Annotated in this window: 77 protein-coding genes, 2 tRNA genes, 2 rRNA genes and 9 pseudogenes (1 of these 90 cut by a window edge); 64 read left to right on the forward strand and 26 right to left on the reverse strand. The window is 58.6% G+C overall.

Features of this window, described 5'->3' with window-relative positions; genetic code table 11:
- Both rpmG and rpmB read right to left on the reverse strand, forming a co-directional pair.
- Positions 1 to 41, reverse strand: the 5' end (the start) of a protein-coding gene (rpmG, locus tag PCPL58_RS27280; RefSeq protein WP_002551515.1) for a 50S ribosomal protein L33. Its footprint begins 115 nt before the window's first position; 41 of the gene's 156 nt are visible here — the first part of the coding sequence; the start codon lies at positions 39 to 41; the stop codon falls past the left edge of the window.
- An 11-nt stretch (positions 42 to 52) separates the two neighbouring features.
- Positions 53 to 286, reverse strand: coding sequence for a 50S ribosomal protein L28 (rpmB, locus tag PCPL58_RS27285; RefSeq protein ID WP_002551514.1), 234 nt, complete (start codon positions 284 to 286; stop codon positions 53 to 55).
- Positions 287 to 650: 364 nt separating this feature from the next.
- On the opposite strand from rpmB, the gene PCPL58_RS27290 reads away from it, so the two are divergent.
- On the forward strand, positions 651 to 2,237 hold the full coding sequence (locus tag PCPL58_RS27290) for an ABC transporter substrate-binding protein (protein ID WP_065350882.1): 1,587 nt from the start codon (positions 651 to 653) through the stop codon (positions 2,235 to 2,237).
- Between the two features lie 168 nt (positions 2,238 to 2,405).
- On the opposite strand, the gene radC is transcribed toward PCPL58_RS27290, so the two are convergent.
- On the reverse strand, positions 2,406 to 3,080 hold the full coding sequence (gene radC / locus PCPL58_RS27295) for a RadC family protein (protein ID WP_003432182.1): 675 nt from the start codon (positions 3,078 to 3,080) through the stop codon (positions 2,406 to 2,408).
- Between the two features lie 135 nt (positions 3,081 to 3,215).
- Here radC and coaBC point away from each other — a divergent pair, with 135 nt between their 5' ends.
- From coaBC to argB, 4 genes are read left to right on the forward strand one after another with little or no spacing between them, the layout of a single operon-like run.
- Positions 3,216 to 4,424 (forward strand): bifunctional phosphopantothenoylcysteine decarboxylase/phosphopantothenate--cysteine ligase CoaBC, encoded by a 1,209-nt coding sequence (gene coaBC, locus PCPL58_RS27300; protein WP_003367473.1) that lies wholly within the window; start codon positions 3,216 to 3,218, stop codon positions 4,422 to 4,424.
- Positions 4,425 to 4,430: 6 nt separating this feature from the next.
- Entirely contained in the window at positions 4,431 to 4,886 is a 456-nt protein-coding gene (gene dut / locus PCPL58_RS27305) for a dUTP diphosphatase (protein WP_065350883.1), read from the forward strand.
- Positions 4,887 to 4,937: 51 nt separating this feature from the next.
- Positions 4,938 to 7,523 (forward strand): phosphomannomutase/phosphoglucomutase, encoded by a 2,586-nt coding sequence (locus tag PCPL58_RS32470; RefSeq protein ID WP_065350884.1) that lies wholly within the window; start codon positions 4,938 to 4,940, stop codon positions 7,521 to 7,523.
- 28 nt (positions 7,524 to 7,551) lie between these two features.
- Positions 7,552 to 8,457 carry an acetylglutamate kinase gene (gene argB, locus PCPL58_RS27315; RefSeq protein ID WP_002551508.1) on the forward strand — a complete coding sequence of 302 codons (906 nt, stop codon included), beginning with the start codon at positions 7,552 to 7,554 and terminating at the stop codon, positions 8,455 to 8,457.
- A gap of 350 nt (positions 8,458 to 8,807) precedes the next feature.
- On the opposite strand, the gene PCPL58_RS27320 is transcribed toward argB, so the two are convergent.
- Both PCPL58_RS27320 and pyrE read right to left on the reverse strand, forming a co-directional pair.
- A complete protein-coding gene (locus tag PCPL58_RS27320; protein WP_003367476.1) occupies positions 8,808 to 9,440 on the reverse strand; it encodes a hypothetical protein in 633 nt (210 codons plus the stop codon).
- Between the two features lie 10 nt (positions 9,441 to 9,450).
- On the reverse strand, positions 9,451 to 10,092 hold the full coding sequence (gene pyrE, locus PCPL58_RS27325; protein ID WP_065350885.1) for an orotate phosphoribosyltransferase: 642 nt from the start codon (positions 10,090 to 10,092) through the stop codon (positions 9,451 to 9,453).
- Positions 10,093 to 10,174: 82 nt separating this feature from the next.
- Here pyrE and PCPL58_RS27330 point away from each other — a divergent pair, with 82 nt between their 5' ends.
- A complete protein-coding gene (locus PCPL58_RS27330; RefSeq protein WP_002551505.1) occupies positions 10,175 to 10,954 on the forward strand; it encodes an exodeoxyribonuclease III in 780 nt (259 codons plus the stop codon).
- A 68-nt stretch (positions 10,955 to 11,022) separates the two neighbouring features.
- On the opposite strand, the gene PCPL58_RS27335 is transcribed toward PCPL58_RS27330, so the two are convergent.
- Entirely contained in the window at positions 11,023 to 11,391 is a 369-nt protein-coding gene (locus tag PCPL58_RS27335; protein ID WP_003367477.1) for a DUF4870 domain-containing protein, read from the reverse strand.
- 20 nt (positions 11,392 to 11,411) lie between these two features.
- Positions 11,412 to 12,134: a ribonuclease PH gene (gene rph, locus PCPL58_RS27340; RefSeq protein WP_065351118.1), complete on the reverse strand. Its 723-nt coding sequence runs from the start codon at positions 12,132 to 12,134 to the stop codon at positions 11,412 to 11,414.
- A 313-nt stretch (positions 12,135 to 12,447) separates the two neighbouring features.
- On the opposite strand from rph, the gene PCPL58_RS27345 reads away from it, so the two are divergent.
- The 6 genes from PCPL58_RS27345 to PCPL58_RS27370 all read left to right on the forward strand — a co-directional run bounded on the left by PCPL58_RS27345 (position 12,448) and on the right by PCPL58_RS27370 (position 17,743).
- On the forward strand, positions 12,448 to 13,311 hold the full coding sequence (locus PCPL58_RS27345) for a YicC/YloC family endoribonuclease (protein ID WP_003432173.1): 864 nt from the start codon (positions 12,448 to 12,450) through the stop codon (positions 13,309 to 13,311).
- A 13-nt stretch (positions 13,312 to 13,324) separates the two neighbouring features.
- Positions 13,325 to 13,969 (forward strand): guanylate kinase, encoded by a 645-nt coding sequence (gene gmk, locus PCPL58_RS27350; protein WP_003344442.1) that lies wholly within the window; start codon positions 13,325 to 13,327, stop codon positions 13,967 to 13,969.
- A gap of 147 nt (positions 13,970 to 14,116) precedes the next feature.
- A complete protein-coding gene (gene rpoZ / locus PCPL58_RS27355; protein WP_003320174.1) occupies positions 14,117 to 14,380 on the forward strand; it encodes a DNA-directed RNA polymerase subunit omega in 264 nt (87 codons plus the stop codon).
- A gap of 60 nt (positions 14,381 to 14,440) precedes the next feature.
- The gene (gene spoT / locus PCPL58_RS27360) at positions 14,441 to 16,546 is read left to right on the forward strand and encodes a bifunctional GTP diphosphokinase/guanosine-3',5'-bis pyrophosphate 3'-pyrophosphohydrolase (RefSeq protein WP_003367484.1); all 2,106 of its coding nucleotides are present in this window, start codon (positions 14,441 to 14,443) and stop codon (positions 16,544 to 16,546) included.
- A 24-nt stretch (positions 16,547 to 16,570) separates the two neighbouring features.
- A complete protein-coding gene (locus PCPL58_RS27365) occupies positions 16,571 to 16,951 on the forward strand; it encodes a RidA family protein (protein ID WP_003367486.1) in 381 nt (126 codons plus the stop codon).
- A 54-nt stretch (positions 16,952 to 17,005) separates the two neighbouring features.
- A complete protein-coding gene (locus PCPL58_RS27370) occupies positions 17,006 to 17,743 on the forward strand; it encodes a hypothetical protein (RefSeq protein ID WP_065350886.1) in 738 nt (245 codons plus the stop codon).
- Positions 17,744 to 17,796: 53 nt separating this feature from the next.
- On the opposite strand, the gene PCPL58_RS27375 is transcribed toward PCPL58_RS27370, so the two are convergent.
- On the reverse strand, positions 17,797 to 18,645 hold the full coding sequence (locus PCPL58_RS27375) for an NAD-dependent epimerase/dehydratase family protein (protein WP_065350887.1): 849 nt from the start codon (positions 18,643 to 18,645) through the stop codon (positions 17,797 to 17,799).
- Positions 18,646 to 18,854: 209 nt separating this feature from the next.
- On the opposite strand from PCPL58_RS27375, the gene exbB reads away from it, so the two are divergent.
- The 6 genes from exbB (at position 18,855) to PCPL58_RS27405 (ending at position 25,576) form a co-directional block, all read left to right on the forward strand.
- Positions 18,855 to 19,817 (forward strand): tonB-system energizer ExbB, encoded by a 963-nt coding sequence (gene exbB, locus PCPL58_RS27380; protein WP_065350888.1) that lies wholly within the window; start codon positions 18,855 to 18,857, stop codon positions 19,815 to 19,817.
- Between the two features lie 3 nt (positions 19,818 to 19,820).
- A complete protein-coding gene (exbD, locus tag PCPL58_RS27385; RefSeq protein WP_002551495.1) occupies positions 19,821 to 20,246 on the forward strand; it encodes a TonB system transport protein ExbD in 426 nt (141 codons plus the stop codon).
- Positions 20,243 to 20,989 carry an energy transducer TonB gene (locus PCPL58_RS27390; RefSeq protein ID WP_065350889.1) on the forward strand — a complete coding sequence of 249 codons (747 nt, stop codon included), beginning with the start codon at positions 20,243 to 20,245 and terminating at the stop codon, positions 20,987 to 20,989. Before exbD ends, PCPL58_RS27390 begins: the two co-directional genes overlap by 4 nt.
- Positions 20,990 to 21,081: 92 nt before the next feature.
- A complete protein-coding gene (locus PCPL58_RS27395) occupies positions 21,082 to 22,005 on the forward strand; it encodes a hydrogen peroxide-inducible genes activator (protein ID WP_002551493.1) in 924 nt (307 codons plus the stop codon).
- 11 nt (positions 22,006 to 22,016) lie between these two features.
- Positions 22,017 to 24,092, forward strand: a complete 2,076-nt coding sequence (recG, locus tag PCPL58_RS27400; RefSeq protein ID WP_003367498.1) for an ATP-dependent DNA helicase RecG — start codon at positions 22,017 to 22,019, stop codon at positions 24,090 to 24,092.
- 86 nt (positions 24,093 to 24,178) lie between these two features.
- Positions 24,179 to 25,576 (forward strand): aminoacyl-tRNA deacylase and HDOD domain-containing protein, encoded by a 1,398-nt coding sequence (locus PCPL58_RS27405; protein WP_065350890.1) that lies wholly within the window; start codon positions 24,179 to 24,181, stop codon positions 25,574 to 25,576.
- Between the two features lie 62 nt (positions 25,577 to 25,638).
- On the opposite strand, the pseudogene PCPL58_RS27410 reads toward PCPL58_RS27405, so the two are convergent.
- A pseudogene (locus PCPL58_RS27410) lies at positions 25,639 to 26,029 on the reverse strand (GFA family protein).
- Positions 26,030 to 26,325: 296 nt separating this feature from the next.
- Between PCPL58_RS27410 and PCPL58_RS27415 the strand changes: the two are divergent.
- Positions 26,326 to 27,633, forward strand: coding sequence for a CitMHS family transporter (locus PCPL58_RS27415; RefSeq protein ID WP_003432156.1), 1,308 nt, complete (start codon positions 26,326 to 26,328; stop codon positions 27,631 to 27,633).
- A 68-nt stretch (positions 27,634 to 27,701) separates the two neighbouring features.
- Here the strand turns inward: PCPL58_RS27415 and PCPL58_RS27420 are convergent.
- Positions 27,702 to 28,352, reverse strand: a pseudogene (locus PCPL58_RS27420) (ATP-binding protein); the annotation flags it as partial.
- A gap of 255 nt (positions 28,353 to 28,607) precedes the next feature.
- Between PCPL58_RS27420 and PCPL58_RS27425 the strand changes: the two are divergent.
- Positions 28,608 to 29,153, forward strand: a complete 546-nt coding sequence (locus tag PCPL58_RS27425; RefSeq protein WP_065351119.1) for a heteromeric transposase endonuclease subunit TnsA — start codon at positions 28,608 to 28,610, stop codon at positions 29,151 to 29,153.
- A gap of 239 nt (positions 29,154 to 29,392) precedes the next feature.
- Here the strand turns inward: PCPL58_RS27425 and PCPL58_RS27430 are convergent.
- From PCPL58_RS27430 to PCPL58_RS27450, 5 genes and pseudogenes are all read right to left on the reverse strand, one after another.
- Positions 29,393 to 30,030: pseudogene (locus PCPL58_RS27430) on the reverse strand (ATP-binding protein).
- Positions 30,023 to 31,522, reverse strand: a complete 1,500-nt coding sequence (istA, locus tag PCPL58_RS27435) for an IS21-like element ISPsy20 family transposase (RefSeq protein ID WP_104685637.1) — start codon at positions 31,520 to 31,522, stop codon at positions 30,023 to 30,025. The pseudogene PCPL58_RS27430 and the gene istA overlap by 8 nt, the downstream one beginning before the upstream one ends.
- Before the next feature lie 293 nt (positions 31,523 to 31,815).
- Positions 31,816 to 32,922, reverse strand: a complete 1,107-nt coding sequence (gene aguA, locus PCPL58_RS27440; protein ID WP_065350891.1) for an agmatine deiminase — start codon at positions 32,920 to 32,922, stop codon at positions 31,816 to 31,818.
- Positions 32,923 to 32,927: 5 nt separating this feature from the next.
- A complete protein-coding gene (aguB, locus tag PCPL58_RS27445; RefSeq protein ID WP_003372277.1) occupies positions 32,928 to 33,806 on the reverse strand; it encodes an N-carbamoylputrescine amidase in 879 nt (292 codons plus the stop codon).
- A 443-nt stretch (positions 33,807 to 34,249) separates the two neighbouring features.
- Complete coding sequence (locus tag PCPL58_RS27450) at positions 34,250 to 37,162, reverse strand: aminotransferase (RefSeq protein ID WP_065350892.1); 2,913 nt, start codon at positions 37,160 to 37,162, stop codon at positions 34,250 to 34,252.
- Positions 37,163 to 37,402: 240 nt separating this feature from the next.
- Here PCPL58_RS27450 and rfbB point away from each other — a divergent pair, with 240 nt between their 5' ends.
- The 5 genes from rfbB (at position 37,403) to PCPL58_RS27475 (ending at position 42,932) form a co-directional block, all read left to right on the forward strand.
- Positions 37,403 to 38,485: a dTDP-glucose 4,6-dehydratase gene (rfbB, locus tag PCPL58_RS27455; RefSeq protein WP_003372283.1), complete on the forward strand. Its 1,083-nt coding sequence runs from the start codon at positions 37,403 to 37,405 to the stop codon at positions 38,483 to 38,485.
- A gap of 80 nt (positions 38,486 to 38,565) precedes the next feature.
- Positions 38,566 to 39,111 (forward strand): dTDP-4-dehydrorhamnose 3,5-epimerase, encoded by a 546-nt coding sequence (gene rfbC / locus PCPL58_RS27460; RefSeq protein ID WP_065350893.1) that lies wholly within the window; start codon positions 38,566 to 38,568, stop codon positions 39,109 to 39,111.
- 170 nt (positions 39,112 to 39,281) lie between these two features.
- Complete coding sequence (locus tag PCPL58_RS27465; protein ID WP_032609702.1) at positions 39,282 to 41,090, forward strand: sensor histidine kinase; 1,809 nt, start codon at positions 39,282 to 39,284, stop codon at positions 41,088 to 41,090.
- Positions 41,087 to 42,472, forward strand: a complete 1,386-nt coding sequence (locus PCPL58_RS27470; protein ID WP_065350894.1) for a sigma-54-dependent transcriptional regulator — start codon at positions 41,087 to 41,089, stop codon at positions 42,470 to 42,472. The genes PCPL58_RS27465 and PCPL58_RS27470 overlap by 4 nt, the downstream gene beginning before the upstream one ends.
- On the forward strand, positions 42,459 to 42,932 hold the full coding sequence (locus PCPL58_RS27475) for a YiiD C-terminal domain-containing protein (RefSeq protein WP_065350895.1): 474 nt from the start codon (positions 42,459 to 42,461) through the stop codon (positions 42,930 to 42,932). The genes PCPL58_RS27470 and PCPL58_RS27475 overlap by 14 nt, the downstream gene beginning before the upstream one ends.
- A gap of 617 nt (positions 42,933 to 43,549) precedes the next feature.
- Here the strand turns inward: PCPL58_RS27475 and cysQ are convergent.
- Both cysQ and nudE read right to left on the reverse strand, forming a co-directional pair.
- Positions 43,550 to 44,392, reverse strand: coding sequence for a 3'(2'),5'-bisphosphate nucleotidase CysQ (gene cysQ, locus PCPL58_RS27480; protein WP_065350896.1), 843 nt, complete (start codon positions 44,390 to 44,392; stop codon positions 43,550 to 43,552).
- The gene (nudE, locus tag PCPL58_RS27485; RefSeq protein WP_003372295.1) at positions 44,389 to 44,955 is read right to left on the reverse strand and encodes an ADP compounds hydrolase NudE; all 567 of its coding nucleotides are present in this window, start codon (positions 44,953 to 44,955) and stop codon (positions 44,389 to 44,391) included. Before nudE ends, cysQ begins: the two co-directional genes overlap by 4 nt.
- A 97-nt stretch (positions 44,956 to 45,052) precedes the next feature.
- Between nudE and yrfG the strand changes: the two genes are divergently transcribed.
- The 5 genes from yrfG (at position 45,053) to PCPL58_RS27510 (ending at position 50,576) form a co-directional block, all read left to right on the forward strand.
- Positions 45,053 to 45,730, forward strand: a complete 678-nt coding sequence (gene yrfG / locus PCPL58_RS27490; RefSeq protein WP_065350897.1) for a GMP/IMP nucleotidase — start codon at positions 45,053 to 45,055, stop codon at positions 45,728 to 45,730.
- Positions 45,731 to 45,771: 41 nt separating this feature from the next.
- Positions 45,772 to 46,653 (forward strand): LysR family transcriptional regulator, encoded by an 882-nt coding sequence (locus PCPL58_RS27495; protein WP_065350898.1) that lies wholly within the window; start codon positions 45,772 to 45,774, stop codon positions 46,651 to 46,653.
- Positions 46,654 to 46,756: 103 nt separating this feature from the next.
- Positions 46,757 to 47,593, forward strand: coding sequence for a formate dehydrogenase accessory sulfurtransferase FdhD (gene fdhD / locus PCPL58_RS27500; protein ID WP_003372302.1), 837 nt, complete (start codon positions 46,757 to 46,759; stop codon positions 47,591 to 47,593).
- Positions 47,590 to 49,926 (forward strand): FdhF/YdeP family oxidoreductase, encoded by a 2,337-nt coding sequence (locus PCPL58_RS27505; protein WP_044310331.1) that lies wholly within the window; start codon positions 47,590 to 47,592, stop codon positions 49,924 to 49,926. The genes fdhD and PCPL58_RS27505 overlap by 4 nt, the downstream gene beginning before the upstream one ends.
- A gap of 209 nt (positions 49,927 to 50,135) precedes the next feature.
- Positions 50,136 to 50,576 (forward strand): glycine zipper domain-containing protein, encoded by a 441-nt coding sequence (locus tag PCPL58_RS27510; RefSeq protein ID WP_065350899.1) that lies wholly within the window; start codon positions 50,136 to 50,138, stop codon positions 50,574 to 50,576.
- 133 nt (positions 50,577 to 50,709) lie between these two features.
- Here PCPL58_RS27510 and PCPL58_RS27515 read toward each other — a convergent pair whose 3' ends face one another.
- Positions 50,710 to 52,644, reverse strand: a complete 1,935-nt coding sequence (locus PCPL58_RS27515) for a RecQ family ATP-dependent DNA helicase (protein WP_065350900.1) — start codon at positions 52,642 to 52,644, stop codon at positions 50,710 to 50,712.
- A gap of 146 nt (positions 52,645 to 52,790) precedes the next feature.
- On the opposite strand from PCPL58_RS27515, the gene PCPL58_RS27520 reads away from it, so the two are divergent.
- On the forward strand, positions 52,791 to 53,612 hold the full coding sequence (locus tag PCPL58_RS27520) for a hypothetical protein (protein ID WP_065350901.1): 822 nt from the start codon (positions 52,791 to 52,793) through the stop codon (positions 53,610 to 53,612).
- A 636-nt stretch (positions 53,613 to 54,248) separates the two neighbouring features.
- On the opposite strand, the pseudogene PCPL58_RS27530 reads toward PCPL58_RS27520, so the two are convergent.
- Positions 54,249 to 54,674 (reverse strand): annotated as a pseudogene (locus PCPL58_RS27530) (M48 family metallopeptidase); the annotation flags it as partial.
- Here PCPL58_RS27530 and tssM point away from each other — a divergent pair.
- The 22 genes and pseudogenes from tssM to PCPL58_RS31625 all read left to right on the forward strand — a co-directional run.
- A pseudogene (gene tssM / locus PCPL58_RS27535) lies at positions 54,668 to 57,010 on the forward strand (type VI secretion system membrane subunit TssM); the annotation flags it as partial. The pseudogenes PCPL58_RS27530 and tssM overlap by 7 nt on opposite strands.
- Before the next feature lie 146 nt (positions 57,011 to 57,156).
- A complete protein-coding gene (locus PCPL58_RS27540; RefSeq protein ID WP_005730234.1) occupies positions 57,157 to 57,675 on the forward strand; it encodes an Hcp family type VI secretion system effector in 519 nt (172 codons plus the stop codon).
- Positions 57,676 to 57,779: 104 nt separating this feature from the next.
- Positions 57,780 to 58,868 (forward strand): type VI secretion system protein TssA, encoded by a 1,089-nt coding sequence (gene tssA, locus PCPL58_RS27545; RefSeq protein WP_010439132.1) that lies wholly within the window; start codon positions 57,780 to 57,782, stop codon positions 58,866 to 58,868.
- A 33-nt stretch (positions 58,869 to 58,901) separates the two neighbouring features.
- Positions 58,902 to 59,156, forward strand: a complete 255-nt coding sequence (locus PCPL58_RS27550) for a PAAR domain-containing protein (protein ID WP_005730232.1) — start codon at positions 58,902 to 58,904, stop codon at positions 59,154 to 59,156.
- A 10-nt stretch (positions 59,157 to 59,166) separates the two neighbouring features.
- Positions 59,167 to 60,324 (forward strand): hypothetical protein, encoded by a 1,158-nt coding sequence (locus PCPL58_RS27555; RefSeq protein WP_065350902.1) that lies wholly within the window; start codon positions 59,167 to 59,169, stop codon positions 60,322 to 60,324.
- Positions 60,321 to 61,313: a DUF2515 family protein gene (locus tag PCPL58_RS27560; RefSeq protein ID WP_065350903.1), complete on the forward strand. Its 993-nt coding sequence runs from the start codon at positions 60,321 to 60,323 to the stop codon at positions 61,311 to 61,313. The genes PCPL58_RS27555 and PCPL58_RS27560 overlap by 4 nt, the downstream gene beginning before the upstream one ends.
- Positions 61,297 to 62,163 carry a hypothetical protein gene (locus PCPL58_RS27565; protein ID WP_083188511.1) on the forward strand — a complete coding sequence of 289 codons (867 nt, stop codon included), beginning with the start codon at positions 61,297 to 61,299 and terminating at the stop codon, positions 62,161 to 62,163. The genes PCPL58_RS27560 and PCPL58_RS27565 overlap by 17 nt, the downstream gene beginning before the upstream one ends.
- 47 nt (positions 62,164 to 62,210) lie before the next feature.
- Positions 62,211 to 64,976: a type VI secretion system Vgr family protein gene (locus PCPL58_RS27570; RefSeq protein WP_065350904.1), complete on the forward strand. Its 2,766-nt coding sequence runs from the start codon at positions 62,211 to 62,213 to the stop codon at positions 64,974 to 64,976.
- Positions 64,973 to 65,233 carry a hypothetical protein gene (locus PCPL58_RS31270; protein WP_157893932.1) on the forward strand — a complete coding sequence of 87 codons (261 nt, stop codon included), beginning with the start codon at positions 64,973 to 64,975 and terminating at the stop codon, positions 65,231 to 65,233. The genes PCPL58_RS27570 and PCPL58_RS31270 overlap by 4 nt, the downstream gene beginning before the upstream one ends.
- A 152-nt stretch (positions 65,234 to 65,385) precedes the next feature.
- Positions 65,386 to 65,961: a DUF2515 family protein gene (locus tag PCPL58_RS32260; RefSeq protein ID WP_414860625.1), complete on the forward strand. Its 576-nt coding sequence runs from the start codon at positions 65,386 to 65,388 to the stop codon at positions 65,959 to 65,961.
- A 51-nt stretch (positions 65,962 to 66,012) separates the two neighbouring features.
- A complete protein-coding gene (locus PCPL58_RS27580; protein WP_232002866.1) occupies positions 66,013 to 66,720 on the forward strand; it encodes a hypothetical protein in 708 nt (235 codons plus the stop codon).
- 6 nt (positions 66,721 to 66,726) lie between these two features.
- A complete protein-coding gene (locus tag PCPL58_RS27585) occupies positions 66,727 to 67,704 on the forward strand; it encodes an IS5 family transposase (protein ID WP_065348561.1) in 978 nt (325 codons plus the stop codon).
- 147 nt (positions 67,705 to 67,851) lie between these two features.
- Entirely contained in the window at positions 67,852 to 68,016 is a 165-nt protein-coding gene (locus PCPL58_RS31275; protein ID WP_157893933.1) for a hypothetical protein, read from the forward strand.
- 292 nt (positions 68,017 to 68,308) lie between these two features.
- Positions 68,309 to 68,737: a DUF2628 domain-containing protein gene (locus PCPL58_RS27590; RefSeq protein WP_065350905.1), complete on the forward strand. Its 429-nt coding sequence runs from the start codon at positions 68,309 to 68,311 to the stop codon at positions 68,735 to 68,737.
- A gap of 140 nt (positions 68,738 to 68,877) precedes the next feature.
- Positions 68,878 to 69,885: a 3-oxoacyl-[acyl-carrier-protein] synthase III C-terminal domain-containing protein gene (locus tag PCPL58_RS27595; protein WP_065350906.1), complete on the forward strand. Its 1,008-nt coding sequence runs from the start codon at positions 68,878 to 68,880 to the stop codon at positions 69,883 to 69,885.
- Positions 69,882 to 70,898 carry an NAD-dependent epimerase/dehydratase family protein gene (locus tag PCPL58_RS27600; RefSeq protein WP_065350907.1) on the forward strand — a complete coding sequence of 339 codons (1,017 nt, stop codon included), beginning with the start codon at positions 69,882 to 69,884 and terminating at the stop codon, positions 70,896 to 70,898. The genes PCPL58_RS27595 and PCPL58_RS27600 overlap by 4 nt, the downstream gene beginning before the upstream one ends.
- On the forward strand, positions 70,891 to 71,697 hold the full coding sequence (locus PCPL58_RS27605) for an MBL fold metallo-hydrolase (protein WP_065350908.1): 807 nt from the start codon (positions 70,891 to 70,893) through the stop codon (positions 71,695 to 71,697). The genes PCPL58_RS27600 and PCPL58_RS27605 overlap by 8 nt, the downstream gene beginning before the upstream one ends.
- On the forward strand, positions 71,694 to 72,977 hold the full coding sequence (locus PCPL58_RS27610; RefSeq protein WP_065350909.1) for a F390 synthetase-related protein: 1,284 nt from the start codon (positions 71,694 to 71,696) through the stop codon (positions 72,975 to 72,977). Before PCPL58_RS27605 ends, PCPL58_RS27610 begins: the two co-directional genes overlap by 4 nt.
- On the forward strand, positions 72,974 to 73,594 hold the full coding sequence (locus PCPL58_RS27615; RefSeq protein WP_065350910.1) for a phosphatase PAP2 family protein: 621 nt from the start codon (positions 72,974 to 72,976) through the stop codon (positions 73,592 to 73,594). Before PCPL58_RS27610 ends, PCPL58_RS27615 begins: the two co-directional genes overlap by 4 nt.
- Entirely contained in the window at positions 73,591 to 74,724 is a 1,134-nt protein-coding gene (locus PCPL58_RS27620) for a sterol desaturase family protein (RefSeq protein ID WP_065350911.1), read from the forward strand. The genes PCPL58_RS27615 and PCPL58_RS27620 overlap by 4 nt, the downstream gene beginning before the upstream one ends.
- Positions 74,717 to 75,811 carry a fatty acid desaturase family protein gene (locus PCPL58_RS27625; protein WP_065350912.1) on the forward strand — a complete coding sequence of 365 codons (1,095 nt, stop codon included), beginning with the start codon at positions 74,717 to 74,719 and terminating at the stop codon, positions 75,809 to 75,811. The genes PCPL58_RS27620 and PCPL58_RS27625 overlap by 8 nt, the downstream gene beginning before the upstream one ends.
- A 48-nt stretch (positions 75,812 to 75,859) precedes the next feature.
- Positions 75,860 to 76,045 (forward strand): annotated as a pseudogene (locus PCPL58_RS31625) (hypothetical protein); the annotation flags it as partial.
- Between the two features lie 215 nt (positions 76,046 to 76,260).
- Here PCPL58_RS31625 and PCPL58_RS27630 read toward each other — a convergent pair.
- Complete coding sequence (locus tag PCPL58_RS27630; protein ID WP_065350913.1) at positions 76,261 to 78,735, reverse strand: PEP-utilizing enzyme; 2,475 nt, start codon at positions 78,733 to 78,735, stop codon at positions 76,261 to 76,263.
- Entirely contained in the window at positions 78,728 to 79,210 is a 483-nt protein-coding gene (locus tag PCPL58_RS27635) for a cell division protein (RefSeq protein WP_065350914.1), read from the reverse strand. Before PCPL58_RS27635 ends, PCPL58_RS27630 begins: the two co-directional genes overlap by 8 nt.
- A gap of 195 nt (positions 79,211 to 79,405) precedes the next feature.
- Between PCPL58_RS27635 and acpP the strand changes: the two genes are divergently transcribed.
- The 4 genes and pseudogenes from acpP to PCPL58_RS32835 all read left to right on the forward strand — a co-directional run.
- Entirely contained in the window at positions 79,406 to 79,642 is a 237-nt protein-coding gene (acpP, locus tag PCPL58_RS27640; protein WP_024661960.1) for an acyl carrier protein, read from the forward strand.
- 170 nt (positions 79,643 to 79,812) lie between these two features.
- Complete coding sequence (locus PCPL58_RS27645) at positions 79,813 to 80,613, forward strand: mechanosensitive ion channel family protein (RefSeq protein ID WP_065350915.1); 801 nt, start codon at positions 79,813 to 79,815, stop codon at positions 80,611 to 80,613.
- A 120-nt stretch (positions 80,614 to 80,733) separates the two neighbouring features.
- Positions 80,734 to 81,840, forward strand: a pseudogene (locus PCPL58_RS32830) (FIST signal transduction protein); the annotation flags it as partial.
- A gap of 555 nt (positions 81,841 to 82,395) precedes the next feature.
- A pseudogene (locus PCPL58_RS32835) lies at positions 82,396 to 82,752 on the forward strand (methyl-accepting chemotaxis protein); the annotation flags it as partial.
- Between the two features lie 61 nt (positions 82,753 to 82,813).
- On the opposite strand, the gene PCPL58_RS27655 reads toward PCPL58_RS32835, so the two are convergent.
- Positions 82,814 to 84,295 carry a YdgA family protein gene (locus PCPL58_RS27655; protein ID WP_065350917.1) on the reverse strand — a complete coding sequence of 494 codons (1,482 nt, stop codon included), beginning with the start codon at positions 84,293 to 84,295 and terminating at the stop codon, positions 82,814 to 82,816.
- Between the two features lie 275 nt (positions 84,296 to 84,570).
- On the opposite strand from PCPL58_RS27655, the gene PCPL58_RS27660 reads away from it, so the two are divergent.
- From PCPL58_RS27660 to PCPL58_RS27690, 7 genes and pseudogenes are all read left to right on the forward strand, one after another.
- Entirely contained in the window at positions 84,571 to 85,260 is a 690-nt protein-coding gene (locus tag PCPL58_RS27660; protein WP_065350918.1) for an HAD-IA family hydrolase, read from the forward strand.
- 20 nt (positions 85,261 to 85,280) lie between these two features.
- A pseudogene (locus PCPL58_RS27665) lies at positions 85,281 to 86,288 on the forward strand (aldo/keto reductase).
- Between the two features lie 318 nt (positions 86,289 to 86,606).
- Positions 86,607 to 87,344, forward strand: a complete 738-nt coding sequence (locus PCPL58_RS27670; protein ID WP_044310692.1) for a GntR family transcriptional regulator — start codon at positions 86,607 to 86,609, stop codon at positions 87,342 to 87,344.
- 813 nt (positions 87,345 to 88,157) lie between these two features.
- Positions 88,158 to 88,934, forward strand: a complete 777-nt coding sequence (locus tag PCPL58_RS27675) for a DUF3050 domain-containing protein (protein WP_065350919.1) — start codon at positions 88,158 to 88,160, stop codon at positions 88,932 to 88,934.
- Between the two features lie 42 nt (positions 88,935 to 88,976).
- Entirely contained in the window at positions 88,977 to 89,924 is a 948-nt protein-coding gene (locus tag PCPL58_RS27680) for a diiron oxygenase (RefSeq protein WP_065350920.1), read from the forward strand.
- A complete protein-coding gene (locus PCPL58_RS27685) occupies positions 89,921 to 93,367 on the forward strand; it encodes a non-ribosomal peptide synthetase (RefSeq protein ID WP_065350921.1) in 3,447 nt (1,148 codons plus the stop codon). Before PCPL58_RS27680 ends, PCPL58_RS27685 begins: the two co-directional genes overlap by 4 nt.
- Before the next feature lie 32 nt (positions 93,368 to 93,399).
- Complete coding sequence (locus PCPL58_RS27690; protein ID WP_065350922.1) at positions 93,400 to 93,879, forward strand: SRPBCC family protein; 480 nt, start codon at positions 93,400 to 93,402, stop codon at positions 93,877 to 93,879.
- Between the two features lie 117 nt (positions 93,880 to 93,996).
- Here the strand turns inward: PCPL58_RS27690 and rrf are convergent.
- From rrf to PCPL58_RS27710, 4 genes are all read right to left on the reverse strand, one after another.
- A 5S ribosomal RNA gene (gene rrf, locus PCPL58_RS27695) occupies positions 93,997 to 94,112 on the reverse strand.
- A 154-nt stretch (positions 94,113 to 94,266) separates the two neighbouring features.
- Positions 94,267 to 97,158 (reverse strand): 23S ribosomal RNA (locus PCPL58_RS27700).
- 241 nt (positions 97,159 to 97,399) lie between these two features.
- Positions 97,400 to 97,475, reverse strand: a tRNA-Ala gene (locus PCPL58_RS27705).
- Between the two features lie 30 nt (positions 97,476 to 97,505).
- Positions 97,506 to 97,582: transfer RNA gene (locus tag PCPL58_RS27710), tRNA-Ile, on the reverse strand.
- Between the last annotated feature and the right edge of the window lie 16 nt (positions 97,583 to 97,598).

Genomic DNA, 97,598 nt, shown 5'->3' on the forward strand with positions numbered 1-97,598 from the left:
CCTGTACCAGCGCTCGACACCAAACGGATCAATTCACGCATGATTTTCTCCCTTAAATTTTGCCGTCGCGACGCAGTTCAGCGAGCACAACTTCAATGCCACGCTTGTCGATGATACGCATGCCTTTAGCAGATACGCGCAGACGAACAAAACGCTTCTCGCCTTCAACCCAGAAGCGGTGATGCTGCAGGTTTGGCAGGAAACGACGACGGGTTTTGTTGTTTGCGTGGGAAATGTTATTCCCAGTCACCGGACCCTTACCGGTAACTTGACATACTCTCGACATGCCTCAGCCCTCTAAAACCACATGCCCAACCCGGCATGGGTTGGCCGCTTAATCTCTCAGTCATTTGGCGCCAGGCGCCGCGTTTCTTTAAGGGTCTTACCGGCTACACCTACAGTGAAGGAACCGGGCCCCTAGAAAAGAGCGCTGCTTTATACCAGAAAGCCTTTGGCACAACAACAGGCAAAGCACTTTGCCCCGAATGATCACGCCTCGCGCAGCGGTATGCTCAAGCACTGCGGGGGCACAGGCAAATCGACCGCTCGTCGCGCCGAGACGATTGTTCTGCGCCAGTACATGGTCTAGGGTTAGTCCCTCACCAGACTGCGCCGGCAGATGGGGCCCTTTCTGAACAGGAAATAACGCCATGCGCCTAGCTGCAATCCCATTTCTACTCGTTCCACTCCTGCTTCCCGTCGCTGCCCAGGCATCGAACCTTGTGGTCTGCACCGAAGCCAGCCCCGAGGGCTTCGACGTTGTACAGTACAACTCGCTGACCACCACCAACGCATCGGCCGACGTGCTGATGAACCGCCTTGTGGACTTCGATGCCAAGAGCGGCAAGCTGGTGCCGAGTCTGGCAGAAAGCTGGACCGTGTCCAAAGACGGCCTGACTTACGACTTCAAGCTGCGCGCCGGAGTGAAATTCCACACCACTGACTATTTCAAGCCGACTCGCGAGCTGAGCGCGGATGACGTGCTGTTCAGCTTCCAGCGCATGCTCGACCCGCAGAACCCGTGGCACAAGATCGCCCAGAGCGGTTTTCCGCATGCGCAATCCATGCAGTTGCCCGCGCTGATCAAGAGTATCGAAGCGCCCGATGCACACACCGTGCGCTTTACGCTCAACCATGCGGACTCGACCTTCCTGGCCACGCTGAGCATGGGTTTCGCCTCGATCTATTCAGCCGAATATACCGCGCAGCTGTTGAAGGCGGGCACGCCGGAAAAACTCAACAGCCAGCCGATCGGCACCGGGCCGTTCGTGTTCAAGCGCTTCCAGAAAGACGCCGCGGTGCGCTATGAGGCGTTCGACGATTACTTCGCCGGCAAGTCTGATATCGACACGCTGGTGTATGCCATCACGCCGGACGCCAATGTGCGCCTGCAGAAAATCCGTCAGGACGAATGCCAGATAGCGCTTTCGCCCAAGCCCCTGGATATTCAGGCAGCCAGCAAGGACGACTCGCTCAAGGTCGAGAAGACTGAAGCGTTCATGACCGCGTTTGTCGCGATCAACAGCCAGCACCCGCCGTTCGACAAGCCGGAAGTTCGCCAGGCCATCAACCTGGCGTTCGACAAGGATAATTACCTGAAAGCCGTGTTCGAAGGCACCGCTGAAAAAGCCAACGGTCCTTATCCGCCCAATACCTGGAGTTACGCCAAGGACCTGCCTGGCTATCAGCACGATGTTGCCAAGGCCAAGGCGTTGCTGGCCAAGGCCGGTGTAAAGGAAGGCTTCAAGACCACCATCTGGACGCGACCTTCCGGAAGCCTGCTGAACCCGAACCCGAGCCTGGGCGCTCAATTGTTGCAGGCTGACTTGAAGCAGGTCGGCATTGATGCCGAGATCAAGATCATTGAGTGGGGCGAACTGATTCGCCGCGCCAAGGCTGGCGAGCATGACCTGCTGTTCATGGGCTGGGCAGGCGACAATGGCGACCCGGATAACTTCCTGACCCCGCAGTTCTCGTGTGCAGCCGTGCAGTCGGGCACCAATTTCGCCCGTTATTGCGACAAGACACTGGACAAGCTGATCGCAGACGGTAAATCAGTCAGTGACCAGGCCGAACGCAGCAAGCTGTATCACCAGGCCCAGCAGCAGATTCAACAGCAGGCACTGTGGATCCCCCTCGCCCACCCGACGGCTGCAGCCCTGGTACGCAAGGATGTCACTGGCTATCAGGTCAGCCCGTTCGGCAGGCAGGATTTCTATAAAGTGCAGGTCAAGTAAGGCCCCTGGCTGACCTGAGGCTCTCTGGGTGACGTCGTGCCAATGCCTGCATTGGCACGACCCTCTGGAGACCGGACGCAGAGCGTCCAGAACGGCATTACCAAGCAGAGCGTGGGAGCGATAATCCGGGTGCCCGCCCCATCGCGCACATTGCTCTGCGTCAGCTCTTTACATCAAACCGCGTTCCACCATCGACAGTGGCTCACCGTCTCCCACGATCACGTGGTCAAGCACATGAACATCCACCAGCATCAGCGCTTCCTTGAGGCGCTTGGTCAGGTCGATGTCGGAACGGCTGGGCGTGGTGATACCGGAAGGATGGTTGTGGCAGAGGATCAGACTCGCAGCGTTATGCGCCATCGCTCGTTTTACCACCTGGCGCGGGTGCACGTAGGACGCGTTGATCGTCCCGCGAAACAATATCTCGAAGGTCATGACCCGGTGTTTGTTATCGAGAAACAGGCAGCCGAAGACTTCGTGCGGCTCATGCCGCAGGAGGGCCTTGAGATAGCTGCGAACCTGGGTCGGATTTTCCAGCGCTGACTCACGGCGCAAGGACTCGGCCATATGCCGACGCGCCATTTCCATGACCGCCTGCAACTGAGCGAACTTGGCGGGCCCAAGCCCCAGTTGCGAGGTGAATGCCGACAGATCCGCATCCAGTAACGGTCTGAGCCCGTCAAATTGATTCAGCAGATGACGCGCAAGGTCTACGGCGCTTTTTCCAGCCACGCCGGTGCGTAAAAAGATAGCCAGCAACTCGGCGTCGGAAAGGCTTGCCGCCCCCAACTCCAACAAGCGTTCCCGGGGGCGTTCAGCCGCGGGCCAACTGCGAATACTCATAGGACCTCCATGTGATTGGGCACCGCTGTTCCGGTGCGGTCGCTGTGCTATCTTAGCCCATCTTTTTTGCACGACGATCTGGCCTGGGGAGGCGTCATGGCCGTTGTGTGTTCACTTGACCAAAAAGGCAGGTCTATGCAGCGGCTGTATCGAAAACGCATCGTTCTTGGCGTCGGCGGCGGCATCGCGGCCTACAAGGGCGCTGAGCTGGTCCGCCGCCTGCGCGATCAGGGCGCTGAAGTGCGTGTAGTCATGACCCGGGGCGGTGCAGAGTTCATCACCCCGCTGACCATGCAGGCCCTGTCCGGGCACCCGGTGCACCTGGACCTTCTCGACCCGGCCGCCGAGGCCGCGATGGGCCATATCGAACTGGCCAAGTGGGCCGATCTGATCCTCATCGCACCGGCCACCGCCGACCTCATCGCGCGCCTGGCGCAAGGCATCGCCAACGACCTGCTGACCACCATCGTGCTGGCCACCGACGCGACTGTCGCCATCGCCCCGGCGATGAACCAGGCAATGTGGCGTGACGCCTCGGTGCAGGCCAATACCCGTCTGCTCGAAGAGCGCGATTTTCGTGTGTTCGGGCCGGCGTCCGGCAGTCAGGCGTGTGGCGATGTCGGCTTCGGGCGCATGCTGGAGGCCGACGATCTGGCCCAGTGCGCGGCCGACTGCTTCCAGCGCCTGACGCTGACCGGCAAGCATGTGCTGATCACCGCAGGCCCGACCCAGGAAAACATCGACCCGGTGCGCTACATCACCAACCACAGCTCGGGAAAAATGGGCTTTGCTCTGGCCGAAGCGGCTGTGGAGGCCGGCGCTCGCGTCACGTTGATCACCGGGCCGGTCAACCTGCCTACGCCTGATCGCGTCTCGCGCATCGACGTGGTCAGCGCCCGCGACATGCTGGCAGCGTGCGAGGCGGCCATCCCCTGCGACCTGTTCATCGCTTCTGCAGCCGTGGCTGACTACCGTCCGGAAGTCGTTGCCCCGCACAAATTGAAGAAAGATCCTTCGAACGGTGACGGCTTGCTGCTGCAGATGGTGCGCAATCCGGATATTCTGGCGACCATCGCAACCCGCCCTGATCGCCCCTTCAGTGTCGGCTTTGCCGCCGAGACCGAACACCTGCTCGACTACGCTGCCCGCAAGCTCAAGGACAAGAACCTCGACCTGATTGTCGCCAACGATGTCGCCAACCCGAGCATCGGCTTCAACAGCGAGGAAAACGCCTGCAGCGTGATTGACCGGGCGTTGCACGCAACACTTTTCGCCCAGACCAGCAAGGCCAAGATCGCTCGCCAGCTGGTCACTTTTATCGCCGACCGCATGAATCAGGTTTAACTACGAATGCACGCTCTACAAGCCAAGATCCTCGACCCTCGCATTGGCAACGAATTCCCGCTGCCGGCCTACGCCACTGTCGGCTCGGCTGGCCTGGACCTGCGCGCCATGCTCAAGGAGGACACGGTCCTCGAACCGGGGCAGACCCTGCTGATCCCTACCGGCCTGTCGATTTACATTGGCGATCCGGGCCTTGCTGCGCTGATCCTGCCGCGCTCCGGCCTGGGCCACAAACACGGCATCGTGCTGGGCAATCTGGTGGGCCTGATCGACTCCGATTATCAGGGCGAACTGATGGTCTCCTGCTGGAACCGCGGCCAGGCTGCCTTCAACATCTCCGTCGGCGAGCGCATCGCCCAATTGGTCCTGGTGCCGGTCGTACAGGCGCATTTCGAGCTGGTTGAAGCGTTCGACGAAAGTCAGCGTGGCGCTGGCGGCTTCGGTCATTCCGGCAGTCATTGATCGCCATTCGGCACATAATCCGGGTTCGGGACAAGACTCAGGGAGAGGTCGGTGAAAGGTAGTCAGCACAGCGCTTCACAGCACGCCATACCCGCCGATAACTCGCCTCCGGCTGCGAGCCTCAAAGGACTCGCGCCTGGCCTGGTGCCTGCCGCCATCGGCCTGCTGATTGCTGCGGCACTGGTCTGGACAGCTCTGGTCACCGGTCCGCAGCAACAGGACCAGCTTGTTCAGGCCTGGGGCGGCAGTCAGGCAGCAGCGGTGGGTCTGGCGCTGCATCAGATCAACGCGGACACCCAGTCGGCAGCCTCCGGTGCAGCGCTTGTGCAGACGCTTCAGAGCAATGACGCCGCTGCCCTGCTGGCCGCTCAGGAGCGATTTACCCGTTGGGACGGCCTTGCAGGCGCTCGGCTGTACTCCAAGGGGCTGGCCGATGTGGACACGCAAGGCGCACTGCCCGTCAGTTTCGCCACCCTGGACATGCTCAACAAGGCCGCACAAGGTGAGACTGTCGCCCCGGAGGCGCGCAAGGTCGGCGAGCGCTGGTTGATCTACAGCGCCGCACCGGTGCGTGCCACTGCCACTCAGCCGGTGATGGGTACATTGCTGCTGGCCTTTGACCTGCAGCGCTTGCTCAATGCCTTGCCGACGCTGCCTGCCGATGCCGGGCAAGTGGTGCTCAGCCAGCAATTCGGCAGCGGGCCTGCTCAGGTTTTCCTGCAGCGCGGTCAGGCCGATGACGGCAAAGCCCAGGCCTTCGATACCGGTTATCCAGGCTGGAAACTCGAGTTCACGCCCGGTCCCGGGCTGAAAACCTCTCCGTCCGTGATGCTTCTGCTGCTGGCATTGATTATCGCTGCAGCGGGTGTGCTGCTTGGCTTGCACCGCAATGAACGGGCCCTGCAGAAGCGTATTTGCGCCGACGCACGGCAACTGGATCAGCTGCTCCAAGAACTCTCACGCGGAAAAGCCGTCAAACCCTTCGGTTTGAGCCTCCCGGCCCTTAGTGGTCTGGCTCAGGCCCTTGCTCGTGTCTCGCTTCGTAGTCAGCCTCAGGCAGTGCCTTTCCTGGCGGCGGGCGAGCAGCGCGATGCAGATATTGCCAAAGGCAGTGCTTCGTCCACCGTGGCTGCATCACGCACCGACTGGACCGATCCGCTGTTTCAAGATACCGATATCCTTGATATCGACCTTCTCGACGAAAACCAGGACTTCCTGAGATCGGAGCATAACCTCGCTATGAACAGCCCAGCATCCGTGGCACCCAACCTTCCCGAGACTATTTTCCGTGCCTACGACATTCGTGGCGTGGTCGGGGACACCCTCAACGCTGAAACGGCTTACTGGATCGGCCGCGCCATTGGCTCTGAAAGCCTGGCGCAGAACGAACCCAACGTCAGCGTTGGCCGCGACGGTCGCCTTTCCGGCCCTGAACTGGTAGAGCAACTGATTCAAGGTCTGCACGACAGCGGCTGCCACGTCAGCGATGTGGGCCTGGTGCCAACGCCTGCGCTGTATTACGCAGCCAACGTGCTGGCCGGCAAGACCGGCGTCATGCTGACCGGCAGCCACAACCCCAAGGACTACAACGGCTTCAAGATCGTCATCGCCGGCGACACCCTCGCCAACGAGCAGATCCAGGCACTGCACGAGCGCATCAAGACCAACAACCTGACGTCGCAGAAAGGCAGCATCACCAAAGTCGACATCCTTGATCGCTACTTCCAGCAGATCAAGAATGACATCGTCATGGCGCGCAAGCTGAAGGTCGTGGTCGACTGCGGCAATGGCGCGGCAGGCGTGATCGCTCCGCAACTGATCGAAGCGCTGGGCTGTGAAGTGATCTCGCTGTTCGCGGAAGTGGACGGCAACTTCCCCAACCACCACCCGGATCCGGGCAAGCTGGAAAACCTGCAGGACCTGATTGCCAAGGTCAAGGAAACCGGTGCCGACCTGGGTCTGGCCTTCGACGGTGACGGCGACCGTGTCGGTGTCGTGACCAACGCGGGCAACGTGGTGTACCCGGACCGCCTGTTGATGCTGTTCGCGCTGGACGTGCTCAAGCGCAATCCGGGTGCCGACATCATTTTCGACGTGAAATGCACACGCCGCCTCACTCCGCTGATCAGCGAACATGGCGGTCGTCCGGTGATGTGGAAAACCGGTCACTCGCTGATCAAAAAAGAAATGAAGAAAAGCGGTGCGCTGCTGGCAGGCGAAATGAGCGGCCACATCTTCTTCAAGGAACGCTGGTTCGGTTTCGATGATGGCATCTACAGCGCAGCACGCCTGCTGGAGATCCTCAGCCAGGAAAAGGCCAATGCCGAAGACCTGTTCGAGACCTTCCCGAACGATATTTCGACGCCTGAAATCAACATCAAGGTGACGGATGTCACCAAGTTCAGCATCATCAAGGCCCTTGAAACGGATGCGCAGTGGGGCGATGCCAAACTGACCACCATCGACGGTGTCCGTGTGGACTACCCGAAGGGCTGGGGTCTGGTTCGTGCCTCCAATACCACGCCGGTACTGGTGCTGCGTTTTGAAGCCGAAACCGAGGCCGAATTGCAGCGTATCAAGGACGTGTTCCACGCAGAACTCAAGAAAGTTGCGCCGGACCTCGACCTGCCATTTTGATTGTTTTTCCTTTTGACTGGAGCCCTGAATGACCCTCGAACGCGATGCCGCCTCTAATGTAGCCAAGGTCCTTTCCGAAGCGCTGCCTTACATTCGCCGCTTTGTCGGCAAGACGCTGGTTATCAAGTACGGCGGCAACGCCATGGAGAGCGAAGAGCTGAAAACCGGCTTTGCGCGCGACATCGTGTTGATGAAGGCGGTGGGCATCAACCCGGTGGTGGTTCACGGCGGCGGGCCGCAGATCGGTGATCTGCTCAAGCGTCTGTCCATCGAGAGCCACTTCATCGACGGCATGCGGGTTACCGATGCGCAAACCATGGATGTCGTGGAGATGGTACTGGGCGGCCAGGTCAACAAGGACATCGTCAACCTGATCAACCGTCACGGCGGCAGCGCGATCGGCCTGACCGGCAAGGACGCTGAGCTGATTCGTGCGAAGAAGCTCACCGTCACGCGCCAGACGCCGGAAATGACCAAGCCCGAAATCATCGACATCGGTCAGGTCGGTGAAGTGGTCGGGGTCAACACCGGGCTGCTCAACATGCTGGTCAAAGGGGATTTCATTCCGGTCATCGCGCCTATCGGCGTGGGCCCGGACGGCGAGTCGTACAACATCAACGCCGACCTGGTCGCAGGCAAGGTTGCCGAAGCCCTCAAGGCCGAGAAGCTGATTCTGCTGACCAACATCGCCGGCCTGATGAACAAGCAGGGCGAAGTCCTGACCGGCCTGACCACCGAGCAGGTCGACGGCCTGATCGCCGACGGCACCATCTACGGCGGCATGCTGCCGAAGATTCGTTGCGCGCTGGAAGCGGTTCAGGGCGGCGTCAACAGCTCGCACATCATCGACGGTCGAGTGCCCAACGCGGTCTTGCTGGAGATCTTCACCGACAGCGGTGTAGGTACTCAGATCACCAACCGCAAGCGGCACTGATTCAGACGCAACACCCAAAGGCCCCGTGAGCTAACCCTCACAGGGCCTTTTTGTTGACTGATGATCGAGAACACTATTGTGTCCATGCTCCGCGCTCAGCGTTATACACAAGTCTGCTCTTGATTCTCGCCGCAGGCCGTGTGAGCGAGCTTGCTCGCGAAGAGGCCAGTAGAGCCCCTGAAAATGGGGCGTCTGGACCCTCCTATTCGTGAGCCATGCGGATCGCCGCCCGGTCACTCTCACGCACTTCGGGCAGAAGCCCGAAAGTCACGTTTCCCGGGCTCTTCAAGACTTATGTATAACGTTGAGTGCTCCGCGCGGGCACGCCGCTCTGGACGCTCTGCGTCCGGTCATTGAGTCAGGCGCTGGACGCGGGCGCGGTCGACGGCGAAGTCTGCTTCGGCCTTTACGCGTGCGGCCTGATACCCGGCGATGTCGGCTTGCAGTTTCTGCTGCTGATCGCGCAAGTCGTTCAGTTGATCGACAAGTGCCTGCTGGACCGGTCGTCCTGCGCGCTCAAGGTCGGCGGCCTGGCCTTGCAGACTGCGCTGCTGCGCCGCCAGCCCCTGAATGTTGCCCTGGGCAACGCCAACCAGCGCGTCCAGCTCGGCCAGTTTGCGGGCCTTCATGCGGTCCACTTCAGCGACGCTGCTGTACAGGCTCAACAGTTGTGCATCGGCGGCGGCCTGGCGTTTGTCTGCCTCGGACTGGCGAATCTGCTCGGCCGTTGGCGCAGGCGGTACGACCTGAACCACCCGACCACGACTGTTGAGCACTTCATAGCCTTTGGCAACGTAGTCGGGCGGCACGCCTTGCGTGTCGATCACCGTCACCCCGCGGCTGTCGACGTAGCGATAAAGCCGTGGCTCAGGTGCGTCGGCCGCTTGGGCGAGCATGGGCGCAAGCATGACCACAGCCAGCAAGGCCCGAAAACCGCTCAGCGCGCCTGAAACCGATCGCCAAGACCTGCCGCCGACTGCCATAGGCACGTCCTCAGATTCCGAATTGCGCGCGATAGGCTTCGACAGCAGGCAGATGCTGCTTGAGTTGCGGATCGTCGGCCAGGAACTCGAGCACCTGATTCAGCGACACGATACTCACCACCGGAATTGCGAAGTCACGCTCGACTTCCTGAATCGCCGACAGCTCGCCATTGCCGCGCTCCTGACGATTGAGCGCGATCAGCACACCCGCAGCTGTCGCGTCCTGGTCCTTGATGATCTGCATGACCTCACGGATCGCAGTGCCCGCAGTGATCACGTCGTCGATGATCAGCACGTTACCGGTCAGCGGGGAACCCACCAGACTGCCGCCTTCGCCGTGCGCCTTGGCTTCCTTGCGGTTGAAACACCACGGCAGATCACGGTCATGATGCTCGGCCAGCGCCACAGCAGTGGCCGATGCGAGCGGAATGCCCTTGTAGGCCGGACCGAAAAGAACGTCGAAGGCAATACCGCTTTCAACCACGGCTGCCGCGTAGAAACGCCCCAACCGTGCCAGTGCGGAACCGGTGTTGAACAGCCCCGCATTGAAGAAGTACGGGCTGGTGCGCCCGGACTTGAGAGTGAACTCACCGAAGCGCAGAACACCGCGATCGATGGCAAAACGAATGAAATCGCGTTGATACGCTTGCATGAAAAAAGCTCCGAATACCACGGATTTAGCTAATTAGGTAGAGCTCGGGTATCATACACGCACGTGATTTTTGGGGCCATTTATGCGGATCATCAGTGTGAACGTAAATGGCATTCAGGCTGCGGTCGAGCGTGGTTTGCTCAGCTGGCTGCAAGCTCAGAATGCCGACGTCATCTGCTTACAGGACACCCGCGCCTCCACCTTTGAACTGGACGATCCAGCCTTTCAGCTGGATGGTTACTTCCTCTATGCCTGCGAAGCCGAGGTTCCCGCTCAAGGTGGTGTGGCGCTGTATTCGCGGTTGCAGCCGAAGGCGGTAATCAGCGGCCTCGGCTTCGAGACAGCCGACCGCTACGGGCGCTACCTGCAAGCAGATTTCGACAAGGTCAGTATCGCTACCCTGCTCTTTCCGTCGGGGATGAATGGCGATGAAGACCTGAATCAGAAATTCAAGCTCATGGACGATTTCGGCAAGTACATGGACAAGCAGCGCCGCAAGCGTCGCGAATACATCTACTGCGGATCGCTCTATGTGGCGCAGCAGAAGCTCGATATCAAAAACTGGCGCGACAGCCAGCAGTCGCCGGGCTTTCTCGCGCCCGAGCGCGCCTGGATGGACGAGATCGTCGGCACCATGGGCTACGTCGATGCCCTGCGTGAAGTCAGCCGTGAAGGTGACCAGTACAGCTGGTGGCCGGACAACGAGCAGGCCGAGATGCTGAATCTGGGTTGGCGCTTCGATTATCAGATCCTGACCCCAGGCCTGCGCCGCTTCGTGCGCAGCGCCCGTCTGCCACGCCAGCCGCGCTTCTCGCAGCACGCGCCGCTGATCGTGGATTACGACTGGACCCTGACTATCTGATAGCCAGGCAGACGGCGAACACGAAAAAGCCGACTTGAAGTCGGCTTTTTGCGTTGCCTGAAGTGATGCTACTTGATCAGGCGCAAGGTGAACGGATAGCGATAATCGACGCCGTCATTGGCTTTTATCCCGGCAATGATCGCAAGCACTGCGGCTCCGATCCCCACCAGCGTCAGTAGCGCAAAGCCGATGATCAGCAGCACCAGCAACATGCTGACGGTGGCCGCAATGGCGACAGTGATCTGAAAGTTCAGCGCTTCCTTGCCTTGCGCGTCGATAAACGGATCGGCATCTTTCTTCAACTGCCAGATAATCAGCGGGCCCAGCAGATTGCCGAACGGAAACATCAGCCCGGCAAACGCCGACAAGTGACAGAACATCGCCCACTGGCGAGCGCTTTGCGGTGGTTTGCTGAACGGTTGCAAGCTGTCACTCATTATCGGACCCCTTCTGGCTATCAGTCGGCCAACGCGGCGCGCTGCAATTCAAACAGCTCGGTCATGCCTTTTTGCGCCAGCGCGAGCATCGCGTTCAGCTCTTCAGGCTGGAATGGCGCGCCTTCGGCAGTGCCCTGAACTTCAATGAAACCGCCTGCACTGGTCATGACCACGTTCAGGTCGGTTTCGGCAGCCGAGTCTTCGAGGTAGTCCAGGTCGAGCACTGGCTCACCCTGATACATGCCGACCGAAACGGCCGCGATCATCTGCTTGAGCGGGTCGCCGCCTTTCAGGCCGCCGCGCTTCTTGATCACCTTCAGCGCATCCGCCAGAGCAACCATCGCACCGGTAATAGAAGCCGTACGGGTACCACCGTCAGCCTGAATGACATCGCAATCGACGTACAGGGTAACGTCGCCCAACTTGGACATGTCCAGCGCAGCGCGCAGCGAACGACCGATCAGGCGCTGGATTTCGAGTGTACGACCACCCTGCTTGCCGCGGCTGGCTTCACGCTGATTACGCTCGCCTGTAGCGCGTGGCAGCATGCCGTATTCGGCGGTCAGCCAACCCTGGCCATGCCCTTTGAGAAAGCGTGGTACGCCGTTTTCGACGCTGACGGTGCAAATCACCTTGGTATCACCAAACTCGACCAGTACAGAACCCTCGGCGTGTTTGGTGTAGTTGCGGGTGATGCGGATCGAGCGGAGCTGATCGGCGGCGCGACCACTTGGACGTTTCATCTGGGATACCTGTACTGAGACGGAAAACTGCTGGGCATTATAGAGGCCACAGCTGCCGCTGGGCATCTCTAAAAGCCGCCAATGCCGATCCAGCGACAATTGAAGGCCCTGGACCAAGGCTTTCGACGCGCAGATGTCGGTTAAAACAACGCCTTGCGTCACTTGTCACACTGTCGGATTGGGAGCCTGCGCCGCACTGCGCTACAATCCTGCGCCTCTACAGCCAGCCGGCTTTCACGACGCCCATGACCGCCACTTCTGCGCGCTCATGAACCGAACCACGCTTTTGAAAGCGAACCAAGAGGTATTTCCCATGGTGCACAGTATGACTGCCTTTGCCCGAGTAGAGCGGGCCGGTGCCCAGGGCACACTGAGCTGGGAACTGCGCTCGGTCAACCACCGCTATCTTGAGCCGCACCTGCGCCTGCCGGAGTCGTTCCGCGATCTGGAAGGCGCGATTCGCGAAGCATTGCGTCAGGGCCTGTCGCGCGGCAAGGTCGAGTGCACACTGCGCTTTGTCGAGGAAACCGCCGGCAAGCCGCTGCAGGTGGATCTTGAACGCGCAGGCCAATTGATCGCCGCAGCCGAGTCGGTTGCCGGCTTGATCAAACAGCCTGCTGCATTGAACCCGCTCGAGGTGTTGGCATGGCCGGGCGTGCTGGTCGCCGACGCCAACGATCCGCAGGTGTTGAACACCGAGGCCCTGAAGCTGTTCAATGATGCGCTGACCGAATTGAAACGCGGCCGCGGGCGCGAAGGTGCAGACCTGGCGCGGCTGCTCGACGAGCGCCTGTCTTCCATCGTCGAAGAAGTCGCCACCTTGCGCACGCTGGTGCCACAGATGCTCGCAACCCAGCGTCAGAAGGTGCTGGATCGCTTTGCCGACATGAAAGCCGAACTCGACCCTCAGCGTCTGGAGCAGGAAATGGTCCTGCTGGCACAGAAAAGCGACGTCGCCGAAGAACTGGACCGCCTCAGCACACACGTCACCGAAGTGCGTCGCGTACTCAAGGCTGGCGGCCAGGCAGGACGCCGCCTTGATTTCCTGATGCAAGAGCTTAACCGCGAAGCGAATACACTGGGCTCCAAGGCCTTTGACCCACGCAGCACGCAGGCCGCCGTCAACCTTAAAGTGTTGATCGAGCAGATGCGTGAGCAAGTGCAGAATATTGAGTAAGGCTGAACCTGACATGACCCATATCACTGGCACCCTGTACATCATTTCCGCTCCGTCCGGTGCGGGCAAGACCAGTCTGGTCAAGGCGCTGATGGACGCTCAGCAAGAGCCTCAGCACGGCGCGCAGGCAAAGATTCGCGTCTCTGTCTCGCACACCACACGCGCCATGCGCCCCGGTGAAGTGGACGGCGTGAACTACAACTTCGTCGATCGTGCCACGTTCCTGAGCATGATCGAGCACGGCGACTTTCTCGAGCAGGCCGAGGTCTTCGGCAACCTGTACGGCACGTCGCAGAGCCACCTGCAGCAGACGCTGGACGAAGGCCACGACCTGATTCTGGAGATCGACTGGCAGGGTGCGCGTCAGGTTCGTGCACAGATGCCCCAGGCCCGCTCCATCTTCATTTTGCCGCCGACTCAGCAGGCCCTGCGCCAGCGCCTGACCAATCGCGGCCAGGACAGCGACGAGATCATCGAAGCACGGATGCGTGAAGCGGTCAGCGAAATGAGCCACTACAACGAGTATGAGTACGTCGTGGTCAATGATGACTTCGCCGGCGCACTGGAGGACCTCAAGGCGATTTTCCGCGCCAATCGCCTCACTCAACAGCATCAGCAAGAGCAATACAGCGAGCTTTTTCAGGAGTTGCTGGCTTGATCGAAACGTTTCCAGCCATCAGGCAACAGGTTAAAAGCATGCCGTTGGTGGCATGCCGCTTGATGACTGGTGCTGTCCGCTTGTAAACTACCGAGTCCGCTCGCCCATCCGGGCATCGCGCATCCGCATTTGCTACGAGGAATACCCATGGCCCGCGTAACCGTTGAAGACTGCCTAGAACACGTGGATAACCGCTTTGAGCTGGTCATGCTCTCTACCAAGCGTGCCCGTCAACTGGCAACCGGCGGCAAAGAACCAAAGCTGGCCTGGGAAAACGACAAGCCTACCGTTATGGCCCTGCGTGAAATCGCCGCTGGCGTAATGGATTACTCTGTAATCGCAGAAGCTGAAATCGTTGAAGATGAGCCATTGTTCGCAGCGTTCGAGGACGAGTCCAACGAGGCCGTCTAAGCCTATGCCAGGTCGACGTAGTACGGCGCAGGGTAAAAGCCATTGGCAAGGGGTAGCGCCTTGCCGAGCATAGACGCCCTCGCCGACAGACTGTCGGCCTACCTCGGCAAGGACCAGGTCAATCTGGTCCGCCGAGCGTATTTCTACGCCGAACAAGCCCACGATGGCCAACGCCGTCGCAGCGGTGAAGCCTACGTCACCCATCCCCTTGCGGTGGCGAACATTCTTGCCGACATGCACATGGACCATCAGAGCCTGATGGCTGCGATGCTGCATGACGTCATCGAAGACACCGGGATTGCCAAGGAAGCGCTCAGCGCCCAATTTGGCGAGACCGTCGCGGAACTGGTCGATGGGGTCAGCAAACTGACCCAGATGAATTTCGAGACCAAGGCCGAAGCCCAGGCGGAAAACTTCCAGAAAATGGCCATGGCCATGGCGCGCGACATTCGCGTCATTCTGGTCAAGCTCGCCGACCGCCTGCACAACATGCGCACGCTGGAAGTCCTGTCTGGCGAAAAGCGTCGGCGCATCGCCAAGGAAACCCTCGAAATCTATGCGCCCATCGCCAATCGGCTGGGCATGCACAGTGTGCGTATCGAATTCGAGGACCTGGGCTTCAAGGCGATGTACCCGATGCGCTCCTCGCGAATCAACCAGGCGGTCAAGCGCGCCAGGGGCAATCGCAAGGAACTGGTCAACAAGATCGAAGAGTCCCTGAGTCATTGTCTGGCCGTCGATGGCATCGAAGGCGACGTCAGTGGGCGGCAGAAACATCTGTATGGCATCTACAAGAAGATGCGCGGCAAGCGTCGCGCCTTCAACGAGATCATGGATGTCTACGCGTTCCGCATCATCGTCGACAAGGTCGACACCTGCTATCGCGTGCTTGGCGCTGTACATAATTTGTACAAGCCGCTGCCCGGCCGATTCAAGGATTACATCGCGATCCCCAAGGCCAACGGCTATCAGTCCCTGCACACGACGTTGTTCGGGATGCATGGCGTGCCTATCGAGATCCAGATTCGCACCCGCGAAATGGAAGAAATGGCCAACAACGGCATCGCGGCGCACTGGCTGTACAAGTCCAGTGACGATGAGCAGCCCAAGGGCACTCACGCTCGTGCCCGACAGTGGGTCAAGGGCGTACTGGAAATGCAGCAGCGCGCCGGCAACTCTCTGGAATTCATCGAAAGCGTCAAGATCGACCTGTTCCCGGACGAAGTCTACGTTTTCACCCCCAAAGGCCGGATCATGGAGCTGCCCAAAGGCTCTACGGCAGTGGATTTCGCCTACGCGGTACACACCGATGTCGGCAACAGCTGCATTGCCTGCCGGATCAACCGCCGCTTGGCACCGCTTTCCGAACCGCTGCAAAGCGGCTCGACGGTCGAGATTGTCAGCGCACCCGGCGCACGTCCGAATCCGGCCTGGCTGAACTTCGTCGTCACCGGCAAGGCGCGCACCCATATTCGTCACGCACTCAAGCTGCAACGCCGCTCCGAGTCGATCAATCTGGGCGAGCGACTGCTGAACAAGGTTCTCAACGGCTTTGAATGCAGCCTCGACAAGATCAGCCAGGAACGCATTCAACTGGTGCTCAACGAATACCGTGTCGAAGTGCTGGAAGACCTGCTCGAAGACATTGGCCTGGGTAACCGCATGGCTTATGTCGTTGCCCGACGCCTGCTGGGCGAAGGCGATCAGTTGCCGAGCCCTGAAGGTCCGCTGGCGATTCGTGGCACCGAAGGCCTGGTGCTCAGCTACGCCAAGTGCTGCACACCGATCCCGGGCGACCCGATTGTCGGCCACCTGTCTGCAGGCAAGGGCATGGTTGTGCACCTGGACAACTGCCGCAACATCAGCGAAATCCGCCACAACCCGGAAAAATGCATCCAGTTGTCGTGGGCCAAGGACGTGACTGGCGAATTCAACGTCGAGCTGCGTGTCGAACTTGAGCATCAGCGCGGCCTGATCGCGCTGCTGGCCAGCAGCGTCAACGCGGCGGACGGCAATATCGAAAAAATCAGCATGGACGAACGCGATGGTCGCATCAGCGTGGTCCAACTGGTGGTCAGCGTGCACGACCGCGTGCACCTGGCTCGTGTGATCAAGAAACTGCGCGCCCTGACCGGTGTCACACGCATCACCCGGATGCGCGCGTAGGCCATCCCACTATCAGGAGTTCTCATGACCAAGACTGTCATCACCAGCGATAAAGCCCCTGCGGCCATCGGCCCTTACTCACAGGCCATCAAAGCTGGCAATACCGTATACATGTCTGGACAGATCCCGTTGGACCCGAGCACCATGGAACTGGTTGAAGGCATCGAAGCCCAGATCACTCAGGTTTTCGAAAACCTTAAGTCGGTTGCCGAAGCGGCGGGCGGATCGTTCAAGGACATCGTCAAATTGAACATCTTTCTGACCGACCTGGGCCACTTCGCCAAGGTCAACGAGCTCATGAGCACCTATTTCACTCAGCCTTACCCGGCCCGTGCGGCCATCGGCGTTGCGGCATTGCCGCGTGGCGCCCAGGTTGAAATGGACGCGATTCTCGTCATCGAATAAATCCCCGACGGAGCGTGACTTGCGCTCCGTTCTCCCTGAAGGAAGGAATCCGTTATGCGCTCCGCGCTCGCCATCTCGCTGCTCGCCGTCATTATGGGCGGCTGCGCCAGCCACGCCGACCGCAATCCGGACGGCACCTGGATCAACCAGACCGCCATCGACGACGCCGTCAAGCAAGGCAACTTGCGCCAGGCCCTCCTCGCCAATGGTCCCAACCTGGAGTGGAAAATCAACTCCAAGGCCAATCAGGCCATTTACTCCAATGGCTTCGAGCTCGGCGAAGGCAAGATCGTCAGCGCTGCCGAAGGCAAGCTGCATGTCGATTTCTACGGCAACTTCTTCGAAGACCTGAGCGTCAAGGGTGACGAACTGGTCCAGGCGGCCAGCGAGTCAGGCCCTGAACAGCACTTCCAGAAACCCGAAGATCCGGCTCCGGACGGCGCTCAGCCAGGCAGCAGCTTCGAGAAAGCGCTGTATGGCGCCTACATGGGCGGCAAATGGACGGTCGTAGAGGGCGACGGTCAGGGCAGCACCGTGCAATTCATGCCTGACGGCAGTGTGCAGGGGCTTCCGGAAAACGATCGTTACGCGCTCTGCCTGGCAGGCGATTGTGCAGCCATGAGCGGCGAATTCGACAGCATGTGGCTGGAGAAAGCCGAGAAAGGCAACCCGTGGATTTTCGCCCGCAAAGGCAAGCAGCTGGAGATATTCCAGGCGGTGAACAACGCTGGCGCCGACCAGATGCCCGAGCTGCGTCCCGGCCCACGTCGCTGGTTGCTCGAACAGCAGTAAGCGATTCAGGTATCAGGAGCGCTCTTCACGGCGCTCCTGATCAACCACCATTTTTAGCCCAGCAACGCCGCATAGCCCGCCCGATAATCCGGGTACATCGGCGCCCATCCCAATGCTCGCGCCCTGGCATTACTGCAACGCTTGCTGCCCACGCGCTGCACGCTGACCTCCTCCGACCACTCGGTCACCCCCAGATACTCACGTATCCACGCCACCACATCGGCCAGCGCGGCCGGATCGTCGTCGACGCCCAGATAGCAACTCTCCAGCGCAACGCCGCGTTGATCCGCCAGCAGCAGGTGCCCGAGCAGACCGGCCGCATCGTCGGCATGAATGCGATTGGCGTAGACCGGCGGATCGATCCTCACGCTGTGCCCCTGACGAACGCGGTTCGACAGGTCACTGCGGCCTGGGCCGTAAATACCGGTCAATCTCACCGCCGTGGCTGGCAGTCCGCTGTTCAGCGCGACCTGCTCGGCTTCCAGCATCACCGTGCCGGTGTAGTTGCCGGGCTCGGTGGCGGAGGTTTCATCCACCCACTCACCATTCTGCTGACCATAAACACCGCTGCTTGAAACAAAGATCAAGCGCTTTGGCCGCTGCCCGGTCTGCTCGAGCCAGCTCAATACGTTACGCAGCCCCTCGACGTAAGCCATCCGGTAACCCGCTTCGTCACGCTGCGAAGGGGTCGCGCAATACACCACATAATCCAGTGCCGCAGCTGGCCAGTGGGCAGGTTTTGGCGTCTCGAACAGATCGCCCGCCACACCGTGAACACCGGCAGGAAGCTCGGAAACAGTGCGCCGCAGCCCATGCACGGTCCAGCCGTGAGACAGCAGGCGGTTAGCGAGTCGCGAACCAATGTCGCCACAGCCGGCGATCAGAAGTGAGGGAGCAGTCATTCGGTATCTCCAGAAAAGGCGGTGTCAGTATCGTTAAAAACGCTCATCGACAGGCAAGCGTTCGGGCGAATATGTAAAAAAAGATACTGTATTACTTTTGTTAACAAGAACGATTTGCAATAATGGCGGCCCATTCGTTCCCCGTAAGCGCCGACAGCACCACGCGACGCACTGGAACCATCCCCTTTTTCCTCTCAGGTCCGGCCAGCATGAAACGCATTCAATCAATCGCTTCGCCTACCCAGATGCCTCGCCTGCCTCGTGCATGGCGCGGTATCGCAGCCCTTGTCTTGAGCCTGATGTTCGTCCCCATGGCACTTGCGGATCAGTCGGCTCCGACCGCGGCCCCTGCGACCTCAAGCGCACCTGCGGCAACGGCACCTGCTGCACCAGCTGCACCTGACGCAGCAGCCCCGGTGCAGGCCATGGAGCCTGTCGCCGAAGACAACAGCCTGGGCATGGCGCATGACCTGTCGCCGTGGGGCATGTATCAGAATGCCGACGTCGTGGTCAAAGCGGTCATGATCGGTCTGGCCATTGCCTCGATCATTACGTGGACCATCTGGATCTCCAAGGGTTTCGAGCTGCTGGGTGCCAAGCGCCGGTTGCGCGGCGAAATCGTTAATCTGAAAAAAGCCCGCTCCCTGACTGAAGCGAGCGCCACCGCCAGCAAGGAAGGCACCCTCGCCCACCTGCTGGTGCATGACGCCCTCGAGGAGATGCGCCTTTCGGCCAACAGCCGTGAGCGTGAAGGGATCAAGGAGCGTGTCAGCTTCCGTCTCGAGCGCCTGGTCGCCGCCTGTGGCCGCAACATGAGCATGGGCACCGGCGTGCTGGCGACCATCGGTTCGACTGCGCCGTTCGTGGGCCTGTTCGGTACGGTATGGGGCATCATGAACAGCTTCATCGGCATCGCCAAGACCCAGACCACCAACCTCGCCGTGGTCGCCCCCGGCATCGCCGAAGCCCTTCTGGCCACTGCCTTGGGCCTGGTCGCTGCGATCCCTGCAGTGGTGATCTACAACGTCTTCGCCCGCTCCATCGCCGGTTACAAGGCTCAGGTGTCCGATGCCTCTGCACACGTTCTGCTGCTGGTCAGCCGCGATCTGGATCATCTGCCTGAGCCGTCCGAGCGCAATCAACAACAACCGCACATGGTCAAGGTGGGCTAACACGTGGGCCTGCATCTTAATGAAGGCGGCGACGATCTCGCCGAGAACCATGAAATCAACGTGACGCCGTTCATCGACGTCATGCTGGTGCTGTTGATCATCTTCATGGTGGCTGCGCCGCTGGCGACCGTAGACATCAAGGTTGATCTACCGGCGTCTACCGCCACACCGCAGCCCAGACCCGAGAAGCCGATCTTTCTCAGCGTGAAAACCGACAAGAGCCTGTACCTGGGCGAAGAGAAGGTTGCCCGCGAGCAGATCGGTCAGGTGCTGGACGCCCGCACCAAGGGCAAGAAAGACACCACGATCTTCTTCCAGGCCGACAAGGGCGTGGATTACGGCGATCTGATGGAGGTCATGAACACGCTTCGGGGTGCGGGTTACCTGAAGGTCGGTCTGGTAGGTCTCGAGACGGCTGGTAAGAAATGATCAGTACGCGCCAAAAACTGACGCGCTATAGCGGTAGTCTGTTGTTGGTGCTGGCCGTGCACGCCATCGCAATCATCATTGCCGTTCGCTGGCCCGCCTCTCAGGCGATCGAGCTGCCACCGGCAGCCATGATGGTCGAGCTTGCGCCTCTGCCAGAGCCCGCACCGCCGCCACCACCGAAGGTCGTTCAGCCGCCCCCGCCGCCAGCACCGGAGGAGCCGACACCGGTGCCGGAAGTCGTGCAGGCGCCGAAGCCGGAAATCGTGGTGCCCAAGAAGGTTGAGAAGCCCAAGCCCAAACCGCAGTCGCCAAAGCCGCAGAAGAAGCCTGAGCCGCCCAAGGAGAAGCCTGCTGACGAAAAGCCGGTCGATACACCGCCGACCACGGCGCAACCGGAAAAGCCGGTGGCCCCCAAGCCTGCTCCTGCACCTTCGCCACCCAGCAACGCATTGCCGAACTGGCAGGGCGATTTGCTCGGTCATCTGAGCAAGTACAAGAAGTACCCTGAGGATGCACGCCGTCGTGGCATGCAGGGTGTCGCTCGCTTGCGCTTTGTGGTGGACGCTGACGGCAACGTGCTTTCCTACTCGATTGCCAACAGTTCAGGCAGCCCTTCGCTGGATCGAGCGACCATGGAAATGATCCGTCGCGCTCAGCCTTTGCCCAAGCCGCCGAAGGAAATTCTCAACAACGGCACCATTGAAATCCTCGCACCGTTCGTTTATTCGCTGGATAAACGCTGAATTGTACTTTTGTTACCCATAAGTACTTCTGATAACGTGCGTCTATCGATCGCACCCGCTATGCTGGGGTCGCAACTTCATGGACGCACGTTATGACTCTTACAGAATTGCGCTACATCGTTACGCTCGCCCAGGAGCAGCACTTTGGCCATGCGGCGGAACGCTGCCATGTCAGCCAGCCAACGCTGTCGGTGGGTGTCAAAAAACTCGAAGACGAACTCGGCGTGCTCATTTTCGAGCGCAGCAAGAGCGCTGTGCGCCTGACACCGGTCGGTGAAGGCATCGTTGCGCAGGCGCAGAAAGTGCTGGAGCAGGCCCAGGGTATTCGCGAGCTGGCCCAGGCCGGCAAGAACCAGCTGACCGCCCCGCTGAAAGTCGGCGCGATCTACACCGTCGGTCCCTACCTGTTTCCTCACCTGATCCCGCAACTGCACCGGGTCGCCCCGCAGATGCCGTTGTACATCGAGGAAAACTTCACGCATGTGCTGCGCGACAAGCTGCGTAACGGTGAGCTGGATGCCGTCATCATTGCCTTGCCGTTCAACGAAGCCGACGTACTGACCCTGCCGCTTTACGACGAACCGTTCTCTGTCCTGATGCCGGCCGACCATCCCTGGACTCAGAAAGAGACCATCGATGCCTCGGCGCTCAACGACAAGAGCCTGCTATTGCTGGGCGAAGGTCACTGCTTCCGTGATCAGGTTCTGGAGGCCTGCCCGACGCTGGGCAAAGGCAACGAAGGTGCCAAGCACACGACAGTAGAGTCCAGCTCGCTGGAAACCATTCGGCACATGGTCGCCTCCGGGCTGGGCATTTCGATCCTGCCGCTGTCGGCAGTCGACAGCCATCACTACGCGCCCGGCGTGATCGAAGTGCGCCCACTGACGCCGCCCGTGCCTTTCCGCACGGTCGCCATCGCCTGGCGTGCAAGCTTCCCGAGGCCCAAAGCCATCGAAATCCTCGCTGACTCTGCACGCCTGTGCTCGGTGGCACGTCCGAAAACAGTCGCTAGCTAGGCAGAACAGAAATGAGCGAGCTTTCCAGGGTCTCGGTCACGGCGCTCAAGGGTGTCGGCGAAGCGATGGCAGAAAAGCTGGCCAAGGTCGGGCTGGAAACCCTGCAGGACGTGCTGTTCCATCTGCCGCTGCGTTATCAGGACCGCACGCGCATCGTACCGATCGGTGCGTTGCGTCCTGGTCAGGATGCCGTCATCGAAGGCGTGGTCAGCGGTGCCGATGTGGTGATGGGCAAGCGTCGCAGTCTGCTGGTCCGGCTGGGCGACGGCACCGGAGTCGTCAGCCTGCGCTTCTACCACTTCAGCAACGCCCAGAAAGAAAGCATGAAGCGTGGCACGCACCTGCGTTGCTTCGGCGAAGCGCGTCCCGGAGCTTCCGGACTGGAAATCTATCACCCGGAATATCGGGCGATTACCGGTGATGAGCCCGCGCCCGTCGAACAGACCCTCACGCCGATCTACCCGACGACCGAAGGCCTGACCCAACAGCGTCTGCGCCAGTTGTGCCAGCAGAGCCTGGCGATGCTCGGCCCCAAAAGTCTGCCGGACTGGCTGCCTGACGAGCTGGCCCGCGATTATCAGCTGGCGCCGCTGGATGATGCGATCCGGTACCTGCATCACCCCCCCGCCGATGCCGACGTGGAGGAGCTCGCCCTCGGGCATCACTGGGCGCAGCACCGGCTGGCGTTCGAAGAACTGCTGACTCACCAGCTTTCCCAGCAGCGCCTGCGTGAAAGCCTGCGTTCACAGCGCGCACCGGCATTGCCCGTTGCGAAAAAGCTGCCGAAACAGTTTCTCGCCAACCTCGGCTTTGCCCCCACCGGCGCGCAGCAGCGTGTCGGCAAGGAAGTGGCCTATGACCTCAGTCAACCCGAGCCGATGCTGCGGCTTATTCAGGGCGATGTGGGGTCGGGCAAGACCGTGGTCGCCGCGCTGGCAGCCTTGCAAGCACTGGAAGCAGGTTATCAAGTGGCGCTGATGGCGCCCACCGAGATTCTCGCCGAGCAGCACTACATCAACTTCCAGCGCTGGCTCGAGCCCTTGGGCGTGGGCGTGGCATGGCTGGCGGGCAAGCTCAAGGGCAAGGCGCGCGTTGCGTCTCTGGAGCAGATCGCCGGTGGCACACCCATGGTGGTCGGCACCCATGCGCTGTTTCAGGACGAAGTGCAGTTCAAGAACCTGGCGCTGGTGATCATCGACGAGCAACACCGGTTCGGCGTGCAGCAACGCCTGGCGCTGCGCAAAAAAGGGGTTGGCGGTCTGATGTGCCCGCATCAGTTGATCATGACTGCCACACCGATCCCGCGCACGCTGGCGATGAGCGCCTACGCCGATCTGGACACGTCGATCCTCGACGAACTGCCGCCGGGCCGGACGCCAGTCAATACCGTGCTGGTTGCCGATAGCCGCCGCCTGGAAGTCGTTGAGCGGGTGCGCGCCGCCTGCGCAGAAGGTCGCCAGGCCTATTGGGTGTGCACGCTGATCGAAGAATCCGAAGAGCTGACCTGCAAGGCCGCTGAAACCACGTACGAAGAATTGAGCAGTGCGTTGGGTGACGTGCGCGTCGGACTGATTCACGGGCGCATGAAGCCCGCAGAAAAAGCCGCGATCATGGCCGAGTTCAAGCAAGGTGCACTGCAATTGCTGGTGGCGACGACGGTCATCGAAGTCGGTGTCGACGTGCCGAACTCCAGTCTGATGATCATCGAGAACCCCGAGCGCCTCGGCTTGGCGCAACTGCACCAGCTACGCGGCCGCGTCGGGCGCGGCAGCGCGGTGAGTCATTGTGTGCTGCTCTACCATCCGCCGCTTTCACAGATCGGAAGGCAACGACTGGGCATCATGCGCGAAACCAACGATGGTTTCGTCATCGCCGAAAAAGACCTCGAACTGCGTGGCCCCGGTGAGATGCTCGGCACCCGACAAACGGGCCTTCTGCAATTCAAGGTCGCCGACCTGATGCGTGACGCGGACCTGCTGCCGGCCGTACGCGACGCGGCTCAGGCCCTGTTGGAGCGCTGGCCCCAACATGTCAGCCCCCTGCTCGACAGATGGCTGCGTCATGGCCAGCAGTATGGCCAGGTGTGATGCAGGCTACGCTTTATAAACCGCGTGCGACCCAAATCGAATAACGTGGTTATACTTCAGAAAATGTAGGAATTTGGACATAGCTCATGACAGAAGTCGCCCACGTCAATGATCCGCACCATGCGCCGCCGGTAATCCGACAGCTGCTTGAAAAATTGGCTATCAGCTACAACGAAGTCGTGGACGAAAAGAACCTCCCTCCAGCGCGCAAGGTGCAGGCCGTGCTGGTCGAGGATGCTGTCGGTGCGTTGCTTATCCTGTTTCCGCAAAGCCAGTTGCTCGACCTCTCCCGCATCACCGAGCTGACCGGCCGCCAACTGACCGCTGTGCCGCATGATCGCTTGCAGCGCATGCTCACCAAGCACAACCTGCAAGTGCTGCCGGGGGTCCCGGCACTGACTAGCTCACCGTGCCTTTACGACAAACATCTGCTGGACGAGCCCATGCTGCTGGTGGGCTCGGGCGAGCCAGGCGTGCTGCTGGAAATCAGCAATGATGCGTTCAAAGTCATGGTGAACAAGGCCAGTGCGGCGAACTTCGGCGAGCCGCTGGCGAAGATTCATCCCAATCTTGATCGTCCTCACGACGATCCGGCAGAAATCACCCAAGCCATGCATGTCTTCACGGCGCGCCGCATCCAGCAGCGCCTGGAAGCGACTCTGGAGATTCCACCGCTGGCCGGCACTGCGCAGAAAATCATCAAACTGCGTGTCGACCCTGACGCAACCATCGATGACATCACCGGCGTCGTCGAAACCGATCCTGCGCTGGCCGCTCAGGTCGTCAGCTGGGCCGCTTCGCCGTATTACGCGTCGACCGGCAAGATTCGCTCTGTCGAAGACGCAATCATCCGTGTACTGGGCTTCGATCTGGTGATCAATCTGGCGCTGGGCCTTGCATTGGGTAAAACCCTGAGCCTGCCCAAGGATCAGCCGCAACAGACCACGCCGTACTGGCAGCAATCCATTTACACCGCTGCCGTCATCGAAGGCCTGACCCGCGCCATTCCGCGCGCCAGCCGTCCGGAGGGTGGCCTGAGCTACCTCGCCGGTTTGCTGCACAACTTCGGTTACCTGCTGCTGGCGCACGTGTTTCCACCGCACTTCACCCTGATTTGCCGCCAACTGGAAGTGAACCCGCATTTGCACCACAGCTTTATCGAACAGCACCTGCTGGGCATCAGCCGCGAGCAGATCGGGGCGTGGTTGATGCGCTACTGGGACATGCCGGATGAGCTCGCCATCGCATTGCGTTTCCAGCACGACCCGCACTACAAGGGTGAGCATCACGTCTATGCCAACCTGGTCTATCTGGCGGTGCGACTGCTGCGAGCCAACGGTATCGGCTCCGGTCCCGAACAGGATATCCCGGACGAACTGTTCGAACGCCTGGGCCTGACCCGCGACAAGGCCAACGAATCGGTGAAAAAGGTGCTCGAGGCCGAGGTGCTGCTGCGCGAACTGGCGTCACAGTTCAGCAAGTAACCTGCGGATGTAACGTACGAATAGTGCCGAAGGCTCCGGCCTTGGCACTCTCCCCTCGAACCTTAGAAAGGCTCGCCTTCAACCCCCGGCAGGTCCTCATCCAGGCGTAGCCATGGAAGCCGGTTCTCTATCCAGATGTGTCGAGAGGGCGCAGCCAGCTCAGGTTGGTCAAGCGTCGCAATGGTGACGTCGATCTCGTCCGGGCTGTTGCGCGTGAACAACGCCAGCTGAGCGCCGCACTTGCCGCAGAAATAGCGGACGCAGCTGGGTGCAGAGTCATAAGCCTGTCAGCCACGTGAACGACGCCAGCGGCACACTTATCCAGTTGACGACCGTTGCACCCGAGGTGCGTCGACAGATGGAGCAATGACAGTGAGCGATGTCCCGCAACGGCGCATCGAACTGATAACGCAGCCCGCCGCAATGGCAGCTACCCGAGTGTATATCGCTCATCCGTGCTTCTCCCGTTCATGCCCATAATCCCTGTGACAATAAAATTCCGGCAACTGCCGAATGAAAGCTCGGTGAAAGCTTGGCCAATTAGCATCAGCTCACTTCCGGCAAAAAGACCGGTTAGCCAGGAACGGACTCCAAGGTGTTTCAGGCCCAATTAACAACAATAATGGTGATTCCGATGCTTGCTGACTTCTCGCTCCACACTCTCCTTGCGCCCCCACTCCACGTACCGATCTGCTGAGCTGACTCGTTCATTTCACGTTCTGTAGCCGTATGACGTCTGGAGTATTCCCATGCTGACTTTCCTTGGCTTTGCCATGGTTATTGCGTTCATGTACCTGATCATGAGCAAGCGCCTGACTGCGCTGATCGCACTGATCCTGGTTCCGATCATCTTCGCCCTGTTCGGTGGCTTCGCGTCGCAGATCGGTCCGATGATGCTGGCAGGTATCACCAAGCTGGCGCCGACCGGCGTGATGCTGATGTTCGCCATTCTGTACTTTGCGCTGATGATCGACTCCGGCCTGTTCGACCCGGCCGTGCGCAAGATCCTGAAAATGGTCAAGGGCGACCCGATGCGCATTTCGGTCGGCACCGCCGTGCTGGCGCTGGTGGTGTCCCTCGACGGTGACGGCGCGACCACCTACATGATCTGCGTTGCCGCCATGCTGCCGCTGTACAGCCGCGTGGGCATGAGCCCGCGCATCATGGCCGGCCTGATCATTCTGGCCGGCGGCGTGATGAACATGACCCCCTGGGGCGGCCCGACCGCTCGTGCGGCCAGCGCCCTGCACGTCGATGCCTCCGACATCTTTGTACCGATGATCCCGGCCATGCTGGCAGGTGTGATCGCGATCCTGGCGATTGCCTACTTCTACGGCAAACGCGAACGTGCCCGACTGGGTGAACTGCACCTGCAGGGTGATGAAGTCGACCACAGCGAAATCAGCGTCTCGCAATTCCCTGACGCGCGCCGTCCAAAGCTGATCTGGTTCAACGCCGCCCTGACCCTGGCACTGATGGTCGCCCTGATCATGGGCCTGCTGCCGCTGCCGGTCCTGTTCATGATCGCGTTCAGTATCGCGATGATCATCAACTACCCGAACCTGCAGGACCAGAAGGACCGCGTATCGGCCCACGCCGGTAGCGTACTGGCGGTGGTCGGCCTGATCTTCGCCGCGGGGATCTTCACCGGCATCCTGTCCGGCACCGGCATGGTCGACGCAATGTCGAAAAGCCTGCTGGCCGTGATCCCGGATGCGCTGGGCCCGTACCTCGCCGTGATCACCGCGCTGGTGAGCATGCCGTTCACCTTCTTCATGTCCAACGACGCGTTCTACTACGGCGTACTGCCAGTGCTGTCCGAAGCTGCTGCCCACTACGGCATCAGCCCGGTGGAAATGGCCCGCGCCTCGATCGTCGGTCAGCCGGTCCACCTGCTCAGCCCGTTGGTGCCTTCGACCTACCTGCTGGTGGCTCTGGCCGGTATCGAGTTCGGCGACCACCAGCGCTTCACCCTGAAATGGGCGATTCTGGTGTGCATGTGCATCCTGGTTGCCGCGCTGCTGATGGGGATCTTCCCGCTTTATAGCAGCATGTAAGCTTCTTTGGCTGACCCAAGGCTCGCCGTCGACTTGATCGTTGACGGCGAGTTTTTGCGTTTGGACGGTCAATTGGTTGAGGGCCGATACTGCAACGCCTCGGCCAGATGGCTGCGGTTGATCGCATCCACCTGCTCCAGGTCCGCCAAAGTCCGCGCCACCTTCAGCAATCGATGCGCTGAGCGCAACGACAGGGTCAGACGCTCGCACGCCGTCTCCAGCCAGCTTTCATCGACACTGGACAGCGCGCAGTACTCACGCAGCCCCGGCAGATCGAGAAACGCATTGGCACAGCCCTGACGACGTTGCTGACGGTGTCTCGCCTCAGCGACCACAGCTGCGGCACTGGCGGTGTTTTCACTGGTGGTCGGGTCAGGGTTGAGGGCGGTAGCTTCGCGGGCGACGGTCAGGTGCAGGTCGATCCGGTCCAGCAGCGGGCCGGACAACTTGTTGCGATAGCGCTGCACCTGCTCAGTGGAACAGCGGCAGCGCCCGGTCGGCTCACCGAGATAGCCACAGGGACACGGGTTCATCGCCGCCACCAACTGGAACCTCGCCGGAAAGCGCACGCGATCCCGCGCCCGGGAAATCACGATATGCCCGGACTCCAGCGGCTCGCGCAAAACCTCCAGCACGCGGCGGTCGAACTCCGGCAGCTCATCAAGGAATAGAACGCCGTGATGCGCCAACGTGATTTCGCCAGGTTGCGGACGACTGCCACTGTCGGCTTCCGAAATAGCTGCAAACCAGCTACGCTCAGAGCCTTAGAGCTTCGTTTTGAGTTTCCTAAATAAGTGCAAAATATTTTTTAATTAGATGCTACGGGATCGAGAATGAGTGGAAATAGCTGCAATCAGATTCAGCAGGTTCGACGCATCAAACCGACTCGACGTAGCGTCTCGGGAGTCATGCCCTTTCGCGGGGCCGGAGGAGTGCCCTTCGAGTCGTTGCTAGAGCGTGATTTCCTGAAGCGAATGAGGTTTTCCCACCGTGTTTTCTCGGTGGTGGCCCAGCCTTGTCAGATCGACTTCATTGACACATCCGGTCGTGCCCAGATCTACACCCCGGATTACCTCGTCTACTTCCATCAAGGTGACGTGAGTGCCAGTCAATTCATCCGGCCAATGTTGGTGGAAGTGAAGCCTGCCTATGAGTGGCGTAAAAATTGGCGCGCCTGGATGGGCAAATGGAAAGCCGCGCGGCGCTATGCTCGCGAGCAGGGTTGGACATTTACCATTTATGACGAGTCCCGCATTCGGGGTCTTCCGCTAGACAACATCGTTTTTCTGGAGCGGTTCGAGCGTATGTCTTTCGATCAGGAGGACATCGACATGGTGCTGAAAACCGTCCGTGATATGGAGGTCGCGCCGGTGCATTACCTGTTGGCAAGGCACTTTGGCGGGCATTATCGGGGCAAAGGGGTTTCTCTACTTTGGCACCTGATCGCTGCTCGACAATTAGAGTGCGACATCATCGAACCGTTGGACGAGTACCTGGAGCTGTGGGTGCCTTCGCTATGAATATTTATGACGTCGATACTGATGAACATTTGATTCCGTTTGAGCCAAGCAGGGCCCGAGTTACGATTGAGGTCGGGGTGTTGGCGCTGATTGAAAACTGACCCACCCTGCCGATTGAAAATTGACCCAGGACGGATTGCTGATTTTTGCCCCAGCAATTGTGGATAAGCTTAGCAGCAGTGTTCCGATTGAAGACGCATCAAGCCCCACCGCATGCAGCAGGGCATTTATGGTGCGGATCAAAATGGCTCATCGTCCTCGATATCATTTCCGTCCTTTCGCTTTCGTTCGCGTGTTTTGATCTTTGTCTGGGCAGCCAATGTGCTGTGTTGTAGGCGGTAGGACTCGTTGCCCGTTTCGACGATGTGGCAGTGGTGTGTCAGCCGATCCAGCAACGCGGTGGTCATCTTGGCGTCGCCAAACACACTCGACCATTCCGAGAAGCTCAGGTTGGTGGTGATGACCACGCTGGTGTGTTCGTACAGTTTGGACAGCAGGTGAAATAACAGGCCGTGATTCCGGATACAGCCAAGGCACTGGCCAGGTGTGTTTTCCCGGTGCCAGGGCCGCCGATGAACACGACATTCTGCGCGGTTTCAGTGAACGCCAAGCTGGATAGATCGCTGACCAGCCGGGCATCAGCGCTGGAAGCGCTGAAGTCAAAGCCAGCTAAGTCACGGTGCATGGGGAGTTTTGCCATGTTCATCTGATGATTCACCGAGCGCACCGCGCGATCCGCATGTTCCTGCTGAAGCAGATGTTCCAGCAGCCATTTCGATGAAGCCGTCGACGCTGTTCCTTGAGAGACCAGTTCTTCCCAAGCACTGGCCATGCCGTGCAGGCGCAGTTCTTTGAGTTCAGTCATTAGGTCACGCATTGCGATTCTCCTCATCGGTCGTACGGAGCCGGTCGTAGCGTGCTGTATTGGCAACCGGCGCCACTTTGAGTTGCAGGCTGGTTTCTACACAGGGAGGTGGTGCGGTGGAGGTCAGGCGGGCAACGACATTGAGGATGTGATCGGCGCTCAGACTTCCCGATTCAAGTACCAGCTCCACCGCCACCAGCACTGGTTCGAGACCGGCGATGGGCACAGCAGCCAGTACCTGCATCATGATTCGATCACCGTTGGTGTGACGCCTCAGTCCGCGTTTAAGAAGCTGTAACGGTTTTGGCAGATCAGCAAATGGAGCGCCATTGCGCAGTGCACCAGGCTTGCGTTCGATGAGTGGGATGTAGTGCTGCCAGTCAAAACCGATCTGATCTCGATCAAAGAGGCGCTCGTGACTGGCGATCACCGTTTCGTCGGCAATGACCACGATTCGCGAAGGGTACAAACGGCTGCTGACCCATTGACCCACACGCTCGCAAGGCACCGAATAACGATTGCGCGCCACGCTGATCAGGCAGGTGCTAGAGACACGGACGGTGCGTTCCACGTAGCCATCAAAGGCCGTCGGCATCGGCATCATTTCAGCCTGCTCCAGCTCCAGGGCTTCTGCCACCGTCAAACCGTTGTACTGCGGATGTACAAGTTCAGCCCAGAGCGTACGACAGCGTTGGCCGAGCCAGACGTTCAGCTCCTCGAAGGTATGGAACATGCAATTTTGAGCATCGAGCCAGATTCGCCTCCGGCTGTCTTGCACGTTCTTTTCGACGATGCCTTTCTCCCAGCCAGAGGCCACGTTGCAGAAGTCCGGATCGAACAGATAGTGCGCGCACATCACGGAAAACCGGGCATTGACCGTGCGGCCTTTGCCTTTGTTAACCTTGTCGACAGCCGTTTTCATGTTGTCGTAGATGCCGCGACGTGGCACGCCACCCAACGCTCCAAACGAACGTGTATGGGCATCAAACAGCATCTCGTGGCCTTGACTGGGGTACGCAACCAACCAGAACGCGCGACTTGCGCACAGCTTCATATGGGAGACCTGGATACGTCGAAACAGGCCACCGATCAGCAGGCCTTCTTCGCTCCAGTCAAACTGAAAGGCCTCACCGAGGGCAAAAGTCAGCGGTACAAAAGCGCGTACAGACTTGCCTTGCTCGCACCGCCAAGAGCGGACAAACGCCGTGAGCTGGCTGTAACCGCCGTCATAACCCTCGGCCTTGATCTGCTCAAAAAGTGCCTTGGCGCTCCTACGGTTGTGTTTTGGCCGGAACGAATCAGCCTTGAGCGCCTGCTCTAAGGTCTCGTGAAAAGGGTTGAGCTTATTGAAGGATGCGCACCGTTGGTACGCTGGTTGATTGGCTTCGGGCGCTCTGACCCATTTTCGGATGGTGTTTCTCGACAGCCCGGTACGCTTGGCTATCTGATGCAGCGAGAGCTTGTCGCGGAAGTACATCCGCCGGATTTTTCCCAACATTTCCATGCTGATCACCCTGTGTTCTCCTGCTCAAAAAGTGAGCAGAAGCAGTTGAACACCTGGGTCAGTTTTCAGTCGGCAGAACAGCCTCTACTGGGTCAGTTTTCGGTCAGCGGCAACATGCCATGTGACAGTCAAGCTAAGAAAACGGGTTTTCGCCAGTCTGATTTAGGGTCATTCGGATAAACGAACCCAATTTAGTTATAAGGTAACGCATAAAAAAGCCCATCAGATGACGGGCTTAATACAGCAAAAACGAGACCAACTAGTTGCTGTTAGATACAACTAGTTACTAAGCGCTAGTTCTTGTGGGGGGCTGGCTGTTGCTGTGTCAGGCAGTGGATATTGCCCCCGCCCAGCAGCAACTCGCGGCCTGGCGCCATCACCACCTCATGCTCTGGAAACAGCTTTTGCAGGATCTCGCGGGCCTTTCCGTCCATCGGATCGTCGAAGCTGGGCGCAATGATGCCGCCGTTGACGATCAGAAAATTCACATAAGACCCTGCCAGACGCACCGAAGGGTTGCGTTCCTGGCTGCCATGCACCTGATCGACGCCTGCGCATTCTTCTTCTGTTGCGAACAATGGGCCTGGAATCGGCATTTTATGCACGATAAACGCACGACCTTTGGAATCAAGGGTGTTTTCCAAAATACTCAATGCCGCGTGGCAGCGTGAGTAGTTGGGGTCTTCGGGATCATCAGTCCAGGCCAGTAACACCTCGCCCGGACGGATGTAGCAGCAGAAGTTATCCACATGCCCGTCGGTTTCATCGTTGAACAGGCCATGCGGCAACCAGATGACTTTATCCACAGCCAAGTAATCGCCGAGGATCGTTTCGATCTGTTCACGGGTCAGGTGCGGGTTGCGGTTGCGATTGAGCAGGCATTCTTCGGTGGTGATCAGCGTGCCTTCGCCATCCACGTGGATCGAGCCGCCTTCTAGCACGAAGCCTTCGGTGACGTAACGCGGGCAGCGCTCGATTTCGAGTACCTTGCTGCCCAACTGCGAATCGAGGTTCCACGGCGCATACAGGCCTCCATCAAAGCCGCCCCAGGCATTGAATTCCCAGTTCACGCCACGTACTTCGCCACGGTCGTTGATGACGAACGTCGGCCCGCTGTCGCGCACCCAGGCGTCGTTGCTGCTCATTTCCACAACGCGGATGTTGGGCATGTCCAGCCGCGCACGGGCGTTGTCGTATTGCGCAGCGGACACCGCCACCGTGACCGGCTCAAAGCGGGCGATGGCCTTGGCGATGGCGACGTGGGCAGCCTGGGCAGGCTTGCCACCCAGGCGCCAGTTGTCCGGGCGCTCGGGCCAGACCATCCAGACCTGGGTTTGCGGTGCCCATTCGGCCGGCATGTGGAAACCGTCGGCGCGTGGCGTGCTATTGAGCGTGGTCATGGCGATCAGGACTCCAGCGAACCGTCGAGGGTCTTCACCGCGCCGTACAGGTTAGGGCGGCGATCACGGAACGTGCCCCAGGCACTGCGGATATGCTCCAGCTCGTCCAGGTCGAAGCTGTGGACCAGCACGCCTTCCTCGGTTTCGTTGAGCTCGGCGACTTTTTCACCGAACTGGTTGGCGATGAACGACGAGCCGTAGAAGGTGATGTCGTAGCCGTCCTGCTCTTCGTTGCCGATGCGGTTGCTGGCGATCAGCGGCATCAGGTTCGCGCCGGCGTGACCTTGCTGCACGCGCTGCCAGTGGTCACGCGAGCTGATGGTCTTGTCATGCGGCTCGCTGCCGATGGCAGTCGGGTAGAACAGAATTTCCGCGCCCTGCAACGCCATGCTGCGCGCGCACTCCGGGAACCACTGATCCCAGCAGATACCGACGCCGATTTTCGCGTAACGGGTCTGCCAGACCTTGAAGCCGGTGTCGCCCGGGTTGAAGTAGTACTTTTCGTGGTAGCCAGGGCCGTCCGGGATGTGGCTCTTGCGGTAGATGCCCAGGTTGCTGCCGTCTGCGTCGATGATCGCGATGCTGTTGAAACGTGCACGCCCTGCCAGCTCGAAGAAGCTGATCGGCAATACGACCTGCAGTTCTTTGGCGATTTTCTGGAAGTGCTTGATCGCGACGTTGGATTCGAGGGTAGTCGCCAACTGCAGATAGTCCGGGTTCGGCTTCTGGCAGAAGTACGGGGTTTCGAACAGTTCCTGAATCAGGATGATCTGGGCGCCCTTGGCGGCAGCTTCACGTACCAGCTTTTCAGCGGTCTCGATGTTGGCTTCCAGATCCCAGGAGCAGGCCATCTGGGTAGCAGCGACAGAAACGATACGGCTCATGAAAATATCTCCAGGGGCGGTTGCAAAGGACTTAACACCATAGCAGACGAGCGATGACGATTATGAACGCCTTTATAACGGATATAAATCGGCATTAAAAGCTAAATAAATGTCTTTTTCTTATTAATTTTTGAATTTTGCCGATATTAATCTGTTTAAAGCTCATGACGACGCTCATTTCTACGAGCTGAGTGTGACGCGGAGCGTCACGAACGGCGTTCCCACGCTGGAGCGTGAGGAACGATGAGTGTCAGGCGCCACCTATCGTGCCCATGCTCCGCGTGGGTATGCCGCTCTGGACGCTCTGCGTCCTATCCTGCATATCAGCGCGGAGCGTCACGAACGACGTTCCCACGCTGGAGCGTGAGGATCGATGGGTGTCAGGCGCCACCTATCGTGCCCATGCTCCGCGTGGGTATGCTGTTCTGGACGCTCTGCGTCCTCTATTCCAGTTCGTGGAGCACCTTCGATACGTTGTCGACAAAAAAATCCACGCTTTGGCGGGTGGTGCACATCGGGGGTTTGATTTTCAGGATGTTCAGGTAGTCGCCGGTCGGCTGCATGAAGATGCCCAGTTCACGCAGGCGCTCGCACAGGCGGGCGGTTTCTTCTGTGGCGGGTTCCAGGGTGTAACGGTCACGGACCAGTTCCATGCCCAGATAAAACCCCATGCCATGCACCGCGCCCACCAGCGGATGTTTGTCGGCCAGGGCCTGCAGCCGCGCTTTGAAGTGGTCGCCCACGATTCGCGCGTTGTCCCAGAGTTTCTCCTCCTCCATGACATCCAGCACCGCCATGCCGATTCGGCAACTGACCGGACTGCCCCCGGATGACGAGAAGAAATAGCCCTCGGCCTCAAGCGCCTCGGCGATCTCACGGCGGGTGATCACCGCGCCCAGCGGATGGCCGTTGCCCATGCCTTTGGCCATGCTGATGATGTCCGGCATCACGCCCTGCTCTTCGAAACCCCAGAAGTGATGACCCAGCCGGCCATAACCCACCTGCACCTCATCGGCAATGCACACGCCACCCACAGCGCGGACCTTCTGATACACCTGTTGCAAATAACCCGGCGGCAGGGAAATCCCGCCTGCATTGCCATACACCGGCTCGCAGATGAAGCCCGCCACCTGCCGTTGCTGCTCAGCCAGCGTGGCAAGGGCCTGATCGACACTGCGCACGTACTCCGGCTCACTGTCCGCGCCCCTGAACGGCCCGCGATAGGTATTGGGCGCGGTGACCGGATGCACCCAGTCGGGGCGGGTGCTGAGTGCCTGCGGGTTGTCGGCGATCGAGGTTGAAATGGCATCGGTCGCCACCGACCAGCCGTGATACGCCTCCAGCACACTGAGCATGTCGCGGCCACCGCTGTAAGCCCACGCCAGCCTGATCGCGAGGTCGTTGGCCTCAGTGCCGCTGTTGACCAGAAACACGCGGTCCATGCCCTCGGGTGCCAGCTTGAGCAGACGCTCGGAAAACTCGGCGATCGCTGCATAGTGAAAACGCGAGTTGGTGTTGAGCAGCGACCACTGCCGCGCCGCCTCGTGGGCCATGCGCGGGTGGCCGTGGCCGAGAACCGCGACGTTATTGAGCATGTCCAGATAGGAGCGGCCCTGCATGTCGATCAGGTGATTGCGCCAGCCGCGCTCGATCTGCGGCGGGGCCTGGTAGTAGTGTTTTTGCGAGCGGGCAAAGCTGGCATCGCGGCGCGCCAGCAATTGCGCGGCATCCTGCAAGGCTGGCGCGTCACAATCAAAACCCAGCAGGGCCGATGGCGACGGGCAGATTGCGCGCCAGGCATCTGCCCAGGCCGGTGTAGTGAACAGCGGCGGGCTGAGGTCTGGCGCCGTGCACAATTGCAGCAACAGTGAGCCACCGCCCTGCCCGATCAGCGAGCCCGCCGCCACCTGACCCGCTAGCGAAGCCTCCGGCAACACACCCCACAACTTCAAACTGATGCGCTCGCCGACCAACAGCACCGCAGCATCGGCCGTCAGCTTTAAGGTGCCACCAAACGGCGCATGAAGCGGCGTTGCGGCGGGCACGTGCAACTCGACATGCAGCGCAAAGGTCTCCGGCTCGCGGGCGCAGTCAGGCAAGGTGCGTGACAGACGGTATTCACCGAACCGACTGGCTGCCAGACCACCGTCCCCGGCCGCTTGCGACAGCAGATATTCATCGATGCCGCTCTGTTCCCAGTTGCCTGCCACGAAGTGTTCACTGAGCACGCCCAGATCCACCAGCACCGGCTGAAGCCCCGCCAGGCTGGGCAGCAACGGCGAATAGGCAGGCTGTTCGACAGGCGGCAGGTCCAGACCCACCGCGCGCAGAATGGCAGCTTCCATCAGCGCCATCGGCACCGAAGTGGCGACATCGAAAATGTTCCATTCCCCGGCAAGGTTGGCCTGGATATACGCATTGCCGGGCTCGACGCTGGCCTGCTGTTCGCTGCTGAGCACAAGCACTGCGGATCGAGCGACGATCAGCGGCCAGAGCGCCTGCAATTCCTCGATCTTCAGCGGATTGAGGGCGTGATAGGCGGCAATGGCCGGGAGGATGTACAGCGGATCGCCCTCGGCATGGTGCAGCAGCGCCGCGCAGGTCACCGACAGATCAGCCACTCGCCAGGTACTGAGCAGATCGCCGAAATCAATCAGCCCCTGCAATTGCCACGGATGCCCCGCCTCGCGCCGCCAGACCGCGTTGTGCTCGGAGATCTCCAGATGCACCGCCTGGATCGGCAGTGCCGCAATCAATGGCAACAGACGGCGATGAGCCTGCTCGGCGGCTTCGATCAGACAGGCGCGGGCGTCGGCATCCTTGATCACCGGCAGCAGGTGCTTGATCAACGCATGGGCGTGGCGCGGGTCCCACTGCAGGATGCGCTGCAGACCGGGGTGGTCGAAATCGGCCAGCGCGATATCCACATGGGCACACAGCTCGCCCAGCTCAACCACGATGTCACGGCCCAGATGCTCGACATGCCCCAGCGATTGCCCGTCGATGAATTCGAGCAGGCGCACATGCACTGCCTGACCGTCGATGTCGACCGACAGTAACCGCTCGGTGTCGTTGGCGCGGATCACACCCGGCACATTGAATGCACTGTGGCCGGCCAGATGATGCAGCGCCGCGTGCTGGGCGTTCAGCTCGGTGGTCGAATAAGCCCCGTGGCAGATCTTCAGCACATAACGCCGCGTGCCGGTATCCAGTAAAAAGTTGCGATCCTGCTGGCTGCCCAACGCTTTCAGGGTGCCGCTCAGCCCGTAGTGCTCGGAGAGCAATTGCAGCGCCTGGTCCACGCTGACCTCGGGACAAGGCAGACTGGATCGGCGGATGAGCGTGGCAAGCGGCATGGAAAACCTCGTTATTGTTGTCAGGCCAGACTCGTTGAGCCAGGCGTGATGGGCAGTCGCACAACTACAGGGGATTGACTATAAGGGGATTGCGCTGCGCGACCAATCCGCACCTGCACCCCAGGTCGGGAAACAGCCGGAGTTTTATTCGACCTGCTGCTCGGGTTTAATGGTCCGATCCTGTCATACGCGTTCAAGCGCTATGCTGCATTACTCCAGAACACACAAGAAGGTCAGTTCATGCGAATACTCGTTACCGGGGGCGCAGGTTTCATCGGCTCTGCACTGATCCGCCACCTGATAAACAACACCGAACACGAAGTGCTGAACTTCGACAAATTGACCTACGCGGGCAACCTTGAATCGTTGCAGTCCATTGCGACCGACACGCGCTATGAGTTCGTGCAGGCGGATATCTGCGATCAGGCCCGCGTCAGTGCGGTGCTCGAGCGCTTTGCGCCGCAGGCGATCATGCACCTGGCGGCTGAGTCCCACGTCGACCGCTCCATCGATGGCCCGGCCGAGTTCATCCAGACCAACATCGTCGGCACCTATAGCCTGCTGGAAGCCACGCGCGCCTGGTGGCTGAAACTGCCGGAAGCGCAGCGCCAGGCGTTCCGCTTCCACCATATCTCCACTGATGAGGTGTATGGCGACCTGCACGGTGTCGATGATCTGTTCACCGAAACCACGCCGTATGCGCCCAGCTCACCTTACTCGGCAAGCAAGGCTGCGTCCGACCACCTGGTGCGCGCCTGGCACCGCACTTATGGCCTGCCGGTGGTGGTGACCAACTGCTCCAACAACTACGGGCCGTTCCACTTCCCGGAAAAGCTCATCCCGCTGGTGATTCTCAACGCCCTGGCGGGCAAGCCCCTGCCGGTGTACGGCAATGGCCTGCAGGTGCGCGACTGGCTGTACGTCGAGGATCACGCACGGGCACTGCTCAAGGTCGTGACCGAAGGTGAAGTCGGCGAGACCTACAACATCGGTGGCCACAACGAGCAGAAAAACATCGACGTCGTGCGCGGTATCTGCGCGCTGCTCGATGAGCTCGCGCCGCAGCACCCGGCAGGCGTCGCGCAGTACAGCGACCTGATCACCTACGTGGTCGACCGTCCGGGCCACGATCAGCGTTATGCCATCGACGCCAGCAAGATCGACAAGGAGCTGGACTGGACGCCCGAAGAAACCTTCGAGTCCGGGCTGCGCAAGACCGTGCAGTGGTACCTGAATAACCTGGACTGGTGCCGCAGGGTTCAGGACGGCAGTTATCAGGGCGAACGACTGGGTTTTAGCGAGCCTAAAGACCTGATTGCCTGATCAGCACCCTTCTCGGCAGGCGCGCCTCAGGGCAGACTGTCGAGTCGCCACCACTTAATGAAGATTGCAGGGGAAGCCACGTGAACGTAGTCGCAACAAAATTGCCGGAAGTCCTGATTCTCGAACCCAAGGTATTCGGTGATGAACGAGGCTTTTTCTATGAAAGTTTCAACGCCAAGGCTTTTCAGGCTGCCACCGGCCTGACCCGCGAATTCGTGCAGGACAACCACTCCCGCTCGCAGCGCGGCGTTCTGCGCGGGCTGCACTATCAGATCGAAAATGCCCAGGGCAAACTGGTGCGCGTCACAGTCGGCAAGGTGCTGGATGTCGCCGTGGACATTCGTCGCAGTTCGCCGAACTTCGGCCAGTGGGTCGGCGTCGAGCTGTCCGCTGAAAACGCCCGTCAGCTGTGGGTTCCGGAAGGCTTTGCCCATGGCTTCGTGGTACTCAGCGAACATGCCGAGTTCCTGTACAAGACCACCGACTACTACACACCGTCTGCCGAGCGCTGCATCGCCTGGGACGATGCGGATCTGGCCATCGACTGGCAGTTCGACGGCCAGCCCAGCCTGTCGGCCAAGGATCAGCGAGGCAAGCGTCTGAAAGAAGCCGATCTGTTTGCCTGAGCCCCCGACCCAAGGCCGCCCGGCGCAATGTCCGGGTGCCTGACAAGCCGGCGGCGGGCATAATACGCGCCTGATGCCCACGTCAGGATCGACCGGGTGTTTCTGTTGCCTGCTGCGGCGTGATCGCCAGCAGGCATCGTCAACCCTTCGGCGACGGCCAATCGATGACCATGACTCCCGCACTGCCGCGCCGCCCTCGCTGGCGCAGCCTCGCCCTTCTGGCCCTCTGCCTGGCGCCGTTGCTGTGGCCGCTGGAACACCTGGCCGAACGTTATTACCGCAACGTGCTGGCCAATCAGAATCGCCAGACCCTGGACCTGTACGTCGCCAACCTGCTCGGCACCCTGCACCGTTACGAAACCCTGCCGCAGATCCTCGGCGACCTGCCTGCCTTGCGCGCCGCACTGGCGGCGCCGGGCGACACACCCACCCTGGCGAACGCCAACCGTCTGCTCAGCGAAATCACGCGTCAGACCGGTGCCGATGTCATGTACCTGATGGACGCAAACGGCCTGACCCTGGCGGCCTCGAACTCGGAGCAGAAGGACAGCTTCATTGGCCGAAACTTCTCGTTCAGGCCCTACTTCATTGATGCACGGGCGGGCAGAACCGGGCGGTTCTTCGGCCTCGGCACGACCTCTGCCAAACGTGGTTACTTTTTTGCCGGCCCGGTGCGTGATGGTGAGCGGATCATCGGCGTACTGGTGGTCAAGGTTGATCTGGACCACACCGAAACCCTGTGGGGCAAGACGCCCGAGCAACTGCTGCTGACCGACCAGAACGGTGTGGTGATTCTGACGTCCAACCCCGAATGGCGCTTTCGGGCGACACGTGACCTGACCGATGACGAGAAAAAAGCCATCGTCGCGATCCAGTCCTACCCGACCCGCGATCCGCGCCCGTTGAGAATCGATGAACACGCCTGGCTGACCCAGACCCAAGCCATCGAAGAAACCGGCTGGAACGTCAACATCCTCGCGCCTCGCGCCCTTGTCGACCGTCAGGTGCGCACGGTGGTGGCGATTGGCGGCGCAGCGCTGCTGGTGCTGATGTTGTTGCTGGGCCTGATGATGCAGCGTCGTCGTCATTATCTGGACCGCATCGCTTTCGAGGCCAAGGCGCGCCGCGAGCTGGAGATGCGGGTTATAGAACGGACCAGCGATCTGGAGGGGCTCAACAGCCGGCTGCGTCAGGAAGTGCTGGAGCGCGAACAGGCGCAGCAGGAACTGGTGCAGGCTCAGGACGAACTGGTGCAGACCAGCAAACTGACGGCGCTGGGCACCATGTCGGCGAGTATCAGCCATGAGCTGAATCAGCCGTTGGCCGCCATCCGCAGTTACGCCGAAAACGCCGAAGTGCTGCTCGATCATCAGCGCACCGAGGACGCACGCGGCAACCTCAAGCTGATCAGCGAACTGACCGGGCGCATGGCCTCGATCATCGCGCACTTGCGCGCCTTCGCCCGCCGCGACCGCCACGCCCCTGAAAGCGTGGCACTGCAACCGGCGCTGGAAGATGCGCTGGCGCTGTTGGCCAAGCGGCGGCGCGCCATGGAAGTCGAACTGATCCGTGACCTGCCGGACGCCACAATCTGGGTGCAGGCCGGTGAAACCCGCCTGCGTCAGGTGCTCGGCAATCTGCTCGCCAACGCGCTGGACGCCCTCACCGAGAAAGGCCCGCCGCGCAGGCTGTGGATAAGTGTCGAGCAAACCGCCGAGGGCGTTAACCTGTACATTCGTGACAACGGCCCCGGTTTTTCCCAGGAAGCGCTGGCACGGGCTCGCGAGCCCTTCTTTACGACCAAGACCCGCACTCAGGGCCTTGGCCTCGGTCTGGCCATCTGCGATACGCTGATGCGCGCGCTGGGCGGCGAGTTGCTGTTCGCCAACCATCCCAGCGGCGGTGCGCTGCTGACCCTGCGCCTGCGGGCCGGTGCTTCCGGAGCCAATCTTCAACCGCCAGAGGACCTTTCTGCATGAGTTCGGACACAGCCATCGACAGCCAGATTCAGGTGGTGCTGATCGACGACGACTCGCACCTGCGTCAGGCACTGCGTCAGACGCTGGACCTGGCTGGCCTGAACGTTCTGTCGCTGCCCGAGGCAACCGGGCTGGCCGAACGCATTGGCCGCGACTGGCCGGGCGTGGTGGTCAGCGATATTCGCATGCAGGGCATGGATGGCCTGGAGCTGCTCGACCAGCTTCACGCGCAGGACCCCGACCTGCCGGTGCTGCTGATCACCGGGCATGGCGATGTACCGTTGGCGGTGAAAGCCATGCGCGCCGGGGCCTACGACTTTCTGGAAAAGCCCTTCGCCAGCGACGCCATGCTCGACAGCGTGCGCCGTGCCCTGGCGCTGCGCCGTCTGGTGCTGGATAACCGCAGCCTGCGCCTGGCCCTGAGTGATCGCCAACAACTGAGCACACGCCTGATCGGTCAGTCGCCGCCGATCCTGCGTCTGCGCGAACAAATCGGCGCACTGGCCGGGACGCGAGCCGACGTGCTGATCCTCGGTGAAACCGGCGCAGGCAAAGAAGTGGTCGCCCGCGCGCTGCACGACCTGTCCAACCGCCGCAGCGGCCCGTTCGTGGCGATCAACGCCGGGGCGCTGGCTGAATCGGTGGTGGAAAGCGAGCTGTTCGGTCACGAGCCGGGGGCCTTTACCGGCGCGCAGAAGCGGCGTATCGGCAAGTTCGAATTTGCCAACGGCGGCACGCTGTTTCTCGATGAAATCGAAAGCATGAGCCTGGACGTGCAGGTCAAGCTGCTGCGCCTGCTGCAGGAGCGCGTGGTCGAGCGAATGGGCAGCAATCAGCAGATCCCGCTGGACATCCGCATCATCGCCGCGACCAAGGAAGACTTGCGTCACGCGGCCGATCAGGGCCGCTTCCGGGCGGACTTGTATTACCGACTGAACGTGGCCTCGCTGCGCATCCCGCCGTTGCGCGAACGGGGTGAGGATGCGCTGATGCTGTTCGAACATTATGCCGATGCCGCGAGCATGCGCCACGGCATCCCCAAGCACGAACTCAAACCGGGCCAGCGCGCGCTGCTGTTGCGGCATAACTGGCCGGGCAACGTCCGGGAACTGCAGAACGCCGCCGAACGCTTTGCGCTGGGTCTGGAACTGGAATTGGAAGGCGCTGATACAGAACAGGCACCGCCGCCGGGCGGGGGTTTGAGTGATCAGGTGGAAAGCTTCGAGCGCGCGTTGATCGCCGCCGAACTGGCGCGCCCGCACAGCTCGGTACGCAGCCTGGCGGAGGCGCTGGGTGTGCCGCGCAAGACCTTGCACGACAAATTGCGCAAGCATGGCCTGACGGTTGGCGACAGCAGCGGAGCTTCCGATGACACCGATTGAGCCTGAACATGACGCAGCCCACGCACTGGAGCAGGTGCTGCACCACGATATTCCGCTGACCCGCGAGATGGGCATGCGCGTGATCGACTGGCACAACCAGATACTGCGCCTGCACCTGCCGCTGGCACCCAACGTCAATCACAAGAGCACGCTGTTCGGCGGCAGTCTGTATTGCGGCGCAGTACTGGCGGGCTGGGGCTGGCTGCACCTGCGACTGCGCGAGGCCGGGATCACCGATGGGCATATCGTGATTCAGGACGGGCAGATCAGTTATCCACTGCCGGTACGCAGCGACGCCATCGTCCGCTGCGACGCGCCAGAGCTGGCGCAGTGGGACAAATTCATCGCCACCTACCAACGCCGAGGCCGCGCCCGCCTGACCCTGCACACCGGCATCAGCGAGCAGGACAGCAAAGAACAGGCTGTTCGTTTTGTCGGGCAGTTTGTGTTGCACCGGTGAGTGAGGCTGCGCGCAGTTGATGCACTGTACGCAGACCTGTGGGAGCGAGCTTGCTCGCGAAGAGGCCGGTGCAATCCGCAAAAACTCATCGCTTGAACAATCGCCTTCGCGAGCAAGCGAAGCGTCGCCCGGCTCGCTCCCACAAAAACGCGCTTGACCCTGCATACTTGTATCAAGCGAAGAACAGGCCGTGCGCTTTGTCGAGCAGTTCGTGTTGCGCCAGTGAGGCTGCACGCATTGGATGCACTGTACGCAGACCTGTGGGAGCGAGCTTGCTCGCGAAGAGGCCAGTGCAATCTGCGAAAACTCATCGTCTGAACCATCACCTTCGCGAGCACGCGAAGCGTCGCCCGGCTCGCTCCCACAAGAGCGCGCTCGCCCCTGCATACTTGTATCAAGCGAAGAAAAGGCCGTGCGCTTTGTCGGGCAGTTTGTGTTGCACCGGTGAGGCTGCACGCATTGGATGCACTGTACGCAGACCTGTGGGAGCGAGCTTGCTCGCGAAGAGGCCGGTGCAATCTATGAAAATTCATCGCTTGAACCATCGCCTTCGCGAGCAAGCGAAGCGTCGCCCGGCTCGCTCCCACGCCCGCCGGGCAGAGGCCTTGAAGCCGGACTCAGGACTGCGCCAGCACCAGCAGTTTGTCGCGCCATTCGGCGTTGGCGGGCAGGGCCAGGAAGAATGGGTTGAGCAGCGATTCACGCGCCGGGTAGCTGAATGGCTGGCCGTCCAGTTGCAACACTTCGCCTCCCGCACCTTCAAGCACGCCCTGCGCCGCAGCGGTGTCCCATTGCGAGGTCGGAGCCAGGCGTGGGTAGCAGTCGGCGGCGCCTTCGGCCAGCAGGCAGAATTTCAATGAGCTGCCGATGTTGGTCAGTTGCAAATGGCCCAGCCCGTTCGACAGGCCGGCGAGCAAATGCTCCTGCTCCGGGCTGGAGTGGCGGCGGCTGGCGACCACGGTAAAGGTCTGCCCTTCGCCAGGCTGTGTGCGCACTGCGATCGGCTGGATGTGACCGACGCCATCGCTGCGCCAGGCACCCAGCCCGGCACCGCCGAAGTAGCAGCGGTTATTGGTGGGCATCGAGACCACGCCGAATACCACGCGGCCATGCTCGATCAGCGCGACATTGACGGTGAACTCTTCACTGCCGGAGATGAACTCCTTGGTGCCGTCCAGCGGATCGACCAGCCACCAGCGCTCCCAGCTTGCCCGCTCGCTGAGGGGGATGTCAGCGTCCTCTTCGGAGAGCACATGAATGTCCGGATCAAGCGCCTGCAGACCCTCGACCAACACCTGATGGGCGGCCAGGTCAGCGGCGGTCACCGGCGAATCGTCGGTCTTGGTGGTCACGGTGACGTTGGCGCGCCAGAACGGCAGGATCACTTCGCCCGCCAGTCGCGTCAGTTCGATCACCGGCGCGAGCAGCGGATGTGGCAGGTTGTGCAACGAATCGGTCATGGCTGAAATAATCCACGCTGGGTCAGCAGGTCACGTGTGAGGTACAGCGCGGCCAGCGCCCGGCCTTCGCTGAACTGGGCATTCTGGGCAAGGCTCGACAGCTCGCGCAGGTTGATCCGGTCAACCCGGATCGGCTCGGGCTCGTCACCTTCCAGGCGCTCTTCGTACAGGTCGGTGGCCAGCACCACCTGAATTTTCTGACTCATGTAGCCGGGGGACAGCGACAGCTCGGTCAACAGTTCCAGCTCACGCGCACCGAAACCGGCCTCCTCCTTGAGTTCACGGTTGGCAGCCGCCAGCACGTCTTCGCCCGGCTCGATCAGGCCCTTGGGCAGGGACAGCTCGTAGGCATCGGTGCCGCCGCAATATTCTTCGATCAGCACAGCGTGATCGGCATCGAGCATGGCCACGATCATCACCGCCCCGGGGCCCGTGCCTTTGCTGGCCAGACGCTCATAGGTCCGCTCGACGCCATTGGCAAAGCGCAATTGCAGCTCTTCAACGCGGAACAGACGACTACTGGCGACGATTGCGCGGGCAAGTACGGTAGGTTTCTGACGCATGACAGGCTCCTTTACATGAACGAGGTACTATACCGAGCTTTTCCCGATGTCTGTGTCGGATATGCTTACCCGCTATCACCCCCCTGACGAGGCCAGAATGCTTTCCATGCCCTGGAGCGAAATCGATACCGTCCTGCTGGATATGGACGGCACGTTGCTCGACCTGCATTACGACGAACACTTCTGGATGCAGCACCTGCCGCAGCGCTACGCCGAACTGCACGGCGTCAGTTTCGCCATGGCCTGGCTGGAATTGAAACCGCTGTTCGAAAACAACGCGGGCACGCTCAACTGGTACTGCCTGGATTTCTGGAGCGCCGAGCTTAACCTGTCGGTCCGCGACCTGAAACGCGAAATCGCCCACATGATTGCGCTGCGCCCAGACGCCGAGACCTTTCTCGTGGCCCTGCAAAAGGCCGGCAAGCGAGTGATCATGATCACCAATGCGCACCGTGATTCGTTGTCGCTGAAGATGGAGCGAATCGAGCTGGCGCCTTATTTCGAACGCCTGATCAGCTCTCACGATTACGGCTTTCCCAAGGAAAGCCAGCATTTCTGGGACGCTCTGAAGGCCGAAACAGCCTTCGACCCGGCACGCAGTCTGTTTATCGACGACACCCTGCCGATCCTGCGCAGCGCTCGACACTTCGGTGTAGCCCATTTGCTGGCCGTCAGCCAACCCAACAGCCAAAAAGGCCCGAAAGACACCGAAGAGTTCGCCGCAGTGGACGACTATCGGGAGTTGATCAAGGGCGTGCTCGATCATTCAGCCTGAGCGCGTAGAATCGGCTGTCTGGACGGCTCATCGGAGTGAACATGGACATCAAGCAACTTAAATTTCTGATCGCCCTCGACGAGACGAGGCACTTCGGCCAGGCGGCTGCGCGCTGCAACATCACCCAGCCGACGCTGTCGATGCGCCTGCGCAATCTGGAAGAAGAGCTTGGCTTGCCACTGGTCAATCGCGGCCAACGCTTCGAAGGTTTTACCGCACCAGGCGAACGCGTATTGGCCTGGGCACGCACGGTACTGGCTGCCTACGACGGTCTGCAGGCTGAAGCGGCAGCCTGCCGCGGTCATCTGGTCGGGACGTTGCGCCTGGGCGTGGTGCCGCTGTCGAGCTTCGATCCGCTGCCATTGCTGCACCGGCTGCACCAGCTGCACCCCAATCTGCGCTTCGAGCTGTCGTCACTCAGCTCCGAGCAAGTGCTGGAGCAACTGGCAAGCAATCGTATCGATCTGGGCGTCTCGTACCTGGAACGTCTGGACAATGAGCGTTTCGATTCGCTGACCCTGGACGACACGCGCATGGGCCTGCTGTACGACCGTCGGCACTTCACGTTTGGCGACGATCCCTTGAGCTGGGCCGATCTGGTCGAGCTGCCACTGGGCATGCTGACCAGCGGCATGCATTTTCGGCAGTCGATCGATCACAACTTCCATAGCCGCGGCCTGCAACCCAATCCGCTGATACAAACCGATGCCGTTCATCAGTTGCTGCAAGCCGTACATGGCGGTTTTTGCTGCGCGATCATGCCGCTGGATGGCGGTCTGGAAACGCTCACCGAACATTTGCGCCTGCATCCGATTGCCGACTCCCGGACTTTGGCCCGGCTGGGGCTGATCATGCGCCGCAGTGCGCCACGTTCGGCACTGGCTGAAGCCTGCTTTGCACTGGTAGCAGAAATACTGCGCTAGAGCGTTGATCGACGTCATCTATCGGGACATCAGCACTAGCGATTAGACGATTTCCAAGAACGGGCCTAGTCTTGCAGATGTCATTCTGCCGGTATTTCAGCCCATGCCCGTTACGCGCAAGGTCAGCTCGGCGTCTTTTGCTACGCCAGCCCCCGAAGCAAGCCAGTCTTACAGCTACTCGAATCTCGAGGGCACGGACTCTGCACGTAACGAACTTGCTGAAGAAGTGGCGCTGGCGATTGCCTACAACGGCATCAGCCAGGCGGTCATGCTGGTCAGCCCTACTGATCTGGAAGACTTTATCGTCGGCTTCAGCCTGGGCAGCGGCATCATTGCCTCGCATGACGAAATCTACGACTTCAAAATCAGTGGTTGCGGCTCGGCGATGCAGGCCGAGGTCGAGATCGCCAGCCGCGCGTTCTGGGAACTCAAGCAGCAGCGTCGGCAACTGGCTGGCACCAGCGGTTGCGGACTGTGTGGCGTTGAAGCCGTCGAGCAGGCACTGCCTGACCTGAAGGCGCTGCCCGGCGCGCCCCTGCCCCCGATCGAATGGCTGGAAGGCCTGCGTCAGCGCATCGGTGAGTTCCAGCCGCTCGGCCGCCATTGCGGCGCCGTACATGCGGCGGTGTTCATGGACGGTAACGGCCAGCTGTTGCTGGGACGTGAAGACATCGGCCGCCACAACGCGCTGGACAAGCTGATCGGCGCATTGATCCGTCAGGACATCCCCTTGGCAGGCGGCGTCGCCATCGTGACCAGCCGCTGCAGCCTGGAACTGATTCAGAAAGTATTGCGCGCCGGCATCCAGACCCTGGTCAGCCTGTCTTCGCCCACCGGCCTGGCCCTGCAATGGGCCCGCCGTCACAACCTCAATCTAATTCACCTGCCGCAGAAAAGTGCGCCGCGGGTCTATAGCCCTGCGATGGAGATTCAAGCGTGAGCACTCATCATCAAGCCGACAAGACACCAACCCCCCGCTACAAGCCGTACAAAGGTGCGGCAGGCGGCTGGGGCGCACTGATCAGCGTGACGCAACACTGGCTGGGCAGTGACAACGCGCTGAAGAACCTGCGCATGATGCTCAAGACCAACCAGAACGGCGGTTTCGACTGCCCGGGCTGTGCGTGGGGTGATTCGCCGGAAAGCGGCATGGTCAAGTTCTGCGAGAACGGCGCCAAGGCGGTGAACTGGGAAGCGACCAAGCGTCGTGTCGACCCGGCCTTCTTCGCCCGCTACAGCGTCAGCTCGTTGATGGAGCAGAGCGATTACTGGCTCGAGTATCAGGGCCGCCTGACCGAGCCGATGAGCTATGACGCGGAAACCGACCGTTACAAGCCGATCAGCTGGGACAACGCGTTTGCGCTGATCGCCAAGCACCTGAAGAACCTGCCCAGCCCGAACATGGCCGAGTTCTACACCTCCGGCCGCGCCAGCAACGAAGCAGCGTACCTGTATCAGCTGTTCGTGCGCGCTTATGGCACCAACAACTTCCCTGACTGCTCGAACATGTGCCACGAGGCCAGTGGCGTAGCGCTGTCGCAAAGCGTCGGCGTCGGCAAGGGCACCGTGACGTTCGAGGATTTCGAACACGCCGATGCCATCTTCGTCCTCGGCCAGAACCCCGGCACCAACCACCCGCGCATGCTCGAGCCATTGCGTGAAGCGGTACAGCGCGGCGCACAGGTGGTGTGCGTGAACCCGCTCAAAGAGCGTGGCCTGGAGCGTTTCCAGCATCCGCAACACCCGGTCGAAATGCTCACCAACGGCGACCGCCCGACCAACACCGCCTACTTCCGCCCTGCCCTGGGTGGCGACATGGCGCTGTTGCGCGGCATGGCCAAGTTCCTGCTGCAATGGGAGCGCGAGGCGCAGGCCAACAACGCACCTTCGGTGTTCGACCACGCGTTCCTCAACGAACACACCGAAGGCGTGCTCGAATACCTGGCCGCCATCGATGACACGTCCTGGGACGCCATCGTCGAGCAATCCGGTCTGCCGCTGAGCGACATCGAACAGTCGGCACGCATGTACGCCAAGGGCAAGAACGTAATCATGTGCTGGGCGATGGGGATTACCCAGCACCGTCACTCGGTGCCGACCATCCAGGAAATCGCCAACCTGATGCTGCTGCGCGGCAACATCGGCCGTCCGGGTGCCGGCCTGTGCCCGGTGCGCGGTCACAGTAACGTGCAGGGTGACCGCACCATGGGCATCAACGAGCGCCCACCGGTGTTCCTGCTCGATGCCCTGGAAAAACGCTTCCAGTTCAAAGTACCCCGCGAAAATGGTCACAACGTCGTCGAAGCCATTCACGCCATGGCCGAAGGTCGCGCCAAGGTGTTCATCGCGCTGGGCGGCAACTTCGCTCAGGCCACCCCGGACAGCCATCGCACTGCCGAAGCCCTCAGCAATTGCGACCTGACCGTACAGATCAGCACCAAGCTGAACCGCAGCCACCTGTTCCACGGCAAGGACGCGTTGATCCTGCCGTGCTTCGGCCGTACCGACATCGACATCCAGGCCAACGGCCCACAAGCCGTCACCGTGGAAGATTCGTTCAGCATGGTTCACGCTTCCAACGGCCAGTTGAAGCCGTCCTCGAAGCAAATGCGTTCCGAGCCTGCGATCATCGCCGGTATCGCCAACGCTACGCTGGGCAAGGCGCCTGTGGACTGGTTGTGGCTGGTCGAGGACTACAACCGTATTCGCGACCTGATCGCCGACACCATCCCCGGCTTCAAGGATTTCAACGAGCGCGTCAAGCACCCGGGCGGCTTCTACCTGGGTAACGCTGCTGGCGCACGTCGCTGGAACACTGCGTCGACCCGCGCCAACTTCAAGTCCAATGCGCTGCCGCTGACTCTGATCAATGAACACGTCAGTTCAACCGGGCAGATCCCGGACCTGATCATGCAGTCGATGCGCTCGCACGATCAGTACAACACCACCATCTATGGCCTGGACGACCGCTATCGCGGCGTCAAAGGTCAGCGTGACGTGCTGTTCGTCAACGAAGCCGACATCATCCGTCTGGGCTTCCAGCCGGGGCAGAAGGCGGACCTGATTTCGATCTGGAGCGATAACCGCGAGCGCCGCGTCAAAGGCTTCACGTTGCTGCCATTCGATATTCCGGCCGGTCAGGCTGCCGCCTACTACCCAGAGGTCAACCCGCTGGTGCCGCTGGAAAGCGTGGGCGATGGCAGCAGCACGCCGACCTCGAAGTTCGTTGCCATCCGCCTCGAGCGCTCTGCAGAGTCGGCACGCATCCTCTAACGTCCCTGAAAGACGCCCACAAAAAAGGCCCGTTTCTCTGGAAACGGGCCTTTCGCAAGTAACCTCAGACTCTCATTTCTGACTTAAGTTCCTTAGCCAAAACAATAACTTAGCAGTTTGTGTGGCAATCGTGTTACTCGTCGGAATTGCATTGCTACATTCTTCACTTGACACCAAGATCGCGCCGTCATCCCTATGAGATTCCATACATGAAGTATTCCTCGATACTGTTGTTGTCTCTTACCTTGATCAGCGGTGCGGCGTCTGCAGGCAACCTTGAGTCAGGCGTAGGCGGAGCATTGGGTGGGGTACTCGGTTCGGTCGTCGGTCAGCAGATCGGCGGCAGCACTGGTTCAGCAATTGGCGCGGGTGTCGGCGGCGCAGCCGGTGGCGCTGTAGGCGCAGACCGTCGCAACCGCACAGAAGCAGCCATTGGCGGCGGTCTGGGCGCTGCGGGCGGTAACGTGCTGGGTCGCAGCGTCGGCGGCAACACCGGCAGCCTGGTCGGCTCGGCGGTAGGTGGCGGCGGCGGTGCTGCACTCGGCAACTACATGGGCAACGAAAGCCGCAGCGATGATCGTCGTTATCGTAGTGGCCGTGATCATGGCCATCGCCCGAAGCACCACGGCCATCGCCGTCATCGTGACTGATACCACCGTCAGTCGCTGAAGCACAAAAACCGGCCGCCCTTGAGCGGCCGGTTTTCATTTTGCCTGTCGCAATGCAGGTTCAGGACTGGATGCAGAGCATCGCCCCTTTGGTCAGATCACTTTGTACGTGTAGTCAGTTGCCAGCCATGGCCTGCACCCACGTCCTGACCTGTGCGTACGGATAGTCCTCCAGCACCGCAAACCCGGTGGTGGCGCGGGCTTTGAGCTTGGTGAACAGCGGCACGCTGATGCCACACAGAAAACGCGTCAGGCAGTCAGCGCTGGGCCGCTGGCCGGTATAGTCCTGGTGTGTGTGGATAAACTCGCTGCACAGGTGCTGAAAGTCCCGATTCGCCAGGGGCTCCAACGCGGGTGGTTCGGGCAGGTGGGCGGCTTCGCCAAGGCAGACCGAGCAATGCCCGCAGCGCTCCGGCGCATTGTGATCACCGAAGTACCGCGCCAGCCGATGGGTCAGGCACTGGTCACTGGCGAACACGTCCAGCATGGTGTGAATGCGCGCAACTTCAGTGGCTTCGTGATGAGCGAAATAATCGTGCAATTCGATGCTCAAGGCCTGTGCATCAAAGTCGCTGCGTAACAGGCTGTAAACCTCGGTCATCTGTTTGCTTTCAAGCTCGATCCAGCCTTTTTCCTGAAAGTAATCCAGCGCCTTGACCACCCGCCCGCGCTCGGCGCCGTATTGCTGGTACATCGCCTCGAAATCGACGGTGGCCCAGGTCCTTGCGCGGTGTGAAGTGTCGATCAGGGCTTGAACGAAGTCGCGTCGCTCCCCTTCGAAACGCGACATCAGGTCTTGCGGCTGAAGCAGAAACTTGAAGCGGTACTCGGCAAAATACGCGTAGCGCGGCGCAATGATCCCGCGCAGTTCCAGTTGCACCAGCAGGGTCTTCAGCGGCAATTGACGAATATTGCTGAGGTCGGCGAGCGGCCCGAGCAGAAATTCCCACTGCCCGTCATGACGCGCCCCAAGCAGATCCTCCAGCACACGAGCAATCCCCTCGCGCTCCGGCGTATCGCCGTACACGAAGTTCTCCAGCACGTTGAGACTGTCGCGGTTGGCCAGCACCAGACAATCCGAAGCAGCACCATCACGCCCGGCCCGACCGATTTCCTGGCTGTAGTTCTCGATGGATTTGGGCAGGTCGAAATGCACCACGTTGCGAATGTCGCTCTTGTCGATGCCCATCCCGAACGCGATGGTCGCCACGATGCAGTTCAGATGGCCGCCCATGAACTGCTTCTGGATCGACTCGCGCTGATCATTGGGCAGCCCGGCATGGTAGGCGCTGGCGGGCAGGCCATGCTGTTCCAAGTGAGCGGCGATGTGTTCGGCTGTCTTTTGCAGGGTCACGTAAACGATGGTCGGCTGCCCGCGACGCTCGTGGAGCCACTCCACCAGCAGGCGTCTTTTGTCACGGCCACTGACCGGCTTGACCCACAGGTGCAGGTTGGCGCGGTAGAAACCGGTGGTGATGACATCCTCGGGGGCGATGGCGAATTTGTCCTGCATGTCGATGATGACTTGCGGGGTCGCCGTGGCGGTCAGCAGCAATGTCTGAGGGATGTTGAATTCGCGCTGGTAGTCCGGCAGCTTCAGGTAGTCGGGGCGGAAGTTATGCCCCCACTCCGAGATGCAGTGCGCTTCGTCGACCACCAGCAAGGAAATCGGTACTTGAGCGATGAAATTGCGGAAACGCTCGTTCTTGAGGCGCTCGACCGAGATCATCAGAATCTTCAGCTCGCCGGAGCGTGAGCGCGCCATCACATCAGCGATCTCGTCGCGGCTCTGCGCCGAATCAATGCTCGCCGCCGAGATACCGTGGCGGTGCAGGAAGGCAAGCTGATCCTGAATCAGCGCCAGCAACGGCGACACCACCAGCGTCAAATGCGGCAACATCAGGGCAGGCAATTGGTAACATAGCGACTTGCCCGAACCTGTCGGAAAGATCGCCGCAGCCGAGCGTCCGGCCAGTACCGCACTGATGGCAGCCTCCTGCCCCGGCCGGAACTGTGTGTGGCCGAATACCTGTTCGAGACGCTGGTGCATTCGCGGTCCATCCATCAGTCAAAAAACGGCCTCAACCTTAACGCGCCAAGCGTGATGCACATAGCACCAAAGCGTTGCAGAAACTCTACCCACCGGCCGATATCATTGTAATATCACCACCGAACATCGCTTGATCAGGAGCAGGAATGGATTCCCTACAGCAACCCGAGGACGACGGGATCATCCGCATTCAGCGCCTCGTGCCCGGTCAGGTCGATGTGGTGTTGGGCTCGCATCCACGCCGCAAGCGCGTCGATACGCCTCGCCGCTCACGCCCTTATGGCCTGTGGCTGGCGTGCCTTATTGCTGCAGCCTGCGTCGCCGGACTGATCACCTCACATGCGAGAGGTCCCAAAGCGCTGGCAGTACCGCCTGTTGTGCAGTCCGTACCTGAACCCGAGACAGTCGAGGCCGAGACGCAATCCGTAGCCGCAGCCGATCCTGCGCCCGCGCAGATTCGAAAAACCGCAGAGCTTGTGCCGATCGCGGCCACTGTGGCGCCGCCCGCCCCCGTGCAGCCCTTGGATGACTGCATGAAAAACGGCAACGTCATCGATGAGGCGGTGGCGAACTGTCGATTCGGCCAGGTTCCTCGCCCCGCTCAGGCAGAATCGGCAACAGGCATGGTGTCTGCCGACTACATGGCCGATTTCAAGGCCAATGCTTCACGCAACTCCACGCGTTCGTCCAAGCCTTACAGCGTAGCGACGGCCTCCATCCGCGAAGCGGACGGCAGAAACCGCTACCGCGCGCAGTGGCGGATTTACGGCAACACGATCGATGGCGACAGCGTCTGCGAAAACTTCGCTATTCGTTCATTCGAACGGCGCGAGTGTCGCAAGGCGGCAGCGGTCAACTTCAGAGAACAGTGCCAAGAGTGGACCAAACGCGCGGCAAGAAACCGCGACGAGGACAGTAAAAACGCCCAGCAGCGCTATTGTGAGGTGACCACGAATTTCTCACCTTGAAAACAGGGCTGCGCGCTTCTGGCACAGCAGTTTCAGCGGTGTTTTCTACTTTCCCGCTGCATGGCCGAGCATCTGAGAATCCGTAAAAACGGACACATGTATAGCCAAAGGCTTACACGCAATGAAGCGAATGGCTATTTTGCACCTACCGTCAGAGCCGTAAGATTGGATCCAACAACTGGCGAACAAGGAGTTCGCCAGGATCAGGGACGATCGACCATCGCCGGGAAGGCAGCCGACAGGGAGTTGGAATGGTCTTGGTACAAACCCGCTTCGGCGGGTTTTTTATTGCCTGCGATTTTTGCCTCCAGCGGTCAAACCACCTCAAGATTTTCCTGACGCCAGATTTCCTGCTCTTCAAAGGCCCGTCCGAAGCTGAGCCCATGAGGTATAGCGAAAGGCTTACACGCGCTGGAGGAACTTGGCTATTTCCGACCCGGCTCGCGCTCCGTAGTATTGGATCCATCAAGGGGTGAACAGGAGTTCACCCGGATCAAGGATGATCGACCATCGCCTCGGAGGCGTCCGACAGGAAGTCGGGATGGTCTTGGAAAAACCCGCTTCGGCGGGTTTTTTGTTGCCTGCAGAAAAGCTTTGCGCCATACGCCGCCCCGCTCACAGCCAACCGCTTAACGCTTACCGCTTACCCTGCTCGAAGCGCTCTTGCAGCAAGTGTCGTGCAGTACCCGCATTGACGTAATCCGCAATCAACTCACCAAGCTCATCTGGCTTGAGCTTTTTGCCGTCCCGGCTGAACCGCGCCAGCGCCAGAAGTACCCGGCGTTTTTTCCTGAACACTTTTGCGTTCGGCGCAGAAAACGAACGTGAGACTCGCTCGGGTAAAGGCGCATCGTCTTGCAGATGCAGGGTCAGAAACGTGCCATAGGCCACATTCAGCTCAAAATCAGCGATGTGCTGGATTGGGACGGGGGACTTCAGGTTTGCGAAGACAAAGTGATCGGGCGTGAGCAGCAGAGCGGTCTTGTCAGCACGCAGACACATGCGCAGCGCAAATGGCAGCAGCGTCAGCATGAACGCCGCCAAGATGCCGCCCGCTATCGGCTGGTTATGTCCTTTTCATGGGACGAAGCCACGCACCGCGCCAAGACCTTGAAGCGCTTCTACGTGATGACGCCGATCAGGCCGTGTTGAATTCCAGCCCGCAGGATCGCGAGGAAGTCAGCCTGCTACGCGAGCGCCTGCTGCAAAGCATCGAGCGCCTGCAGGGCAATTCAGGGAAGAAAGCATCCAGTAAAGACGCACTCTATGCGTTGCCTTGGTACTTGGTAATCGGCCAGCCCGCGTCCGGCAAAAGCACCATGCTGTATCAGTCCGGATTGAATTTTCCCTATGCGGAGCGAGAAGGCGCACGCGTCGCAGGACTTGGCGGCACCCGCAACTGTGACTGGTTTTTCAGTTCTGAAGCAGTGTTACTGGACACTGCCGGCCGCTATATGGATAACCAGGAAGAGGCTGGCAAATGGCGTGCGTTTTTAAGTCTGCTTCGACAACACAGGCAACGGCGCCCGCTTAACGGCCTGATCGTCGCAGTGAGTGTAGAGGATGTTCTGAAGTCAACGCCCGACAGCCTCGAGCGTCTTGCCAAGCGCCTGCGCGAACGCATTCAGGAAGCGCATGATCTGCTTGAGCTGCGCCTGCCTATCTATCTGGTGTTCACCAAATGCGACCTGATACCAGGCTTCACTCACTTCTATCGCCAGCTCGATAACCAGACTCGTGGCGAAGTAATGGGCAAGACATTTGCTCACGAAGGTTTCAGGCAGTCCGATTGGGGCAAGCGCTTCACCGCGGCAATGGGCGAATTGGTAGACCATTGGCAGCAAATTGCCGATCAGCAATTGGTGCAACAGGACATTCAGCTGACCAGACAGGACCCGGCGGCGTATCGCTTCCCTCTGGAACTGACAGCGCTCAAACCATTGCTTGAGACTTTTGTTACCGACTTGCTCAGAGCGAACCCGTATCAGAGTGCCGAGCTGCTCCGCGGCTTCTATTTCACCAGTGCACTCGACGCTGATAAAGCTACGCAGGGATTGTATGCACAGCATGTCACCGAGCGCTTTGCGCTGGCTGACTCGTCAGCCGAACTGCCGGTTACCGGGCAGACGCAGCCGATGTTTATCAATAGCCTTTTTCAGAAGGTCATTATCCCTGATCAACATCTTGTGGCGCTGTACACCAGCAATCGCAGCGAAACCCGGCGCAAAGGTATATGGATCGGCACAGCCGCATTGGCAGGCTTGCTGCTTTGTGTAGGCTGGGGCGTTTCGTACAGCAATAACAAAGCAGCCATCCAGGCAATTTCCGGCGGGCTGGCCGTAGCACAGCAAAAAGACGAACACACCAGCGGCCAATACACCCAATGGCAGACTCTGGATCAACTGCGGCAGACTTCAGCAGATCTTTATACTCGTCACCACGGTGGCGGCGTACCGCTGAGCATGCGTCTGGGGTTGTACAAGGGTTATGACGTGGAGCCCTATGTACGTCAGCGCTATTTCGCACGTCTTGAAAGCGTAATGCTCAAACCGACTGCCGATAACCTGACCCGCTCGTTGTACCTGTTGAGCAGTATCAAGATATACCAGCGCAACGCGCCGACGCTTACAACCGTGACAGGAATCGACAGCGTCGAGCCGCGCGCGCTCCCTGTGGATAACCGCGCGCAGTCAGTTGCGACCTTTGGCAAGACCACGCTGGACACCTACTTGATGCTGTCTAAGGCGCAACGTGAGCAAGCCGATCCTGCGGTATTAAAGGCTCGCATTCCTGATTATTGGTATCCGGCGATCTACAAGCAGGTTCAACGCGATACAAACGTGTCAGCTCAAGCTGCTGGCGAGGTCGATGACTATCAGTTTGCCGGGCGTCAGATAGCATTCTATAGCGATCAGATCCGTGAACTTGACGTGCCACGCATTCTCAACAATGCATTCTTGATCTCCAGCTCGCGCAATTACATAAATAGCCTGCTCTCACAGTCGTTGCGCGCTATCGAAACCATCACGCTGGAGTCCGACACCCTGTTTGCGTTTGGCCGCGCGGACTTTCAAAGCCTTGAGCTTGCCGGGCAACGCCAGTTGAGCGCCATCGCCGGGAAACTGCTGAACACACCGAACGTGGGCAAGATCGTGATCACTGGCCACGCAGACCAGATTGGCGATGCGCAGAGCAACCTGCAGGTATCCAGACAGCGCGCGCAAACCATCAAAACCTACCTGGTAGGTAAAGGCTTGCCGAGCGAACTGGTCGACGCGGTCGGTGAAGGCAGCAATAAACCACTGGTGCATTGCGACATGCAGATGCCGCGCGCCGAGCTCATCCACTGCCTCGAGCCCAACAGACGAGTCGAAATCGAGGTGCGTGCGCTTAACTGAGCCGCCCCCGAGGTAAAACGATCGCCATGTGTGTGCCTGCTTCGGCATGCATGGCTTTAGAACGGCCCAGCCATTACGTGGCAGGGTCAAACACAGGGCGATCCAACTTGTGGATCAATGAAAGCCCTTTTAAGGAGAAATGAAAAATGGCATTTGACGCATTCCTCAAAATTGACGGCATCCCGGGTGAAAGTCTGGACGACAAGTTCAAGGACTGGATCGAAATCCTGAGCTACACGCACGGCGCTACACAGGCGACTTCGGCGACTGCCAGTTCGTCTGGAGGCGCTTCTTCCGAGCGCGTTAACCTGAGCGACTTCACGGTTATCAAGTATGTCGACAAGGCTTCTCCCAAAGCCTTCGAGTCATGCTGCAAAGGCCAGCACATCAAGGAAGTTGTCCTCAACCTTAACCGTGCCGGCGGCGACAAGCTGACCTACATGACCATCACGCTGGAAGAAGTGGTCATCTCTTCTGTCACCTTCCTGGGCAACATGCCTGTGGCTGGCGAAACCAAGGCGGAGAGCGATCTGCCATTGGAAGAGATCAAGTTCAACTTCTCTCGCATCAAAATCGCCTATACCCAGCAGAAGCGTTCTGATGGCGCAGGCGGCGGTAAGGTTGCAGGCGGCTGGGACCGCTCGTTGAACAAGGTCTACTCCTGAGTAAGGCCTAGGGCGACTGACGTTGTTCGGCCGCTCAACCGAGGGTCCCGCGCCTGTATGGGCGCGGAGGCCTTCTCTTTTCACCTTTGAATGCAGAGCCGTCCATGTCTGACATCCTCGAAGACCTTTCGCTGGCCACATTGCGTACTCCCATTCAGGGTGGCGCGGGCGAAGACCTGAGTTTTTCCAGCCTGTTCGATCAGATCAAGGAGGCACGCCGCGCCGATGTCGACTATCTGACTCAGGGCGACTGGCAAACCGATCTGAAACAGGCCGACTGGGAGCAGGTTGTGCAACTGGCCAGCGCCGGGATTGCAGAACAGAGTAAAGACTTGATGCTGGTCGCATGGCTAGGTGAAGGTCTGGCGCACAAATATCATTTCCGCGGTATCCGTTTCGCGCTGGCAGTGGCTCAAGCCATGCTGGAAGATTTCTGGGACACCCTGTTCCCTTCTCTGGAAGACGGCACCGAAGAGCGTTCTGCTCGCTTGGGGTGGTTGAATACAACCTTGGCCGAAGTGGTCCGTACGCTACCGATTACCCAGGGACAGGGCTACAGCCTGTTCAAATATGATGAATCTCGACAAGTTGAAAACCTGGCTCGACAGAACTCGTCGGCAATGAACCAGGCTCTCGAAGAAGGCAAGATCAACGCTGAATTGTTCCAGCGCTCGGTCGTGCTTACCGATACCGATCACCTGAACCGTAAATACGCGGAGATGAGTGAGTGCCTGGTTGCCTGCAAACAATTGCAGTCGACCATCGACAGCGTCTTTGAGCGCGACGTACCCAGCTTCCTCGCACTCAATGACGTACTTACCCACGCCCGGCAGTTGGTTGAGCGATTGCTCAAGGACCGGGGTGTCGAGGTGGCAGCACCCGCTAACCAACCAAAAGATGAAGCTGAAGTCGAACCAGTCAGCGAGCGGCCTGTAACTCGAGTCGACAACCCGGCAGCCAGCGCGCCCATGCGCACCGTGCCACTGACCCGGGACGAAGCGTTTGCCCTGCTGCAAGGCGTAGCACAATTTTTCAAGCAGACCGAACCCCATAGTCCGGTGCCCTATCTGGTAGAGCGCGCCATCAAATGGGGCAATATGCCGCTGGAAAGCTGGCTGAGCGACGTGATCAAGGACGGTAGCGTCGTCGATGGCATTCGCGATCTGCTGGGCACTCTGCCGCAGCGCGATTAAAAGCTCTGACAGCCAACCACAAGGAGTATCAACATGCGCCCGATCATTCTGCTGAACGATCCGACCGACAGGGCCGGGGTTGTTGTCGAAGGATCTCCGACCACTCTGGTCAATGGTCGACTGGTGGCCAGAGTCGGCGATAAAGTCATGTGCCCGCATGGGGTCTGTGCAATCGCGACAGGTGACACGTCAACGTTGGTAGATGGCCGGCCGGTTGCCCGCCATGGCGACAAGACTGCGTGTGGCTCCAGTCTCATCGCCACCAACAGTGACTGTGGCATATTTTAAGGACGACAGCATGTTGAAGCCCTATGGCCAAGGTCATCGCTCTTTATGGGATGTCATTGGTGAGCGACGCGAACAGGAACAACGTCAGGCTACTCCGGCACGTCAGCCAGCAGACTATGACCTCACACGCGTCAAAATTGACAACGCCTGGCTGTGGCTGCCGAACCTCGAACCTGCTCAAGCTGCGTCAGGGACATGGCTTGGAGCCGTTAACGGAGATTTTGAACACGATCCCAGATTGGTCAGTCCATCGGGCCACCGTTATAACCTGCGTCGCATTCGCCTGCCCCAGCACAAACCGGAAATCGATACGTTGCCACGTACGCTTCAACTGCTTGAGGCCATGCTCGCACAATGGGCTGATTTCGCAGCCAGCGTCGATTGGGAAAACACGAAGGTAGTACTGTTTGCGCCGTCGGGCATCGCCCCATCAGCATGGGAGAATCATGCTTTGCCGATCTGGCCGTTTGATTACCTCCCCGGCGAGGGCTTCGACACTCCTTCGCTGAACTTTGATGAATGGTTGCCCTGGGCGCTTCAAAACGATACGGAAGCGTCTTGCCTGCTGTGCGTCAGCATAGACACCTGGGCAACAAAAGACCGGGCTGGCGCTCTGCCCAGCGACGCCATGGTCGGTGAAAGCATCTCGATCGTGCACCTGCGGCGTGTAGACCACGCCAACCCCGACGAGGAAAATACCTGGCAACTCTATCCAGCCATGACCCGCGAACACTCTCCGCGTGCATCGCAGCCAAGGCAAAGCAGCGCCGATCTGCAACAGCTGGCAGAGGCCCTTTGCGAGCAGAGGGGTATTCAACCGAACGACATCCAGGCACTCGTCATCGACGGTCATCTTCATGACAGACGTCTAGAGCAGCTCTCTCATTACGCAAGTACCCAACTGCCAAACCTGGTGGTAGCGGAGCATGTCGCTGGGCAGGCATTACTGGCAGGCGAGCGAGGAAGGAGCGCGACTCAACTAACGTCACTCGCACTTGCTTTTCACGCAGGCAGGGCGAGGCAGGGATCGGTGCTGATATTTGATAGACACGCCTCTACTCAGACTCAAGCCTGGTTGCTGAGTACCGGCAAGACGATTGCGCAAGCTGGCGATGAGGTAGCCGAACACCGCGGGTTTGAACACGACGGACAGAGCAAAGACTCATGAAGGAAAATTTTGATTTCAATCCAAAATCCTGCTCGATCAATGATCTGAATCCGGGCTGTGTCGAAATGTGGACACTTGGCCAGCAAATGGCTATCAGGCGCTTGTGCGTGAAGACCCGCGCCGAATACAAGCAACCGGCCAGGTATGAACTGCTCAAGGACTTCAGTACGCGGGCTGCGCGGATCGCAGGCAATTACGCACGTATTTACCTGGAGCAAGAGCACAACGGCCAGCCCGAACAAAAAGGACGGTTTTACTGGACAGGGTTAGCGGCGTTTGCAAGCAAACAGGTCATGTGTGCATTGGATTATTCCAGTAACACAAAGATGCGCTATTTGCCACCCGCCGTACCGCCCTTGGAGATTACCAAGATATTTTTGGGCAAGGGAAACTTCTGGTTATTCCAGGACATCTTCGTCTGGCACTGGTTTTATATTAATTATCCACAGCAGTTCAATGAGTGCATAAAGACTCGGGACTTCAGTACGTATGACCCACGATTCAAGCAAAGCTTTGCGCAACTGCCATGGATTGATGATGCACTGCCCAAAATAAACAACCTGAAGGTAACTGATTATCTGGTAAGCGGCTTCAAGTTGATATCGGCTGTAGAGAAGGAGCCGGCAGGTACACTGCGTGAAAAATACAAATTTCAGTCCCTCCTGGCAATTGCCAAACATGAACAACTGATGATATTGCAACCGTTGATATACGAGGATAAAAGCTTCAGGGCACTGTTGTACATGCAAACGTGGGTTGAGGGGTACGGGGATGTTCCGCGCCGACTGGCGTCCCTGAGTGTTGAATGCGATACAGGCGACCCGGAGCAGGATGTCATCATGTCCGATGGCGAGCTGTACGACGCCGAGGACAGAATGATCTTTATTACAACAATTGCCTCTACGTATCATCGGAGAATGCAAAGAAAAAATGTTGAGATGGAAAAGGCAATTATGACGATAGGGACGTGGAATGAACGCACTACTTAAATATATGATAGCGGCTTTCATACTGCTGACCGGTTGTGAGGATTCGGATATGAATACAAAAAATCGTGAGATCGAACTCTCTCTTGGAGTATCAATTGATACTGTCTTGGCTTCAACATCTGTAAAACTGCGAAAAGACTGCGATGATACGATGTGTCTCTACCAATTTATAGTGCCGTCAAAATCCTCTGAACTGATCACTGTAAAGGTACGCTCAGCATCCACCATATTAGCGATTGAGAACGTTAGTTCAACCACTATCGTCACCAATCCCCTAGGGCTTATTACAGATATAGACGTGTATGTAGCAGGAGTATCAACCCATGCGAAACATGAAGACGCAATGGCGTACTTTTATCAACAAGTACAGAATCTAGACGCTGCGGGATGGCAGCGTTACATTTTCCCTAATGAAGCGAGAATACCCGGTACAGAAGCCGGCAAATTTACCAACTTAAATGAAGTGTTAGGTAAAAATGTTGGTACAGGTCCCTGGATGGACCCAAATCTCAAGCTTACGAAGCAGGTATGGGTCTCATTGCCTATGATCAACACGTGGATGTTCTACAGCGGTCACGAGTATCTTGATCTGATGGTACAGCGCGAGAACAGCAAAGACGACCCGCAGAACCGTGGATCTTACTTGTTTACATGGACGTTCAAATCAGAAAGTGAGTTCTACGCCGAATTCGTGAGAGGCGAAGATCGCGCACGCTGGAGAGAACTTCTGCCTGCCGAATTAACCCGAATGGGGAAAGAGCGGCAGAAGACAGAGGCGCAACTGAAAAAAATGGGCATAAAGATCGATGAAAACTATAAAGATGCCAAACCTCCCGTAGAAGCGGGTTAAACCAAAGATACGTCGCAAACCGATTCAAGCGGTAAAGGAGTTACACCATGGATCTGACATTCGGTACCGCCCTCAGCCAGAGCGGACGCCTGCTGCAACTCACCACGCCGCTGGGCGAGCATCAGCTTCAGGCCCTGCGTATGCATGCGGTCGAGCGCATCGGGCGCGTTCCTCGCTACACCCTCGACGTGGTGGTGCAGGACACCGAATACGATCCTGAAAAACTCATCGGCCAACCCGTCAGCCTGGCGATTCTCTGCGATGACGGTTCTCCCGCGCAGCGTCATGGCCTGGTCGAGAGCGTGCGCTATCTGGGCAATGACGGCGGTCTGCATGACTGGCAACTGGTCTTCGCGCCCTGGTTCAGCCTGCTCGAATACCGACTCGACTGCCGCATCTGGCAGGACAAGAATCTGCCGACAATTCTGGAAGCCGTTTTCTCGATGTACGAGCAGGCCAAGGGCAATTACCGCCTGGACCTGCGTCGCGAATACGCCCCGCTTTCCTACGTTACCCAGTTCAATGAAAGTGATGCCAACTTCGTGCAGCGCTGGTGCGAGCAGGAAGGTCTTTTCTGGTACGTCGAACACACGGCGGACAAGCATTGCATCGTCTTTACCGATACCGTCGATACCCTCCCCGCGCTGGCACCGCAGAGCATTCGGTTTCACACCCAGAACGCCACCGAAAAGCAGGATGGCATTACCCAGTGGAGCAGTGGTTCGCAGTTGTTGAGCGGCAAGCTGCATTGGCGCAGTGTCGATTACCTGGCCCACGGCCAACCTCGAGAAACCGTGATGCCTGCCCTACAGGCCGCTTCGGCCCCGCAGGCGCTGGAGCGTTACGAGTATCAGGGCCAGTACGGCTGGCAGAAGCAGGACCGGGGCGAATGGCTGAGCCGCGTGCAGATCGAACAGCGTGAATCCCAGGCACGTCGTGTGCAAGGTCAAAGCGGCGTGCGGCAGATGGAAGCCGGGCGCTGGTTTGAGCTGACCCAGCATCCGCTGTACGAGCGCAAGGCAGCCGAAGAGCGTCAGTTTTTGCTGATCGAAGTCGAGATGTTCGCCGAGAGCAATTTGCCACTGGCCAAGGAGCGCCGCGAAGTACCGGGTAGTCTGGCGGCGCTGTTCAGATCGGTGCGCCCTGAGCCTTCAGGGCTTGGCGTCGTGAACAAGGTAGCGGACACCTTGGGCGTCGGCAGCCATGGCTTCTTCCTCAATCGCTTCGAAGGCCAGTTGCACAGCGTGCCGTTCCGCAGCCCGTCGGAGCATTTCAAACCCAAAAGCCTCGGCCAACAGACCGCAGTGGTCGTCACGCCCAGCGGCCATGAAGTGTTTACCGACACCTTGAACCGGATTTGCGTACGCTTTCACTGGGACCGCCTGTCTCAGGATGGCGAACTGGGTTCCTGCTGGCTGCGCATGATGCAACCGAGCAGCGGACCGGACTGGGGCAGCGTACATGTGCCGCGTGCCGGTGAAGAGGTGGTTATCACCTTCCTGGATAACGACATTGATCGGCCACTGGTCATGGGCCAGGTCTACGGCGGTCACAAACCCGCCTGGCACTCCAGCGGTCTGATGGCAGGCTACAAAAGCAAGGAAGTCGGCGGAGGTGGTTTCAACCAGTGGGTGATGGACGACTCGACCGGCCAGGTCCTCCCCCAGATCCACAGCAGCCACGGGCATACCCAGCTTAACCTTGGTTACCTGATCGACCAGCGCGGCAACAACCGCGGCGGTCTGCGTGGTACGGGTTTCGAGTTACGCACCGATGCCTACGGCGCACTGCGCGCCCAGCAGGGTTTATACCTCAGCACCTGGAAACGCAGCGGAGCCCAGGGCGCACAGATCGATGCCAGCGAAGCGCAGCAACAACTGAAAAACAGCGAGCAACGCGTCAAGACCCTGTCCGACACCGCGCAACAGCACAACGCCCTGCCCATGCAGGAAGGCCTGGACAGCCTCACCCAGCTCAACAGCGATGCCGACGTGACCTACGGCAGTGACGACGGCAGCCCGAGCCAAGGCCCCGGCGAGCAGCAACGCAACGGCGGCGATACCGCCTGGGCGATCCGCAGCGGCGGACGCGGCAAGACACCGGGTTACCAGCAACCTCTGCTGATCGCCTCCTCCCCTGCCGATATCGCCACTGCGACCCCAAAAAGCACACACCTGCACAGCGGCAAACACCTGACCCTGAGTACCGGCGAAGACGTCAGCATTGCTAGCGGCAAATCCCTGCTGGCCAGCGTCGCGCAAAGCATCAGCCTGTTTGCGCAGAACGCCGGAGCCAAGCTGTTTGCTGCCAAGGGCAAGATCGAGCTGCAGGCGCAGAGTGATGCGATGGAATTGACCGCGCAGCAGGGCATGAAAATCACCTCTCTTGCACAGTTAGTGGAAATGTCTGCACAGAAGGAAATTTTGCTCACCAGTGGCGGCGCTTATATCAGGATCATACGCGGCAATATCGAGGTGCATGCGCCAGGCACAATAGACATCAAAGGTGCCAAAAAGACCCTCAGCGGTCCCGCAAGCATGGACTATGCAAATAAGGAGCTTCCCATCGCAGTACCCGCAGGGCTGTATGACGAGCAAAATCGCCTCATGACCACGCACGGTGTACCGCTTGAGGATGTCGCGGTCGAGGTTGATATTCCTGACGAAGGCAAGAAAGTATTTTTTACCGACCAAGACGGTAACATTCCACGGATTTTTAGTGACAAGCCTGGTAATGGCAAGGTTACGCTTGTGCCTGACGAGTTGATCGTGCCCCCAGGATCGGACGAATATTCTCCGAGTAAAAAATCATGAAAGATGACTTTAACTTTAACCCTCATGCTTGCTCGATCAATGACCTGAATCCAGGATGTGAAGCGTTATGGTCGATCGGCCAGCAAGTTGCCGTTCGTCGATTGAGTGTACAGTCTCGCGTACCCTGCCTGAAACCAGCACAATATAAGTTAATAAGCGATTTTAGTGCACGTGCCGCGCGCATTGCAGGCAACTACGCCAGAATTTATCTAGAACAAGAGCTCAAAGGGAAGCCCGCATTGAAGGGGCGATTTTAATGGACCGGTTTAGCGGCGTTTGCGAGCAAGCAGGTAATGTGTGCGCTAGACTATTCCAGCACTTCAAACTGGCGCTATGCATTTCCATCATTGGCTGCGTTTGAAGCAACAAAAAATTACTTAGGCAAAGGAAATTTTGGCTATTCCAAGACATCTTCGTTTGGCACTGGTTTTATATAAATTTTCCAGAGCAATTCACTGAATGTATTGAAAAGCGCGACTTCAACGAGTACAACGAAGAATTCAAAGCGTCATTTAAAAAGCTACCTTGGGCAGAAGACGCGCTACTGAAAATAGACAATCTTAAAGTCACTGATTATCTGAGACTGGGATTTTCCTTGATAGCTAAAATTGAAACCATCCGTGGCAGGGACGCCCAGAGACAACAGCAGCTAGCCTCCTTAATAGCCATCGCAAACCATGAGCAAAGGAAAATATTACAACCTTTAATCTATGAGAGCTTCGGATTCAAAACTCTTTTATACGGTCAATCTAAACTGGAAGGTCATTTCGGCGTGCCTCGTCGGCTTGCTGCCTTTAGCACTGCTTGTGAGTCAGATAATCCTAAGCTCAATGTAACAATGACCGAAGTTCAACTGTACGACCCTACCGAAAGAATGAAGTTTATCACTAAAATCGCAGACAAATTTCACACACTTATGGACATAAATAAAAAATATATGGAAAATACTATTATGGAAATATCGTCCTGGCACGACCATGCATAAAAAATTTTTTTGACGCTACTTTTGTTTCTTACAGCCTGTGGAAACCCTGATATGAAACAGAAACCGCTACTGATAAAATTTAAACTGGATGAGCCTGTTGAAACCTTGCTTTCAGCGTCAACTGTGAATTTTGACAGGGACTGTAATGACAAAATTTGCTTTTACGATTTTGACATTCCTCTACAAAACTCAAGCAAGGCGACGGCTGTCATCGAGTCAAGCCAGCAACCTCTGATATTTGACGATGTTGTCAGCGCTGTATTCAGCACGATTGAAGACAGTAACATTACTAATGCCAAAATTATATTAGGTGGAGTACCCTCAAACTCGGAACCCACCAAGGCCATCGACTATTTTTACCAGCAACTCGGAAATCTGAAAGCAACAGGCTGGAGGCGCTACATTTACCCCAATGAAGCAAGAATACCGGGATCCGAGGCTAGAAAATTTAAAGACTTTGACACTGTGCTTGAAAAGCCTGCTGTTACAGGGCCATGGAAAGATCCAGCCTTAATCCTCTCAAAGGAAGAGTGGCTGTCTTCACCGATGCTCAGCGACTGGTATTTTTATAAGGATGGTGTATACCTTACCTTTAGTGTTCAGCATGAAAATACACCTGACTCCAAGCAGGAACGTGGTTCTTATTTATTTACCCTCAGCTTCAGGTCGGAAACTGAGTTCTATAAAAGCTTTATGGAAACTCTGAAAAAGACTTCCAAATCTGGTGAAATACGCCAGTCCCAAGCACTGAACGGTTGAGTCCCGATGAAGCAGATGTCCTTCGCTGACGCCGAATACGCTGGCAAACGCAAACAAACCCGCCGTGAACGCTTCCTGATCGAGATGGATCAGGTCGTGCCCTGGAATGGCTTGGTCAAACTGATCGAGCCACACTATCCAAAGGGCGAAGGTGGTCGCCCTGCCTATCCGTTGATGGCGATGTTGCGGGTTCATCTGATGCAAAACTGGTTCGGCTACAGCGATCCGGCCATGGAAGAATCGCTCTACGAAACCACAATTCTGCGACAGTTTGCAGGACTGCACCTGGATCGGATTCCGGACGAAACCACGATCCTCAATTTCCGCCGACTGCTGGAGAAACATGAGCTGGCCGGTGGGATTTTGCAGGTCATCAATGGCTATTTGGGCGACCGTGGTTTGTTGCTGCGCCAGGGCACCGTGGTCGATGCAACGATCATCCATGCGGCGAGTTCGACCAAGAACGAGGACGGAAAACGTGACCCTGAAATGCACCAGACGAAGAAAGGAAATCAATATTTCTTCGGGATGAAAGCGCACATCGGTGTCGATGCCGAATCCGGTTTGGTGCATAGCGTGGTGGGCACGGCGGCGAATGTAGCTGACGTAACTCAGGTCGACCAGTTACTGCACGGAGAAGAAACTTACGTCTCTGGCGACGCGGGCTACACCGGTGTCGAAAAGCGTCCCGAGCATCAAAATCGCCAAATGATATGGTCGATTGCAGCGCGGCCCAGCAGTTATAAAAAGCATGCAAAGGAAAGTCTGATCGGGCGCATGCGTCGCAAAATCGAATACGCGAAAGCTCAACTGCGCGCCAAGGTTGAGCATCCGTTTCGAGTGATCAAACGCCAGTTTGGTTATACGAAAGTACGCTTCCGAGGCCTGCTGAAAAACACTGCGCAGCAGACCACGCTATTTGCTCTGTCCAATCTGTGGATGATGCGAAAACGACTGCTGAATACAGGAGAGGTGCGCCTGTAATGTGGACAATTGACGCTAAAAAGCGCTTGTCCGAAGAAAAAAGAGGAGTTGGGCGAGGCAAAGGTCTGATTTTCGATTGAAACGACGTTTTTTGAAACTTTGAAGCAACGGGAGGGTTAAAAAGTCTGCCTACTTCAGACCTTCCTTATGGACAGCGACGATCGTGAACACTGGAAAACTCTAGTGCCCGCCGAACTAAGAAAAATGGCAAAAGAGCGAGCAGCGGCAGAGTCATTATTAAAAAAATCGGGCATTTCGATAGATAAAAACTATCAAGAACCAACGATCAGTATCCTGGAAGCAGAGCATTGAACCTGATGCGCTTCGTAAAAATGGTTGATGCACGTCCGGTCATGGGGACGGGTCAGCCACGACAGCCGATAACCTGGCCGCAACCTGACCAAAAAAACGAGCGACTTCAGTCAATGGCTGCCTATCAGTCTGACCAGATGAATAATTGTGGCGATTTAGCGCCCAGGTGACGCGGTTGCGTAGTACACCACCCGAAAACTCCATACACTCAGCACCCTGATCAGAAAAACACCAGAACACAGGATTTCCCGGAAGAAAGACGTCACCCCAATGGAACATCAGGAGCAGCACCATGAGCACAGCAGATCAGACGCGCAACACTGGCACCTACAGCGCCAAGTGGCAGGAGCGCTTCAATTTCTTCGAGACGTATGGTGCGCCGAACGATCCACGCTTCAAGGCTGGCCTGAAGTCACTTCCTGGCTTCAGGAAGAAAATGCGGATCAATTTCAACGTCATCGCGTATTTCTTTGGTCCCATTTACTTCTTCGTGCTGGGCCTGTGGAAAAAAGGCATTGCGTTGATTGGCATAATGCTCGCGACCAACGCCTTGATCCTTCTGGTATGTACGCTTTTGGGAACCGAGGTTCCTTACGCGCTGGGGGGAGGTCTGAATGTGGCCTTCTCGCTGATGTATGCCTTGACCGTCAATTATTCGTACTACCTCAAAGAAGTAAAAGGCGAGCAAGGCTGGAACCCGTTCAAGGGCATGCGTCTTTAACCCGAAAAGATAACCGATGACACCCTACCCTTGCCGAGCATGAGGGTTCGCGGTTCATCGACCCATGCCATGTTCAGCCAGCGTTATATTTGAATCAGTCATTCAGGTAATTGCCACATGGATGCGAAGCCAGGACTCCAATGACAGCGCCCTCCTCCCCCGCAGCCTTGCTGCCACTGAAAGTCATTGCGACTGGCGTAGCGGTGCCCGCAAATCGAGTGGACTCGTCTGCGCTGGACACGTTATTGAACAAGCCTGCGGGCTATGTCGAAAAGCGCTCGGGCGTACATTGCCGTTTTCACGCAACACTCGATGCCAGCCAGGCCGAACTTGCAGCACAAGCACTTCAGGATGCCCTGAGAAGAGAGCAGATCCCGGCGGGTTCGATCGATCTGTTGATCTCGGCCTCGGCAGTGCCCATGCAGGCCTTACCCTGCACGGCAGCATTGATTCTCAAAGCGGCCCACCTGCCATCGGGTACGCCCGGCTTTGATATCAACAGCAGTTGCGTCGGCTTCATTACAGCGCTACAGGTCGCTGCCGGCTTGCTCAATGCCGGGATCTACAAACGCATTGCGGTCGTGTCGGCAGATCTCGTTTCACGCGGTATCGACTGGGATGACGAAGAAAGCTCGCTGATCCTCGGCGACGGAGCAGCCTGCGCCATTGTCGAACGCGGTGACGGCAGCAGCGGCATTCTGAGCAGCCTGTCCGAGACTTATCCACAGGGCAGCGACCTGTGTGAGATTCAAGCAGGCGGTACACGACGCAATCCACGTGCTGGCATGACTGACAGCGACTTTCTGTTCCATATGAAGGGCAAGCAGCTGTTTCGTCAGGCTGCCGCGTTGATCGAGGGCTACCTCGCACGCCTTTTGGAAAGGAGCGGATTGACGCTTGCCGAGATCGCCACCGTGGTCCCCCATCAGGCCAGCCATCTTTCGCTTGAGCACATGCGAAAAAGGCTTGGAGTACGGCCTGAGGTACTGGTGGATATTTATCGCTATCACGGTAACCAGGTCTCGGCATCGATTCCGACGGCGCTGCATACTGCTTTTACCACCGGCCGCTTTACACCCGGCAAACCCGTGATGCTGATCGGTACCGCTGCCGGTTTGACATTGGCGGGCATGGTGCTGCTGCCATGAAGGTTCTGCTGACCGGCGCCACCAGTGGCCTCGGACGCAATGCGGCAGAGTGGCTATTGAACGCAGGCCATAGGGTACATGCCACCGGACGTGACTCGGCAGTGGGGAATCTGCTGCGAGAACAAGGAGCGGCGTTCACCGCCCTGGATCTGACCCGGGCTACAGCACAGCAATGCGAGCAATTGATGCTCGGCAGTGACGTGGTCTGGCACTGCGCGGCAAAGTCTTCTCCCTGGGGTAGCGAGGCCGAGTTTCATGAGGCCAATGTAGTCGTCACAGAAAAGCTGGCCGAGGCAGCGGGCCGCTGCGGCGTTTCGCGCTTCGTGCACATATCCACGCCTGCGATCTATTTCGACTTTCAAGACCATGAGTGTATTGACGAGCAATACCGTGCCCGACGATTCGCCAATCACTACGCCAGCAGCAAGTACCAGGCAGAACAATCCATACAGGCGATGGTGCCGCTTTATCCACAGACCACGTTTATTATCCTGCGGCCCCGAGGCTTGTTCGGCCCCCATGACCGGGTGATTCTGCCCCGGATTCTGGGCCAGATAGAACGCGACCGCGGCATGCTGCGTTTGCCCGGTGGTGGTGAGGCAGTACTGGACCTGACGTTTGTACTGAACGTTGTGCACGCCATGGACCTGGCGAGCCATAACGATTCTTTGTCTTCAGGCGCCGCCTACAACGTCACCAATCATCAGCCCATGCGACTGGTGGATACCTTGCAGTTGTTACTGCACGAGCAACTTGGCATTCGTTATCGTGTGCAGCGCGTGCCTTACCGATTGCTGCACTCGCTGGCGACGGCACTCGAGCTTCTGGCCTGTATAACGCGCAAGGAACCCGTGCTGACCCGATACAGTGTGGCGGCGGTGAACTTCGATATGACCCTGAGCCAGACGCGAGCCATTGAAGAGTTGGGCTACCGACCTCGGTATACGATGGAAGAAAGTATTCAGCTCACGGGGCAATGGCTCAAGTCTCAAGCGGTGAAGCGCCATGGCTAGCATCACCACTTTCGAAGTGGGTTACTGCACGCATATCGGTTGTATGGCGTTGCAAGGCGCGGGCCTGCGGGTCTGCAAATTTCCGTCCAGAGCGTATCTGCTGGAGGTTGGCGATCGCCGCTGGTTATGGGATACCGGCTACGCCAACCATTTTCAGGAGCATACCCGTTCAGGGGTGTTCCGCATCTACAGCCAGGTTACCCCGGTATACCTGGATGCGGGTGAAACGCTGCTGGATCAGCTGCGTAATGCGGGTTACGCGGCCAACGACATTCAGGCGCTGATTATTTCCCACTTTCATGCCGATCACATCGCCGGCCTGCGGGACTTCAGTCATCTCGACTTTATCTGCTCGGGCGAAGGCTGGCAGAAAACCCGCTCATTACGTGGCATCGCCGCGCTCAAGCGCGCCTTCGTACCAGGACTGATTCCCGAAGGTTTCGAAGCAGCGTTGCAGTTCGTGGAGGGCTTTGAGCAGGTGAGCCTGTCTGCACAGTTGGCCCCGTTTACACATGGCTACGAACTACCGGGCAGTGACGGGCAGATTGTTCTGGTGCCACTACCAGGTCATGCCGCCGGACACCTGGGGGCATTTATTCTCACTGACGAGGGCTGGACACTGCTGGCCAGTGATTCAGCGTGGTCGCCGCTGAGCTATCAAGAATTACGCGGGCCTTCTGTGCTTGCCAACGTGCTGATGGACGACAGCAAGGCCTACTACCAGACGCTGAACCGTCTGAACCTGTTGTGGGCAGCAGGCCATGTGGATATTCGTTTGTGCCACGAGGGCGATTTATGATCCCGGTGATGACGCTCTGGCACTACTGGCGAGCACGTCGCCTGCGCTTTTCCAGTCGCCAGGCACTGGAGCATTTTCAGAACAGGCAACTGAAACGCTTTGCCTACAGGGTGCTGGCCAAAAGTCCTTATTTTCGGGCTTACAGCGCTCTGCCATTCAACGAATGGCCGCTGATGGACAAAGCGCTGATGATGACGCAGTTCGACCAGATGAACACCGCAGGTCTGCAACGTGATCAGTTGCTGGCCTGCGCAAGGCGCGGCGAAGCCGAGCGCGACTTCACGCCACGCATCGGCCGCTTTAGCGTCGGGCTGTCCTCGGGCACGTCAGGGCAGCGTGGCGTTTTCGTCGTGAGCCCGCAGGAACAGCAGATCTGGGCGGGCGGGATGCTTGCCAAGATGCTGCCAGACGGTATTTTCGCGGGTGAGCGAGTGGCACTTTTTCTACGTGCGGACAGCAACCTGTACCACAGCGTGGACAATCGCTGGTTGAGCCTGGCCTTTTACGATCTGTTTTCACCATTCCTTGAGCAATTGCCTCGCCTGCAAGCGCAGGCACCGACCATCATCGTGGCACCGGCACAGGTGCTACGCGCCTTGGCGCTGGCCGTTCTGGACGGGCAGATTCAACTCGACGTGAAAAAGGTGATCTCCGTTGCCGAAGTCTTGGATGCGCAGGATCGCCAGTTGCTGAACACGGTGTTCCGCGAGGTCGGCGAGGTCTATCAGGCAACTGAAGGTTTTCTGGCCGCCACGTGCTCTCATGGCACGCTGCATTTGAACGAAGAGTTCGTGCATATCGAGCCCCAGTGGCTTGATGAGCAGCGCTTCACGCCGTTGATCACCGACTTCACTCGCAGCACCCAGCCTATCGTACGCTACCGACTGGATGATGTACTGGTCAGGCAATCCGAGCCCTGCCCGTGTGGTCAGCATTCGATGGCAATTTCCCGAATCGAAGGTCGCCGCGACGATCAGCTTTCGCTGCCCGACCAGCACGGTGAGATGCAGATTATCTTTGCCGACCTGTGCAGTCGGGCAATTGCCAATGCACTGCCACTGACCAGTGACTACCGCTTGATTCAGCTTTCGAAAACCCGGCTGCAGCTGATTGCAGACTGTACGCAAACCGAACTGGAGCACAGCCGCAGACAACTTGTCGCCCTGTTTACACAACAGGGTATTGCCACTGACAAACTTGAATGGCAACTGACGGTGCAGAACGTGATGCCGAACTTCGATCGAAAACGACGCCGTATTGTCCGGCAGGCAAAAGCATGAACACCCCAATGATGTTTCGGTTGTGGCACATGCTGCTTGGCTGGGGTTCGGTCGGTCTGATCTATACGCTGACCGACCATTTGCAGAGCACCGGTCAGGTCATGACACCCTCGCCGCTCGACCGAATGATCACATTCACGCCGCACGCAATCTGGCTTTACCTGTCGTTCTTCGTGGTTGTTCCACTGGGCTATCTAATGACCCCACTCGATCGGGTGCGCTGGCTGTCTCGCGCCATGCGTCTTACCGCACTGGGTGCCGGAACGGTCTATCTGCTGTGGCCGACAACGATGGTTTACCCGGTCGATGAGGGCACAACGTTAAGCTCTACACTGCTGGCAGCACTGACCTATGTGGACTCGCCCCAGAATTGCCTGCCATCCCTGCACATGGCCCTGATGGTGCTGGCAGTCTGGGGGATCAGTGCAGCAAGGCGTAGCGTACGTACTGCAGTGTTTATCGTATGGGTGGCCGCCATTGCCTATTCGATCCTGCAATTGCGCCGTCATCTGTTCATCGACGTGGTCAGTGGCGCCGTGCTCGCACTGGTGGCGGGCATGCTGGTCGATGCGCTCGGCCGAAGCAGGCCAGTCGCACTTAAAGGGAATATGCAATGAGCGATCTGGCCATTCCGATCATCATCATGCTGCTGGCCGTAACAGGCGAGGCCGTCATTCTGCAGTGGATGCAGCGCAAGCCGGTTGACTGGCATGACGTAGTGTTCAATCTGAATTCCGGCCACCTCATGCTATGGCTGTTCCGTGGCCTGGAAGTCATCTGTTACGGACTTGTCGCCGCGTACTTGAGCCTTGGCCTGCTGGATACATGGCCGCCTCTATTGATCTGGGCGTTCGCATTGCTGGCCTGGGATTTCTGTTTCTACTGGCTGCACCGTCTGCATCACCACGTTGGCGTACTCTGGGCCGTGCATGTGGTGCATCATCAGGGCGAGCACTTCAACCTGTCCCTGGGCGTGCGTAATTCATGGTATTCGTCACTCACCTCGATTCCGTTCTTCATTCTTCTGGCCGTGCTGGGGGTACCCCTGCATGTGTTTGTCACAGTGTCGATCCTGCATTACTCGATGCAGTTCTTTAACCATAATGCGCTGACACCCAGGCTGGGCGTGCTTGAGAAGATTTTCGTTACTCCGACCCATCATCGCGTGCATCACGTCAAAGACCGGGCCTACTCAGACAAGAACTTCGGCGGTACTTTCATTTTCTGGGACAAGCTGTTCGGCACATTTTCCAGGCTGCCCGATGTGCCTTACACGTTTGGAATCGGAGGGCCTCGCTCTTCCGCAAATCCGTTCTGGGCCAGCAACGTACCTTTTCTGCATTACCTGCGACTGTCGATAAAATCGAACGAACCGACCCGCTCGCGCGTTTCGGGTTTGAGCATTTTCAGCGGCGCGTTGCTGCTCTTCGCGCTGGTGGTGGGCTATATCTATCAATACGGCTATGGCTACAGCGACATCACCTGGCCGCAGGTCGTCCTGTTCGTCTTTCTTGTGGTGGGCTCGGTGGCTCTGGGAGGAATGACCGAAGCGAGGACCTGGAGTATTCCCGTCTGGCTAATAGTTAGCCTGGGGCTGGCGTTGCTTTTTCTGGGTTATTACGGCTGGTCGCAGGTTTACTGGCAATTGCCGATGGTCGCCCTCGCCCTGCACGGCGCATGGGTGGCCGTGTCTTCTCGCGGCTACAACCTTTCAGCCGCAAATCCGGTGGAAAAACATCATGGCTGAGTCACTTGCCCCCCTGTCATTTCCTGCCGATGGCGAACAGGCATTTCATCACGCCCTCAAGCAGGCGGCGCACGCCTACCTGGCAGACGACCATCGCTACGCAAGCATTCGGCAAAAGGTGACGGCAATGCTCCTTACCCTGCTGTGCGGCGGTTTTTATGCCTCGAGCCTTATGCAACACAATGCGTGGGCATTCGTGGGCTGCTATTTCCTGTTTGTCCTGACAGGCATGCTACTCAACGTAATGGTATTTCACGACGCCACCCACAATGCTTTTTTCCGGGCGGCCTGGGCAAACCGGCTGGTGGGGAGGTTGATGACCTTGCCGCTCGGAATTGATCCGGATTACTGGCGAGTCAGGCATGTGCAGTTTCATCATGCCTATGCCAACGTTGAACATTACGATCTGGACACCGAGGAAAATGGCGTCCTGCGACAGTCGCCCTTCCAGGGCTGGCGTAAGCACATGCGTTATCAACACATTTACTGGCCCATGGTCGCAGCGTTGTCGCTGCCCTACATCTCATGGATATTCGACTGGTCGGATCGCCTTGGAAAGACGCCGCTCAAAGCCAAAAGAATCCTTCCGGGAAACAAAGGCTGGGTGGTATTTCTGGCCAGCAAGGCATGCCATCTGCTGCTGGTACTGATAGTGCCGCTGGTGATATTCGAGGGCAGCTGGACGACGGTGCTGATCGCGTACTTTTTGAGCCAGATGCTCGCCTCTCTCTGGGTGGTATTTCTGCTGCTCGGTACGCACTGGGCAGAAGCGGAGTTCTATCAGCCATCAGACAGCCCGTTGATGCCACACGGCTGGTATCGACATAACTTCGCGACAACCTGCGACTGGCAAACCTCTCCACGCTGGCTGCACCATGCCGTGGGCGGGCTGAACTTTCATCTGACTCATCACCTGTTCCCTGGCTGGAGTCATCGACACTACCCGGCACTGGCGAACATCATTGCCGATCTGGCCCCCCGCCACGGTCTGCACTATCGCTGCATCGACTACCGTGAGTTGCTCAGGCAGCAGCGAAAGTTCTTGCGCAGTATGGGGCAGGACACGCAGGTGACGAACATCACCTGACTAACTCAGAGCCAGAAGCGTTGTGACTTCTGGCATGACCGCACTGATATTGTTTGTCTGCTTTTCCCATCGCTGGGCCTTTTATCGCTCAACAGCCGGCACGGTCGCGAATTGCGTGTGCAGTGGGCGCTCATTCGGTGCGAGCGCAAGAAGATCTGTCGGGAGATGCATCGCCGTAAAGACCTCGAGAAACATCGTCAGAGCCTGCGCAAGCGGAAGGCACCGCGCACATGATCCGAGATCGACGAGGACTTTATCGCACCCAACAAAAAACCCGCCGAAGCGGGTTTTTCCAAGACCATCCCGACCTCCTGTCGGCTGCCTCCGAGGCAATGGTCGATCATCCTTGATCCTGGTGAACTCCTGTTCACCACTTGATGGATCCAATAATACGGAGGAGGGACCAGTTCGGAAATGGCCAAATCCCTCCACCGCGTGTAAGCGTTTGGCTATACCTTGTCGGCGAGAACCCGACTGCGTGCCTGCCCTCCCACCAACCTCAACTCCCCATCCACATACAGCACTTCACGCCCCACCCACGCCAGATCAACCTGCGGCAGCACGGCCGAGGGTTTGCGCAGTTCACGCAGCAAGGTCGAGCCATGCGAGAGACGTCCGCCCATGCGCGCAATCACCGCGCGGGCGTTTTGGTAGTGCGCGTGGCGTCCGGGGTCGAGGGTGTCTTCCAGCAGGATGTCCTCGCCCAGAATGCCTTGCACCTGGCCAGGATAGATCATGAAACCGGTGGCCTGCTCGGTGCCTTCGCGGCCGTCCTGCCAGAAGCTGCCGGCACGGCTGCGAATGTCTGGATGCGGCGCAAACCAGTGTTCCCGGTCGGCGCTGGGCATGGCGTGATGCAGGCGGAAGAACAGGCGCATCAGGTTGTCGCGATACCACTCGCGTACTTGCAGGTAGTAGCCGCGCATGCCCGGCAGGCCTGCGCGGTGGGCGATGCGAATGAAACCCGGCCAGGTCGGGAAGGCTTGTAAAGGCAGGTCAGTGGCTGCCGGGCGTGGGGTCGCGGGGTCGGTTTCCCAGGGCAGCCGGTGCGGGCAGTGCTCCAGGTCGTCGTAAGCGGTCGGTGGACGTCCCAGCAAGTCTCCGCCGCTGCTGGCCAGCGAGGTGGCGATGCACAGGTTGCCTTGCACGACGAATACGTAGAAACGGGTGAACCAGTCAGCCAATTGCTGACCGTCAGCACCTTGGGCCGTCAGGGCATACAGCTCTCGGTCGAAACGGTGCAGTTGCTTTTCCAGGGTCAACAAGTGGCCACGCGCGACACGTTGCATCCGCAGAAACACCGGCAATGAGCGCAGCAGACGCAGTGGTCGCCACGGTAGATGCGGTGCTGCGCCGCCGACCTCATCGGCGTAGCTGCTGGAGGCGATGCCCCAGTCAGCCAAACGTGCGAGAAACAGGTCGTTGTTGATGTAGGAAGCTGCGCCAAACAGTGCGGTGAATGGCTCGTTGTCCTGCAACACGCGCGAATCCCAACGCGCCATGATCGCCGGGATGCTGCCTGCGGCACGCCGCTGTGCGTACTCGACCAGCCTGCTGGGCTGGGGCGGCAGGATCTCCGCAATATTGGCGGCGGTCAGGTGGCGGCGCCAGCCGTAGTCACTGATCGGGCGGTACTGCAGCAGCCACAGCTGGCGGCCATCCCAGGCCCACTCGACGTCGCCCGGCACGTAGTGGAATACGCGCAGAATGCCCTGCAGGAAGTCCCAGAGCGCCTCCTCAGTCAAACCGTGGGATGGCTTGAAGTCGCCGCTGCTCCAGGCCGCGCCGAGGCGGGAAATGATTGCTCGCTCAGGACTTGCCTGACCGTCGGCCAGCGACTCCAGATGCCCTTGCACCCACTCCAGCTCGACCGACAGGTGACGCACGAAAGCGATCCCGGAAAGCACCGGCGTGATGAAGCGCTGTACCACCACCTCTTCGACGCCAGCGTTGTGCAGCTCTGCAACGCGCACGGGTACGTTGTGGCTGGGCTCGCGAAGAAAAGTGGTGCTCAGACCGGCATTGGCCGCATCGGCCTGATCCTCACCGAAGCTGGATGAGCGCACGGCCCAGATAGCGTCAGGCTGACGGGCCAGAAACCCGGGCAAGGCCGAGTCATCGCCCTGCACCAGAGACAGTGCATCGGGCACCGATTGCCCGGCGATGGCCGCCAGACGCAGACGGCCGCCTTTGGTGTGCGCAACGAAGCCGCGCTCGCCCGACTCCAGCCACTGCGCAAACTCGGCGGGCGCGTCGATCCACGGGTAGTGACCCCAGCCCGGTTTCAGGCTGATGCTCAGGTCGGCACGCGCCAGAATGGCCGACCACGCTGCCGCCTGCTCGATACCCAGGACCTCGTCCTGATCGCCCCAGACCAGCTCTATCGGATCTTGCACCCACTCCAGCAGTGGCAGCGCGGTGTCGGCGCGCACCAGGTCCCAATACGGCACGAATGCACGGCAGCGGGCGTAACCGGAGCCCATGCGCTGGTAGTGCTCGGCTGGCCAGGTCTGCCTGGAAAACTTGTGCGCAAACAGCGTGGGCTTGTTGGCCAGCAGCCAGTGAATGGTCTTGCGAATGGGCAGCGGCGACATCAGCGCAGGCAAGCGCCGCTGCCACAGAAAAGCCCCCACCGGGGCCAGCAGCACGCTTCTGCAGAAGTGTCCGGGCTGGCGCTGCAAGGCATGCATGACCAGCAAGGCATTGACGCCCACAGCGACGATGGCGCTGCCCTTCACGGTCGCCGCCAACAGCGCATCGGCATAGGCGGCGAGATCTTCGCAGGGTGGCTGAGGATTATTGCCGAAGCCTGGCAGTTCCAGCGGCACGGCTCGATGCCGCTGAAAATGCGGCAGCGCGTCGTCCCACCATTCGGCACTGCTGCCGTTGCCCGCCAGCAGATACAGCAGCGGCAAGTCAGACATGACGAGGGTCCTTCGACGCGTGAACAACCGAAGTGCGGCGGTCATGGCGATACAGCCAGATCAGCGGCGGCAACAACGCCAGCAACGCCGCCAGATCGAGCCATACGTGCGACCAGACGCCCCCACGCACGGAAATCAGGATGTCCTGAGGCGCCCACAGCAGCAGGCTCGCAATCAGCCAGCCCCAGGGCATGGCGCTTTTCAGGCGGTTGCCCAGGTGCACCAGCGCCAGCATGTACACGGAATACGTTTGCAAGGTTGCGCCAAACAGCGCCATCCACCAAACCTGTTGCGCGCGAGCAGCGGCGGGAACCGCATCGGTCCAGAAGGCCTGCTCAAGCGTAGTCAGGTAGCCGTCGAGCAAGCCGGAAAAGCCTGCCCAAGTGAACACCAGACTGCCCAGCACATGCGCAACTGCGACGGCATACAGCCAGATCACCAGCGTACGGCGCAGGGTGTCAGAAGGGAGCGGCATACCAGGTCCTTGAGTCGTCCTTGTGAGGTGGCGAGTTTAGCGATTTATCGACGGGCTTAATACGAGCACGGCCAAACGGCTCAGATCTCCCACTGTTGAACAGCTGTTATTAATGTCAGTAGACAGCTTTTCTGTTGAGGCCTAATTTTAGGATTTCAGTAGTCAGTAAAAATCGCAAGCGAGGAGATGATGATCATGGAAGAGGTAATGACACGTGTAAAAGAATTGGTGGCCGAGCATTTGGAAGCAGCGGTAGTAGAGGTAAAGCCGACATCTGACATAACCAAGGATTTCAAGGGTAGCAGTTTAGAACTTGTCGAGCTCAGCATGGCTCTACAAGAAGAATTCAACATCGATATCCCGGATGAGGAAGTTGAAAAATTCAAAACGGTACAAAACATAGTTGACTACATCTCAAAAAACAAAAAATAGACACGAGTAGGCTAAAAGCCCACAACACCTGCTGAGCCCCCAACACCAGTTGCAGGCCCTTTGCCTCCAGTCAAAACTACCAGTAGCCACCGCCCTGCTTTGCCCTTCAATGTACGGCTCCGCTCCGTAGGCCATCTGCCGGGCGAGCCCTGCAGTCTGGAGTAGCGGTGATGGATGCGCTGAATGTCATCAATATCGGCACTGACGGAATCAACTCGTTGTTCAATGTCGTTCTGCAGTACGGGACGACTGTTGTTCTGAGGCTGGTGATCGCAGCCTTGTTGTGGATAGTGGGTCGCTGGCTGATCGGCGTGCTGGTCAGGATGGCAAAGCGTTCGCTGACGCGGCAGCGGTTTGATCCGACGGTCCTGCGCTATGTCGGCTCGTTCATCACGGTGACGCTGAATATCATTCTGGTGATCGCCATTCTGAGCTATTGCGGCATCGAGACCACCAGCTTTGCGGCGCTGCTGGCGGCCGTGGCGCTGGCGATCGGCATGGCCTGGTCGGGTTTGCTGGCCAATCTGGCCGCGGGTGGTTTCATCATCGTGCTGCGGCCCTTCAAGGTCGGCGATCTGATTTCGGCGGCGGGCGTGACCGGGACCGTGGTCGAAATCGGCTTGTTCGTCACGTCGATCAACACTCCGGAAAACGTGCTGAATCTGGTGGGCAACAACAAGATCTTCTCTGACACGATCGTCAATTTTTCCAGCAATACTTTTCGCAGCGTCGAACTGACCGCGACATTGCCAGGCACCGCCGACGAGCAGAAGATCATCCCGCGCCTCAAGGATCAGATCGCCCGCCTGCCCAATGTACTGAGCAGCCCCGCTGTCGATGTGCACCTGTCCTCCACAACGGCCGACTCCATCACCCTGTCGGTACGGCCCTATTGCCACAATGATCATTATGATTCGGTGCATCGCCAGACGCTCGCCCTCATCAGAGCGTTGATGCTGCACCTGTCCTGAGCGGCACGCGTAGGCAAAATTCATCGCCCTTCAAGCTCACCCGAACCTGTTGGCAGCCGATCAATAAGGATCGGTCCATATTCCGCGTGGCCTCTGCTTTTTATCTTTACGGGTTTAACCATGAGCCTTTTATCTCGTTTTCGGGCCGGCACATCGCGGACCGAAGGCGCCATCAGTGTCATTACGTCCGCCCGGGAATTGAACGCCAAGCTGTCTGCGCTGAGCTTCGATCCGGTCTATCTGACCGGTTTCGTTTCGCCGCACGTCGACTTCGATCAGGTCGCCAAGTCTGTCGCTACGCGCTTTCCCAACGCGAAGATCAGCCTGTGCACAACGTCAGGCGAACTGTGCTCGGGCAATGATTCGCTGTACTGCGCGGCGGATAACCAGTGGGACCGGATCGTCCTCGCGCTGTTTGACTCAAGCGTCATCAAGAGTGCGGAGGTGGTGCACATTCCGCTGCACAGCGAAGACATTCGCGGTGCGGGCAAGCGGCTGTCGATGCGTGAGCGCATTGCGCGCCTGACCGACTCGATCAAGCGCACGCAGATCAACACCCCCATCGACCACCGCGATACGCTGGCCTACGTCACGTTCGACGGGCTGTCGGCGTCGGAGTCGTTTTTCATGGAAGCGCTGTATGAGTCCGGGCGCTTTCCGTGCCTGTTCGTGGGCGGTTCTGCGGGGGGCAAAGGCGACTTCAAGAAGACCTTGATTCACGACGGCAAACGCAGCTACGAAAACCATGCTCAGGTGGTGTTTCTCAAGAGCGCGAAAAACGTGCGCTTCGGCGTCTTCAAGAGCCAGAACTTCGCGTCGACGCCACTGAGCCTGAGTGTGCTGACGGCCTCCCTGGAAGATCGTTACATCAGCCAAGTGGTCAACCCCAGAGGCGAGATCACTACGATGGTTGCGGCGCTGTGTGACGCGCTGAAGTGCGAGCGGCATGAGCTGGAAGGCAAGCTGGCGCATTACTCGTTCGCCATCCGGGTAGGCGAAGAGCTGTTCGTGCGCTCAATTGCGCGCATCGATTATGAAAGCGAGCGGGTTCACCTGTTCTGCGACGTGGCACCCGGCGAAGAGCTGGTGATGGTCAAACGAACGTCCATGATCGACACCACGCGCAAGGACTTCGCGCGTTTTCTGCTGGGCAAGTCCGGAAAGCCGCTGCTCGGCCTGTTGAGCGACTGCATCCTGCGGCGCCTGAACAACGGCAGTGAACTGGGCCGGATGAACGATGTGTTCGGTGCGACGCCGGTGGTGGGCTTCTCGACCTTTGGCGAGATTCTCGGGTTGAACCTCAACCAGACGCTCACCGCCGTGTTCTTCTTCAAGGTGCCCGAAGGGCAGCCGTTCCGCGACGACTACATCGATAACTTCATCGCCTATTACGGAGAGTTCAAGGCGTTCTTTCTGCGTCGGCAGATCAAGAAGCTGGCCGGTCTGAGCCATGTGGTGGTCAAGCAGATCGATCAGTTCAAGCAGCGTAACTTCGTGCAAACCATTGACCCGAGCGGTCTGGACGAGCAGATCCGTCCGGTGTTCGGTGGCCTGAGCGACCTGGGCGATGTGCTGGTCAAGGCCCATCAGGATCAGGAAGAAATCGCCGCTCAATTGCGCCATTACTCTGGCGAGCTGCATGTTTCGATGGATGAGCTGTCGCAGACCATCACCCAGCAGGAAACGGTTATCGACAAGGCGGGCAACACCGTCAAAAGCCTGGTCAGTCAGGCTGACGAGGTGGTGCTCGGCTCGCGGGAGCTGGCCAAGTCCAGCCTGCGCATTCAGTCGGTGGTGCAGATGATCCAGCAGATCGCCGGGCAGACCAACCTGCTGGCGCTGAACGCTGCCATCGAGGCTGCGCGGGCGGGCGAAATGGGACGTGGCTTTGCAGTGGTGGCCGATGAGGTGCGCCAGCTTGCGCAGAAGACGTCGCAGAACGCCAACGACATCGGCACCGATATCGAGCGTCTGGCCGAGGAAATTCGCAAGGTGGCGCAGCACATCGAGGAGCAGTCCCTTGAGGTTGGAACGCTGACGGGGCTGCTGTCGGAACTGGAAGGCTCCAGCGATATGACGGCGGGCACCTCGCAGCGTACCCGGCAACTGGCGGATACCCTGCGCGGGCTGACTCAGTAGCGGCGCCTGGTGTCAGGACGGCACATCGCCCGTCCTGACGGCAGACCGTGTCGCAGGCGGCTTACTGGTTACCCAGCACGCCGACCTTGCCCATGACGTTGCTCATGAACTGCTGCACGGTCATTTTCTGGCCATTGAAGTCGACCATCTGGTTGGCGTAATGCAGGTCGGAGACGATGTTGTCGCCGTCGACCTTGGCCAGTTGCATCATCTCGGCCATGGCGCTGGCCATGTCGCCAGCGGCCTTGGCCTGATCAGCGATGACCTTGAGGTCGGTCTGGCCTTCACGAATGGCTTGCTGGGTCGCGAGATCGCGAATCATCGGCTTGGACAGGACGACCCTGGCGTTGACTTCGCCCAGGCTCTTCATGAGCAGCGCATCGGAAGGCTGATCGAGCGGGCCTGGATCGGCCAGGTCCACGGCGATACGCATGTGGCTTTCACCGTTGCTGGTCTTGAGCGAGAGTTTTTCCAGCTCGATGTGCGGTTTGGCCGCCAGCAGCGTTTTCATCTGGGTGTTCATCAGTTCCTGATCAGCCGTGTTCAGCTCCAGGCGGAACGGACGCTTCTCCAGCGCGGCCTGTTGCTGTTGAGGCAGGATTTTATCCTGATACAACTGATACAGCGCCTGAGTCGCCAGCACATCGAAATTGGCGATCTTGAAGCCCATGTGCGCAGAACCGACGTCCTTGCCGGCGTAGGCAATCATGCCGGCATCGTAATTGATCTGCGCTGCAAGGTTACCGGCATCTTCCTGCGCCAGGTTGGTGTTGGTGAAATCCCGGATCTGCACCTGTGGTTTGCCCACCACCTGGAAACCCGCGTTCTGGATTTTCATGTTGGTATGACCCAGATAGAAACCGGACTTGCCTTTGGTGCCGCCCGTGTCGAAGGTCATGCCTTTGATCTCGATGCTGACCGGACCGTCAGGCGACGCGACATTGAGTTGCAGATTGTCCATGTTGCCCGCAAGGCTGAATTTTTCCGCGTCGGCCGACGACTCGGCGTTCAAGTCCAGACCTGAAAAACGGAACGTGCCGTCGACGTCGGTCATTTCCAGCGGGGCCATCTGCAGCGTGCCTTTGGTGGCGCGGTCATAGCCGATGCTGGCCTGGCCCGTGAGCGGTGGAACGTCCTTGCTCATGGCAAACCATTTTTCGGCGCTGGGGCTTTTTTCCATCTGGAAATTGCTCAGGGCCATGACCGGCAGCAGGTTCAGGGTCTTCAGATGCGACAGCGGAATGGGGCCGTGCTCAATATGGTCGACGAACAGAAACTGGCCGCCCTGGGTGCTATCGGACAGGTTCTGGATGTCGACGCGATAGTGCGCCGTGCTGCTGAAGAAGTGCTTGTCGAGCGAGAGTATTTCCAGTTTGACGCTGGTGTCCGTGCCCTTGAACGACTTCGCCAGTTCCTGATTGGCCTTGCTGATCGAGTCGTTCAGCGCGCCTTCCAGCTGATTGCCGGTGTACCAGGCACCGGCCGTAGCCAGTGCGCCCGCTACGACGATGACGCCAATCGCTATACCTGCTGATTTATTCATAGTGACGTGAAGATATCCGTTCTGATGATGGGAAAGTCGTACCGGGACCGGCAGCGCCGATTGAAAGCCGCGAGAGACTATCATCGGCAGATCCCGACAGCCCAGCCTTCATGGCCATTTCTGTGGGCGCGTAGCCGTTCTGTAAGCGCGTTGGACATGGCCTTGTGCCTTTTGTTGCGCACGCCAATCCCGCGGAAAGGTTTTGAAACAGACCCTAGCCACAGCCTTCCCGGAAACGTTAGGCTGAAACGAATTTGGGAACAGGACGTGATCACATGAGCGAGCAGCAAACACAACGAGGCCCGATCAAGGCCGTCATTTTCGACATGGATGGCCTGTTGCTGGACACCGAGGGGGTTTACACCGAAGTCACCCACTTGATTGCCAGTCGCCACGGGCGCACCTTCGACTGGTCCGTCAAGCAGCACACCATTGGCCGCGGTGCCCGGGACTTTTCGGACTACGTGATCAAGGCGCTGGAGCTGCCGATGTCGATCGACGAGTTTCTCGAAACCCGTGAACCTATGCTCGAAGAGCGTTTCCCCAAAGCGCCGGCAATGCCCGGAGCCGAGGCGCTGGTCCGGCATCTGGCAGCCCACAATATTCCGATCGCCGTGGGCACCAGCTCGTCTGTGCATTACTTCGAGGCCAAGACTACCCTGCATCGCGCATGGTTCGAGCTGTTCGACACCGTCGTCACCGCCGACGACCCGGAAGTAGGCGCCGCAAAGCCGGCCCCGGACATCTTTCTGGTCGCCGCCCGCCGTCTCGGCGTCTCGCCCGCCGATTGCCTGGTCTTCGAAGACTCGCCGTTCGGTGTGACCGCCGCCAAGGCTGCCGGGATGTACGCCGTGGCTGTGCCGGACTCGCACATGCCGGTCGAGCAATACGAGCATGCGGACCTGCTGCTGGGCTCGCTGGCCGACTTCCCGCTCAAGTCGTGGGGGTTACCTGAGCTCGCCTGAATGACATGGAGATGCTGAGCATGAATTATCGAACCCTTGGCCAGTCCGGCCTCAAGGTTTCCACACTGACACTCGGCTCGATGATGTTCGGTGAGCAGACCGGCGCCGAAGAGTCGCTGCGCATCATCGACAAGGCCAGGGATCAGGGCATCAATTTCATCGACACGGCGGATGTCTACAACGCCGGGCGTTCGGAGGAAATCGTCGGCCGGGCCATCGCGGCACAGCGCAGTGACTGGGTGCTGGCCACCAAGGTCGCCATCGGCCCGGCCGACGGCGTGCCCAACCGGGCCGGTCTGAACCGCAAGCATATTTTCAACGCCATCGAGAACAGCCTGCGGCGGCTCGATACCGACTATGTGGATATCTATTACCTGCACAAGGAAGATCACGACACGCCGCTGGAAGTGACGGTGTCGGCGATTGGCGATCTGATCCGGCAGGGCAAGATCCGTTACTGGGGCGTGTCGAACTTCCGCGGCTGGCGAATTGCCGAAATCGTCAACGTCGCGCAACGCCTGGGTGTGGACAGGCCGGTCATCAGCCAGCCGCTGTACAACATCGTCAATCGCCAGGCTGAGGTCGAGCAGATCACTGCGGCCGCGTACCACGGCTTGGGCGTCGTGCCCTACAGCCCGCTCGCACGCGGTGTGCTCAGCGGCAAATAAGCTCCGGACATCGCCCCCGACAGCGAGAGCCGCGCCGGGCGCCAGGACAAGCGGCTGCTGGAAACCGAATGGCGCATGGAGTCGTTGCGTATTGCGCAGCGAGTTCAGGCGTATGTGCAGGACAAAGGGGTCGGCATTGTCGAGTTCGCCATTGCCTGGGTGCTCAACAACCAGGCCGTGACCTCAGCCATCGTCGGCCCAAGAACCGAGCAGCAGTGGGACGGTTATACCAAAGCACTCACGGTGGATATCACCGCTGAAGACGAAGCGTTCATCGATTCGCTGGTGACACCCGGCCATGCGTCGACGCCCGGTTTCAATGACGTTCAGCACTTCGTCTCCGGCCGCCTGACGCGCTGAGAGGATCACGCCTGCGGCCTTATGCCGCGAGCGAAGCCCTGATGCGCTCTGGAACGGTCGTTTCAGAGCGCACCGTCATAAAAACAACATGTGAAACTCCTGTTACCTGTGAACGCGCGCTCGGTACGCAGAGCCGATGAGCGCTAAGATAGGCGCGTACTTATCGAGTTCACCGGGCTGCAGCGCGATCCGGCGTTCGCCGTTAAAACAGGATGATGTTTGTATTTTCGCGACGTACCGGCAAGTCTTGGCTAGTCTGTCGGCTACAAAGCGATTAATTGGACGTTGTCCAGCCAGGGTTGATGAAGAAGTAGGCCAATGCGCAAATCAGATAGAGAAGCCTTTCTGGGCTCCGTACTGGGCAATGAGCAGCCTCCGGCGCACCTTGCCAGAACCGTGATTGAAGAAAAGCTGCGAAACGCCATTATCGATGGCAGCTTGCCAAGTGGCACGGCATTGCGCCAACAGGAACTGGCGACGCTGTTTGGCGTCAGCCGCATGCCTGTACGCGAGGCACTGCGCCAGCTCGAGGCGCAGTCGCTGTTGCGTGTCGAAACGCACAAGGGCGCGGTGGTCGCACCGTTGATCACCGAAGACGCGGTGGATGCCTATGCCTTGCGCATCCTGCTGGAATCCGAAGCGTTGCGCCTGTCTATCCCATTGCTGGACGCCGATGATCTGGCGGCGGCGAAGGGCTATATCGAGCAGCTTGAAGTCGAGACGGATTTCGGCCAGATCGGCAGACTCAATCGGATGTTCCACCTGTCGCTGTATGCCAAGACCCACAATAAGCGTCTCATGCGTCTGGTTGAAGAAGGCCTGAACGAAGAGGAACGCTTCCTGCGTTTCAATCTTTCCGACATGGGCCTGGGCAAGCTTTCTCAGGATGACCATTGGCAGCTGTTGCGGCTTGCCGAGCAGAAAGCGATCGAACCCTGTGTCGAAGCTCTGCAGTATCACCTCAACCGAGGTGTTCAGGCCGTCACTCAATACCTGAACAGCAAAAAGGCCACCAAGGCCAAGTCGACCCGCGCAATAAAGAAAAACCCCGCCTGAATTATCAAGGCGGTCTGTCCGGCAGGCGATGACACAACGTCTGCGGATTGGCCGCTTGTACCTCCCGCCCTCCTCTCCACATCTCGTCAGCGTATCGCCAGGCTCAACCCGGGCATGGCGTTTTTATCGCTATTTTCCTGATCTGCCAGATGGCCCAACGCCGGAATGAGGCAAACTCGGCCGAGGCGCTGAGGACACCAACCGGAGGGTGTTCCCTGGCTACGGCTGAACGGCTCGCGCAGGATCGGAGCGGTTCTCTGTTCATCTGAACTCAATGGATAAGGAGTTGTTGAACGGGGCAAACAGACATTGGAAGTCATTTCCAACTTCGCCCATTAAAAAATCCAGAACCCTGATTATTCAGCATATCGGCAACGCTGGGCGAGGCATTCGCTCATTATTAATAATTCTGACGTTATCAGTCGGGAGGGTTGTCTGCGCGCCTGTAAAACGTATTCAGAGCGTTTTATATGGCAACTTACATGCTAAAAGAACAGCCAGTTAAATATTATTAAAAAATGATTGCCCCCCCTGATAAATTTGTTTTAAGTTTTCTTCGCCGTCGGTGCTATTGATGGCTTACCGGGGTGCGCCCTCGCTGTACAAGGGCTAGCGCTCGAAACGTCGACACTGCATTGTGCCTGGATGTGAAATAACCGTTGCATGTTTGCGGCGAATGGGCCCTCACACTTAAGGCCTGCGCTTGCCTTGCTCCCACGTATTTCATTGTGTTCCACCGCTGCACAGCCGACACTTTTATATCGCAAATAACTGCATTGCTACTTACCGCCCTCTTTCAATAGGACCGTCATCATGCCTTGTGAAAAAACGCTGCTTGCACACAAGAAAGTTGAACTTGGCCGTCATCCAATCTTTGCAGAAATCACCACATTGGATGTACTCCGGCGCTTTATGGAGACCCACGTATTCGCGGTCTGGGATTTCATGTCGCTGACCAAGCGTCTGCAACAGGAGCTGACCTGCACCCAATTGCCGTGGCTGCCGCCGACAGATGCTTCCGCTGCCCGCCTGATCAACGAGATTGTCCTGGGTGAGGAATCCGATAACCGACTGGCCGCGGGTCACTACAGCCACTTCGAGCTCTATCTGGATGCGATGCGCGAGATCGGCGCAAGTACGGTGCAGATCGAGCGCTTCATCGAACTGCAGAGACAGGGCCTGCGTTACACAACCGCACTGCAGCAAGTCGACGCGGGGCAGGCAGCGACAGCATTCGTGACACACACGCTCGACATCGCCCTGCATGCGCCGGCACACAGCGTTGCGGCGGCCTTTCTGCATGGGCGCGAGAGTGTCATCCCGCAGATGTTCCAGACCATTCTCGATGACTGGGGCATCACCGCCGACCAGGCCCCTACCTTCCGCTACTACCTGGAACGCCACATCGAAGTGGACGCCGAGGACCACGGTCCGGCAGCAGAGCAGTTGCTGGCTCGTCTGGTCGCTGGCGACGCGCAGCGCGAACGAGAGGTTTATCAGACCGCCATCGCCGCTGTGGAAAGCAGGATCCGGCTATGGGACACGCTGCGCCTGAGCATGCGAACGCCGCGGGTGCAGGCCAGCGCGTAAGTCCCGCTCGCAACACCCTGAAGCCTTTACAAGGAAGCCATCATGAAAGCAGAAGACTACATGTCGTTCATCGATGCGTGGGAAGGTCGCGCCACCATTCGTACTCGTCCACGCAGGATCGTCGAGAACGATGAAAAACTGATCTACCCCCTCAGCCGTCAGCCGCTGGTGCTCAGTGACACATTCATCCGCGAGTGCGCGCATTTGCGCGATTACGCCTTGGTACAGAGCCTCTACAAGTTCATCAACGATGTGGTGATCTTCGAGACCGAGATCGTCGACAGGACCGCACGCAGCATCGCCAAGGACCACTTTACGATTCGCTTCCCGTTTGCCTGTCGCTATGACGCGATGACGGTGGTGGTCGATGAGGACTATCACGCACTGGTCGCCATGGACTTCATGCAACAGACCATCGCCCTGACGGGCATAGCGCCTATCCCGTTGCCGGACGAGATTGAACTCAGCCGGGCCATTCCCGCCGCACTGGCTCTGGCCCCGGAGCATCTGCGCAGCGCAGTGGAGCTGATCTGTGTCGCCATCGCGGAGAACACCGTGACCAATGACGTGGCGGCGTTTGCCAAGGACGAATCGGTCAAGCAATCGGTCAAGGGCCTGATGGCCGACCACCTGCTGGACGAGGGGCGTCACTCGGGCTTCTGGGCGCGGCTGGTACGCATCTACTGGCACACCGCTCCCCAACAGGACCGGGAATCCATCGCCAGCATCATGCCGGTGTTCATCGCTCAATACCTGACCAACGATATTCAGAATGGCTTCGACTTCACCCTGATCGACCACCTGCAGGTGCCGGACACCGTCAAGCAGGCGCTCAGGGACGAAACCAGGGCTGTGAGTTTCCCAGTCAATCGCCATCACCCACTGGTGGCCAACATCGTGCGTTTCTTCAAGAACAGCTCGATGCTGGATGATCCTTGTGTGCAGCGGGCGCTGGTGGACTATCTGCCGACTCGGGGGACACTGCAATGAAGCGCCTGGAGATTGTGCTCATGGGTCACAGCCTGACCCTGACTGAACTGAATACCGAGCTGCAGGACCACGGGCATGGCGTGCGGCATCTGTCCGATCAGCAGGCGCTGGACGCGCTGACGATGCCTGATGGCTGCGTGCTGATCGAAGACGGCAGCCTGGGCCTGACAAAGGAACAACTGAGTGCGTTCGGCCACTTCACGCATCTGAGCCTGCGGTTCGGTATCAGCGGGGAACTGGAGTACGGGTTACCCCGGCTGGAGCTGCTGTGCTGGCATGGCGCTGCCGAAGCTCGACGCTTGATCGTTCATGAATGGCTGCCGGTCGAGGAATCAGGCAACGGGCGCGTACTGCATGATGCCGCTGTCGCAGCCATGGTTGATCTGACGGCATTACAGATCAGCCGGTTATCCAGAGACGACGACTATTTCAACGGTCTGACAAGCGTCACACCCGCCCAGAGTGATCGACAGTATGGCTTGCAGGCGGTTGATCAATTGCTGTTCGAGCATCGTCTGAATCAGACAGATCAACCGCACCTGCTGAAACGGGCCGAAACACCCATAACCGAGCGGCTGGAGCAGGCGCTGCTGACGTTTGCCGAACGCCCGGCACTGTCCGTTCGCAACCAGACGCTCAGCTATCGGCAACTGCACGCGCACAGTCTCGCTATCCAGCGCTTGCTGCAGCCGTTGCTGGCGCACGCAAAAGCCGACGCACCTCCGGTGATTGGTATCTGCCTGAGCAAGTCAGCCGAGCTGTACGCGGGCATCCTCGCGATTCTGGGTTGCGGTGCGGTATATCTGCCGCTTGATCCCGGCCAGCCTGTGCAGCGTCAGCAGTACATTCTGGAAAACTCGGGGGCGATGCTATTGCTGCACGATGGCTCGCACCCACTGGCCGCTGCGGAGTTTCCGGCGCTGGATATCGCGGCGGTGCGTGTCGAGGACGTAGCTTCAGCGCATACAGGCGCCGCTGCCGATCAGGACGCGCCCTGCATGGCGCTGTACACGTCGGGTACCACCGGGCAGCCGAAAGGCGTATTGCTCAGCCAGCGCAATCTCAGCCACTTCACCGCCTGGTATGCCGAGCATGTGAGCCTGAACGAACATAGCCGGGTGCTGCAGTTCTCGACGCTGAGTTTCGACTCGTCGATCATCGACATTTTCCCCACCTGGCTCAGCGGCGCCGAACTGGTGGTCCCCGATGAGGATCAGCGGCGTGATCCGTTGCAGCTGGTCCGCGTACTGCAACAAGGCATCACCCATGCATTCCTGCCGCCGGCGCTGTTGAGCATCCTGCCGCTGGATCAGCCGCTGGGGCTTGAATATGTCATGACCGGAGGCGACGTCTGCGAGCCGCATGTGATTGTGCAACTCACCGGGCAATGTCATTTCCACAACCTGTACGGCCCCACCGAAGCCACGGTGTTGGTCACCGCCGGCGAGTTCGGGCCGTCCAGCAGCAACCGCCATCTGGGCCGACCGATCGCCAACAGCCAGGCGTGGATTCTGGACGAGCAATTGCAGCCCGTGGCCGAGCAGACTCAGGGGGAGCTGTACATCGTCGGACCCGGTGTGTGCTTGGGCTATGTCAACAACCCAGAGCTTACCGCCGAGCGTTATGTGTGGCTGACGAAGCCGGACGGACAGCTAACGCGCGCCTACCGTACCGGCGATATCGCCAAGTGGACGGCTGACGGCATCGTCCTCAGCGGACGTCGTGATAATCAGGTAAAGATTCGCGGCTTTCGGGTCGAGCCCGAGGAGATCGAGCATTGCCTGCGCGACAGCGGACTGTATCGACAGGTTGCCGTGGTGATCGACAACCAACGGCGAATTCTGGCGTTTCTCGCTCAACCGTATATTGAGCATGACGAACAGGCGCTAAAGGCCCATGTACAACGTCTGCTGCCTGATTACATGCACCCCGCCGTCTACACGATGTTGCCCGGCATGCCATTCGCCAGCAACGGCAAGGTAGATCGTAAAGCGCTTCTGGAAATACCGCTGAGCTTTACCGGGCAGCACACTCGCCGTCTGCCCGAGACTACGCAGGAGCAGGCACTGCTCGAGCTATGGGGCGAGCTGCTGGAGCTGCCGCCAGACGACATCTCGACTGATGAAAGCTTTTTCAATCTCGGAGGCCACTCGATCCTCCTGTCGCGCCTGTTGCTGGGGGTTCGTGAACGCTTTGGGCGCAGCATTCCTATCAATCGTTTTATCGAAGCACCGACAGTACTGACGCTGGCCAGCCTGATCGACAGCGACGGCACTTCGGCGGGTGTCCTCAGTGCTCAGGCGCTGCGGGATGCCAACCCGGACTTTCAACTGGCTACATTGCCCGTCAGCAGGCTGGGTGATGTTCATAAGGTGATTGTCACGGGTGCCAATGGCTTTCTGGGTGTGCATATCGTCCAAGCGCTGCTTAGTTGGGGAGCGACAGAGATCGCCTGCCTGGTGCGGGAGACTTCTGGACAAAGCGCACAGCAGCGTTTCGAACATGCCCTGCGGGAAAACCGTCTGGATCACCTGGACCTGAGCCGCGTAAAGGTCTACCCCGCGGACCTGACGAAGCCAAGGCTGGGGCTCAGTGAAGCGGTGTATGAACGACTGGATCTCAAGTTTGGTGCGTTGGTGCACAACGCTGCCAATGTGAACCATGTCCAGGATTACGAAACCCTGGTCAAAGACAATGTGGCCCCGGTCTTTGAATGCCTGAAGCTGTGTGAGGGGCGCAGTAAAAAGATCTTCAATTTCGTTTCGACGCTGTCTGCCTGCAGTGCCATCGATGCCGCCGGCAATGTGCTTGAACGACCCGCTGCCGCGACCCCGCCGATATACATCAAGAACGGCTACAACCTCTCCAAGTGGGTGGCTGAGCGCATCCTGCAATGTGCCCGGGACCAAGGTGCCTGGGTGAACATCTATCGCCCCGGCAACATCGCCTTCAACAGCGTGACCGGCGTGTGTCAGCCACAGAAAAACCGCCTGATGCTGATGCTCAAGGGTTCGCTGCAATTGGGTCAGGTTCCGGCGTTCGCCATCAACTTCGACCTGATGCCGGTGGACTTTCTGGCGCGCTTCATCGGCTTCAATGCCAGCCGTTATCAGCCAGAACATGCGGTATTCAATCTGCATAACCCCGAGCCCTTGAGCTGGAGCGACTACGTGCACACCTTTCGCGAAGCCGGGCGTCAGTTCGAGCTGGTCAGCATCGAGCAATGGCAGGCGCAACTCCGGCGCGTCGACAGCCAGAACGCGCTGTTTGGCGTGCTGGGGTTTTACCTCGACGGGTTTGAAGAAGACATCGGCGATATCTCGATGATCGAGCACCGCAACACCCTGAACGGCATTCGTCGCATGGGCGAGCAATACCCGCAAAAGACTCCGGCGTTGCTGCGCAGGGGCTGCGATTACCTGAAAGAAATCGACTTCATCTGAGCCACTACCCACTGAGATAAATGGAGAACGACATGAACACACTTCACAGCAATCTGAAACCCGACACACTCATCAAGAACCCGGTGACGTGCCGAGTGGTGTCCGCCGTGGAAGTCCCAGGTGATGCGGCCAGCGTATGGGCTGTTGTCGGCAATTTCGGTGGCTTCCAGGCATTCATACCGGCACTGGAGAGCATTGAGGTCACCGGTGAAGGTCCGGGCTCGGTTCGCAGCAAGCTGTTCAAGGATGGCAACGTGGCTATCGAACAACTGAACTCCAGGGACGATCAAGCGCTTTATATGACTTGGTCACTGATCCACACCAGCTTGCCAGTCAGCAATCTGTGGGCAGCAATGACTGTTGACGCTACCGGCGACGGCGATACCTGCCTCGCCAGCTGGACGATTGTTGCCGACCCTGTTGAGGGAGGGCCTGAGGGGGATGCATTTGAGGCGTTTCTTCAGGGGTTTGCAGATGGCGCAATGAGTAACGTGCGCAGCCTGTTTGGCTGACTGATGCTGCACCATAACAGCCCGCTCGGAGCGAATGCCTGAGCGGGCTTTTTTATTCGATAACCCATAACGACAAAACCCCTCATCGCGTAAGCGATGAGGGGTTTCGGAATTCAATCTTGACGATGACCTACTCTCACATGGGGAAACCCCACACTACCATCGGCGATACATCGTTTCACTACTGAGTTCGGGATGGGATCAGGTGGTTCCAATGCTCTATGGTCGTCAAGAAATTCGGGTACCGAATCGTGCCGTACGGCGCGCTTCAGCAAATCGGGTATGTGATAGTCAATTCAGGTGTCGTTCGTGACGCAAACTTTCGGTTCGTGTCGTCTTCACAGTCACCGCAATCTGGTCATTCGACGCAAATTGCTTGGGTGTCATATGGTCAAGCCTCACGGGCAATTAGTATTGGTTAGCTCAACGCCTCACAGCGCTTACACACCCAACCTATCAACGTCGTAGTCTTCGACGGCCCTTCAGGGAACTCAAGGTTCCAGTGAGATCTCATCTTGAGGCAAGTTTCCCGCTTAGATGCTTTCAGCGGTTATCTTTTCCGAACATAGCTACCCGGCAATGCCACTGGCGTGACAACCGGAACACCAGAGGTTCGTCCACTCCGGTCCTCTCGTACTAGGAGCAGCCCCTCTCAAATCTCAAACGTCCACGGCAGATAGGGACCGAACTGTCTCACGACGTTCTAAACCCAGCTCGCGTACCACTTTAAATGGCGAACAGCCATACCCTTGGGACCGGCTTCAGCCCCAGGATGTGATGAGCCGACATCGAGGTGCCAAACACCGCCGTCGATATGAACTCTTGGGCGGTATCAGCCTGTTATCCCCGGAGTACCTTTTATCCGTTGAGCGATGGCCCTTCCATACAGAACCACCGGATCACTAAGACCTACTTTCGTACCTGCTCGACGTGTCTGTCTCGCAGTCAAGCGCGCTTTTGCCTTTATACTCTACGACCGATTTCCGACCGGTCTGAGCGCACCTTCGTACTCCTCCGTTACTCTTTAGGAGGAGACCGCCCCAGTCAAACTACCCACCATACACTGTCCTCGATCCGGATAACGGACCTGAGTTAGAACCTCAAAGTTGCCAGGGTGGTATTTCAAGGTTGGCTCCACGCGAACTGGCGTCCACGCTTCAAAGCCTCCCACCTATCCTACACAAGCAAATTCAAAGTCCAGTGCAAAGCTATAGTAAAGGTTCACGGGGTCTTTCCGTCTAGCCGCGGATACACTGCATCTTCACAGCGATTTCAATTTCACTGAGTCTCGGGTGGAGACAGCGCCGCCATCGTTACGCCATTCGTGCAGGTCGGAACTTACCCGACAAGGAATTTCGCTACCTTAGGACCGTTATAGTTACGGCCGCCGTTTACCGGGGCTTCGATCAAGAGCTTCGCTTGCGCTAACCCCATCAATTAACCTTCCGGCACCGGGCAGGCGTCACACCCTATACGTCCACTTTCGTGTTTGCAGAGTGCTGTGTTTTTAATAAACAGTCGCAGCGGCCTGGTATCTTCGACCGGCATGAGCTTACGCAGTAAATGCTTCACCCTCACCGGCGCACCTTCTCCCGAAGTTACGGTGCCATTTTGCCTAGTTCCTTCACCCGAGTTCTCTCAAGCGCCTTGGTATTCTCTACCCAACCACCTGTGTCGGTTTGGGGTACGGTTCCTGGTTACCTGAAGCTTAGAAGCTTTTCTTGGAAGCATGGCATCAACCACTTCGTGTTCAAAGAACACTCGTCATCAGCTCTCGGCCTTAAGATCCCGGATTTACCTAAGATCTCAGCCTACCACCTTAAACCTGGACAACCAACGCCAGGCTGGCCTAGCCTTCTCCGTCCCTCCATCGCAATAACCAGAAGTACAGGAATATTAACCTGTTTTCCATCGACTACGCTTTTCAGCCTCGCCTTAGGCACCGACTAACCCTGCGTCGATTAACGTTGCGCAGGAAACCTTGGTCTTTCGGCGTGGGTGTTTTTCACACCCATTGTCGTTACTCATGTCAGCATTCGCACTTCTGATACCTCCAGCAAGCTTCTCAACTCACCTTCACAGGCTTACAGAACGCTCCTCTACCGCATCATCAAAAGATGATACCCGTAGCTTCGGTGCATGGTTTGAGCCCCGTTACATCTTCCGCGCAGGCCGACTCGACTAGTGAGCTATTACGCTTTCTTTAAAGGGTGGCTGCTTCTAAGCCAACCTCCTAGCTGTCTAAGCCTTCCCACATCGTTTCCCACTTAACCATGACTTTGGGACCTTAGCTGACGGTCTGGGTTGTTTCCCTTTTCACGACGGACGTTAGCACCCGCCGTGTGTCTCCCATGCTCGGCACTTGTAGGTATTCGGAGTTTGCATCGGTTTGGTAAGTCGGGATGACCCCCTAGCCGAAACAGTGCTCTACCCCCTACAGTGATACATGAGGCGCTACCTAAATAGCTTTCGAGGAGAACCAGCTATCTCCGAGCTTGATTAGCCTTTCACTCCGATCCACAGGTCATCCGCTAACTTTTCAACGGTAGTCGGTTCGGTCCTCCAGTTAGTGTTACCCAACCTTCAACCTGCCCATGGATAGATCGCCCGGTTTCGGGTCTATTCCCAGCGACTAGACGCCCTATTAAGACTCGCTTTCGCTACGCCTCCCCTATTCGGTTAAGCTCGCCACTGAAAATAAGTCGCTGACCCATTATACAAAAGGTACGCAGTCACCCAACAAAGTGGGCTCCCACTGCTTGTACGCATACGGTTTCAGGATCTATTTCACTCCGCTCTCCGCGGTTCTTTTCGCCTTTCCCTCACGGTACTGGTTCACTATCGGTCAGTCAGTAGTATTTAGCCTTGGAGGATGGTCCCCCCATATTCAGACAAGGTTTCTCGTGCCCCGTCCTACTCGATTTCATTGCAAAGGGATTTTCGCGTACAGGGCTATCACCCACTATGGCCACCCTTTCCAGAGTGTTCCGCTAATCTCAATACAACTTAAGGGCTGGTCCCCGTTCGCTCGCCACTACTAAGGGAATCTCGGTTGATTTCTTTTCCTCAGGGTACTTAGATGTTTCAGTTCCCCTGGTTCGCCTCTTGCACCTATGTATTCAGTACAAGATAACCATCTTATGATGGCTGGGTTCCCCCATTCAGATACCTCCGGATCACAGTCTGTTTGCCGACTCCCCGAAGCTTTTCGCAGGCTACCACGTCTTTCATCGCCTCTGACTGCCAAGGCATCCACCGTATGCGCTTCTTCACTTGACCATATAACCCCAAGCAATCTGGTTATACTGTGAAGACGACATTCGCCGAAAGTTTGCATTCACAAACTTTACCTTAGCCCGGACACGCACCAGTGAAAGAGGTGCCCGGTCTATATTTCTTTCTATCACATACCCAAATTTTTAAAGAACGATCTAATCAAAGACTAGAAATCAACATTCAGGCACTGATCATCAGGATCAATGGAATGCTCATTTCTAAGCTTTCAAACAGAAGCAGTAAGTGGTGGAGCCAAGCGGGATCGAACCGCTGACCTCCTGCGTGCAAGGCAGGCGCTCTCCCAGCTGAGCTATGGCCCCGTATTTCTACAGGCGTTTCCCACACAAAATTGGTGGGTCTGGGCAGATTCGAACTGCCGACCTCACCCTTATCAGGGGTGCGCTCTAACCAACTGAGCTACAGACCCAATTTCGAGCTTGTAG

This window comes from Pseudomonas cerasi (genome assembly GCF_900074915.1).
GTDB lineage: Bacteria > Pseudomonadota > Gammaproteobacteria > Pseudomonadales > Pseudomonadaceae > Aquipseudomonas > Aquipseudomonas cerasi.

What these genes read in the sequence shown, in the direction of transcription:
- PCPL58_RS27320 (WP_003367476.1), bottom strand. Translation starts at nt 9,440, where the DNA reads ATGGCAGTCGGCGGCAGGTCTTGGCGATCGGTTTCAGGCGCGCTGAGC.
- fdhD (WP_003372302.1), top strand. Translation starts at nt 46,757, where the DNA reads ATGCCCGTTACGCGCAAGGTCAGCTCGGCGTCTTTTGCTACGCCAGCC.
- PCPL58_RS27425 (WP_065351119.1), top strand. Translation starts at nt 28,608, where the DNA reads ATGAGGTTTTCCCACCGTGTTTTCTCGGTGGTGGCCCAGCCTTGTCAG.
- PCPL58_RS27390 (WP_065350889.1), top strand. Translation starts at nt 20,243, where the DNA reads ATGATCAGTACGCGCCAAAAACTGACGCGCTATAGCGGTAGTCTGTTG.
- PCPL58_RS31275 (WP_157893933.1), top strand. Translation starts at nt 67,852, where the DNA reads ATGGACAGCGACGATCGTGAACACTGGAAAACTCTAGTGCCCGCCGAA.
- PCPL58_RS27655 (WP_065350917.1), bottom strand. Translation starts at nt 84,295, where the DNA reads ATGAATAAATCAGCAGGTATAGCGATTGGCGTCATCGTCGTAGCGGGC.
- radC (WP_003432182.1), bottom strand. Translation starts at nt 3,080, where the DNA reads ATGAGTATTCGCAGTTGGCCCGCGGCTGAACGCCCCCGGGAACGCTTG.
- PCPL58_RS27515 (WP_065350900.1), bottom strand. Translation starts at nt 52,644, where the DNA reads ATGCACCAGCGTCTCGAACAGGTATTCGGCCACACACAGTTCCGGCCG.
- nudE (WP_003372295.1), bottom strand. Translation starts at nt 44,955, where the DNA reads ATGCGTCAGAAACCTACCGTACTTGCCCGCGCAATCGTCGCCAGTAGT.
- PCPL58_RS27685 (WP_065350921.1), top strand. Translation starts at nt 89,921, where the DNA reads ATGAAGCGCCTGGAGATTGTGCTCATGGGTCACAGCCTGACCCTGACT.
- gmk (WP_003344442.1), top strand. Translation starts at nt 13,325, where the DNA reads ATGACCCATATCACTGGCACCCTGTACATCATTTCCGCTCCGTCCGGT.
- PCPL58_RS27375 (WP_065350887.1), bottom strand. Translation starts at nt 18,645, where the DNA reads ATGACTGCTCCCTCACTTCTGATCGCCGGCTGTGGCGACATTGGTTCG.
- PCPL58_RS27570 (WP_065350904.1), top strand. Translation starts at nt 62,211, where the DNA reads ATGGATCTGACATTCGGTACCGCCCTCAGCCAGAGCGGACGCCTGCTG.
- dut (WP_065350883.1), top strand. Translation starts at nt 4,431, where the DNA reads ATGCACGCTCTACAAGCCAAGATCCTCGACCCTCGCATTGGCAACGAA.
- PCPL58_RS27590 (WP_065350905.1), top strand. Translation starts at nt 68,309, where the DNA reads ATGAGCACAGCAGATCAGACGCGCAACACTGGCACCTACAGCGCCAAG.
- PCPL58_RS27625 (WP_065350912.1), top strand. Translation starts at nt 74,717, where the DNA reads ATGGCTGAGTCACTTGCCCCCCTGTCATTTCCTGCCGATGGCGAACAG.
- PCPL58_RS27395 (WP_002551493.1), top strand. Translation starts at nt 21,082, where the DNA reads ATGACTCTTACAGAATTGCGCTACATCGTTACGCTCGCCCAGGAGCAG.
- PCPL58_RS27550 (WP_005730232.1), top strand. Translation starts at nt 58,902, where the DNA reads ATGCGCCCGATCATTCTGCTGAACGATCCGACCGACAGGGCCGGGGTT.
- rph (WP_065351118.1), bottom strand. Translation starts at nt 12,134, where the DNA reads ATGAAACGTCCAAGTGGTCGCGCCGCCGATCAGCTCCGCTCGATCCGC.
- PCPL58_RS27585 (WP_065348561.1), top strand. Translation starts at nt 66,727, where the DNA reads ATGAAGCAGATGTCCTTCGCTGACGCCGAATACGCTGGCAAACGCAAA.
- PCPL58_RS27345 (WP_003432173.1), top strand. Translation starts at nt 12,448, where the DNA reads ATGGTGCACAGTATGACTGCCTTTGCCCGAGTAGAGCGGGCCGGTGCC.
- PCPL58_RS27680 (WP_065350920.1), top strand. Translation starts at nt 88,977, where the DNA reads ATGAAAGCAGAAGACTACATGTCGTTCATCGATGCGTGGGAAGGTCGC.
- rpmB (WP_002551514.1), bottom strand. Translation starts at nt 286, where the DNA reads ATGTCGAGAGTATGTCAAGTTACCGGTAAGGGTCCGGTGACTGGGAAT.
- tssA (WP_010439132.1), top strand. Translation starts at nt 57,780, where the DNA reads ATGTCTGACATCCTCGAAGACCTTTCGCTGGCCACATTGCGTACTCCC.
- PCPL58_RS27615 (WP_065350910.1), top strand. Translation starts at nt 72,974, where the DNA reads ATGAACACCCCAATGATGTTTCGGTTGTGGCACATGCTGCTTGGCTGG.
- PCPL58_RS27495 (WP_065350898.1), top strand. Translation starts at nt 45,772, where the DNA reads ATGGACATCAAGCAACTTAAATTTCTGATCGCCCTCGACGAGACGAGG.
- PCPL58_RS27510 (WP_065350899.1), top strand. Translation starts at nt 50,136, where the DNA reads ATGAAGTATTCCTCGATACTGTTGTTGTCTCTTACCTTGATCAGCGGT.
- PCPL58_RS27605 (WP_065350908.1), top strand. Translation starts at nt 70,891, where the DNA reads ATGGCTAGCATCACCACTTTCGAAGTGGGTTACTGCACGCATATCGGT.
- istA (WP_104685637.1), bottom strand. Translation starts at nt 31,522, where the DNA reads ATGGAAATGTTGGGAAAAATCCGGCGGATGTACTTCCGCGACAAGCTC.
- PCPL58_RS27465 (WP_032609702.1), top strand. Translation starts at nt 39,282, where the DNA reads ATGACTCCCGCACTGCCGCGCCGCCCTCGCTGGCGCAGCCTCGCCCTT.
- cysQ (WP_065350896.1), bottom strand. Translation starts at nt 44,392, where the DNA reads ATGACCGATTCGTTGCACAACCTGCCACATCCGCTGCTCGCGCCGGTG.
- PCPL58_RS27475 (WP_065350895.1), top strand. Translation starts at nt 42,459, where the DNA reads ATGACACCGATTGAGCCTGAACATGACGCAGCCCACGCACTGGAGCAG.
- PCPL58_RS27600 (WP_065350907.1), top strand. Translation starts at nt 69,882, where the DNA reads ATGAAGGTTCTGCTGACCGGCGCCACCAGTGGCCTCGGACGCAATGCG.
- PCPL58_RS27675 (WP_065350919.1), top strand. Translation starts at nt 88,158, where the DNA reads ATGCCTTGTGAAAAAACGCTGCTTGCACACAAGAAAGTTGAACTTGGC.
- PCPL58_RS27555 (WP_065350902.1), top strand. Translation starts at nt 59,167, where the DNA reads ATGTTGAAGCCCTATGGCCAAGGTCATCGCTCTTTATGGGATGTCATT.
- PCPL58_RS27635 (WP_065350914.1), bottom strand. Translation starts at nt 79,210, where the DNA reads ATGCCGCTCCCTTCTGACACCCTGCGCCGTACGCTGGTGATCTGGCTG.
- PCPL58_RS27595 (WP_065350906.1), top strand. Translation starts at nt 68,878, where the DNA reads ATGACAGCGCCCTCCTCCCCCGCAGCCTTGCTGCCACTGAAAGTCATT.
- PCPL58_RS27565 (WP_083188511.1), top strand. Translation starts at nt 61,297, where the DNA reads ATGAACGCACTACTTAAATATATGATAGCGGCTTTCATACTGCTGACC.
- rfbB (WP_003372283.1), top strand. Translation starts at nt 37,403, where the DNA reads ATGCGAATACTCGTTACCGGGGGCGCAGGTTTCATCGGCTCTGCACTG.
- exbB (WP_065350888.1), top strand. Translation starts at nt 18,855, where the DNA reads ATGAAACGCATTCAATCAATCGCTTCGCCTACCCAGATGCCTCGCCTG.
- PCPL58_RS27630 (WP_065350913.1), bottom strand. Translation starts at nt 78,735, where the DNA reads ATGTCTGACTTGCCGCTGCTGTATCTGCTGGCGGGCAACGGCAGCAGT.
- rpoZ (WP_003320174.1), top strand. Translation starts at nt 14,117, where the DNA reads ATGGCCCGCGTAACCGTTGAAGACTGCCTAGAACACGTGGATAACCGC.
- acpP (WP_024661960.1), top strand. Translation starts at nt 79,406, where the DNA reads ATGGAAGAGGTAATGACACGTGTAAAAGAATTGGTGGCCGAGCATTTG.
- PCPL58_RS27580 (WP_232002866.1), top strand. Translation starts at nt 66,013, where the DNA reads ATGAAACAGAAACCGCTACTGATAAAATTTAAACTGGATGAGCCTGTT.
- PCPL58_RS27645 (WP_065350915.1), top strand. Translation starts at nt 79,813, where the DNA reads ATGGATGCGCTGAATGTCATCAATATCGGCACTGACGGAATCAACTCG.
- PCPL58_RS27405 (WP_065350890.1), top strand. Translation starts at nt 24,179, where the DNA reads ATGACAGAAGTCGCCCACGTCAATGATCCGCACCATGCGCCGCCGGTA.
- PCPL58_RS27660 (WP_065350918.1), top strand. Translation starts at nt 84,571, where the DNA reads ATGAGCGAGCAGCAAACACAACGAGGCCCGATCAAGGCCGTCATTTTC.
- coaBC (WP_003367473.1), top strand. Translation starts at nt 3,216, where the DNA reads ATGCAGCGGCTGTATCGAAAACGCATCGTTCTTGGCGTCGGCGGCGGC.
- yrfG (WP_065350897.1), top strand. Translation starts at nt 45,053, where the DNA reads ATGCTTTCCATGCCCTGGAGCGAAATCGATACCGTCCTGCTGGATATG.
- PCPL58_RS27690 (WP_065350922.1), top strand. Translation starts at nt 93,400, where the DNA reads ATGAACACACTTCACAGCAATCTGAAACCCGACACACTCATCAAGAAC.
- PCPL58_RS27335 (WP_003367477.1), bottom strand. Translation starts at nt 11,391, where the DNA reads ATGAGTGACAGCTTGCAACCGTTCAGCAAACCACCGCAAAGCGCTCGC.
- PCPL58_RS27670 (WP_044310692.1), top strand. Translation starts at nt 86,607, where the DNA reads ATGCGCAAATCAGATAGAGAAGCCTTTCTGGGCTCCGTACTGGGCAAT.
- PCPL58_RS27365 (WP_003367486.1), top strand. Translation starts at nt 16,571, where the DNA reads ATGACCAAGACTGTCATCACCAGCGATAAAGCCCCTGCGGCCATCGGC.
- PCPL58_RS27560 (WP_065350903.1), top strand. Translation starts at nt 60,321, where the DNA reads ATGAAGGAAAATTTTGATTTCAATCCAAAATCCTGCTCGATCAATGAT.
- aguB (WP_003372277.1), bottom strand. Translation starts at nt 33,806, where the DNA reads ATGAGCCGTATCGTTTCTGTCGCTGCTACCCAGATGGCCTGCTCCTGG.
- PCPL58_RS27290 (WP_065350882.1), top strand. Translation starts at nt 651, where the DNA reads ATGCGCCTAGCTGCAATCCCATTTCTACTCGTTCCACTCCTGCTTCCC.
- pyrE (WP_065350885.1), bottom strand. Translation starts at nt 10,092, where the DNA reads ATGCAAGCGTATCAACGCGATTTCATTCGTTTTGCCATCGATCGCGGT.
- PCPL58_RS27540 (WP_005730234.1), top strand. Translation starts at nt 57,157, where the DNA reads ATGGCATTTGACGCATTCCTCAAAATTGACGGCATCCCGGGTGAAAGT.
- PCPL58_RS27330 (WP_002551505.1), top strand. Translation starts at nt 10,175, where the DNA reads ATGCGGATCATCAGTGTGAACGTAAATGGCATTCAGGCTGCGGTCGAG.
- PCPL58_RS27370 (WP_065350886.1), top strand. Translation starts at nt 17,006, where the DNA reads ATGCGCTCCGCGCTCGCCATCTCGCTGCTCGCCGTCATTATGGGCGGC.
- PCPL58_RS31270 (WP_157893932.1), top strand. Translation starts at nt 64,973, where the DNA reads ATGAAAGATGACTTTAACTTTAACCCTCATGCTTGCTCGATCAATGAC.
- PCPL58_RS27470 (WP_065350894.1), top strand. Translation starts at nt 41,087, where the DNA reads ATGAGTTCGGACACAGCCATCGACAGCCAGATTCAGGTGGTGCTGATC.
- PCPL58_RS27520 (WP_065350901.1), top strand. Translation starts at nt 52,791, where the DNA reads ATGGATTCCCTACAGCAACCCGAGGACGACGGGATCATCCGCATTCAG.
- argB (WP_002551508.1), top strand. Translation starts at nt 7,552, where the DNA reads ATGACCCTCGAACGCGATGCCGCCTCTAATGTAGCCAAGGTCCTTTCC.
- PCPL58_RS27620 (WP_065350911.1), top strand. Translation starts at nt 73,591, where the DNA reads ATGAGCGATCTGGCCATTCCGATCATCATCATGCTGCTGGCCGTAACA.
- PCPL58_RS27450 (WP_065350892.1), bottom strand. Translation starts at nt 37,162, where the DNA reads ATGCCGCTTGCCACGCTCATCCGCCGATCCAGTCTGCCTTGTCCCGAG.
- recG (WP_003367498.1), top strand. Translation starts at nt 22,017, where the DNA reads ATGAGCGAGCTTTCCAGGGTCTCGGTCACGGCGCTCAAGGGTGTCGGC.
- aguA (WP_065350891.1), bottom strand. Translation starts at nt 32,922, where the DNA reads ATGACCACGCTCAATAGCACGCCACGCGCCGACGGTTTCCACATGCCG.
- PCPL58_RS27610 (WP_065350909.1), top strand. Translation starts at nt 71,694, where the DNA reads ATGATCCCGGTGATGACGCTCTGGCACTACTGGCGAGCACGTCGCCTG.
- PCPL58_RS27415 (WP_003432156.1), top strand. Translation starts at nt 26,326, where the DNA reads ATGCTGACTTTCCTTGGCTTTGCCATGGTTATTGCGTTCATGTACCTG.